General features: G+C 62.5%; 98 protein-coding genes and 3 pseudogenes (2 of these 101 running past the window's edge). 53 read left to right on the forward strand and 48 right to left on the reverse strand.

Translation table 11 applies throughout. The annotated features are described in order from the left end of the window. Both AC07OT_RS03170 and AC07OT_RS03175 read left to right on the forward strand, forming a co-directional pair. Positions 1-3,968, forward strand: partial view of an RHS repeat-associated core domain-containing protein gene (locus AC07OT_RS03170; RefSeq protein ID WP_495107443.1) — the 3' portion only. Its footprint begins 754 nt before the window's first position; 3,968 of the gene's 4,722 nt are visible here — the last part of the coding sequence; its start codon lies off the left edge, out of view; its stop codon occupies positions 3,966-3,968. Then, the gene (locus tag AC07OT_RS03175; protein WP_495107444.1) at positions 3,965-4,285 is read left to right on the forward strand and encodes a contact-dependent growth inhibition system immunity protein; all 321 of its coding nucleotides are present in this window, start codon (positions 3,965-3,967) and stop codon (positions 4,283-4,285) included. Before AC07OT_RS03170 ends, AC07OT_RS03175 begins: the two co-directional genes overlap by 4 nt. A gap of 126 nt (positions 4,286-4,411) precedes the next feature. Here the strand turns inward: AC07OT_RS03175 and AC07OT_RS03180 are convergent, their stop codons facing one another. From AC07OT_RS03180 to AC07OT_RS03190, 3 genes are all read right to left on the reverse strand, one after another. After that, positions 4,412-5,641 (reverse strand): M20/M25/M40 family metallo-hydrolase, encoded by a 1,230-nt coding sequence (locus tag AC07OT_RS03180; RefSeq protein ID WP_115489165.1) that lies wholly within the window; start codon positions 5,639-5,641, stop codon positions 4,412-4,414. Positions 5,642-5,687: 46 nt separating this feature from the next. Next, positions 5,688-6,746: a diguanylate cyclase gene (locus AC07OT_RS03185; protein ID WP_495107445.1), complete on the reverse strand. Its 1,059-nt coding sequence runs from the start codon at positions 6,744-6,746 to the stop codon at positions 5,688-5,690. A gap of 85 nt (positions 6,747-6,831) precedes the next feature. Then, entirely contained in the window at positions 6,832-7,464 is a 633-nt protein-coding gene (locus AC07OT_RS03190; RefSeq protein ID WP_495107446.1) for a LysE family translocator, read from the reverse strand. Positions 7,465-7,588: 124 nt separating this feature from the next. Here AC07OT_RS03190 and AC07OT_RS03195 point away from each other — a divergent pair, with 124 nt between their 5' ends. Beyond that, complete coding sequence (locus tag AC07OT_RS03195; protein ID WP_495107447.1) at positions 7,589-9,013, forward strand: aminotransferase-like domain-containing protein; 1,425 nt, start codon at positions 7,589-7,591, stop codon at positions 9,011-9,013. 90 nt (positions 9,014-9,103) lie between these two features. Here AC07OT_RS03195 and AC07OT_RS03200 read toward each other — a convergent pair whose 3' ends face one another. Beyond that, the gene (locus AC07OT_RS03200) at positions 9,104-9,574 is read right to left on the reverse strand and encodes a GNAT family N-acetyltransferase (protein WP_115489161.1); all 471 of its coding nucleotides are present in this window, start codon (positions 9,572-9,574) and stop codon (positions 9,104-9,106) included. A 271-nt stretch (positions 9,575-9,845) separates the two neighbouring features. Here AC07OT_RS03200 and AC07OT_RS03205 point away from each other — a divergent pair, with 271 nt between their 5' ends. Continuing rightward, entirely contained in the window at positions 9,846-11,096 is a 1,251-nt protein-coding gene (locus tag AC07OT_RS03205; protein WP_150294091.1) for a ribonucleotide-diphosphate reductase subunit beta, read from the forward strand. A 45-nt stretch (positions 11,097-11,141) separates the two neighbouring features. Here the strand turns inward: AC07OT_RS03205 and AC07OT_RS03210 are convergent, their stop codons facing one another. Then, positions 11,142-11,441 (reverse strand): putative quinol monooxygenase, encoded by a 300-nt coding sequence (locus tag AC07OT_RS03210; RefSeq protein WP_495107448.1) that lies wholly within the window; start codon positions 11,439-11,441, stop codon positions 11,142-11,144. Between the two features lie 194 nt (positions 11,442-11,635). Between AC07OT_RS03210 and AC07OT_RS03215 the strand changes: the two genes are divergently transcribed. After that, complete coding sequence (locus tag AC07OT_RS03215; RefSeq protein ID WP_115488335.1) at positions 11,636-12,124, forward strand: DUF1289 domain-containing protein; 489 nt, start codon at positions 11,636-11,638, stop codon at positions 12,122-12,124. A gap of 33 nt (positions 12,125-12,157) precedes the next feature. Here AC07OT_RS03215 and AC07OT_RS03220 read toward each other — a convergent pair whose 3' ends face one another. The 3 genes from AC07OT_RS03220 to AC07OT_RS03230 all read right to left on the reverse strand — a co-directional run bounded on the left by AC07OT_RS03220 (position 12,158) and on the right by AC07OT_RS03230 (position 15,322). Further along, the gene (locus AC07OT_RS03220; protein WP_115488336.1) at positions 12,158-12,655 is read right to left on the reverse strand and encodes a DUF2269 family protein; all 498 of its coding nucleotides are present in this window, start codon (positions 12,653-12,655) and stop codon (positions 12,158-12,160) included. 3 nt (positions 12,656-12,658) lie between these two features. Beyond that, the gene (locus tag AC07OT_RS03225; protein WP_495107449.1) at positions 12,659-13,786 is read right to left on the reverse strand and encodes a saccharopine dehydrogenase family protein; all 1,128 of its coding nucleotides are present in this window, start codon (positions 13,784-13,786) and stop codon (positions 12,659-12,661) included. 129 nt (positions 13,787-13,915) lie between these two features. After that, positions 13,916-15,322 (reverse strand): XAC2610-related protein, encoded by a 1,407-nt coding sequence (locus tag AC07OT_RS03230; RefSeq protein WP_495107450.1) that lies wholly within the window; start codon positions 15,320-15,322, stop codon positions 13,916-13,918. A 128-nt stretch (positions 15,323-15,450) separates the two neighbouring features. Here AC07OT_RS03230 and AC07OT_RS03235 point away from each other — a divergent pair, with 128 nt between their 5' ends. Then, positions 15,451-16,014 (forward strand): cysteine hydrolase family protein, encoded by a 564-nt coding sequence (locus AC07OT_RS03235; protein ID WP_495107451.1) that lies wholly within the window; start codon positions 15,451-15,453, stop codon positions 16,012-16,014. On the opposite strand, the gene AC07OT_RS03240 is transcribed toward AC07OT_RS03235, so the two are convergent. Then, a complete protein-coding gene (locus tag AC07OT_RS03240) occupies positions 16,004-16,459 on the reverse strand; it encodes an NUDIX hydrolase (RefSeq protein ID WP_065942113.1) in 456 nt (151 codons plus the stop codon). The two genes, AC07OT_RS03235 and AC07OT_RS03240, sit on opposite strands and share 11 nt — an antisense overlap. Positions 16,460-16,474: 15 nt before the next feature. Then, positions 16,475-16,906 carry an HIT family protein gene (locus AC07OT_RS03245; RefSeq protein ID WP_495107452.1) on the reverse strand — a complete coding sequence of 144 codons (432 nt, stop codon included), beginning with the start codon at positions 16,904-16,906 and terminating at the stop codon, positions 16,475-16,477. A gap of 74 nt (positions 16,907-16,980) precedes the next feature. Here AC07OT_RS03245 and AC07OT_RS03250 point away from each other — a divergent pair, with 74 nt between their 5' ends. Continuing rightward, positions 16,981-17,658 (forward strand): aspartate/glutamate racemase family protein, encoded by a 678-nt coding sequence (locus AC07OT_RS03250; RefSeq protein WP_495107453.1) that lies wholly within the window; start codon positions 16,981-16,983, stop codon positions 17,656-17,658. Here the strand turns inward: AC07OT_RS03250 and AC07OT_RS03255 are convergent. Further along, on the reverse strand, positions 17,615-18,307 hold the full coding sequence (locus AC07OT_RS03255) for a glutathione S-transferase family protein (protein WP_495107454.1): 693 nt from the start codon (positions 18,305-18,307) through the stop codon (positions 17,615-17,617). The two genes, AC07OT_RS03250 and AC07OT_RS03255, sit on opposite strands and share 44 nt — an antisense overlap. Positions 18,308-18,446: 139 nt before the next feature. Between AC07OT_RS03255 and AC07OT_RS03260 the strand changes: the two genes are divergently transcribed. The 6 genes from AC07OT_RS03260 (at position 18,447) to AC07OT_RS03285 (ending at position 24,388) form a co-directional block, all read left to right on the forward strand. Further along, a complete protein-coding gene (locus AC07OT_RS03260; RefSeq protein ID WP_253490600.1) occupies positions 18,447-19,010 on the forward strand; it encodes a TetR/AcrR family transcriptional regulator in 564 nt (187 codons plus the stop codon). A 201-nt stretch (positions 19,011-19,211) separates the two neighbouring features. Further along, a complete protein-coding gene (locus tag AC07OT_RS03265) occupies positions 19,212-20,267 on the forward strand; it encodes an AMP-binding protein (protein ID WP_495107455.1) in 1,056 nt (351 codons plus the stop codon). Between the two features lie 10 nt (positions 20,268-20,277). Next, positions 20,278-21,054, forward strand: a complete 777-nt coding sequence (locus tag AC07OT_RS03270) for an ABC transporter ATP-binding protein (RefSeq protein WP_495107456.1) — start codon at positions 20,278-20,280, stop codon at positions 21,052-21,054. Positions 21,055-21,056: 2 nt separating this feature from the next. Further along, positions 21,057-21,938 carry a branched-chain amino acid ABC transporter permease gene (locus AC07OT_RS03275; protein WP_495107457.1) on the forward strand — a complete coding sequence of 294 codons (882 nt, stop codon included), beginning with the start codon at positions 21,057-21,059 and terminating at the stop codon, positions 21,936-21,938. A gap of 22 nt (positions 21,939-21,960) precedes the next feature. Then, positions 21,961-23,028 (forward strand): branched-chain amino acid ABC transporter permease, encoded by a 1,068-nt coding sequence (locus AC07OT_RS03280; RefSeq protein WP_495107458.1) that lies wholly within the window; start codon positions 21,961-21,963, stop codon positions 23,026-23,028. Between the two features lie 28 nt (positions 23,029-23,056). Then, on the forward strand, positions 23,057-24,388 hold the full coding sequence (locus AC07OT_RS03285) for an ABC transporter substrate-binding protein (protein ID WP_092485010.1): 1,332 nt from the start codon (positions 23,057-23,059) through the stop codon (positions 24,386-24,388). Positions 24,389-24,520: 132 nt separating this feature from the next. Here AC07OT_RS03285 and nirD read toward each other — a convergent pair whose 3' ends face one another. Together nirD and nirB are read right to left on the reverse strand one after the other, a co-directional pair. Then, positions 24,521-24,883 carry a nitrite reductase small subunit NirD gene (nirD, locus tag AC07OT_RS03290; RefSeq protein WP_495107459.1) on the reverse strand — a complete coding sequence of 121 codons (363 nt, stop codon included), beginning with the start codon at positions 24,881-24,883 and terminating at the stop codon, positions 24,521-24,523. Then, positions 24,883-27,426, reverse strand: coding sequence for a nitrite reductase large subunit NirB (gene nirB, locus AC07OT_RS03295; protein WP_495107460.1), 2,544 nt, complete (start codon positions 27,424-27,426; stop codon positions 24,883-24,885). The genes nirD and nirB overlap by 1 nt, the downstream gene beginning before the upstream one ends. Before the next feature lie 705 nt (positions 27,427-28,131). Here nirB and AC07OT_RS03300 point away from each other — a divergent pair. The 3 genes and pseudogenes from AC07OT_RS03300 to AC07OT_RS03310 all read left to right on the forward strand — a co-directional run bounded on the left by AC07OT_RS03300 (position 28,132) and on the right by AC07OT_RS03310 (position 34,229). Beyond that, positions 28,132-32,139 carry a bifunctional nitrate reductase/sulfite reductase flavoprotein subunit alpha gene (locus AC07OT_RS03300; protein WP_495107461.1) on the forward strand — a complete coding sequence of 1,336 codons (4,008 nt, stop codon included), beginning with the start codon at positions 28,132-28,134 and terminating at the stop codon, positions 32,137-32,139. Between the two features lie 230 nt (positions 32,140-32,369). Then, a pseudogene (locus AC07OT_RS03305) lies at positions 32,370-33,326 on the forward strand (cache domain-containing protein); the annotation flags it as partial. 198 nt (positions 33,327-33,524) lie between these two features. After that, entirely contained in the window at positions 33,525-34,229 is a 705-nt protein-coding gene (locus tag AC07OT_RS03310) for a methyl-accepting chemotaxis protein (RefSeq protein ID WP_373682406.1), read from the forward strand. Here AC07OT_RS03310 and AC07OT_RS03315 read toward each other — a convergent pair. From AC07OT_RS03315 to AC07OT_RS03330, 4 genes are all read right to left on the reverse strand, one after another. Continuing rightward, a complete protein-coding gene (locus tag AC07OT_RS03315; protein WP_495107462.1) occupies positions 34,219-35,013 on the reverse strand; it encodes an alpha/beta fold hydrolase in 795 nt (264 codons plus the stop codon). The two genes, AC07OT_RS03310 and AC07OT_RS03315, sit on opposite strands and share 11 nt — an antisense overlap. A gap of 79 nt (positions 35,014-35,092) precedes the next feature. Beyond that, entirely contained in the window at positions 35,093-35,995 is a 903-nt protein-coding gene (locus tag AC07OT_RS03320) for a LysR family transcriptional regulator (RefSeq protein ID WP_065942089.1), read from the reverse strand. A gap of 98 nt (positions 35,996-36,093) precedes the next feature. Further along, positions 36,094-36,888: a nucleotidyltransferase domain-containing protein gene (locus AC07OT_RS03325; RefSeq protein WP_495107463.1), complete on the reverse strand. Its 795-nt coding sequence runs from the start codon at positions 36,886-36,888 to the stop codon at positions 36,094-36,096. Then, complete coding sequence (locus AC07OT_RS03330) at positions 36,885-37,364, reverse strand: P-loop nucleotide/nucleoside kinase family protein (protein ID WP_495107464.1); 480 nt, start codon at positions 37,362-37,364, stop codon at positions 36,885-36,887. The genes AC07OT_RS03325 and AC07OT_RS03330 overlap by 4 nt, the downstream gene beginning before the upstream one ends. Positions 37,365-37,521: 157 nt before the next feature. Between AC07OT_RS03330 and AC07OT_RS03335 the strand changes: the two genes are divergently transcribed. The 4 genes and pseudogenes from AC07OT_RS03335 to AC07OT_RS03350 all read left to right on the forward strand — a co-directional run bounded on the left by AC07OT_RS03335 (position 37,522) and on the right by AC07OT_RS03350 (position 40,753). Continuing rightward, positions 37,522-37,935 (forward strand): DUF2231 domain-containing protein, encoded by a 414-nt coding sequence (locus AC07OT_RS03335; RefSeq protein WP_495107465.1) that lies wholly within the window; start codon positions 37,522-37,524, stop codon positions 37,933-37,935. Then, positions 37,932-39,224: a PQQ-dependent sugar dehydrogenase gene (locus AC07OT_RS03340; RefSeq protein ID WP_495107466.1), complete on the forward strand. Its 1,293-nt coding sequence runs from the start codon at positions 37,932-37,934 to the stop codon at positions 39,222-39,224. The genes AC07OT_RS03335 and AC07OT_RS03340 overlap by 4 nt, the downstream gene beginning before the upstream one ends. A gap of 187 nt (positions 39,225-39,411) precedes the next feature. Continuing rightward, positions 39,412-39,776 (forward strand): annotated as a pseudogene (locus AC07OT_RS03345) (hypothetical protein); the annotation flags it as partial. Between the two features lie 56 nt (positions 39,777-39,832). Continuing rightward, positions 39,833-40,753 carry a bifunctional helix-turn-helix transcriptional regulator/GNAT family N-acetyltransferase gene (locus AC07OT_RS03350; RefSeq protein WP_495107467.1) on the forward strand — a complete coding sequence of 307 codons (921 nt, stop codon included), beginning with the start codon at positions 39,833-39,835 and terminating at the stop codon, positions 40,751-40,753. Positions 40,754-40,987: 234 nt separating this feature from the next. Here AC07OT_RS03350 and AC07OT_RS03355 read toward each other — a convergent pair whose 3' ends face one another. Continuing rightward, complete coding sequence (locus AC07OT_RS03355) at positions 40,988-42,391, reverse strand: MFS transporter (protein WP_495107468.1); 1,404 nt, start codon at positions 42,389-42,391, stop codon at positions 40,988-40,990. A gap of 519 nt (positions 42,392-42,910) precedes the next feature. On the opposite strand from AC07OT_RS03355, the gene proP reads away from it, so the two are divergent. The 3 genes from proP (at position 42,911) to AC07OT_RS03370 (ending at position 47,789) form a co-directional block, all read left to right on the forward strand. Beyond that, positions 42,911-44,413, forward strand: a complete 1,503-nt coding sequence (gene proP / locus AC07OT_RS03360) for a glycine betaine/L-proline transporter ProP (RefSeq protein ID WP_027608499.1) — start codon at positions 42,911-42,913, stop codon at positions 44,411-44,413. A 52-nt stretch (positions 44,414-44,465) separates the two neighbouring features. Continuing rightward, positions 44,466-44,972, forward strand: coding sequence for a GAF domain-containing protein (locus tag AC07OT_RS03365; protein ID WP_495107469.1), 507 nt, complete (start codon positions 44,466-44,468; stop codon positions 44,970-44,972). Between the two features lie 207 nt (positions 44,973-45,179). After that, positions 45,180-47,789 (forward strand): bifunctional diguanylate cyclase/phosphodiesterase, encoded by a 2,610-nt coding sequence (locus tag AC07OT_RS03370; protein ID WP_495107470.1) that lies wholly within the window; start codon positions 45,180-45,182, stop codon positions 47,787-47,789. On the opposite strand, the gene AC07OT_RS03375 is transcribed toward AC07OT_RS03370, so the two are convergent. Further along, on the reverse strand, positions 47,746-48,567 hold the full coding sequence (locus AC07OT_RS03375) for an AraC family transcriptional regulator (protein WP_495107471.1): 822 nt from the start codon (positions 48,565-48,567) through the stop codon (positions 47,746-47,748). The two genes, AC07OT_RS03370 and AC07OT_RS03375, sit on opposite strands and share 44 nt — an antisense overlap. 97 nt (positions 48,568-48,664) lie before the next feature. Here AC07OT_RS03375 and AC07OT_RS03380 point away from each other — a divergent pair, with 97 nt between their 5' ends. Both AC07OT_RS03380 and AC07OT_RS03385 read left to right on the forward strand, forming a co-directional pair. Then, positions 48,665-49,876 (forward strand): MFS transporter, encoded by a 1,212-nt coding sequence (locus tag AC07OT_RS03380; RefSeq protein WP_495107472.1) that lies wholly within the window; start codon positions 48,665-48,667, stop codon positions 49,874-49,876. 110 nt (positions 49,877-49,986) lie between these two features. Beyond that, positions 49,987-51,150 (forward strand): GGDEF domain-containing protein, encoded by a 1,164-nt coding sequence (locus tag AC07OT_RS03385; RefSeq protein WP_027608507.1) that lies wholly within the window; start codon positions 49,987-49,989, stop codon positions 51,148-51,150. Here AC07OT_RS03385 and iolG read toward each other — a convergent pair. Both iolG and AC07OT_RS03395 read right to left on the reverse strand, forming a co-directional pair. Then, complete coding sequence (iolG, locus tag AC07OT_RS03390) at positions 51,138-52,142, reverse strand: inositol 2-dehydrogenase (RefSeq protein WP_495107473.1); 1,005 nt, start codon at positions 52,140-52,142, stop codon at positions 51,138-51,140. The genes AC07OT_RS03385 and iolG overlap by 13 nt on opposite strands. A gap of 35 nt (positions 52,143-52,177) precedes the next feature. Further along, positions 52,178-53,203, reverse strand: coding sequence for a LacI family DNA-binding transcriptional regulator (locus tag AC07OT_RS03395; protein WP_027608509.1), 1,026 nt, complete (start codon positions 53,201-53,203; stop codon positions 52,178-52,180). Between the two features lie 122 nt (positions 53,204-53,325). Between AC07OT_RS03395 and AC07OT_RS03400 the strand changes: the two genes are divergently transcribed. From AC07OT_RS03400 to AC07OT_RS03410, 3 genes are read left to right on the forward strand one after another with little or no spacing between them, the layout of a single operon-like run. Beyond that, positions 53,326-54,168, forward strand: coding sequence for an SDR family oxidoreductase (locus tag AC07OT_RS03400; RefSeq protein ID WP_495107474.1), 843 nt, complete (start codon positions 53,326-53,328; stop codon positions 54,166-54,168). After that, positions 54,168-55,301: a phytanoyl-CoA dioxygenase family protein gene (locus AC07OT_RS03405; RefSeq protein WP_495107475.1), complete on the forward strand. Its 1,134-nt coding sequence runs from the start codon at positions 54,168-54,170 to the stop codon at positions 55,299-55,301. Before AC07OT_RS03400 ends, AC07OT_RS03405 begins: the two co-directional genes overlap by 1 nt. A gap of 35 nt (positions 55,302-55,336) precedes the next feature. Then, complete coding sequence (locus AC07OT_RS03410) at positions 55,337-56,260, forward strand: sugar ABC transporter substrate-binding protein (RefSeq protein ID WP_065942068.1); 924 nt, start codon at positions 55,337-55,339, stop codon at positions 56,258-56,260. 407 nt (positions 56,261-56,667) lie between these two features. Here AC07OT_RS03410 and AC07OT_RS03415 read toward each other — a convergent pair whose 3' ends face one another. Then, on the reverse strand, positions 56,668-56,988 hold the full coding sequence (locus AC07OT_RS03415; protein WP_495107476.1) for a DUF2834 domain-containing protein: 321 nt from the start codon (positions 56,986-56,988) through the stop codon (positions 56,668-56,670). 83 nt (positions 56,989-57,071) lie between these two features. Between AC07OT_RS03415 and AC07OT_RS03420 the strand changes: the two genes are divergently transcribed. Beyond that, positions 57,072-57,857 carry a helix-turn-helix domain-containing protein gene (locus AC07OT_RS03420; RefSeq protein WP_495107477.1) on the forward strand — a complete coding sequence of 262 codons (786 nt, stop codon included), beginning with the start codon at positions 57,072-57,074 and terminating at the stop codon, positions 57,855-57,857. Between the two features lie 56 nt (positions 57,858-57,913). Beyond that, a complete protein-coding gene (locus AC07OT_RS03425; RefSeq protein ID WP_495107478.1) occupies positions 57,914-59,620 on the forward strand; it encodes an amidase in 1,707 nt (568 codons plus the stop codon). A 97-nt stretch (positions 59,621-59,717) separates the two neighbouring features. On the opposite strand, the pseudogene AC07OT_RS03430 reads toward AC07OT_RS03425, so the two are convergent. The 3 genes and pseudogenes from AC07OT_RS03430 to AC07OT_RS03440 form a co-directional block, all read right to left on the reverse strand. Further along, a pseudogene (locus AC07OT_RS03430) lies at positions 59,718-59,804 on the reverse strand (CPBP family intramembrane glutamate endopeptidase); the annotation flags it as partial. 44 nt (positions 59,805-59,848) lie between these two features. Next, positions 59,849-60,319, reverse strand: coding sequence for a RidA family protein (locus AC07OT_RS03435; protein ID WP_495107479.1), 471 nt, complete (start codon positions 60,317-60,319; stop codon positions 59,849-59,851). Then, positions 60,316-60,534, reverse strand: a complete 219-nt coding sequence (locus AC07OT_RS03440) for a DUF6434 domain-containing protein (RefSeq protein WP_065942065.1) — start codon at positions 60,532-60,534, stop codon at positions 60,316-60,318. Before AC07OT_RS03440 ends, AC07OT_RS03435 begins: the two co-directional genes overlap by 4 nt. 245 nt (positions 60,535-60,779) lie before the next feature. On the opposite strand from AC07OT_RS03440, the gene AC07OT_RS03445 reads away from it, so the two are divergent. Beyond that, positions 60,780-61,208 (forward strand): nuclear transport factor 2 family protein, encoded by a 429-nt coding sequence (locus tag AC07OT_RS03445; RefSeq protein ID WP_024075865.1) that lies wholly within the window; start codon positions 60,780-60,782, stop codon positions 61,206-61,208. 23 nt (positions 61,209-61,231) lie between these two features. Here the strand turns inward: AC07OT_RS03445 and AC07OT_RS03450 are convergent, their stop codons facing one another. Continuing rightward, positions 61,232-62,557: an aminotransferase-like domain-containing protein gene (locus AC07OT_RS03450; RefSeq protein ID WP_495107480.1), complete on the reverse strand. Its 1,326-nt coding sequence runs from the start codon at positions 62,555-62,557 to the stop codon at positions 61,232-61,234. 88 nt (positions 62,558-62,645) lie between these two features. Between AC07OT_RS03450 and AC07OT_RS03455 the strand changes: the two genes are divergently transcribed. Then, on the forward strand, positions 62,646-63,536 hold the full coding sequence (locus AC07OT_RS03455) for a DMT family transporter (protein ID WP_495107481.1): 891 nt from the start codon (positions 62,646-62,648) through the stop codon (positions 63,534-63,536). Here the strand turns inward: AC07OT_RS03455 and AC07OT_RS03460 are convergent. Beyond that, entirely contained in the window at positions 63,533-64,090 is a 558-nt protein-coding gene (locus AC07OT_RS03460; RefSeq protein ID WP_495107482.1) for a YceI family protein, read from the reverse strand. The two genes, AC07OT_RS03455 and AC07OT_RS03460, sit on opposite strands and share 4 nt — an antisense overlap. Positions 64,091-64,176: 86 nt before the next feature. On the opposite strand from AC07OT_RS03460, the gene AC07OT_RS03465 reads away from it, so the two are divergent. Beyond that, the gene (locus tag AC07OT_RS03465) at positions 64,177-64,671 is read left to right on the forward strand and encodes a PaaI family thioesterase (protein WP_115488374.1); all 495 of its coding nucleotides are present in this window, start codon (positions 64,177-64,179) and stop codon (positions 64,669-64,671) included. Between the two features lie 44 nt (positions 64,672-64,715). Beyond that, positions 64,716-65,603, forward strand: coding sequence for a YghX family hydrolase (yghX, locus tag AC07OT_RS03470; protein ID WP_495107483.1), 888 nt, complete (start codon positions 64,716-64,718; stop codon positions 65,601-65,603). 123 nt (positions 65,604-65,726) lie between these two features. Here the strand turns inward: yghX and AC07OT_RS03475 are convergent, their stop codons facing one another. After that, the gene (locus AC07OT_RS03475) at positions 65,727-66,911 is read right to left on the reverse strand and encodes a DUF2252 family protein (RefSeq protein ID WP_414887144.1); all 1,185 of its coding nucleotides are present in this window, start codon (positions 66,909-66,911) and stop codon (positions 65,727-65,729) included. A 74-nt stretch (positions 66,912-66,985) separates the two neighbouring features. After that, positions 66,986-67,864, reverse strand: a complete 879-nt coding sequence (locus AC07OT_RS03480) for a LysR family transcriptional regulator (RefSeq protein ID WP_253490667.1) — start codon at positions 67,862-67,864, stop codon at positions 66,986-66,988. A gap of 127 nt (positions 67,865-67,991) precedes the next feature. On the opposite strand from AC07OT_RS03480, the gene ampC reads away from it, so the two are divergent. Continuing rightward, positions 67,992-69,146, forward strand: coding sequence for a class C beta-lactamase (gene ampC / locus AC07OT_RS03485; protein WP_495107484.1), 1,155 nt, complete (start codon positions 67,992-67,994; stop codon positions 69,144-69,146). Positions 69,147-69,202: 56 nt separating this feature from the next. Here ampC and dctM read toward each other — a convergent pair whose 3' ends face one another. The 8 genes from dctM to AC07OT_RS03525 all read right to left on the reverse strand — a co-directional run bounded on the left by dctM (position 69,203) and on the right by AC07OT_RS03525 (position 77,704). Beyond that, complete coding sequence (gene dctM / locus AC07OT_RS03490; RefSeq protein ID WP_027608528.1) at positions 69,203-70,483, reverse strand: C4-dicarboxylate TRAP transporter large permease protein DctM; 1,281 nt, start codon at positions 70,481-70,483, stop codon at positions 69,203-69,205. Next, entirely contained in the window at positions 70,483-71,115 is a 633-nt protein-coding gene (locus tag AC07OT_RS03495) for a TRAP transporter small permease (RefSeq protein ID WP_141155144.1), read from the reverse strand. The genes dctM and AC07OT_RS03495 overlap by 1 nt, the downstream gene beginning before the upstream one ends. 49 nt (positions 71,116-71,164) lie before the next feature. Then, positions 71,165-72,148 (reverse strand): TRAP transporter substrate-binding protein, encoded by a 984-nt coding sequence (locus tag AC07OT_RS03500; protein ID WP_146476092.1) that lies wholly within the window; start codon positions 72,146-72,148, stop codon positions 71,165-71,167. 154 nt (positions 72,149-72,302) lie between these two features. Further along, on the reverse strand, positions 72,303-73,115 hold the full coding sequence (locus AC07OT_RS03505) for an HpcH/HpaI aldolase/citrate lyase family protein (RefSeq protein ID WP_495107485.1): 813 nt from the start codon (positions 73,113-73,115) through the stop codon (positions 72,303-72,305). A 14-nt stretch (positions 73,116-73,129) separates the two neighbouring features. Then, the gene (locus tag AC07OT_RS03510) at positions 73,130-74,323 is read right to left on the reverse strand and encodes a CaiB/BaiF CoA transferase family protein (protein WP_495107486.1); all 1,194 of its coding nucleotides are present in this window, start codon (positions 74,321-74,323) and stop codon (positions 73,130-73,132) included. 9 nt (positions 74,324-74,332) lie between these two features. After that, positions 74,333-75,682 (reverse strand): MmgE/PrpD family protein, encoded by a 1,350-nt coding sequence (locus AC07OT_RS03515; protein WP_495107487.1) that lies wholly within the window; start codon positions 75,680-75,682, stop codon positions 74,333-74,335. Between the two features lie 10 nt (positions 75,683-75,692). After that, a complete protein-coding gene (locus AC07OT_RS03520) occupies positions 75,693-76,856 on the reverse strand; it encodes an acyl-CoA dehydrogenase family protein (RefSeq protein WP_495107488.1) in 1,164 nt (387 codons plus the stop codon). Between the two features lie 29 nt (positions 76,857-76,885). Further along, complete coding sequence (locus AC07OT_RS03525; RefSeq protein ID WP_495107489.1) at positions 76,886-77,704, reverse strand: HTD2 family dehydratase; 819 nt, start codon at positions 77,702-77,704, stop codon at positions 76,886-76,888. A gap of 248 nt (positions 77,705-77,952) precedes the next feature. Between AC07OT_RS03525 and AC07OT_RS03530 the strand changes: the two genes are divergently transcribed. The 4 genes from AC07OT_RS03530 to AC07OT_RS03545 all read left to right on the forward strand — a co-directional run bounded on the left by AC07OT_RS03530 (position 77,953) and on the right by AC07OT_RS03545 (position 82,094). Next, positions 77,953-78,843: a LysR family transcriptional regulator gene (locus AC07OT_RS03530; RefSeq protein WP_495107490.1), complete on the forward strand. Its 891-nt coding sequence runs from the start codon at positions 77,953-77,955 to the stop codon at positions 78,841-78,843. Between the two features lie 33 nt (positions 78,844-78,876). Continuing rightward, entirely contained in the window at positions 78,877-79,365 is a 489-nt protein-coding gene (locus tag AC07OT_RS03535; RefSeq protein ID WP_495107491.1) for a GFA family protein, read from the forward strand. A 94-nt stretch (positions 79,366-79,459) separates the two neighbouring features. Then, a complete protein-coding gene (locus tag AC07OT_RS03540) occupies positions 79,460-81,283 on the forward strand; it encodes a serine hydrolase domain-containing protein (RefSeq protein WP_495107492.1) in 1,824 nt (607 codons plus the stop codon). Between the two features lie 19 nt (positions 81,284-81,302). Further along, positions 81,303-82,094, forward strand: a complete 792-nt coding sequence (locus tag AC07OT_RS03545; protein ID WP_495107493.1) for a MipA/OmpV family protein — start codon at positions 81,303-81,305, stop codon at positions 82,092-82,094. Positions 82,095-82,169: 75 nt separating this feature from the next. Here the strand turns inward: AC07OT_RS03545 and AC07OT_RS03550 are convergent, their stop codons facing one another. Then, positions 82,170-83,447, reverse strand: coding sequence for an ATP-binding protein (locus tag AC07OT_RS03550; RefSeq protein ID WP_065942047.1), 1,278 nt, complete (start codon positions 83,445-83,447; stop codon positions 82,170-82,172). Further along, entirely contained in the window at positions 83,448-84,155 is a 708-nt protein-coding gene (locus AC07OT_RS03555; RefSeq protein WP_065928008.1) for a response regulator, read from the reverse strand. It lies immediately after the preceding gene. Between the two features lie 157 nt (positions 84,156-84,312). On the opposite strand from AC07OT_RS03555, the gene AC07OT_RS03560 reads away from it, so the two are divergent. Then, positions 84,313-85,512, forward strand: coding sequence for an MFS transporter (locus AC07OT_RS03560; protein ID WP_495107494.1), 1,200 nt, complete (start codon positions 84,313-84,315; stop codon positions 85,510-85,512). Here AC07OT_RS03560 and AC07OT_RS03565 read toward each other — a convergent pair. Beyond that, positions 85,468-86,070: a MiaE family protein gene (locus AC07OT_RS03565; RefSeq protein ID WP_027608547.1), complete on the reverse strand. Its 603-nt coding sequence runs from the start codon at positions 86,068-86,070 to the stop codon at positions 85,468-85,470. The two genes, AC07OT_RS03560 and AC07OT_RS03565, sit on opposite strands and share 45 nt — an antisense overlap. A 148-nt stretch (positions 86,071-86,218) precedes the next feature. On the opposite strand from AC07OT_RS03565, the gene AC07OT_RS03570 reads away from it, so the two are divergent. Next, positions 86,219-87,082: a universal stress protein gene (locus AC07OT_RS03570; protein WP_027608548.1), complete on the forward strand. Its 864-nt coding sequence runs from the start codon at positions 86,219-86,221 to the stop codon at positions 87,080-87,082. Positions 87,083-87,116: 34 nt separating this feature from the next. Here AC07OT_RS03570 and AC07OT_RS03575 read toward each other — a convergent pair whose 3' ends face one another. Beyond that, positions 87,117-87,587, reverse strand: a complete 471-nt coding sequence (locus AC07OT_RS03575) for a DUF1289 domain-containing protein (RefSeq protein ID WP_065928006.1) — start codon at positions 87,585-87,587, stop codon at positions 87,117-87,119. A gap of 396 nt (positions 87,588-87,983) precedes the next feature. Here AC07OT_RS03575 and acnB point away from each other — a divergent pair, with 396 nt between their 5' ends. Then, positions 87,984-90,593, forward strand: coding sequence for a bifunctional aconitate hydratase 2/2-methylisocitrate dehydratase (acnB, locus tag AC07OT_RS03580; protein WP_065942045.1), 2,610 nt, complete (start codon positions 87,984-87,986; stop codon positions 90,591-90,593). Between the two features lie 484 nt (positions 90,594-91,077). On the opposite strand, the gene AC07OT_RS03585 is transcribed toward acnB, so the two are convergent. Beyond that, positions 91,078-92,727: a SulP family inorganic anion transporter gene (locus AC07OT_RS03585; protein ID WP_495107495.1), complete on the reverse strand. Its 1,650-nt coding sequence runs from the start codon at positions 92,725-92,727 to the stop codon at positions 91,078-91,080. 144 nt (positions 92,728-92,871) lie between these two features. Then, the gene (locus AC07OT_RS03590; protein WP_495102709.1) at positions 92,872-94,149 is read right to left on the reverse strand and encodes a serine/threonine transporter; all 1,278 of its coding nucleotides are present in this window, start codon (positions 94,147-94,149) and stop codon (positions 92,872-92,874) included. A gap of 442 nt (positions 94,150-94,591) precedes the next feature. Here AC07OT_RS03590 and AC07OT_RS03595 point away from each other — a divergent pair, with 442 nt between their 5' ends. The 6 genes from AC07OT_RS03595 (at position 94,592) to AC07OT_RS03620 (ending at position 99,432) form a co-directional block, all read left to right on the forward strand. Beyond that, positions 94,592-95,092, forward strand: coding sequence for a DUF4822 domain-containing protein (locus AC07OT_RS03595; protein ID WP_495107496.1), 501 nt, complete (start codon positions 94,592-94,594; stop codon positions 95,090-95,092). 52 nt (positions 95,093-95,144) lie between these two features. Next, entirely contained in the window at positions 95,145-95,576 is a 432-nt protein-coding gene (locus tag AC07OT_RS03600) for a hypothetical protein (RefSeq protein ID WP_495107497.1), read from the forward strand. Positions 95,577-95,851: 275 nt separating this feature from the next. After that, on the forward strand, positions 95,852-96,376 hold the full coding sequence (locus AC07OT_RS03605) for a cysteine hydrolase family protein (RefSeq protein WP_141155156.1): 525 nt from the start codon (positions 95,852-95,854) through the stop codon (positions 96,374-96,376). A 127-nt stretch (positions 96,377-96,503) separates the two neighbouring features. Continuing rightward, positions 96,504-97,457 (forward strand): 2-hydroxyacid dehydrogenase, encoded by a 954-nt coding sequence (locus AC07OT_RS03610; RefSeq protein WP_495107498.1) that lies wholly within the window; start codon positions 96,504-96,506, stop codon positions 97,455-97,457. A 129-nt stretch (positions 97,458-97,586) separates the two neighbouring features. After that, the gene (locus AC07OT_RS03615; RefSeq protein ID WP_495107499.1) at positions 97,587-98,654 is read left to right on the forward strand and encodes a phosphotransferase family protein; all 1,068 of its coding nucleotides are present in this window, start codon (positions 97,587-97,589) and stop codon (positions 98,652-98,654) included. Between the two features lie 10 nt (positions 98,655-98,664). Next, the gene (locus AC07OT_RS03620; RefSeq protein WP_027608558.1) at positions 98,665-99,432 is read left to right on the forward strand and encodes an SDR family oxidoreductase; all 768 of its coding nucleotides are present in this window, start codon (positions 98,665-98,667) and stop codon (positions 99,430-99,432) included. Positions 99,433-99,480: 48 nt separating this feature from the next. Here AC07OT_RS03620 and AC07OT_RS03625 read toward each other — a convergent pair whose 3' ends face one another. From AC07OT_RS03625 to AC07OT_RS03635, 3 genes are all read right to left on the reverse strand, one after another. After that, the gene (locus AC07OT_RS03625) at positions 99,481-101,328 is read right to left on the reverse strand and encodes a hypothetical protein (protein ID WP_495107500.1); all 1,848 of its coding nucleotides are present in this window, start codon (positions 101,326-101,328) and stop codon (positions 99,481-99,483) included. Positions 101,329-101,389: 61 nt separating this feature from the next. Continuing rightward, entirely contained in the window at positions 101,390-104,746 is a 3,357-nt protein-coding gene (locus AC07OT_RS03630) for a hypothetical protein (protein WP_495107501.1), read from the reverse strand. Positions 104,747-104,880: 134 nt separating this feature from the next. Further along, the gene (locus tag AC07OT_RS03635; protein WP_495107502.1) at positions 104,881-105,324 is read right to left on the reverse strand and encodes a carboxymuconolactone decarboxylase family protein; all 444 of its coding nucleotides are present in this window, start codon (positions 105,322-105,324) and stop codon (positions 104,881-104,883) included. A gap of 146 nt (positions 105,325-105,470) precedes the next feature. On the opposite strand from AC07OT_RS03635, the gene pdxR reads away from it, so the two are divergent. Together pdxR and AC07OT_RS03645 are read left to right on the forward strand one after the other, a co-directional pair. Then, positions 105,471-106,904: a MocR-like pyridoxine biosynthesis transcription factor PdxR gene (gene pdxR, locus AC07OT_RS03640; RefSeq protein WP_495107503.1), complete on the forward strand. Its 1,434-nt coding sequence runs from the start codon at positions 105,471-105,473 to the stop codon at positions 106,902-106,904. 85 nt (positions 106,905-106,989) lie between these two features. Continuing rightward, positions 106,990-107,271, forward strand: a complete 282-nt coding sequence (locus AC07OT_RS03645; protein WP_495107504.1) for a putative quinol monooxygenase — start codon at positions 106,990-106,992, stop codon at positions 107,269-107,271. Between the two features lie 60 nt (positions 107,272-107,331). Here the strand turns inward: AC07OT_RS03645 and AC07OT_RS03650 are convergent, their stop codons facing one another. Further along, positions 107,332-107,961: a DNA-3-methyladenine glycosylase I gene (locus tag AC07OT_RS03650; protein ID WP_495107505.1), complete on the reverse strand. Its 630-nt coding sequence runs from the start codon at positions 107,959-107,961 to the stop codon at positions 107,332-107,334. 217 nt (positions 107,962-108,178) lie between these two features. Between AC07OT_RS03650 and AC07OT_RS03655 the strand changes: the two genes are divergently transcribed. The 3 genes from AC07OT_RS03655 to AC07OT_RS03665 all read left to right on the forward strand — a co-directional run bounded on the left by AC07OT_RS03655 (position 108,179) and on the right by AC07OT_RS03665 (position 111,055). After that, on the forward strand, positions 108,179-109,504 hold the full coding sequence (locus AC07OT_RS03655; protein ID WP_169899436.1) for a C4-dicarboxylate transporter DctA: 1,326 nt from the start codon (positions 108,179-108,181) through the stop codon (positions 109,502-109,504). 145 nt (positions 109,505-109,649) lie between these two features. Next, positions 109,650-110,351: a FadR/GntR family transcriptional regulator gene (locus tag AC07OT_RS03660; RefSeq protein ID WP_027608565.1), complete on the forward strand. Its 702-nt coding sequence runs from the start codon at positions 109,650-109,652 to the stop codon at positions 110,349-110,351. Positions 110,352-110,368: 17 nt separating this feature from the next. After that, complete coding sequence (locus tag AC07OT_RS03665; protein ID WP_495107506.1) at positions 110,369-111,055, forward strand: GntR family transcriptional regulator; 687 nt, start codon at positions 110,369-110,371, stop codon at positions 111,053-111,055. Between the two features lie 145 nt (positions 111,056-111,200). Here AC07OT_RS03665 and AC07OT_RS03670 read toward each other — a convergent pair whose 3' ends face one another. Next, positions 111,201-114,146, reverse strand: partial view of an NAD-glutamate dehydrogenase gene (locus AC07OT_RS03670; protein ID WP_065942030.1) — the 3' portion only. 1,923 nt of this gene lie beyond the right edge of the window; only the last 2,946 of its 4,869 coding nucleotides appear in the window; its start codon lies beyond the right edge, outside the window — the gene reads right to left on this strand; it ends in the stop codon at positions 111,201-111,203.

Here is a 114,146-nt window from a genome sequence, read left to right on the forward strand (position 1 = left end):
CCCTTGGCGTCGACGCCATCGCCAAAGGCTTGTTGGTGCTCAGCGATGAGCCGCTGCTGTTCATCCATCTGTCGGCAATGGTCAGCTGGATGCGCCTGTTGCCACCGCCCTATATGAACGAATTGCTCGGGGAAATCAGCGCCGACGTATTGATCAACTTGTTGCTGTGTCTCGCCACTGCCGGGATGGGGATGGCGGTTCGAATAAGTACCAACGTGCTGGGCGGCATCAAGTCTCAACGTGCGCGCCGATGGCTGGAGCGCATGGCGGGGCAGTTCGGAAAATCGCCCATGGATGAGCATGTCGAGCTCGCCAAACCGGTTCTGCTGGGTGGCCCTGAAACGTCGATCAAGACCATTCCGGTGGCGCCGTTGAAGGCTGGGGAGCATGTGGTTTCGAACCCGGTGTCGGCGGTTCGTAACAAGACACAGAAGACCGTGTTGGTCAGGCAGGAGCCTGTCGATGATGTGCCGGTTTCAGGGAAGAACCCGAACGGGGATGCGGCGGCCCCTTCGGATAAGACCGTCACCAATGGCTGCCCGGTGTCGATGGTTACCGGGGAGGAATTGCTCACCCTCACCGACGGCACGTTGGATGGGATCTTGCCATTCGAGTGGACCCGGCTGTATCGCACCAGTGCGGTGGAAGTGGATGACGGGTTGGGGTTTGGCTGGAGTCATTCGCTGGCGCATCGGCTGGTGGTGTCGGGCGATTCGGTGGTGTGGACGGACCATGAGAATCGCTCGATTGGGTTTCCACTGCCGACTGTTGTTCGACCCGCCATCACCAATAGTTTGGCCGAAGCCGCGATCTATTTAGGGTCTTCGCCGGATGAACTGGTGCTGGCCCAGGCATCACGGTTCTATCACTTTCGCGACGGTGTGCTGGTCTCGATCAGTGATGCGTACGACAACCGGCTGCGGATTTCTCGGGATTTTCTGGGGCGGATTGAGCGGCTGGATAACGGTGCGGGGTGTGCGCTGTTCCTGCGCTATGCGTCGGCACGCATCGTCGCGGTGGACTACCAGGTGCAGCGGGCCGAAGGCCGTGGCCCGTATGTCTGGATTACCGAGCAGACCGTCGTTTCCTACGCCTATGACGACGCTGGCCGACTGGTCTCGGCGACCAATGCGGTAGGTGAAAGCGAGGTTTATCGCTACGACGATCAGCACGTCATTCTTGAACGTGGACTGGCCGGTGGGGCGAGTTTCTTCTGGGCGTGGGAACGGTCCGGCAAAGCGGCGCGATGTGTCCGGCATTGGGCCAGTTTTCCGCAGATGGATACGCGGTATGCCTGGGGGGACGACGGCCGTGTCACGCTGCATAACGCCGATGGCAGCCAGGAAGTGTACGCCCATGACGACCGGGCGCGGCTGGTGCAGCGGATTGATCCGGACGGTGCCCAGCATTTCAAATCCTACGATGCCAAAGGCCGGCTGACGGTTGAGCAGGATCCGCTGGGGGCGGTGACGGCGTATCAGTACGACGAAGCCGGACGCTTGGTGGCGTTGTTTCCCGGGGATGATGAGCCGACGTCCTACGAGCATGACAACGGGTTCGTACGGGTTGTAAGGCGGGGTCTGGCGGTCTGGAAATATGAGCGCAATGACCAGGGCGATGTCATTCGTAAGATCGATCCCGATGGTCATGTCACCGACTACAGCTACGACAAATACGGGCAACTGGTTGGGGTTTGGTACCCGGATCACAGTTGCCAGCGGCTGGTGTGGAATGAGCGGGGGCAACTGGTTGAGGAGCAGTTGCCCAATGGCGGGATCAAGCGTTATCGCTATGACGATCTTGGCCGGCAGGTGGCGCGCGAGGATGAGCATGGCGCGCTGACCCAGTATCAGTGGGACAGCGTGGGTCGCTTGGTTCGCGTCGTATTACCAGGCGGTGCATGTCGGGAATACAGCTACAACCCCTACGGAAAAATCACCGCCGAACGCGACGAACTGGGCCACGTCATCCGCTACGAATACGCCGACGGGTTGCACCTGATCAGCCGCCGTATCAACGCCGACGGTAGCCAGGTCAAGTACCGCTACGACAATGCGCGATTACTGCTGACCGAGATCGAAAACGAGGTTGGCGAGACCTACCGACTTGATTACCACCCCACTGGCCTGATCCAGCAGGAAACCGGGTTTGATGGGCAGCGCACCGCCTACGTCTACGACCTCAACGGCAACCTGCAGGAAAAGACCGAACACGGTGACGATGGCAGTCAGCTCGTTACTCGTTATGAGCGCGATCACGCCGGACGCCTCGTCAGAAAAACCCTGCCTGACGGTAGCCTTGTTGAATATGCCTACGACCGCCAGGGCAACCTGCTCAGCGTCGATGACGGCCACTGGGCGCTGGCCTACGAATACGACCGCCAAAACCGCCTCACCGCCGAACATCAGGGCTGGGGCACCTTGCGCTACGGCTACGACGCCTGCGGCCAGCTTCAACACCTGCGCCTGCCCGACAACAACCGGCTGGTTTTTAATCATGCGAAAGGCGGCCACCTCGCCAGCGTCGCGTTAAATGGCACGCTGCTAACGTCTCATCTGTTCAGGACCGGCCGTGAACACCAACGCGCCCAGGGGAAACTGCTCAGCAGCTACCAACACGACGAACAAGGCCGCCTGTTCAACCACGGTATCTGTGACAGCGAAGGCGCGCTGTACCAACGCCAATACGACTACGACAAAACCGGCAACCTCACCCGCCTGCTCGACACGCGCAAAGGCGAACACCACTACCACTACGACCCACTAGGCCGTCTCACCCGCGCCGACCACTCCCAAGACCTGCAGGAACGCTTCGGCCACACCCCGGCCGGCACCCTGCTGATGCAAGACCGCCCCGGCCCCGACATCGTTGCCGGCAACCGCCTGATGATCCAGGGCGACCGCCACTACGACTATGACGCCTTCGGCAACCTCATCCGCGAGCGGCGCGGCAAAGGCCATCAACTCGTAACCGAATACCGCTACGACTGCCAGCACCGGCTGATCGGCATCACCCAACCCAGCGGCCAAACCGCCAGCTATCGCTACGACCCGTTTGGGCGGCGTATCAGCAAAACCGTGGACGGCCTAACCACGGAGTTTTTCTGGCAAGGCGACAGGCTGATTGCCGAACACCATGCGGATCGCCATCGCAGTTATCTCTATGAACCCGACAGCTTTCGCCCGCTGGTTCTGTTGGAAGGTTTTGGGCCGCAAGACACCAAAGCCTACCACTACCAACTCGACCACCTCGGCACACCGCAGGAACTCACCGACCCCGACGGCGAAATCGTCTGGTCCGCGCACTACCGCGCCTACGGCCAGATCAGCCGTCTCGACAAAGGCACAATCGACAACCCGCTGCGTTTTCAGGGTCAGTACTTCGATCAGGAAAGCGGGCTGCACTACAACCGTCATCGCTACTACAATCCGGATATTGGGTGTTACCTGACGCCTGATCCGGTGAAGTTGGCGGGTGGGATCAACGCGTACCAGTACGTGCCCAATCCGACAGGGTGGGTGGATCCGTTAGGGTTAAGCTGTAAGATTGGAAATTGCCCGGATTCAAAAAACGATTTAACAAAAAAAGCATCTCCTGGAGTATTAACTACTCACGAGAAGGCTGGAGGACACCTGATTGAAAAACATGTCGGTCGAACAGACGAACAGTTAGCGGCAAGATTTGAATCAGAACCGCACATCCCAGCCTCATCCACCTTCAAAACTCTAGAAGAGGCTGAGGCTATAGTGTCCAAAAGCTTGACTGCACACCAGCAAGAAATAACTACATTTTTAAGTGGAAATAAAGAAAAACTCTTAATTAAAGGCAGCTCAAGTCAACCCGTAGGGGTAAGCATGCTAAATGGAGCAAAAAAATCCGTACCTGTTTATAAGTTCCTATTAGTCATAAAACGAGCTCCTAAAATGCCAGATGGCTATCTATTGCTAACAGGATACCCAGAAAAATGAATGAACCATTAACAGAGCTACAACAATTTTTTGGTGCTTACTTTAATCAGGATTGGGCGGAAGATCATTCATCTGCCGATGATGTCATTGATACATTTCTAATGGACTCGCCTAGAGAAATAATCATGACAGTAAAACAGGAAATTTTAGAGCTGATAAATTCGTATACCAATGAGCCAGACCTTCAAGAAAATTTACTGCATATACAGCATTGCTATTACTACTATCCACACCAATGGACCTCAGGCCCGCTATGGCTAAATCACATAGTTCGAAAGTTTGATGAACACCTACAAAAAAACCAATATTCAACTTAAAAAACAGCCGTATAACGATCTTTGCTATTAATATTTTGGCCTGCTGCGCAGTCCACGCAGGGCAAGCCTGCTCACCACAAGGAATGAAGGCTCAGCCAAATTGAATGGGTGAGCCTCCCAGCCTGATCAGCGTTTACTCAGTTCCATAATCATCCGACTTAACAAGTAAATCCGCGGTGCCACGCTCTCCACCTCCGCATACTCCTGCGGCGTATGAATATTCCCCCCCACTATCCCAAACCCATCCAACGTCGGCGTCCCCACCCCGGCGGACAAACTGGCATCCGCCGCCCCGCCACTGCCTTCAATGGTCAACTTTTTACCCAACTCCCCATAGATCCCCTGGGCAATCGCCACCAGCTTGTCCGACTCCGGCGTCTGCGGCATGGGCGGCAGGCCGCGTTTCAGGCTGGTGGTCACTTCGGTTTCCGGGATCAGCTTGTTGGCGGAGACCCGCACCAAGTCCTTCTCGATCCGATCGAACTCTTCCGGCAATGCCGCACGCACGTCGGCCTTGGCCGTGGCTTGGTCGGGGATGACGTTGGTGCGGTCGCCCGCGTTGATCACGGTGAAGTTGATGGTGGTCTTCTTGTCTTCATCGCCGAGTTTGCCCAGTTGCAGAATCTGGTGCGCGGCTTCCATGGCGGCGTTGCGTCCCAGCTCCGGGGCGACGCCGGCGTGGGCGGCTTTGCCTTTGACTTCGACCACGGCGGTGGCACTGCCTTTGCGCCACACCACCAGGCCGTCGGCTGGGCGGCCGGGTTCCAGGTTCAGCGTGACGTCGTGGGCCTTGGCGGTGTTGCGGATCAGTTCAGAGGCGATGTCGGAACCGGTTTCTTCGCTGGCATCGAGGAGGAAGGTAATTTGTGCGTAGTCCTTGAACCCTTGGTTCTTCAGGACTTTGAGCGCGTAGATGCCGGCGACGATGCCGCCCTTGTCATCCATCACCCCGGGGCCATAGGCGCGGCCATCCTTGATGTGAAACGGCCGTTCGGCCGCCGAGCCTTCCTTGAACACGGTGTCCATGTGGGCCATCAGCAGGATTTTGGCCTTGCCGTTGCCCTTGAGGGTGGCGATCACATGGCTGCTGTTGGCGGTGGCATCCGGCACGCGCTCGATGGTGAAGCCCAGCTGTTTGAGTTCATCGACGGCGATGTCACTCACCTGGGTCAGGCCTGGCCCGTAGCCGGAACCCGAATCGATATTCACCAGGCGCTCCAGCAGTTTCAAGGCCGGGGCCTTGTACTGCTCGGCATCGGCCTGGATCTGTTTGTGGGGTTCGGCGCTGTAGGCCGGGACTGCAAAAGACAAGGCCAACGTGGCGGCCAGGAGGGTACGCGGGAAGGTGAAGGGCATGAACCGATCCTTGTTTTTTGTTGGGGTGCCGCCTCACCCTACCCCACTAGACCGACCGCAACCAAGTGCCTTGCACCGAACTGACCCGGTTGCGCCCGCTGCTCTTGGCTTCATACAGCGCCAGGTCTGCCTCATTGAGCCAACGGGTCGAGTCGGCGTGCCCCGGTTGATACGGCGCCAGGCCGATGCTCAAGCTGGCGCGCAATGAAGGGTCCTGGGCATAGGCCAACGCGTTGAAGCGATCGCGCAACGCATCCATCACTTCGGTTGCACGGTTGAGCGGCATGCCCGGCAGGATCACGCAGAATTCATCGCCGCCATAGCGCCCGGCCAGGTCAGTGGCGCGCAGGTTCTGGCGCAGCACTTTGCCGAGCTGGCGCAGCACGATGTCGCCGGTGACGTGGCCATAGGTGTCGTTGATAAGCTTGAAATGGTCGATGTCGATCAATGCAATCGCGGCCCCTTGCTGTTCGCGGCAGCAACGTTGGAACTCGATCTCCAGGTGGTCTTTCCACGCGCCATGGTTGAGCAGGCCGGTCAGGCTGTCGGTGCGACTCAGCGCCAGCAATTCGCGTTTGTGCCGGGCCAGGGTCACTGCCTGGCGGTAACAGATCCACCCCAGCGCCAGCGGGTACACCATCAGAATCGGCAGGCAGGCATAGAGCTGGACCGGGGTGGTCGTGGCGATAAAGGCCGGGGTGAATATCAACAGCGACGTGCCGATACCCAGCGCCTGCGCCGCCCAGCCCGCCAGCATGAAGCGCGGACCGCCGATGGCGACGTTGTTCATGGTCATCATCGAGAGGGTCGTCACACCGGGAAGCGGGTTGAAGTGCATGGCCGCGACCCAGAAACCGCCGCAAAACGAATCGAACAGCAAATTGCGGCGCTCACTGCGCAGCGTATGGGTAGTCCGCAACGAGCGCTGAAAGGCCACGACCGGCCAGACAAAGGCGTTGATCACCATCCAGGCCCACACCCATGGCGCCGGATCCAGCGGGAACATGCCAAACACCACGCACACAAAACCGAGCGTCAGCCCCAAGGTGCGGGATTTATACAAACGGGTAGCGAGCGGAAGTCCTTTTCCTCCGACGGCTGGCATGGAGGGCTGTAATCCTGGATGAATGCCTGGAGTCTATCAGGGCGCCAGCAATTAGCCACCACTGCTCACTCCCCCGCCAAAACGTTCAGTGGGAAAAACCGCGGGCCAGCATCAATGCCACACCCAGCAGCAGCACCGCCGTGATCCGCTGCAACACCACACGGCGCTGGGGGATTTCCAGCACATGCCTGATGCGCTGGCCGAAGTAGCAATACAGGCAACCGCTGGCAAATTGCAGCACCAGGAAGGTCGCCCCGAGGATGGCGATATCCACCGCCGCACGGTGCTCCCCTGCCCCGGCGAACTGTGGGAATACAGCGCTGAACATGATGAGGGTCTTGGGGTTGGAAAAGCCGGTCAGCAGTCCTTTGCCGAACAGGCTGCGCGAGCCCTCCACGGCAGCCGCCTTGCCGATCAACACGCCGCTGCCGGTCCACTGCTTGTAGGCCAGATAGAGAATGTAGGCCACTCCGACCAACTGAATGGCCTGGGTGATGGCGAGATTGCCCTTGATCAGTGCCGAAAAGCCCACGGCAAAGATCAGGATGGAAATCAGGTACGACACACTGGCACCGAGTTGCGCCGGGATCGAACTGCGCAAACCGCTCTTCAAGCCCAGACTCAACAGCAGCAGGGTCATGGGGCCGGGGCTGAAGGTCATGGTGGCGCAAAACAGCAGGAAGTAGAGATACGAAGAGAGCGTCAATGCGCTGGTCATGGCCTTGGACCCAGGGTGAGAAGGCCTGCAGTTTAGGCAAGCGGCGTTGCATAAGGCAGGTGAAGTCAGGCCTAATCCGGCCGAACTTCACCGGTAAAATCACCGGTAAACACAAGGAAGGTTTATGTTTATACCCGCCATCGCGTTTGTGAACGGCACACCCAAGGTGCAGCAGATCGTCGAGGCATTCAGCCAGCTCATCGAGACCGGCGAATGGGCACCCGGCAGCAAGTTGCCGTCGGTGCGTGAGTTGACCCAGGCCCTGGGCGTCAGCAAGTTCACCCTCAACGAAGCCCTGGACCGCCTGCGCGGGCGCAACCTGCTCACCTCCAGCCAGGGCCGTGGCTACTTCGTGGCCGTTGACAGGGTGCGCCCGGCCTCGGCGAGCTGGGTCGACCTGCTGCCCCAGGACCTGCTCAGCGTATTGCGCCGCCCCCTCGCCTCAGTCTACGGCGACCTGCGCCCCGGCGGCGGCCACTTGCCAGAAGCGTGGCTGGACAACGAAGCCTTCCGCCAGGCCATGCGCAGCACCGTGCGCGCGCCGTCGCTACGCATCGCCGCACTGGGCACACCCGCCGGGCTGCTGCCCTTGCGCCAGGCCCTGCAACAGAAGCTGCATGCCGATGGTTTGTCGGTGCCGGTGGAACAAATCATCACCACCCCCAACACCGTGCAGGGCCTGGACATGCTCATGCGCCTGCTCACCAGGCCCGGCGACACGGTGCTGCTGGACGCACCGTGCTATTTCAACTTCCACGCCAACCTGGCCTTGCACGGGGTCAAGATCGTGACCATCGAGCGGCGCCCCGACGGCTTCGACTTCAGCGTTCTCGAGCAGTTGCTGGCCGAACATCGCCCCAGCCTGTACCTGACCACCAGCGTCCTGCATAACCCCACTGGCCACTCCTCCAGTCCCAGCCAGGCGTTTCGCCTGTTGCAACTGACCCAGCAGTATCACTGCCACATCATCGAAGATGACCTTTACGCCGACCTGCACCCCAACCCGCCGCCGCGCCTGGCCACTGTCGCCGGCCTCGACCAGGTCACCTACCTTTCGGGCTTCTCCAAAGTCCTCAGCGCCAACGCCCGTGTCAGCTATGTGGTGGCCGCACCGCAACTGGCGGCCAACCTTACCCATATGAAGCTGATGAGTGGCGGCGTGACCTCGGAGCTGCTTGAACAGATCGTCTACCGCACGCTCAGCGAAGGCAGCTACACCAAGCATCGCAAGCGCATGGTCCAGCGCCTGATGGAGGCCGGCGGACGTGTCGAACAGTGGCTGCGGCGTTGCGGCTGCGAACTGCCGATGCCCTATGAGGGCGGGATGTTTATCTGGGCGCGTCTGCCACCTGGGGTAAGCGGCGAGCAACTGGCCCAGGATGCGTTGAAACAAGGCATGGTGCTGGCGCCGGGTGCGTTGTTCGGTAATGACCCGGCGCACCGCGACTCGATGCGCTTCAATGTGGCCCACAGTGATGAGCCACGGGTGCAGCAGGTGTTTGCGGCGCTGTTGCAGGCTGCGGCCGATGGGGTTCCCCCGCCCCCCTAACATGAGACGGGTTTACTCCCGACGGCCGTGCGCCGGTGAGCTTCTGTGTTACCGAGCCGTCAGGGTCGGCCCCGCAGCCCACGCCGGCCACTACTGGAAGGCGCGTTCCATCTTGATGATCTCGATTGAAATCGCACTGTTGCCACGGCTGAAGGTGCCTTCGCCAATCTTGCGAAAACCGAACGCGGCATAGAATTTTTCGGCGGTAAGGGTGGCTTCGAGGTAGGCGCACCTATGGCCGGCAGCCTCGATAAGCTGCAGCGCTTTGGTCAGCAGACGGGCGCCGACGCCCTGCCCGGCCGCATCCCCACGAATGAACAGCTTGCTGACCTCATGCCCGTCCACCTCGACGAAACCTTGCACAGTGTCGGTGTACGCCAGCCAAAGGTTGCCGGCAGCGATGGCTTCGCGGTACGTGTCAGGCGAGCGTCCGTCCAGCCACATGGCAATCTGTTCGGTGCCATAGTCGGCCTTGCACAGGTGTTCGACAGAGTGTTTATGCACCAGGAAGAGGCTTTCAGCGTCGTCCTGGATGGCTGGGCGGATCAGCAGTTTTTTCATTCCCTTGAGATTCCGAGCGAGGCCAATGAACCCAGGCTTTATAGCCGAATGAGCGCCGGGGAGCGACCCAGGACCGCACATCTTGTGCGTTGACCATGCCCCCCACACACCATATAGTGTGCCCACAAACAGAACAGACCACTACATAGTGTGCAGTATCGGTAATCACCGACCACACTCTGCGCAGTATTTCAATGCCTGGCAGCCTGCAAATCGTATTTTTTTGGACGGGTTCACATGCCGTCAAACCAGAACAGAAGGGAGTATTTCAATGCTGAGTTGGGATGAAGTCGACAACGAGGACACCGGTGCAGCCGTGATCAAGGGCGCCAACGCCGGCCACGCCACCGAAGCCAACATGGACCGCCTCGACGGTGCCGGCGCCGCTGCCGCCATCGAAGCCCGCGCCGTCACCGCCAGTGACTCCGCCGCCATCGTGCGCGCCAAGGCCGCCCTGGACAAACTCGACGTCGCCGAAGGCCTCGCCGAACTCGAAGGCGCCTCCGCCCGCGTCGCCGTTGACGAAAAGCGCATGATCAACTGCCGCGCCGACCTCAACCAACTCGTGCCTTTCAAGTACGACTGGGCCTGGCAGAAATACCTCGACGGCTGCGCCAACCACTGGATGCCGCAAGAGGTCAACATGACCGCCGACATCGCCCTGTGGAAAAACCCCGAAGGCCTGACCGACGACGAACGCCGCATCGTCATGCGCAACCTCGGCTTCTTCTCCACCGCCGACTCCCTGGTCGCCAACAACCTGGTCCTGGCCGTGTACCGCCTGATCACCAACCCGGAGTGCCGCCAGTACATCCTGCGCCAGGCTTTCGAAGAAGCGATCCACACCCACGCCTACCAGTACTGCATCGAATCGTTGGCCATGGATGAAGGCGAGATCTTCAACATGTACCACGAGATCCCATCGGTCGCCAAAAAGGCAGCCTGGGGCCTGAAATACACCCGCTCGATCTCCGATCCGAAGTTCGAAACCGGCACCGTCGACACCGACAAGGAACTGCTGCGCAACCTGGTCGCCTACTACTGCGTGCTGGAAGGTATCTTCTTCTATTGCGGCTTCACCCAGATTTTGTCCATGGGCCGCCGCAACAAAATGACCGGCGTGGCCGAGCAGTTCCAGTACATCCTGCGCGATGAATCGATGCACCTGAACTTCGGTATCGATGTGATCAACCAGATCAAGATCGAAAACCCGCATTTGTGGGATGCCGAGATGAAGGAAGAAGCGACCCAGATGATCCTGCAGGGGACTCAGCTGGAGATCGAATATGCGCGGGATACCATGCCGCGCGGTGTGCTGGGGATGAACGCGGCGATGATGGAGGATTACCTCAAGTTCATCGCTAACCGTCGCCTGTCGCAGATTGGCTTGAAGGAAGAGTATCCAGGCACGACCAACCCGTTCCCGTGGATGAGCGAGATCATGGACTTGAAGAAAGAGAAGAATTTCTTTGAGACTCGGGTTATTGAATATCAGACCGGCGGTGCATTGAGCTGGGATTAACCCCGCAGCCCCATGGACCGTAGTATCACGGTCCATGGGCAGGGTTCAGTCCGAGACCTGCTCCAGAAAGATCAACTGCAAAGGCTCATCGAGCCAGTCATCCGCCGCTGCGGCGAAGCGCAGGAAGTATGGCGTCGCAAAATGCGCATCGAGTGCCGCCTGGTCCTTGAACGCCTCACGCATGTAGAACGTACCGGGTTTGTCCCGCTGCTCGAACAACACATAGTCAAGGTTGCCAGGTTCGGCGCGCGTCGGCTCGATCAGGTTCAACAAGCCTGCTTTAAGGGCCTGTTGCTTACCGGGTTTGGCCTTGAGTACGGCGAGGGAAACCAGGGGTTTGTGCATGGCAGTGACTCTTTCACGGGGTGGGCTGGTACATCCGGCAAGGGCAGCAACCATCAGGGCGCTTAGCCAATAACCTGAAGCGTTGATCGGGGTTTTCATGCTGGGTGCTCTCAGTGGACTGGGGTCATCGTTGTCCACCTGGCAATAAAGAAACACCGACAAAACCCGCTTACACTTTCTTCAAAGGCTTGAAAATGCCTCACACCATCAAGACCCCCTGCGTCGGCCTGTGCTCCACCGTTTACGGCGACCTGGTCTGCCGGGGCTGCAAGCGTTATCACCATGAAGTGATCCAGTGGAATGGCTACAACGCCGAGGAAAAGCAGGCGGTATGGCTGCGCCTTGAGCAATTGCTGGTGCAGGTCATGGCCAGCAAGCTGGAGGTGTCCGACCCGCAGCGCCTGCGCCAGCAACTGGAGGACCGCAAGATTCGCTTTATGCCGCACCAGTCACCCTATTGCTGGGCGTACCAACTGATTGCCCGAGGCGCTCGGGTGATTTCCAGGCTGGACGCCTATGGGTTGGCGTTGTTGCCGGAGTTTCGCGAGCGCAGCCTGGCGGATTTGCGCGATGCTATTGACCGGGAGTTTTTCCTGCTGTCCGAGGCGCATTACGAGCGGTATATCGCCCCGGGATTTATACGCGAAGTGTTTGGCCCGCCCCTCATCGCCAGCAGTATGTGACCGTCGCAGCTGTCGAGCCTTGGCGAGGCTGCGTCAGGCCCTCACCAACAGCCCAAGCAACTGCCACGGCGTCATCTTCGTCACCATGATCATCACGATCACAAACATCCCCAGGAACCCGAAAACGCCCAGCCAGAACCATTGCCGATAAACACCACGGTATCCATCCTCCAGTGCGGTGTCGGTCTGGACCGCCCGAGAGGCCATACGATGCAAGCGCTTCTGCAGCACCAGCACCGGCAACCACAGCGAGCCCACGCAGAGGAAGATGATCAACGCGGTCAGTACCCATTCGGTGGTCACCGGCAGCCCGGCCAGCCGGATCAGCAGCAAGCCCGTGATGATCTGGATGACGCCCGCCGGCGTGGTGATCCAGGTGTCGAACCGTACGACCATGCGCGCCACATGGGCGATCACCTGCGGATTGCCGGTACGACTGGCGGCGATCAGGTAAAGGTACGAGCCCATGCCGAAACCGAACAGGAAAATCGCCGCGATGATGTGCAGATACTTCAGGCACAGGTAGAGCATCGGTCAGGCCTGCCCGTCAGAGAAGCGCACCGCCAGGCTCAGCTTCGTCGGTTCGTTGATGGCGGCCATGTATTCGTCGACGCTGATTTCGCCTACGCACGGGCGGGCGCCGGGTCCAGGCACGTAGCCGTGGGCCATTTTGATGGCGAGGGCGACGGCCGCGCAGCTGGGGATTTCCGGTCCCTTGTCGTCCAGAGCCGTGAGTTGCACCGCCAGGGACAGCGGCTGGCCTTGCCTGCCCAGGCCCTGCACGTCGATGTACATCGCGCTTTTGCCATCCCCAAATCGTTCGAACCAGGTGCCCAGGCGATGCAGCCTGGCGGCCCACACAAGGTGGTCGCGCACGATGCCCATGCGTAGCGCCTGGGCCAGCAGGTAATTGGCGACGCCGCCCAGCTTGAGCCCCGCACCGGCCTTGAAGCGCAGGGTATGGGCGCCATAACGGCCGGCGAATATATCCATGTCGGGCACGTCCACATTGGCCAGCACCCGTGTGCCGAGCTGGGGCATCCTGCGCAGGGTCAGGTCCTGCCAGCCCAGCACGTCGTGCACTTGGCCCTGCTTGAGTTGCTTGATCGGTTTGCCCGCGTAGGCAAGCACACCTTCGATGGTCGACAGCCCCGGCATCTTCGCCGACGAGGAAATGCCATGCTCGATGGTGTCGATGCGCGTAAAGCGATCGCGGTACTGATCGATGAGGGCGGACGACAACGTCGGTACAGAACTGCAACCGCTGAGGACGGCCACGCCCGCCTGCCGGGCTTTCGCATCCAGCACGCCGACGCCATTGACGAAGGTCCGGCAATCCGCCAGGTCGCAGTAGTTCACGCCCGCGTCGATGCAGTGCTGGGCGACGGCATAGGACTGCCCCTGGAACGGGCCGCCGGTGTGGATCACCAACTGGATGTCCATCGCCTGCAAGACGCCAGCGAACCCGGCTGCCATGGCGTCGCCGCACCAGCTTTCGCACACGCGGCCGGAGGATGTTTTCAACCCATCGACTTTGCCCTGCAACTTGTGTGGGTGGCGGCCCGAGACCACCAGTTCAATGCCCGGCGCGCCCGCCAGGTGCCGGCAAATGATGCTGCCGAAGTTGCCGTAGCCGCCGATCACCATCACCCTGAGTGCCATTGCATGCTTCCCTGATCAATCATGTGTGCGCCGAGCCTGAGGCAGGCCGGCGGCTGAAACAGCTAAAGATACCCGATTTGCTTAATAGCCTGAGCCGGGTCGACACTCAGGCGACGCTACCCCCCGACCTCAGGGCTGCTTACGATAAAACCCGGTCAGGTAGTCCTGGCTGTCCGGCGCCGAGTTGTGCTCGATCACGGCAAAGCCCTTCACCAGTTGGATATGATACGGCCCGGCCCGAGGGGGCGCCTGGGGTGCGCGCACGATGATCAGGTTTTCGGTTTCCATCGGCACGCGTTGGTGCGTAGTGATGATGATCTTGTCGGTGCCGGTGTCTTTGAGCGTCACGCTGAGTTCCGCCACTTCCCTGCCCTGGGCGTCGCGTTCGGGAAGGATTTTCAACTCCAGGTCACCGTCGCGGCCGAGGAAGTCATCGCGCATCTGGTAATGGCCATCGCGCTGGTCGCGGGCCACGTCGCCGAGTTTGTCGTACTCAGGCTCCCGGTCCTGCCTGTGCAGTTGAATCTGCAGTTCGGGCTGGTCGCCCTTGGCGCCACTGACCCAGGTGCCCGAATAGTCATAAGGTTCGACGGTTTCCCGCGTGATGCGCCAGATGCCGGTTTGACGGCCATCATCGGCATATTCGTGCAGGTAGATAAACGACTGGTCGCCGTATTCACCCTGGTCGCCCACCAGCTTGATCGCCTTGCCGCTGCCGCTTTTGGTGTAGCGCAACTCACCGATCAGCACCGCGCCCTGTTGCTGGTACCAGAGCTGCACCGGGATCTTGCCGTTGAGGGTGCCGGCCAGGAACTCGGGGTCTTCGTTGACCGGCCCTTCCAGCCTGGGTGTTTCCAGCCACTGGCCGTCCTTCCACTCACCGGTGGTGCGCAGCATGTAGCCGCTGGGCATGCTGTTGTTGGCGTCATCGTCCGTCGCCGGCACTTCCGCCTGGGTGTACGCGCTGAGTCGCACCAGTTTGCCGTCGCGCATCTGATAGCGGCTGGCGCGGGTCCAGCAGCAACCCCGGTCGGTCTGCGAATGGATAATGCCGTCCTTGGGATTGATCGAAAACATCCCGCCGGAGGTCTCGTTGGCCAGGTCGGTCAAGGGGCCATTCAGCACCCAGTGGGGCGTGTGCGGGTCTTGCAGATACACGTCGTAACTGGACTGGAAGTCCTTGTCCGCACCGGTGCCATTGCGGATCGCCAGGTCCTGGCGGCCGTCCTGGTTGATATCGGCGAAGTACACCACGCCGTTCTCCCCCATCAGGCGCCAGTCCACGGTTCTGCCTTGCTGGTCCAGCGGCACCTGGGCATCCGGGGTCTGCAATTGCTGAAGGATTTCGAGGGAGCGTTTGTCGCGCAGGGTGATGAGTGCAGGAGCCAGGTGCTGCAAGTCCTGCGGCACCTCCGGGAACAACACTTCGACCAGGTATTGACCGCTGGGGTCATTGACCGAGAACGAACGGGGCTCGGCCATGACGGGAGCGGACAGGGCCAGGGAGAGGAGTACACCGCTGAGTCGCGTACGCATCCAACGCATCCTTGCTGAAATTCGGGGGCGGCAGTGTAAAGGCAAATGACGAAGGCATCGAACAAATCGCTGTTTAGGCCCATTCAATGGCTGCTATGTTTTGTGCCTCACGAGCCAAAGGACGTGCCATGGAACCGTTAGCCACCAACGCTGCATTGGTGATCATCGACATGCAGCAGGGCATGAATGACCCGAAGCTGGGGTGCCGCAACAACCCGCAGGCCGAGCAACAGTTGCAGCAATTGCTCGGCGCCTGGCGGCAGTCGGGGCGGCCTGTGGTGCACGTCAGGCACATCTCCCGTACCCCCGGCTCGGTATTCTGGCCGGGCCAGCCGGGCTGCGAATTTCAGCCTGCGCTGCAACCACTGGCCCACGAACACGTGGTGGAAAAGAACGTACCCTGTGCCTTTATCGCCACCGGGCTGGAACGCTGGCTGCACGCGCGTTCGATCAAGCAACTGGTGATCGCCGGGGTGATCACCAACAACTCCGTCGAAGCAACGGCACGCACAGGCGGCAACCTCGGCTTTGACGTGCTCGTCGCCGCAGACGCCTGCTACACCTTCGATCAAACCGATGGGTCCGGGCGCCTGTGGCCAGCGGAGGACGTGCACGCACTGTCGCTGAGCAACCTGGCCATGGACTACGCCAGGGTGGTCGAGACGGCCGGGATTCTCGGCGCTATGCGCTGAACACGCCGGCTTGCACCAGCATGTCAACCAGCGCTTCAGGCCAGACCGTTTCCTCGGTGGCACGCAACGCCTGGGCCGACCACCAATGATGGTCCGCCATCACCTGGGTCTCTTCCAGCGTCCACTCAGCCCTGGACAGTTCGGTGCTGGCGGTGTGCACCACAAAGTAGTGCTCGACGGCCGACACCGTTTCACCGCTGGGCAGCATCAGCGCAAACCGGCGCTCGGCGATAGGCGCGGCAACGGCCTGCACCTGGATACCGGTTTCCTCGCGCAGCTCGCGGATGGCAGCGGCCTCGAAAGTCTCCCCCGGTTCGACACCGCCGCCAGGGGTAGCCCAGTAATTTTGACCGGCCAGTGCGCCGTCTTTATGGATAAACCTGAAGAGCAGTACTTCGTGCGCGGGGTTGATCACCAGCAGTCGTGCAGCCTTTCGTTCACGCATGGGTGTATTCCTTGCTTAATTTTCCAGTAATTGCGCGATAGCCTTACGCAGCTCCCCATGCACGTCTTCCGCGTACGGCAACGCATTTTTCCAGTCATAAAACCAAACGGGCATCTTGCGCCTGCCATCCGGTTCCGAGGCGTAGCGCGGGAAAATATGGCAATGCAACTCCGGCTCCGAATTGCCCAGGATCTCGTAGTTCATCCGCAATGCACCGCTGGCTTGCAGCACCGCGTCGCCGATGCGCGCCATGTCGAGCAGGTAGATCGCGCGGGCGTCGGCATCCAGGTCGTTCAGGCTGGCGACGACCGGGTCGGGCAATAGCAGGCAGTAGCCAGGCAGGAATTGCACATCGCCCATCACTGCCCAGCCTGAGGGCATGCGGCAGATGACTTTGTCGTTAGTGCCGTTGCGGGCCTGTTCTACGCGTTCCATGATCAGCGGCATACCCTGTCCTTGCGTTAGGTGAGTGCGGGCTGCATCTTAACCATCGTCGACATTTTCAGCACTGGAAACAGCCCATGCGCATAGCCTGCCTTCATACCGCAGCCAGCAACATCGGCGTCTTTGAAACCGCCGCGAAAGCACTGGGTATCGGCGCTGATGTGCTACGCCATGAAGTACGCGCCGACCTGTTGGCTGCTGCCGAAAACGCCGGTCATCTGAGCGCCGACATCTGCGCATCCACCGCATCAGCCCTGCTTGCGCTGGCTGAACAGGCCGACGCCGTGGTGCTCACCTGCTCGACCCTGGGTCCGGTCGTTGAAGGTATCTCCAGCAGTGTCCCGATCCTGAGGACAGACGAAGCGCTGGCCGCCTCGGCGGTGCAGGATGGCGGAAAAATTGCGGTGCTGTGCGCGGTGGAAACCACCCTCGAACCTACCGCGCGGCTGTTTCAAAAGGCCGCGCTGCAATCGAACGCGGCCGTCGAAGTGCGGCTGGTTCCGGGGGCATGGCGCTTGTTCAAGGCAGGTGACATCGACGGCTACCTGGCGACAATCGCCAGAGCTGCCGATGCCGCCTATAGGGATGGAATGACACGGGTTGCGCTGGGCCAGGCGTCGATGAGCGCGGCCGCCGTGCAGGTAACGGCCGGCCCGCTGCCCCTCACCAGCGCAGCGGCCGGGCTGGCGGCAGCTATGCGGGCCGTTGCCCTCAGTGCGGTTGTGCAACCATTGCACGCCAGGCCTGAACGCTAGGTCGCTCGTTGACCCTGGCCTGCCAGGCGCGCAGGGCTTCACACGTCTGCGGCACCGGCAATTGCACCAGGTCCGCGAAGATCATGCCGCCGAGTAACGCGATATCGGCCATCGAGAAGGCATCGCCCGCCACAAAATCGCGGGTCTTGAGCACGTTATCGAAATAGTGCATCCCCCTGACCGCTTTGTCCCGCATGCGCATGCCCCATTCGGCGTTCTGATAAAGCTCTACCTCAGGCCCAAGCCCAGGGGTGGCATGATGGAAATACACGCTGACCGCATCCATCAATTCAATCTCTGCGCGCTTGGTCATCATGTGGATCAGGCCTTGCTCGGTCGGCGTCCTGCCGGTGAGGGTCGGGTTGCCATCGAGCGTGTCCAGGTACTGGGTGATAGCCGTGCATTCAGCGATGAACGTGCCGTCGTGCAGTTGCAGCACTGGCAAGGTGCCGGAGTAGTTGAGGGCCAGGAACTCAGATTGTTTGTGCTCCCCTTTCCATAGGTTGACCGACACGAACTCAACGCGCGGCAACAGATTTTTCTCGGCCAGCGCTATACGAACGCGCGCTGGATAGGGGCCGTTGTACCAATCATAAATCTTCATCAACGGCGGTTGGGATACGCGGGGTTGTGGTTGTTGGAACGTCATGATCCGCTCGCCTACCTGTCAAATGGTAGGTAGAGACTGAAGGTATTATTCCAGGCCGTCAAGCATTACCTACCAGTTGGCAGGTAAAACCTTATCAGCGTAGAATTCGCCCCTCCCCCCACTGAAGAGCAATCCACACGTGAGTGAAAATGCCCGCGAAGCGATTCTGGAAGCCGCCAGACTCGCCGCTCAGCACTACGGCTACAGTGGCATCAACTTCCGCAGCATCGGCGAAACGGTGGGGATCAAGAACGCCAGTATCTATTACCACTTCCCGAGCAAAGCCGATCTCGGCGCGGCCGTCGCCAGGCGCTATTGGGAAGACGCCGCCAACGCCCTCGCGGCGATACGCAGTGAGAACCCGGATCCGCTGCAGTGCCTGCGTGCTTATCCGAGCATCTTTCGAAAATCACTCGAAGACGGCAACCGCTTGTGCCTCTCCAGCTTTATGGCGGCCGAATACAAGGACCTGCCCGAGCCGGTGAAGGAAGAGATACTGACGTTTGCCAATATCAACGTAGCCTGGCTGGCGGCGTTGCTTGCTGAGCTCGAACCCGCCGGTGCAGAGGCATGCGAGCGTCGCGCGCGTGCCATCTACACCGCCATTGCCGGCGCGCAGTTGATTGCCCGAACCCGGGCCGATCTCGGTTTGTACGACGAACTGGTCCAGAGTTATCGGGACGCGGGGCTTATCCCGGCGTGACAAGCTGGAGCCCTGCCGGCGACAGGTAGCGCTCCAGCAATGGCCCATCGCTGTTGGCCCAACAACACTGCTTGGACAGCTTGTGCTGAATCAACACACGCCTCTTCCCCCAAAAATCCACATATCCCCTTGAAATAAAAGCATTTAATCCTCTGGCATGGCGCGTGCAATCGCCTTCGCATACTGACGAAGGATACCCCCATGCCCCAGACACTGCCCCAGGCGCTGTTGCGTCAAGCCCACACCCGAGGGTCGGCGATTGCCTTGCGCTTCAAGCGCCTGGGTATCTGGCATGAGCGCAGCTGGAGCGCGGTGGCTGACGAGGTCAGCCAGCTCGCCGCCGCCTTGCATCAGCGCCGCTTCGGGCCTGACGATAACCTGTTGATCCTCAGCCAGGCGCGCCCCGAAGCGTTGCTGCTGGCGCTGGCCGCGCAATGGCTGGGCGCCAGCGTCACGCTGCTGGACCCGGACCGCGACAACCGGGTGCTGCTGGCCGGGCTGCGACCGCGCTTTGTGCTCGTGCAAGACCTGGAAGCGCTGCAACAACTCGGTGAACGCGGGGTGGTGGTGTTTCTTGACGGGCGCGGCCTGAGCCAACTCGCAGACGCCGATTTGATCGACTATGCCGAGCTGCGTGCCGATGCACCGCCACCCGCCCACGCCCCGCAGCCGAGCGACACCGCCTTCGTCTTTCATGCCGACACCTCCCTGCACTTGACCCATGGGCAACTGCTCGCGGGCGGCCGGACGCTGGTCGACCGCGAACACCTCGGCGCCGACGACGAAGCCCTCGCCGCACGGGTGTTTGCCGCCAGCGGGCAGGCACGCTACCTGCTCGCGCCCTGGCTGCACGCCGGCTTTCGGCTGAACTTCCCCGAGGCCCTCGCCACCCGCGACACCGACCGCCGCGAGCTGGGCCCGACCCTGGTGCTGGGCACCCGCGAATCCTATGGGCGCCTGGAGCAATGGGTGCGTGAACGCCTGCCACTGCCGGGCAGCTTCAGCCATCGTTTATACGACTGGGCCATGCAGCCGACCCCCTCCCCCGTGCGCCGCTGGCTGGGCCATTGGCTGGTGCGTCGGCCTTTGCTGGATGTATTGGGCATGAGCCGCCTGCGCGTGCCCTTGCTGGTCGGGCCGCCGCTGCATCCGGAAAGTGCCGCCTTCTTTGCGGCCCTGGGCATTCGTCCCGGCCATTGGCAAGAGCCGTCCACCCGCCACGAACCCAGCGACCACTTGCTGCCTCAATCTGCCTGACGAGCCTTCCATGCCCACACCCACTGAAGCGGTATTACTGCGGCTCGATGACATTTCCCTGTCGTTCAAAGGCATCAAGGCCATCACCTCCATCAGTTTCGAGGTCAAGGCCGGTGACATCTGTGGCCTGATCGGCCCCAACGGCGCGGGTAAAAGCTCGCTGCTCAACGTGATCAACGGGGTCTACCACCCCCAGGGCGGCAGCATCCGCTATGCCGGCCAGACCCGGCGGCGCATGCGTGCGCACCAGGCGGCCGAGGGCGGGATTGCGCGGACCTTCCAGAATATCGCGCTGTTCAAGGGCATGAGCGTGCTCGACAACGTGCTCACCGGGCGCAACCTCAAGCGCCGCAGCAGTTGGCTGGAACAGATGCTGCGCCTGGGCCGTGCGCCACGGGAGGACGACGCCCACCGCCTGCACGCAGAAAAGGTGATTGCCTTCCTGCAGATCCATCCCTGGCGCCATGTGCTGGTCGGCACCCTGCCCTATGGCCTGCAAAAACGCGTCGAACTGGCCCGCGCCCTGGCCGCCGAACCGACCCTGCTGTTGCTGGATGAACCCATGGCCGGCATGAACGCCCAGGAGAAAGCCCAGATGAGCCAGTTCATCCGCGACATCAACCGCGAGTTCGGCACCACCGTGGTGTTGATCGAGCACGACATCGGCGTGGTCATGGGCTTGTGCGACCACGTGGTGGTCCTCGACTACGGTCGCAAGATCGGCGACGGCCCCCCGCAACAGGTGCGCGCCAACCCCGATGTCATCGCCGCCTACCTGGGTACCTGAATATGGAATTTTTCTTCGAAGTGCTGATCGGCGGGCTGCTGGCCGGCGTGATGTATGCCCTGGTAGCGATTGGTTTTGTGCTGATCTACAAGGCCTCCGGCGTGTTCAACTTTGCCCAGGGCGCCATGGTGCTGTTCGCCGCCCTGACGTTTGTCAGCCTGTTGGAGCGCGGCTTCCCGTTTGCCTGGGCGTTCCTGATCACCCTGGCGAGCATGGTGGTGCTGGCGCTGCTGATCGAAAAAGTGGTGCTGCGGCCCTTGGTCAATCGTCCACCGATCATCCTCTTCATGGCCACCCTCGGGCTGGCCTACCTGATCGAAGGCTTTGCGCAGTTCCTGTGGGGCGCGCAGGTGCACGGGCTGGACCTGGGCATCGCCGACGAACCGCTGGAAATCCGCGGCATGCTGCTTTCGCAATTCGACCTGTTTGCCGCCGGCACCGCCGCCGCGCTGGTGATCGTGCTGTCGCTGCTGTTCAACAAGACCCGGGTGGGCCTGTCGTTGCGTGCGGTGGCCGATGACCCGCTGGCGTCCATGGCCATCGGTATTCGCCTGCCGCGCATCTGGGCGTTGGTGTGGGCGGTGGCCGGGTTCGTCGGGCTGGTGGCCGGGTTGCTCTGGGGCGCACGCCTGGGGGTGCAGTTCTCGCTCTCGCTGGTGGTGCTCAAGGCGCTGCCGGTGCTGATCATCGGCGGGTTCTCGTCCATCGGCGGGGCGATTGTCGGTGGCTTGATCATCGGTGCGGCGGAGAAAGTCGCCGAGATCTACCTCGGCCCGATCATCGGCAGCGGCATTGAGAATTGGGTGTCGTACGTCCTCGCGTTGCTGTTCCTGCTGGTGCGGCCTGCCGGGTTGTTCGGCGAACGCGCCATCGAACGGGTCTGATTGTCCTTGGGGAAATGCCTGCATGTTGTATCAAGAAGTCGGTCAAATCAGTACCTCCTACGCGGCCGAGCGCCGCACCTTTCGCCTGCGCCAGGACCGCGTCGCGCTGTGGCTGCTGCTGGGCGTGGCGTTTTTTGCAGTGCCTTGGCTGGGCAACGACTACTGGTTCAGCGCGATCCTGGTGCCGCTGCTGGTGCTGTCGCTGGCCGGGCTTGGGCTCAACCTGCTGACGGGCTATGCCGGGCAACTCTCTCTGGGTTCGGCGGCGTTCATGGCGGTGGGCGCGTTTGCCGCCTACAACCTGCAGTTGCGGGTGCCCGGCCTGCCGCTGCTGGTGAGCTTTGCCCTGGGCGGCGTGATCGCCGCCGCGGTGGCGGTGTTCTTCGGCTTGCCGAGCCTGCGCATCAAGGGCTTTTACCTGCTGGTGGCGACCCTGGCCGCGCAGTTCGTGGTGGAGTGGGTGCTCACCCGCTTCAGCTGGTTTACCAACGACAACGCATCGGGCGTGATCACCTCACCGCCGCTGCTGATTGCCGGGCTGGATTTCAGCTCACCGTGCGGCCGCTACGTGCTGACGCTGGCCGTGGTGGTGACGCTGTTCTGGCTGGGCAAGAACCTGGTGCGCAGCGAACTGGGCCGCAACTGGATGGCGGTGCGCGACATGGACACCGCCGCTGCCGTCATCGGCATTCGCCTGTTGAAGGCCAAGCTGCTGGCGTTTGCCATCAGCGGCTTCTACCTGGGCATCGCCGGTTCACTGTGGGCGTTCGCCTACCTGGGCACGGTCGAGCCCCACGGCTTTGACCTGAGCCGCTCGTTCCAGGTGCTGTTCATCATCATTATCGGCGGCCTGGGCAGCGTGCTCGGCAACGTCCTTGGCGCGGCGTTCATCGTGTTGTTCCCGATCCTGTTGGCCAATCTCTTCGCGCTGTTGCCCGCTGGACTGATGGATGCCGGACAGCTGGAAAACATCCAGAAGATGCTGTTTGGCGCGCTGATCATCGCGTTTTTGATCAAGGAACCGGAGGGGCTGGCCCGTCTGTGGCAGCGCTTTCGTCAACGGGCCAGGGTTTGGCCGCTGCGTTACTGAACTCAATAACCCCCCAGGAATGACCTCCATGACACACCGCTTATCGCTGCGCCGCCTGGCCTTGGGCCTGGCCCTGATCACCGCCGGGCTCACGGCCGGCGCCCAGGCTGCCAACGAACAATACTTCCCGTTGCAGAGCTACCGGGTCGGTCCGTACGCCGCCGGTGGCACCGGTTTCTTCGGCGGCTTTATCGACTACCTGCAATACATCAATGCCAAGGGCGGTGTGAACGGCGTCAAGCTGACCTGGAGCGAATGCGAGACCGAGTACGTGGTGGAAAAAGGCGTCGAATGCTATGAGCGCCTCAAGGGTGGGCTCAACGGTGCACCGGCCGCCGCCACCAACCCACTGTCAGTCGGCATCGCCTATGCCACCCTGGACCGCTCCACCGCCGACAAACTGCCGCTGATCACCATCAACCATGGCCGCACCGACTCTACCGATGGCAGCGTGTTCCCCTACGTGTTCCCGCTGCAGCTCAACCCGTATTCGGAAGTCTCGGCGATCATCAACTACATCGGCCAACGCGAAGGCGGCGCCGACAAGCTCAAGGGCAAGAAAATCGCCGTGCTCTACCACGGCTCGCCCTACGGCAAGGAAACCAATGGCGTGCTCGAAACCCTGGCGAAAAACGCCGGCTTCGAACTGACCCTGCTGGAAGTGCCGCACCCCGGCAACGAACAGCAATCGCAGTGGCTGAACATCCGACGCCTCAAGCCCGACTGGGTGATCCTGCGCGGCTGGGGCGTGATGAACCCGGTGGCGCTCAAGTCCGCGCAGAAAGTCGGCTACCCGGCCGATCACATCATCGGCAACATCTGGAGCAACTCCGAAGAAGACGTGGTACCGGCCGGTGCCGCCGCCAAGGGATTTATCTCGATCACCACCCACCCGTCGGGCACCGACTTCCCGGTGCTGCAAGGCATCCAGCAAAGCGTGGTAGACGCCGGCAAGGGCAACCTGGCCGACCCCAAGCGTTTCGGCACCGTGTATTACAACCTGGGCGTGGTCAACGGCATCCTCAACGTCGAAGCCCTGCGCCTGGCCCAGGAAAAATACGGGCAAAAACCATTGACCGGCGAGCAGGTACGCTGGGGCTTCGAACACCTGAACCTCGACGACGCACGCCTGCAGGCCCTGGGCGCCAAGGGCCTGGTGCAACCGCTGAAACTGTCCTGCGCCGACCACGAAGGCGGCGGCGCCGTGCGCTTCCAGCAATGGGATGGCCAACGCTGGAACCTGATCAGCGACTGGGTACAAGCCGACCGCGCCTTGTTGCGGCCGATCATCGAAGCCTCGGCGGCGCAGTACGCCAAGGAGAAAGGCATCACTCCACGAGATTGCAGCAAAGAGCAGTAAAACGACCCAACTGTGGGAGGGGGCTTGCTCCCGATGGCGGTGGGTCAGCTAGTGAATCTGTTAGCTGACACACTGCTATCGGGAGCAAGTCGAATCGTCGCACCGCCCCTCCCACATTCAGACCGAGGTGTGTCAGCCCATGCCTATTTCCACCACGCCATCGTTCAACCGCACCGGCCATACCCGCAAGCGCTGGTGCGGTGCCTCCAGGCATTGGCCGTCGTGCAAACGGTAATGCTGCTTATAGATCGGCGCGGCCACCACCAGGTCGCCCTTGATGCTGCCGACCAGCCCGCGTCCGATCACATTTGCGCCGGATTCCGGGTCGTGGTTGTCGATGGCGTACAGCGTCTGGTCCTGGGCGCCGGGCAGGTAGAACAGCGCGACCTGGGCGCCGTCCAGCCACACCACGACGCCGGAATTACTCACCAGGTCGGTCTCGTTGCACACGCGTTTCCAGGTGGCAAGGTTGCGCTGCGTGTTGGACTGGCTCATCAGGCAAGCTCCTCGGTGACGGCAATCAGGTTGAGTTCGGCGGCCATGATCGGCCGACGCTGGCCGCGTTCCTGGACAAAGTGGATGTCCGGGTCGGGGCGTTTGTCGTTGACGAAGGTGCGGAAGCGCTTGAGTTTTTCCGGGTCCTTGAGGGCGTTGGCCCACTCGCATTCATAGCGGTCGACCACCCGTTGCATTTGCGCTTCAAGCTCGGCGCCCAGGCCCAGGCTGTCGTGCAGGATCACGTCCTTGAGGAAATCCAGGCCGCCTTCCAGGCTTTCGCGCCAGACCGAGGTGCGTTGCAACTTGTCGGCGGTGCGGATGTAGAACATCAGGAAGCGGTCGATGTACTGGATCAGCGTGGCGTCATCCAGGTCGGTGGCGAACAGTTCGGCGTGGCGTGGGCGCATGCCGCCGTTGCCGGCGATGTACAGGTTCCAGCCCTTCTCGGTGGCAATCACGCCCACGTCCTTGCTCTGCGCCTCGGCGCATTCGCGGGTGCAGCCGGACACCGCGAACTTGAGTTTGTGCGGCGAGCGCAGGCCCTTGTAGCGATCTTCGATCAGCAGCGCCATTTTCACGCTGTCCTGCACACCGTAGCGGCACCAGGTGCTGCCGACGCAGGACTTCACCGTGCGCGTGGATTTGCCGTAGGCGTGGCCGGTTTCAAACCCGGCGGCGATCAGCTCGGCCCAGATGTCCGGCAACTCGTGCAGTTGCGCGCCAAACAGGTCGATGCGCTGGCCGCCGGTGATCTTGGTGTAGAGGTCGTATTTCTTCGCCACTTCGCCAATCACGATCAACTTGTCGGCGGTGATCTCGCCGCCCGGAATACGTGGCACTACCGAGTAGGTGCCGTTCTTCTGCATGTTGGCCATGAAGGTGTCGTTGGTGTCCTGCAACGGCACCAGGGACGCGTCCATGATCGGCTGGTTCCAGCACGAGGCCAGGATCGACCCCACCGCCGGTTTGCACACATCGCAGCCGGTGTGGCCACGGCCGTGTCTGGCCAGCAGTTCTTCGAAGGTGGTCACCCCTTCCACGCGCACCAGGGCATACAACTCCTGGCGGGTATAGGCAAAGTGTTCGCACAGGCTCTTGTCGACGCTGACGCCACGGGCAATCAGCTCGTGCTCGAACACCTGCTTGAGCAACCCGGCACACCCACCGCAACCGGTGCAGGCCTTGGTCTGCGACTTGAGCAGGCCAAGGTCGCTGCAACCGGCGTCGATGGCCGAGCAGATCGCGCCCTTGTTGACGTTGTGGCACGAGCACACCGTGGCCGAGTCCGGCAAGGCGCCTGGGCCGAGGGTCGGTGCGCCGCTGGACGATGGCAGGATCAGGCTGGCCGGTTCGGCCGGCAGCGCGATGCTGTTCTGCATGTATTGCAGCAAGGTGTCGTAGTAGCTGTTGTCGCCGACCAGCACCGCGCCGATCACGTGTTTGCCGCTCGCATCCACCACCAGGCGCCGATAGCTGGCAGTCGCCTCGTCGATGAACTGGTAGCTGCGCGCACCCGGTGTATGGGCGTGGGCGTCGCCGATGGAGCCCACGTCCACGCCCAGCAACTTGAGCTTGGTGGACATGTCGGCGCCGACAAACGGCTCGGCGCTGTGCTCGCACAACAGCGCGGCGACGCCACGGGCCATTTGGTAACCCGGCGCAACCAGGCCGAACAGGCTGCCGTTCCAGGAAGCGCATTCGCCAATCGCATAGATGTTGGGGTCGCAGCTCAAGCACTCGTCGTTGATCACCACGCCGCCGCGCGGGCCAATGTCCAGGCCGGCCTGGCGAGCCAGGGCGTCCTGGGCGCGGATCCCGGCGGAGAACACAATCAGGTCAGTCTCAAGGAACTCGTCATTGGCAAAGTTCATGCGATAGCGGTACTGCTCGCCGGCACTGATCGACTGGGTTGCGCGGGACAGATGCACACCGACGCCCAGCCGCTCGATCTGGGCCTTGAGGGCCAGGCCGCCAAAATCATCCAGCTGCACCGGCATCAAGCGCGGCGCGAACTCCACCACATGGGCTTCCAGGCCCAGGCTTTTCAGGGCGTTGGCGGCTTCCAGGCCGAGCAGGCCACCGCCCACCACCACACCACGGCGCGCATTGGCGGCTGCGGCACGGATGGCGTCGAGGTCTTCCAGGGTGCGATACACCAGCCGCGAGTCGCCTTCGGCGCCCTCGATCGGCGGCACGAACGGATAGGAACCGGTGGCCAGCACCAGCTTGTCGTAGCCCACGCAGCCCTGGGCGGTGATCACTTCACAGCGTTCGCGGTCGATCTCCAGCACCGGTACACCCAGGTGCAGGGTCACACCCGGTGTCTGGTACAACGCAGCGTCCGACAACGCCAGGGACTCGGCATCGCGGCCGGTGAAATACTCGGAAAGATGCACGCGGTCATAGGCACGCATCGGCTCTTCGCTGAACACGTGCAACCGGTAGTGATCCAGCGCGCCGCGTTCGATCAATTGCTCCACGCAATGGTGGCCGACCATGCCATTGCCGACGACGATCAGGGTTTTCATCTGTTTGTTCATAGCAAGCACCCGACAACGTTCATCACGGTTTAAAAAGCAAAAAAAAAACGCCTGAAACCTTGCGGTTCCAGGCGCCTTTGCCTGTTCTTATGCGGGATCGGATCGGCGACTGCGCCGGATCTACCGCTTTATACCCCTGTTGTCGATCGTCGTTGACCGAGGTGGGTTGAGGGGGAGCTAGCAGGGTCTGTGCCAATTGGTCGCGAGCCTTACTGCGATGCCTTCCAGCGGCACTTATCGAGTCTGAATGCACACTTCAGCGCCTCCAACTGGTGCATCCCGCGACAAAAAAGTGCATTCCCGGATACAAATCAAAGGGTCACAGAAGTCTTTGCGGCGAGCGGGCTTGTTGTGGTGAGCGGGCTTGCCCCGCGCTGGGTGGCGAAGCCGCCCCATCACTGCCGCTGCTTACTTCCTGTAAGGACTGAGGCGCCTGGGTTTAGGGCTGCTGCGCAGCCCAGCGCGGGGCAAGCCCGCTCACCACAGCAAGCCCGCTCACCACAGTAATCCCGCTCACCACAACAAGCTGGCTTGCCACAATTTGCCCGTGCTTAAGAAATTGGCGCGTGACTTGCTAGGAACACACACAGAGCAGTCAACGCTGATTGCCCATTCACGACAAAGGCGCCGTGCAATCCCCGTTTCCAACGGAGGGTTGCAGGGCGCTTTTTTGTTGGCGGGCAGAAAAAGTTTCGAGGGTGACGGATGGCAAACCAAAGCGTACGCAGTGTGTGTCCCTATTGTGGTGTGGGCTGCGGCATCATCATGCAGGTCGAGCACAATAAGGTGGTCAAGGTCATCGGTGACAAGGCCCACCCCACCAACTTCGGCCGCCTGTGCACCAAAGGCACCACCTGCGGGCAGGCCATCGCCGAGTCCGGGCGGATGGAGAACGCCTACCTGCGTGAAAAGCGTGACCACGACCCGGTGCGCATCGCCATGGACACCGCCATCAGCGAAACTGCCGGGCGCCTGCGCGGCATCCTCGACAGCCACGGGCCGGATGCCCTGTCCTTTTATGTGTCAGGGCAAATGTCCCTGGAGGCCCAGTACCTGATCAATAAACTGGCCAAGGGCTTTGTGCGCACCCACAACGTCGAGTCCAACTCGCGCCTGTGCATGGCCAGCGCTGGCAGCGGCTACAAGCTGTCCCTGGGCTCGGACGGGCCGCCGGGCTCCTATGAAGACTTCGACCGTGCCGACCTGTTCTTCGTGATCGGCGCCAATATGGCCGACTGTCACCCGATCCTGTTCCTGCGCATGATGGACCGGGTCAAGGCCGGGGCGAAGCTGATCGTGGTCGACCCACGGCGCAGTGCCACGGCGGACAAGGCAGGCCTGTACCTGCCGATCAAACCCGGCACCGACCTCGCCCTGCTCAATGGCCTGTTGCACCTGCTGGTCAAGAACGGCCACACCGACCCGGCGTTCATTGCCGCGTTCACCGAGGGCTGGGAGGCCATGCCCGGCTTTCTCGAGGACTACCCGCCGCATACGGTCGCCGAGATCACCGGCCTGGCCGAAGCGGATATCCGCCAGGCTGCCGACTGGATAGGCGCGGCCGCCGAGTGGATGAGCTGCTGGACCATGGGCCTCAACCAAAGCACCCACGGCACCTGGAACACCAACGCCCTGTGCAACCTGCACCTGGCCACCGGCGCCATCTGCCGCCCCGGCAGCGGACCGTTTTCCCTCACCGGCCAGCCCAACGCAATGGGCGGCCGTGAGATGGGCTACATGGGCCCGGGCCTGCCGGGGCAGCGCTCGGTGCTGGTGGAAGCCGACCGCGCATTTATCGAAGACCTCTGGCAGATCCCCCCAGGCAGCCTGCCGCGCCAGGTCGGCGGCGGCACCGTGGCGCTGTTCGAGCAGATGAGCGCGGGGAAGATCAAAGCCTGCTGGATCATCTGCACCAACCCGGTGGCCAGCGCGCCCAATCGCCGCAAGGTCATCGAAGGCCTGCAAGCCGCCGAACTGGTGATTACCCAGGATGCCTTCCTCGACACCGAGACCAACCGCTACGCCGACATCCTGCTGCCCGGCGCGCTGTGGGCCGAGGCCGAAGGGGTGATGATCAACTCCGAGCGCAACCTGACCCTGATGCAAAAAGCCGTCGAACCACCGGGCCAGACCTTGCCCGACTGGCAGATCATCGCCAGGGTCGCTTGCGAGATGGGCTTTGCCGAAGCCTTCACCTATGCCAGCGCCGCCGAGGTCTTCGACGAGATCAAGCGCGCCTGGAACCCCAAGACCGGCTATGACATTCGCGGCGCCAGCCATCAACGGCTGCGCGCGCAACCGCTGCAATGGCCCTGCGCTTCAGACGCCGGCGCGGACCGCAACCCGATCCGCTACCTGAATACAGGCACGCTCAGATTCGCCACCGACAACGGCAAGGGCCAGTTCCTGGCGCGCCCACATATGCCGCCGGCGGAGATGCCGGATGAGGCCTTCCCTTTCGTGCTCAACACCGGGCGTTTGCAGCACCAGTGGCACACCCTGACCAAGACCGGCAAGGTCGCCACCCTGAACAAACTCAACCCCGGCCCCTTCGTCGAACTGCACCCCGAAGACGCCGCCAGCCTGGGCATCCAGGACAAGGACCGCGTGGAGGTGCGCTCCCAGCGCGGGCGTGCCGTACTGCCTGCGGTGGTCACCGACCGCGTGCGGCCGGGCAACTGTTTTGCGCCTTTCCACTGGAACGATGTATTTGGCGAAAACCTGGCGATCAACGCGGTGACCAACGACGCGGTCGATCCGATTTCGCTGCAACCCGAGTTCAAGTTCTGTGCCGTCGCCCTGGCCCGGGTCGAGTTGATCGATCACCAGTTTCTCGATAGGCCGGTCTCGCAAGACCTGCCCGCCTTAGCAGAGGACCTCACCCTGTCGCGCCTCGACGCCTTCGCCGATATTGCCGGCCTCCGTAACGTGCCAGCGCCGCCACTGAGCGACAGCGAGCGTACTTACCTGGCAGGTTTCCTCAGCGGTCTGCGCTCCGACGCCGGGCGCCAGGCAGCCGGTGTGCCGGTGATGCCAAGCAATGCGCCGCTGACCAAGGATTCCCGACTGTGGCTGGACGGTTTGCTCGGCGGATTGTTCAGCCGCGCAGACGTCAGCGCCATCGCCGCAACGCCCTCCCCGGCCGTCACCCTGCTATGGGCCTCCCAGACCGGCAACGCCGAAGCCCTCGCCGAGCGATTCGCCAAGCGCCTGCGCGACGCCGGTATCAGCGTCGAGCTCAGCGCGATGGCGGATTTCCCGGCCAGCAAACTGGCGAGCACGCAAAACCTGGCGCTGATCAGCAGCACCTTCGGCGACGGCGACCCGCCGGACAACGGCGAAGGCTTCTGGCACAGCCTCAGCACCGCCGAGATGCGCCTGGAGTCGCTGCGTTTTGCGGTACTGGCCCTGGGCGATCCGAATTACGACCAGTTCTGCAAGCACGGCCAGCGACTCGACCAGCGCTTGCTGGAGTTGGGCGCCACCCGCCTGCTTGAACGTGTCGACTGCGACACCGAATTCGAAGAACGCGCCTATGCCTGGCTGGCACAGTTGCAACACAGCCTCAACCCGGCCAAACCCGCGACGCTCGCCCCACCCGCCACACCGGCGGGCAAAACCAAGCTGCATGGCTCACGGCTGCTGCTCAACCGGCACCTGAACCCGCAGAGCACCCACAAGGAAACCCGCCAGTTCGCCCTGGACCTGACCGACTCCGGGCTGAGCTATGAAGCCGGTGATGCCCTGGGAGTGATGCCGCGCAACTGCCCGGAACTGGTCAGTGAACTGCTCGACCTGACGCGCCTGGATGCCAGTGCCTGCGTGAACATCGACACCTTCGGCGATGTACCGCTGCACCAGGCATTGACCCAGCGTTTCGAAATCGCCCGCCCCAGCAGCGACACCCTGGCCTTTATCGCCGAGCGCAGTGCCAACCCAGGCCTTAAGCGCCTGCTGAGCCCTGAACACAAGACCGAACTGCAGGCTTGGCTGTGGGGCCGGCAATTGGTGGATGTGCTGCACGAGTACCCCATCGATTGCTCAGCGGACGAACTGCTCGGCACCCTCAAGCGCCTGCAACCACGCTTGTATTCAATCGCCTCCAGCGCCAAGGCCTACCCGCAGGAAGTGCACCTCACCGTGGCCGCCGTGCGTTATGGCAAGCGCAAGGGCGTGTCCTCGACCTTCCTCGCCGACCGCGCCGCAGACAGTGAGGTGCCGTTGTTCGTGCAGCCGTCCAAACACTTCCGCACACCGGCCGACGGCGACGTGCCGATGATCATGATCGGCCCCGGCACCGGTGTGGCGCCGTTCCGCGCGTTTTTGCAGGAACGTCGGGCCCAGGGGCACCAAGGCCGCAACTGGCTGTTCTTTGGCGAGCAGCACGCGGCCAGCGACTTCTACTACCAGGATGAACTGCAAGGCATGCAGCGCGACGGCCTGCTCACCCACCTGAGCCTGGCGTTCTCCCGCGACCAGGCGCAAAAGATCTACGTACAGGACCGCATCCACGAACAGGGGGCCGAGCTGTGGCGCTGGTTGCAGGACGGCGCCAGGCTGTATATCTGCGGGGACGCCAGCCATATGGCCAAGGATGTCGACCAGGCGCTGCGCCAGGTCGCGCAAACCCACGGCGGGCTTGGCGTTGAGGGCGCAGTGGAGTACTGGCGCCAGTTGAGCGAACAGAAGCGTTACCTGCGTGATGTCTACTGATTGGATACAGAACAATAAGCACTTTGTATTGTGTACAAAAAACCCTAAAGATTTACCGGCACCGGGCCGAAACAGCGGTGATAGCAAATCGCCGCGCAGTTTTTCCTGAGCGGACGATTTGACCACCCTCTGCGCTGATGGTCGTCTCGATGAAAATAAAAAATAAGCTGGTGCTGGCATTTGTCTCTGTGGCGTTTATTCCGGTAAGCCTGGTGGCCGTGATCTCCGTGATGAACACACGGACCCAGGCGGTGGATCAGTTCATCGATGGCAGCACCCGGGAAATCCGCCAGATCGATGGCAATATCCGCCAGTTCTTCGACGGCACACTGCAGAACGTCGATCAAATGGCCACCGATCCTGTATACACCGCCGTGGACTCTCTGAAGAATTACCAGCCTGCCGATGCAGCCAGCCAGCCGATGCCCGCGGCGGCGCAGGATGTGATCAACCGCTTTGCACGCTTCGGCGCCACGCACCCGGCCGCCGCGATCCTGTCCATCGGCCTGGAAGACGGTACCTACGCCAAATGGCCGGATGACCCGCAGCTGGCCAAGTACGACCCACGCACGCGCCCCTGGTACAAGGCCGCGATGGCCAGCCCCGGCAAGACCGTGCGCACGCCGGCTTACTACTACGACAAAGACGATGTGGCGCTGGTGGGCACTGCCCGGGCGTTGCTGGATAACGCCGGCAAGGCCAAGGGCGTGTTCGTGGTCAGCGTGTCGCTGAAGAACCTCACCGAACTGGTCAAGAGCATCAAGCTCGGCGAAAGCGGCTACGTGATGCTGATCGAAGACGGCGTGGTGCTGGTCGACCCGCGCGACGCCGCCCACAGTTTCAAGCCGCTCAAGGACCTGGGCGCCGCCTATGCGCACCTGGCCGAGACGTCCCAGGGTTCTACCGAGGTGGAAATCGACGGCGTGCGCTACATGGCCAACGTGTGGACCTCTCCCGGCCTGGGCTGGCGCTATATCGGCCTGATCGAGCACCGCGAAGTGATGGCCGAAGCCACGCGCATGACCTACCTCACAGCGGTCATCGTCGGCGTGCTGGTGCTGATCTTCGGCGTGCTCGCGGCGGCGTTTTCCAAGGTGATCGTCAAGCCCATCGGCCAGGTCAGCAGCGGCTTGCAGTCGATTGCCGAGGGCGAAGGCGACCTGCGTCACGCACTGCAGGTGCAGGGCAAGGATGAAACCGCCGAACTGGCCGGCTGGTTCAACAAGTTCCTCGCCGCGATTCGCCAATTGATCCAGCACATCGGCGCGGCGTCGGCCAATTTGCACAACGCTTCCAAGGTCAACAGCGAAGTCGCACATAACATGAACGAAGCCGCCGGGCGCCAGCGCGAGGCGGTGGAACTGGTGTCCACCGCGTTCAACGAAATGGTCGCCACCGCCAACGAAGTCGCGCGTTCATGCAGCAGTGCGGCAGAGTCGGCGGAGAACGGCCATCGCCGCGTGGCCGAGGGCAAGCAGCAGATCGAAGTCACCACCGATAACGTCAACCGCCTGGGCCGCCGCTTGACCGAGTCGTCCGACGCCATGGTCGAACTCGAAGCCGGCAGCCGCAGCATCAACCAGATCATCGGCACCATCCGTGCGATTGCCGAACAGACCAACCTGCTGGCCCTCAATGCCGCCATCGAGGCCGCCCGTGCCGGTGACCAGGGCCGTGGTTTTGCCGTGGTCGCCGACGAGGTGCGCGCGTTGGCCAAGCGCACCTCCGACTCCACCGGCGAGATCGAGCAGCTGCTCGGCACCCTGGAAAACAAGACCCAGGAAGTCACGCAAAAAATGGGCAGTTGCCTGGACCTGTCACGGGCCAGTGTGTCGTCCATCGAAAGCGCGCGGGACAGCTTTGAAGGCATCCAGCTGTCGGTCAACGAGATCCGTGACCAGAACCTGCAAATCTCCGCCGCCGCCGAGGAACAACACAGTGTGGCCGAAGAGATCAACCGACATATCCAGCAGATCTACGACGAGGCACGGCTGGTGGAAAGCCTGGCCAACTCGGCGCAGGACGACTCGGGGCGCCTGTCGAACCTGTCGGATGAGTTGAATGGCCTGGTGGGGCGCTTCAAGTCCTGATGAATGCCGCGATCTGTTGCCACATGGCCTGCGGGTTTGAATACATCGGGAAGTGCCCGCACGTGGCAATGGGTGCCAGGCGCACGCCGTTAGCCTGGATGTGCGGCAGGTAGGACAGCCCGGCGTTCTGCTCGCCGTACATGAACAGCTTCGGGCATGGCAGGCCGAGGAACTTGTCCATCAGGTCGGCGTTATCGGAAAGCGTCACCATCGACTGGAAAATCCCGCGCACCGCACCGGCGCGGACCTTGTGGCGCAGGCTCGCTGAATACAGGGCGCTGGCATACGCCGGCGCCTGGCGGGTGCGTTCGATAAAGGCACTGAAAAACGCTTCGGGATCCTGCGCCGGGTAGTCGACAATCTGGCGACTGAGAAAGCAGTCTTCCCCGGCGATATTGCCTTCGATATCGATGAAGCTCAGGACACGGCCAGGGAAACCGTGCGCCAGCAGCAAGGCCGTCAACCCGCCCATGGAGTGGCCGACCAGGTGGAAACGTTCGACCTGGAAGTGCTCCAGCACCTGCAAGGCGGTTTCGAGCAGGAACGGGATGCTGATTGCCCCCAGGTCGGCGCATTCACTTTCGCCACAGCCGGGCGCGTCATACGCAACAAAGGGATGCCCGTCGAAAGCCGGGTGCAGGACGATATCGGCGTAGTCTTCCTTGGTGGAGCCAAAGCCGTGCAGGAACAGGATCGGCGCGTGCTCGCCGGAGCGATACAGGGCGGCGATATCCAGCGATACGCCATCTACCGTCAGCGGCAGACGGGTGTGAGTGAACGACATGGCGAGGGCTCCTTGAACACAAAGGCGGCCAATTTCAAGGGTTTCCCTACGCGTGTAAATGACCGATTGCAGAACGTTTTCATACGCCAATCGTATGAGCCTGGAATTGTGCGACCAGTTCTGTGACTAGCGGGTTTGGCCTTTGCGAGTTCCAGGCGACCGCCGTCGTCACGACGTTGAGCTTCTGGGTCAAGGCCCGCAGCACCACGTTATCCGGCGCGAGTTTTTTCAACGAAGCCGGCACCAGCGCAATGCCCTGGCCGCAGCTGACAAAGGCAATCTGCGAGGCCACCGAGCGCACCTCATGCAGCACCCGCGGCGAGAACCCGCTGGCGCGGCACGTGGCGATCAGGTTGTCGAAGTACACCGGGCTGACCTTGCGCGAAAACATCACCAAAGGCTCGCTGGCCAGGCTCGCAAGGCTGATGCGTGTGCGCGACGCCAGCGGGTGATCGCTGGGCAGCGCCACCATCAGGCGGTCCTCGCGCAACGGCAGGGACTGGATCGCCGGGCCGAGGTCGCCGTCCAATCGCGCAAACGCCAGGTCGATATCCCCCGCCTCCAGCGCCGGTACCGCCTCCACGCTGTCGATCTCGCGCACCGACACGGTGAGCTGGGGGTATCGCTGCTTGAGCAGGTCAATCAAGCCGGGCAACACATCAAACATCGCCGTGGAAATCGCACCGATGGTGAGCATGCCCGACTGCCCCGCCACCGCCTCCTCCACCGCCAGCTCCAGGCGCTCCAACTGCTCGGCGAACTTGCGCACTGCCGGGAGGATCGCCGCACCCACCGGCGTCAACTTGGCGCCCCGCCGCGAACGCTCGAACAACGTGACCTTGAGCGCCTGCTCCAGCACCTGGATCTGCTCGCTCAACGGCGGCTGCGACATGCCCAGGCGCTTGGCGGCACGGCCGAAGTTCTGTTCTTCGGCCACGGCGAGGAACAGCCAGAGGTGGCGAATAAGGCGGAAGTTGATCATGGGAGTTCCATAGGCTTGACGTATGAAAGGTCAGGTTTAACGCTAATAAACCTATCATCTTTGGATAAGCCATATGGCGCAAGCACAGCCCCACATTTTTAATCCGCTACGTACGTAGGACGGACGATGGGTGAAGCCATCCAATCCAGAAAAGCCCGAAGCCGCGTGGTGAAGTTTTCCATCGTGGCGCCAGGGTTCCTGGCCTCAAAGAGAAAGAACGCAAGGTGAGTGACCCGCTGCGGATACCCCCGGACGAACATCGCCACATGCTCTTCGAGGGTGCGGGGCCATGTCGACGCATCTTCCGAAAGCAATACATGGGTGGACCTGATCAGCTTGCGTGAAGCCTCGCGCTGCAAGCGAAGTCGCTGCGTCTCGGTGTCGGCGCACGCGATGCACGTGAGGTACGTGCTCAATACGGCGTGAAAATCACCATTTACCGCTAGCGCGATGTCACGGGATGGCCGAAACCGTTCGAAATGCACTGACAGATCATTGCCCCACAGGCAGCGGCACTGGTGTTTGAGCCAGAAGCCCCACCTGTTGCGGTTTTCCGCCGCCAGTACTTGCGCGCGGTGGCCGATATCGAAATCCACCTTGGTGACAAGGGGGTGCCGCTGCTCCAGCGCACGCCGGACTGCCTCCAGCCGGGCCAATAGCTCCGCGGTTGCCGGCTCGCGCAGCACCAAGGTGAGGTCGAGGTCGGAAACGCCGGGAGTGGCATCGCCCCTTGCGACACTGCCGTAGAGATAGAGGCCGTCCAGGCCCAGGTCGTCCCTCGAGAGCGACGCGCAGACGTCCGCCAGCAACGGCTGGTATTCAAGCTGCACGGCGGTGTCGGGGACGGTGAGGATAAAACCGTCCGCGTCGATGCCCGCAGAAGGCGTACTCATGGGTGATGCACCTCGATCACCAGCCCTTCCGCCTCGCTCGGCACGCAGAAATGCCGGGTGATCAGGTCGAACTCGGCATCCGTCGCCGCGAAATCATGATCGCCCCGGGCATTGCGCGCATGCAGCCTTGCGCGGCAGGTGGCGTCATCCAGCTCGAGGTAATGCAGGCGGTGCGGCACCTTAGCGGCCTGCGCCAACCCCAGCAGCCATTCGCGATTGGCCAGGGTATTGGCGGGAAAATCCAGCACCACGTTGACGCCGGATTCAAGCAGGTTGATCACCAGCGGGCCCAACACCCCGCGAATACGCTGGGCACAGCGCAGGTAGTCGGCGATCGAGAGGATTTCACCGGGGTACAACTGGGCGAGCCAGGTGTCTTCGCTGAGCAGGATGGCGGCGTGTTCGGCCACCAGGGTCTTGGCCAGTGTTGATTTGCCCGAGGCGATCTTGCCGCACAGCAGGTGCAGGGTTGGCATGGGGACGGCTCCTTATGTGAAGCCTTGAGCATGCCAGCTTTCCGGCTGGTTCTTAATATTTCGACACGAATTATGCTGAACTATCTGACAGGTAAGGCGTTCATTTCCTATGCGCAGCCCCGACCAGGGGCGTTGTACAACAAGGAGCCGCCTTACCATGACAACCCTTCCCGCCTACCGATACACGCCGGGGCCGCTGCATGCGACCTTGCTGGCCGGCACCGTGCCTCTGTTTCTTGGTGCCTTGCTCAGCGACATTGCCTACACCCAGACCTACCAGATTCAATGGGCCAACTTTGCGTCCTGGTTGATTGCCGGTGCTCTGGTGTTCTGTGGGCTCGCGTTCCTGTTTGCGCTGGTCAACCTGCTTCGCGCCGAGCGCAAGGCGGGGCAACCCACGCGGTATGTCCTGCTGCTGTTAGCCACCTGGGTATTAGGGCTGGTCAATGCCTTTCAACATGCCAAGGATGCCTACGCCTCAATGCCTGCCGGGCTGATCATGTCCGCCGTCGTCTTGCTGCTGGCACTGGCGGCCACCTGGACCGGCCTGCGCTCGGGAGGTGCCAAATGAAAACGTCCCACACACTGAGCGTATTGAGCGCCGCGCTGTTGCTGAGCGCCTGCGGCGGCGAAGGCGACAAGACCCAGGCCCGTGGCCCCGACCCCACGTTGCCGGAGCAACAAAGCAGCCTGTTGCCGAGCATGAAGATCGCCGAGCCTACCCCCTGGGGCGATCAAAAACCCAAGGTCCCCGACGGCTACAGCATCACGGCCATCGCCACCGACCTGGCCATCCCGCGCCAGACCCTGGTGCTGCCCAACGGCGACATCCTCATCGCCGAAGGCCGAGGCGGCAGTGCAGCCAAGCTCAAGCCCAAGGATGTGATCGCCAGCGTGATCAAGGCCCAGGGCAATACCAAGGTCAAGGGCGGCAACCGCCTGACGCTGCTGCGCGATGCCGACGGTGACGGCACCTATGAGTTGAAGACGGTGTTCGCCGACAACCTCAACGCGCCCTACGGCCTGGCGTTTGCCGATGGCAAGCTCTACGTGGCCAACCAGGATGCGCTGGTGCGCTTCGATTACACCGATGGCCAGACCAAGGCCAGCGGCGCACCGGTGAAAGTCACCGACCTGCCGGCGCAGATCAACCATCACTGGACCAAGTCCCTGGCGGTGAGTACCGATGGACGCCAGTTGTATGTGGGGATCGGCTCCAACAGCAACGTGACCGAACGTGGCATGGAAGTGGAAATCGACCGCGCCATGGTCTGGCAGATCGACGCCGCCACCGGCGCGCACAAGCCCTATGCCACCGGCCTGCGCAACCCGACGGCGCTGACCATCCAACCCGACTCCGGGCAACTGTGGACGGTGGTCAACGAGCGCGACGAACTCGGCCCCGACCTGGTGCCCGACTACCTGACCTCGGTGAAAGAAGGCGCGTTCTACGGCTGGCCCTACAGCTATTGGGGCCAGAACGTCGACCCGCGCGCGCAACCGCAGAACCCGGCCAAAGTCGCCGCCGCGATCAAGCCCGACTACAGCCTGGGCTCCCACGTGGCCGCACTCGGCGTGGACTTTTCCATCCCGGCCATGGGCGAGCAATTTGCCGACGGCGTATTCGTCGGCGAGCACGGCAGCTGGAACCGCGACAACCCGGTGGGCTACAAGGTGATCTTCGTGCCGTTCAGTAATGGCAAGCCATCGGGTGAGCCGATTGATTTCGCCACCGGCTTTCGCGGTGACGACGGCAAGACCCGTGGGCGCCCGGTGGGGGTGACGGTGGACCCGAAAGGCGCGCTGATCATCGCCGACGACCTGGCCAATACCGTGTGGCGGGTGACGCGCAAGCCATAGCGGCATATGACAGGGGCGGCGGCGCCCCTGTCAGACTTCATCCTGCAATTGCACCTCCAGCCAGTCGAGCAACGCCATGACTTCAGCGCGGATCTCCTCTCCCTGCTGCCGATAAATCGATAGCGCCTGGGGCAAATGCACACTCTCGACACAGGGCCTTACCAGCGCCCCGCTGTCAATCAACCCGCTCCCATGGCGCCGACTGGCAGCCCCCTGGCAGGCCTCACGACGAGCCTCGTGCTGTCGAACATCAGCAGTTTTCATCAACCTGCATTGGATGCAAGCGCCTGGTTCGCGGGGCTGGTTTTTTCGCCTGCTGCCGTTCATCCAGGCACTTGGCTTGTTCACGCTGCCGACGCTCGGCTTCGGCCTTTCCCAAGCGGGCCCGCTCTATGCCTGGGCCCTGATCATTGCGGTAATGTCGACCCTCGTCGGCGCCTGGGCCTGGGCGCGGTGCTGATCGGCGTGGTCATGGCGATTCGAATCATATTGACGAGCCCCCAGGCGACGGCCAGTGCAGGGATGAGGGTGACCGTCGAGCAAAGCCATTGACATGCTTGCCTAAGGCAACAATATAATTGCCTCAGGCAACCATTCGAGCATCCGCCATGTCCACTCCCCTGCTTGTGGAACGCGCCGGCATCGTGCGCGGCTTCAATCGCTTCTACACCCACCAGATCGGCGTGCTGCAGGAACACCTGCTGCACAGCGACTATTCCCTGACTGAAATTCGGGTGATGTACGAGCTGTCCTCCCGTGGCGACCTCACCAGCGCCGACCTGTGCCAGATGCTCAGCCTCGACGCGGGTTACCTGAGCCGCCTGACCAGTGGCTTCGAGAAAAACGGGCTGATCCAGAAGGTCCGCTGCGCCACCGATGCGCGCGCGGTGCAATTGCACCTCACCGATCTCGGTCGCGCGGTCCTGGCACCCCTGGAACAGCAGACCCAGGATGAAGTCATCGCCCTGCTCGAGAGCCTGCCCGAACCCCAGCAGCAGCAATTGACCGACGCCATGCAACGCGTCCAGGCCCTGTTGCAAGGCCGCCCGTCGAGCTACCTGCTGCGCGATCCACGCCCCGGGGATATGGGCCTGGTGGTGCAGCAGCAAGCCGCGCTGTATGCCCGCGAATACCATTGGAACTGGGAGTTTGAAGCGCTGGTGGCGGAGATCGTCGCCAAGTACCTGCGCGAGTTCGACCCGGCGCGGGAGCGCTGCTGGATCGCGGAGAAGGATGGCGAGGTGGTGGGTTCGGTGTTCGTCGTGCGCCATGACGATACAACCGCCAAGCTGCGCATGCTCTACGTGGATGCGAGTGCGCGGGGCCTGGGCATCGGCCGGCGCCTGGTGGACGAATGCCTGCGCTTTGCCCGCGATGCCGGCTACACCCGCATGATGCTGTGGACCATGAGCGCCCTGACCGATGCGCGCAAGCTCTACCAGAAAGCCGGTTTCGAGTTGGTGGAAGAAGAGCCCACCTCGAGTTTCGGCAAACAGCTGGTCAGCCAGACCTGGGCGCGCGCGCTGTAGAAAAGGCGCTTGAAGGAATGGGTTTCGACAAAACGTTATGGGTGATTCGACGGACCTGTGGCGAGCGGGCTTGTCCCGCGTTGGGCTGCGCAGCAGCCCCAATCAGGATCACTGTGTTCTGTCAGGTAAACCGCAGCGCCTGGTTTTGGGGCTGCTGCGCAGCCCAACGCGGGGCAAGCCCGCTCGCCACAGAGGCACCAGTTTGCTGCGCGACAGCGCGGCGGCCACGAGGTATTACAGGTCAGTGATTTCCTTGTGGCGCGGCACCAGGGTCTTCATCACGCTCCACGCCACCAGGTACGCCAGCGCACAGATCGCGAACATGATCATGTAGCCGGTATGGATGTCATTGATGGACTTGTAGTAGTCGAACACCCAGCCGCCGATCTTGGTCATCACCACACCGCCGATGCCGCCGGCCATGCCGCCGATGCCGACCACCGAGGCCACGGTTTTCTGCGGAAACATGTCGGACACGGTGGTGAAGATGTTGCACGACCACGCCTGGTGCGCCGAGGCGCCGACGCCGATCAGCAATACCGGGACCCAGAAGCTGATGTAGCCCAACGGTTGCGCCAGCAACACCACCAACGGGAACAGCGCGATTACCAGCATGGCTTTCATGCGGCCGTCGTAGGGGGCATCGCCACGGGCCATGAAGTAGCTCGGGAACCAGCCGCCGCCGATGCTGCCGACCATGGTCATGCTGTACAGCACGGCCAGCGGCATGACGATATCGGCACCTTTCATGCCGTATTGCGCCGACAGGTAGGTGGGCAGCCAGAACAGGAAGAACCACCACACGCCATCGGTCATGAACTTGCCGAAGGCAAACGCCCAGGTCTGGCGGTAGGTGAGCAACTTGAACCACGAGACTTTTTTCTGTACCGCGCCTGCAACCGGCGGGATAGAGGGCTGCTGCACCTGGTCGCTGCGGATATAGGCCAGCTCTTCGGCCGACAGGCGTTTTTGCTGCTCCGGCTTCTCATACACCGCCGCCCATACCGCCACCCACACAAAGCCCAACATGCCGATGACCATAAAGGCCGCTTCCCAGCCCCACATCCCGGCGATCAGCGGCACGCAGATCGGCGCCAGGATCGCGCCGACGTTGGCGCCGGAGTTGAAGATCCCGGTGGCCAGCGAGCGTTCTTTCTTGGGGAAATATTCGGCGGTGGCCTTGATCGCAATCGGGAAGTTACCCGCCTCGCCGATCGCCAGCACCGCCCGGGACAGCATGAAACCGGCGATGGACACCGGGATCACCGCCAGGCCGAGCGCGCCGCTGACCGCGGCGATGCCCTCGCCCATCGGCACCGAAAACGCATGCATGATGGCGCCGGTGGACCAGACCGCAATCGCGATCACATAGGCGGCCTTGGTGCCGATCTTGTCGACAAACCGCCCGGCAAACAGCATGGAAATCGCATACACAAACTGGAACACCGCCGCGATATTGGCGTAATCGGTGTTGCTCCAGCCAAATTGCGTCGACAACTGCGGCGCGAGCAGGCTGAGCACCTGGCGGTCGAGGTAGTTGACGGTGGTCGCGAAAAACAACATCGCGCAGATGGTCCAGCGATAGTTGCCTACAGCTTGGCCAACGCGCTGGGCGTTGATGGGCTCGATCAAGTTCATGGCATCACTTTTTATTTTTGTTAGGTAGGACATATGTAACGTCATATGTCGTCGTACAACTGTGGCTTTTATATCGGGCTACCTACCCGCTGTCAATCTGAAAGATTATGGCTTTTGCGGGCTATCTCACGGGTGTGAAAAGTGTCAGGCGCGGCTAGGTTGTAGGACGACAAGCGCGCATGACCGTGGCGAACAGGCTTTTTGTGGTGAGCGGGCTTGCCCCGCGCTGGGCTGCGAAGTGGCCCCAAAACCAGGCACTGCGGTTTGTCTGATGGAACACAGTGATCTTGATTGGGGCCGCTTCGCAGCCCAACCCGAGGCAAGCCCGCTCACCACAGAATGCCGGATCGCCACAGGGTAGATGCTCACCCCGAAACCCAGGCCATTGCACCCAAATTGCGCCCCAGGCAAAAAAACGCAAATAGCGGTGAATTATTTCATGTCCGCTTGTATCTGAACTGACAGAGCGGTGCCATCGCAACGATGGCACCTCCCCTGTTCTGTTTTAGAGTGGTCCGCATGAAATTACGTAAGAAAAGCGTCAAGCCCATCGGTTTGAAAGACATCACCATTGTTGACGACGCCAAGATGCGCAAGGCGATCACCGCCGCCGCACTGGGTAACGCCATGGAGTGGTTCGACTTTGGTGTCTACGGGTTTGTCGCCTATGTATTGGGCAAGGTGTTTTTCCCCGACGCCTCCCCCAGCGTACAAATGATCGCGGCACTGGCGACGTTCTCCGTGCCGTTCCTGATTCGTCCCCTGGGCGGCCTGTTCTTCGGCGCGCTGGGCGATAAATACGGACGCCAGAAAGTCCTCGCCGCGACCATTGTGATCATGTCGCTGAGCACCTTCGCCATCGGCCTGATTCCCGGGTACGCCTCCATCGGCATCTGGGCGCCGATCCTGCTGCTGCTGTGCAAAATGGCCCAGGGCTTCTCGGTGGGCGGTGAATACACCGGCGCCTCGATCTTCGTCGCCGAATATGCGCCGGACCGCAAGCGCGGTTTCCTCGGCAGCTGGCTGGACTTCGGCTCCATCGCCGGTTTCGTCCTCGGTGCCGGCGTCGTGGTGCTGATCTCCAGCGTGCTGGGCGAAGCCGACTTCGAGGCCTGGGGCTGGCGCCTGCCGTTCTTCCTGGCCCTGCCCCTGGGCATGATCGGCCTTTACCTGCGCCATGCGCTGGAAGAAACCCCGGCGTTCCAACAGCATGTCGACAAGCTCGAACAGGGTGACCGCGAAGGCCTGACCCATGGCCCGAAAGTGTCGTTCAAGGAGATCGCCACCAAGCACTGGCGCAGCCTGCTGACTTGCATCGGCATCGTCGCGGCCACCAACGTGACGTACTACATGCTGCTCACGTACATGCCGAGCTACCTGTCCCATAACCTGCACTACTCCGAAAACAGCGGCGTGCTGATCATCATCGCGATCATGGTCGGCATGCTGTTCGTGCAGCCGTTCATCGGTTTTGTCAGCGACAAGATCGGCCGCAAGCCCTTCATCATCGCCGGCAGCATCGGCCTGCTGTTCCTCGCCATCCCGGCCTTCATGCTGATCACCAGCGGCAAGACCGGCCTGATCTTCGCCGGTTTGCTGATCCTGGCGGTCGTGCTTAACTTCTTCATCGGCGTCATGGCGTCCACGCTGCCGGCGATGTTCCCCACGCACCTGCGCTACAGTGCCTTGGCCAGTGCGTTCAACGTCTCCGTATTGATCGCCGGCGTCACCCCTACCGCGGTGGCCTGGCTGGTGGAAAGCACCAACGACCTGTACATGCCCGCCTACTACCTGATGGTGTTTGCGGTGGTCGGCCTGATCACCGGCCTGACCATGAAGGAAACCGCCAACAAACCCCTGCGCGGCGCCGCACCGGCTGCGTCGGACATGGAAGAAGCCAAGGAGTTGCTGCAGGAGCATCACGACAATATCGAGCAGAAAATCGAAGACATCGACGCCGAGATTGCCGAACTGGAAGCCAAGCGCCAGAACCTGGTGCAGCAGCATCCGCGTATCAATTAAGACCTGACCAAGCGTGGTGGCAAGGGCCGCCACGCCAGTGGAGTGTTCAACCATGCTTCCAAGCTTCACCGCCGCACACGCGTTACTCAGCGCCGACGAACGCGCTGCCATCGCCGAAATCGAAGCCACCACCAGTATCCTGCAATTGGTCACCCGCCTGACGGGCATGCGCTTTGCCGGCATCGCCAAGTTCACTGACCTGGAATGGATTGTCTGTTCAGCACACGACCCTCTCGACATGGGCATTCATGCCGATGACGTGCTCGACCTGGAAACCACCCTGTGCAGCGAGTTCTGCATCAACCCGCAGACCCTGTTCATCCCGCAGGTCAGCGCCAATGGCCGCTTTGCCACGCGCCCGGTGGTCAAGCAATACGCCATCGAGAGCTACGCCGGGGCGCCGATCTTCCTGCCGGATGGCCGCCTGTTCGGCGCACTGTGTGCGCTGGATTCCCGGGCGATGCTGTTTGACGACCCCAACCTGCCGGAAACCCTCAGCCTGTTTGCGCGGCTGATCGGCTGCATCTTCTACGCTAACTTGACGCCAGCGGATCGCTGACCGGCGCTTTGCCGCGCAGCATGGCCATATCGCCATGCTGGACACGCGGCACTCGCTCGACATCAAGCGCCGCGCCTCGTTGAGGCGCAGCCATTCCTGATACTGCAGCGGCCTCGGTTGACGCCAACACCGAAGCACTAAGCTTTTTACCCGCACCGCCGATAACCCGTCATACCAATGACTTGCAGCGACGTCCTGCGGGAAACCATGCCGAACTCTCTCGCCCCTATCGTCCGCACCTTGTCCGACCGCAGCAGCCTGTCGCTGGCGCGCACGTCGCTGTTCAATTTCGTGGCGTTGCTGGCCCTGGTCTTTGTCGCCGCCGCCTATTCCCTGGTTTACCTCGCGCACGAACTGGATCACTCCGAACAGCAGGAAAGCGCGTTTTATACGCGTAAAGCCGTGCAATCCCTGGAGAAGTCCCTGCGGGTGACCGTCAAGGACTACGCCTTCTGGAGCGATGCCTACAAGCACCTGCACATGACCGTGGACAGCGACTGGGCCTACGCGCGCGGCAACGTCGGCGCCACGCTGTATCAGGACTTCGGTTTCCAAGGCCTGTTTGTGGTCGATAACGACAATCGCACGGTCTACTCGGTGATCAAGGGCGAGCTGCAAAGCATCGAGCTCTCGCAGTGGCTCGACCAGCCCTTGACCGAAATTATCGAGCAGGCGCGTGCCGGGGCTGAAAACGAAACACCGGTCACGGCGTTCATCAATGTACGCGGCAGCCCGGCACTGGTGGCCGCCGCCGCGATCACACCCGGCACCGACCCCACGGTAGTGCCCGATGGCCGGCCGGCCTCGGTGTTGATCTTCGTCGATGTCCTCAACAGCGCCAAGTTGCACGCAATCGGCGATGAATTCGGCGTGGGCAAGCTGCATGTGGCCACGCCCGATGACATCGGCCAGACCCTGGTTTTCCCCCTGGGCGACAACGGCGCCGCCGGCAGCCTGCACTGGGAACCGGCCCGGCCCGGCCTGCGCTTGATGGGCGTAGGCCTGCCGCTGCTGGGCCTGGCCGCGTTGCTGGTGTGCCTGATGACCTGGGTGATACTGCGCCGCACCACCGCCGCCGCCCTCGCCCTGGATGCCAGCCACACCTCGCTGCAAGACAGCCAGGCCGCCCTGGCCACCAGCGAAGCGCGCTTTCGTGACGTGGTGGAGGCCAGCTCGGACTGGGTCTGGGAAATCGATGTCGGCTGGCGTTTTACCTACCTGTCGGAGCGTTTCGAAAGCGTCACCGGCCTGACCCGGCAAGCCTGGCTCGGGGCGGCCATGAGCGACCTGCTGGACACCGAGGCCGACCTGCTGTCGCAGTGGCTGAGCACCCCGGGCCGGCGCGTGGACATCAGTGTGCAATGCCGCTATATCGATGCCCAGGGACAGGAGCGCACAACCCGGCTGTCGGCCCGGGAAATGCCCTGTGGCGGGTTTCGCGGGACGGCCACCGACGTCACCGAAGAAGTCGAAGCACGTCGGCGCATCGAGTACCTGTCTCAACACGACGCCCTGACCGGGCTGCCCAACCGCACGCGCCTGCAGGCATTCCTGGACGGCAAACTCAAGGCCCTGCCCAGCGTCGAGCAGCCGCTGGTGATGCTCAGCCTCGACCTGGACCGCTTCAAGCCGGTCAATGACCTGCTCGGCCACGCCGCCGGTGACCGGGTGCTCAATCAAGTGTCCGCCCGCCTGGCCGCCTGCGTGCGCCACGGCGACCTGGTGGCCCGCGTCGGCGGCGATGAGTTTGTGCTGATCCTCAGCGACGCCGGCAGCCAGGATGAAGTCGAAAGCCTGTGCCTGCGCTTGATCGAGTCCATCGAGCAGGCGATCAAAATCGACGAACAAGAGGTGTTTATCAGTGCCAGTATCGGCATTGCCCTGGCGCCCACCGATGCCCGCGATGCCACCGAACTGCTGCGCTACGCCGATATCGCGCTGTATGAGGCCAAGGCGGCCGGGCGCAATACCTGGCGCTTTTACTCCGGGGACATGAATACGCGGATCATCGAGCGGCGGCGCCTGGAGAGCGATCTGCGCTTTGCGATCAAGCACGCCGAACTGCGCCTGCACTTCCAGCCGCGCTATCGCATCGCCGATGGGCAGATGGTCGGGGCCGAAGCCCTGGTGCGCTGGCAGCATCCGGTACGCGGGCTGATCGCCCCGGACACCTTTATTCCGATTGCCGAAGAGTCGGGGCTGATCCTGGCGCTGAGTGACTGGGTACTGGCAACTGCCTGTGCGTGCGCGGCGCAGTGGCCCGACACGCTGTTCGTCTCGGTGAACCTGTCACCCACCGAGTTCAAGCGCGGCAACCTGGTGGAGCGCGTGCGCCACGCCCTGGGCGCCTCAGGTATCGAACCTGCGCGCCTTGAGGTGGAAATGACCGAAAGCGTCATGCTCGAGGACGCCGTCGGCGCACTTGAAGTGATGCGCACACTCAAGCAACTGGGCATCCGCATTGCCATGGATGACTTCGGCACCGGCTATTCGTCCCTCAGCTACTTGCGGGCGTTCCCGTTCGATGGCCTGAAAATCGACCGCAGCTTCCTCACCCGGCTGGAGGAAAGCGAGGATGACAAGGCGATTATCCAAGCCATTGTCGGCTTGGGCCGTGCCCTTGCCCTGACGGTCACGGCCGAAGGCATCGAAACCGCTGAGCACCTGGCCATGCTCAAAAGCGTGGCGTGTGAAGAAGGCCAAGGCTACTTCCTCAGCCGACCGCTGGATATCGACGCATTCAACGGCTTGCTGGACGACTACTGCGCCGACGTCAGCGGAAAAAATGACTCGGGGTCTTGCCAAACTGTTTCTTGAACATGCTGGTAAATGCGCTGGGGCTTTCGTAGCCCAGCTCCAGGGCCACGTCGATAATCTTCTGCCCCACCGCGATACGCTCCAGTGCCAGCAGCAGCCGCGCCTGCTGGCGCCATTGGCCGAAGGTCATGCCGGTGTCCTTGCGGAACAGGCGCTGGATGGTTTTCTGGTCGAGGGCCAGGCGCTCGCTCCAATCCGCCACGGTGGAGGCATCGCCCGGGTCCTCCTGCCACGCCAGGCAGATCTGCTGGATCCGCAGATCGGCGGGCTGCGGCAGCGACAGCGGCAAGGCCGGCAACAGCGCCAGCTCGTCGAGGATCAGGTGCATGATCCGCGCATCGCGGGAGTCTTCAGCATAGGGCGGTTTCAAGCTAACGGAGGCCTTGATCAGCTCGCTGAGCAGCGGCGAAATACTCACCGCCTTGGTCTCGGTCGGCAGGTTGGGGAAACTGTCGGGGCGCACGAACACGCTGCGCATTTTCAGGGCGCCCACGCAACGCAGGGAGTGCACGTGCCCGCAGGGCATCCAGAAGCCGCGATTGGCCGGAACCGTCCATTGGTTGTGCGCCGAATGCACCACCATCACGCCTTCGGTGGCGTAGAGTAATTGATGCTTTTCGTGACTGTGGTCGGGGATCACCCAGTTTTCCGGATAATCGGTGGCCGAACTGATGACGGCCCAGTCGCCCTCATCGATTTCCTGCAAAAATTTATCCAGTGATTTGATCATTTCGCCCTTTTTACGATGGTTGCCTCCCGAATTACGCGAGACAGGCATTCCTGGCGAATCTAGCATAAGCTCTGAAACAAATTGAAATGGGCAGCCTGCTCAAGTACTCGCTGCCCCTGTTCGCTGCCTTGTATGGAATGCCTGCATGTCGACCCTGACCGCATCACCTGCCGCCACCTCGAGTCCGCCCCACGTAAGCCCGTTAGTCCTGCGTATCCTCGGCGCCTGTGCCCTGGCGCACCTGATCAATGACCTGATCCAGGCCGTATTGCCGTCGATCTACCCGATGCTCAAGGCCAACTATGGCCTGACGTTTACCCAGGTCGGCCTGATCACCCTGACGTTCCAGCTGACCGCCTCGCTGCTGCAACCCTGGATCGGCTACCATACCGACCGGCATCCCAAGCCGTGGCTGCTGCCGGCGGGCATGGTCTGTACCCTGGTCGGTATCCTGATGCTGGCGTTTGTCGGCAGTTTCCCGGCGATCCTGCTGGCGGCAGGCCTGGTGGGCGTCGGCTCGTCGACCTTCCACCCGGAAACCTCACGCGTCGCGCGCCTGGCCTCCGGCGGGCGCTATGGCCTGGCGCAATCGACCTTCCAGGTCGGCGGCAACACCGGCAGCGCGTTGGGGCCGTTGCTCGCGGCGGCGATCATCATTCCCTACGGCCAGGGCAACATCGCCTGGTTCGGGCTGTTTGCCGTGTTCGCGATCCTGGTGCTGTATGGCTTGAGCCGCTGGTACCGCAACCACCTCAACCTGTTCAAGCTCAAGCAAGGCGGCAAGGCCACCCACGGCTTGTCCAAGGGCCGCGTGACGTTTGCCCTGGTGGTGCTGGCGGTGCTGGTGTTCTCCAAATACTTCTACATGACCAGCCTGACCAGCTACTTCACGTTCTACCTGATTGAAAAATTCCACCTGTCGGTATCGAGTTCCCAGATGTACCTGTTTCTGTTTCTCGGGGCGGTGGCCGTGGGCACCTTCGCGGGCGGGCCGATCGGCGACCGGATCGGGCGTAAGAAAGTCATCTGGTTCTCGATCCTCGGTGCCGCGCCGTTCACCCTGGCCCTGCCCTACGTCGACCTGTTCTGGACCGCCGTGCTCAGCGTGGTGATCGGCTTTATCCTCGCCTCGGCGTTCTCGGCCATCGTGGTGTTTGCCCAGGAACTGGTGCCGGGCAATGTCGGCATGATCGCCGGGATCTTTTTCGGCCTGATGTTCGGCTTCAGCGGGATCGGCGCGGCCTTGCTCGGACTGCTCGCCGACAGCCACGGCATCGAGTACGTCTACATACTGTGCTCGTTCCTGCCACTGGTGGGCATCCTGACGATACTGCTGCCGTCGACCAAAGGCGTCTAGACCGCCGATCATCGGATGGCTGTATGCCATTATCCTTTGGGCTCTGAAAAACCTGCGTGTGCGCTTACAATCCCCGGCTTCAACGCACACCCAGGCAGACCCGGCACGAAATGACGCTCGACCCTCCTACGATTTTGGCACTCACCGTTGCCCTGGCCGCTGCTGCTGCCCTGTACCTGGCCATAGAATGGCGCAGCGTACGCGAACCTTCGCTGCTGTTCTGGAGCGCCGGTTTCGCCACCATCACCGTCGGCTCCACCCTGGCCCTGCTGCGCATCAATGGCTACCTGCTCATCGGCATCTGGTTTGCCAACGGCTTGCTGGTGGCCGCGCACTGCCTGTTCTTGCTCGGGGTCGCGCGCTTTACTCAGGTACGCCTGTCGCCGCGATGGTGGCTGCTGCTGGCCGTGTGGCTGGGCATGCTGATGCTCCCGACCGACCTGCCGTGGTCCAAAGCCATGTTGGGCGTGCAGTCGCTGCTGGTCGCACTGCCGACCCTGCGCGCCAGTTTCCTGCTGCGGCCCCACGGCCGATCATTGAGCATCGGCGCGGTGCAACTGCGTTATGTGCTGCTGGTCCACGGCATGTTCTACGTGGCCAAGGCGCTGTCGGTGGTGATCCCCGGCACCTTGATCGACCTTGCGGCGTTCAAGGGCGAGATCATCCAGGTGTCCCTGGTGGAAGGTGCCATGGCGATCATGCTGATTGCGCTGTCGATGACCGGCTCGGAACGCTACCGCCGCGAACAGCAGATCGCCCGCCTCGCCGCCCGCGACCCACTCACCGCCCTCTATAACCGCCGCGCCCTCGACCTGCGCGCGCCGCGCCTGCTGGCCCAGGTGTCGGCGCAACAACCGGGCGCCCTGCTGCTGATCGATATCGACAACTTCAAGTCGGTCAACGACCTCCACGGCCATACCGCCGGCGACCGTGTGCTGATCGCCTTGAGCGAGATGATTCGCGCCGTCGTGCCCCGAGGCGCGCTGGCCGCACGTTTGGGCGGTGATGAGTTTGTGATCCTGCTCAACCCGGCCTCGACCGAGCAGATCGTCGAACTGGGCAGCAGCCTGCGCGAGCAGTTCCAGCAACTGGCCGCACAAACCTTCGCCACGCCCGCGCCGGTGACCCTGAGCATCGGCGCCACCCTGTTCGACCAGCCGCCGGCCAGCCTGGCGGCGCTGATCGAACAGGGCGATACCACGCTGTATGAATCCAAGCGTGGCGGGCGGGACAGCATTCGGCTGGTGGATCGGACCGGGGCCTACAGGTCGTAACTGACCGCTACACACCTCCCCGTCCTCACCGACTCCAACGCACAATCGGCCAGATACAGCGCATACAACCCGTCGCGCACACTGGTGGGCAGTGCCTGGCCGCTGTTCAGCGCATCGATAAACCGGGTCAGCTCATTGCGATAGGCATCGGCGTAACGCTCCAGGAAGAAATGCTGCAACGGTTCCAGCGCTTCGGTGTGGTCGGCGCTCCAGTGGCGCAGGGTGCTGGGGCGATGGTTGTCGGTGAGCAGCACGCCAAGGGCGCCGGAGACTTCCACTCGCTGGTCGTAGCCGTACACCGCCTGGCGGCAGCAGTTGATATGGCATTGCTTGCCGGAGGCGGTACGCAGCAGGACCATCACGCTGTCGTAGTCGTCGATCTGTTCCAGGCTCGGGTCCACCAGGCGGCTGGCAATGGCGCTGACTTCCACCGGTTCCTCGCCGAGCAGGTGGCGGGCGGTGTCGAAGTCGTGGATGGTCATGTCGCGCAGGATGCCGCCGGAGTGTTCCAGGTAATCCCGCGGCGCCAGGCCTGGGTCGCGGCTGGTGATGATCACCTGGCGCACCGCGCCGATCTGGCCGGCATCCAGGGCCTGGCGCAGGCGCAGCATGTCGGGGTCGAAGCGGCGATTGAAGCCAAGCATCACCTTGCCGCCCTGGCGTTCCACGGCCTGGGCGGCGCTGCGGGCCTTGGCGATGTCGAGGTCGATGGGCTTCTCGCAGAGTACCGCCTTGCCCTCGGCGACGGCGGCCAACAGCAGGTCGATATGGGTGTCGGTGGGGGTGCCGATGACCACGGCGTCGATGTCTTTGCGCGTGAGGGCGGCGGCACAATCGTAGGCCGCCTCGCAGCCCAGTTGGCGGCTGAGGGCATCGACGCCTTCGCGCCAAGGGTCGGCCACCAGCACCAGCGTGGCATTCGGGTGGGCGGCGACGTTGGCGGCGTGGATCCTGGCGATGCGCCCGGCACCTAGAACAGCAATACGTAGCATGGTTGAACTCCTGATGTTGTTGTTGGAGGGAGTACTCAGTCCGGCAGGTTGAACGGGGTGACGATCTGCACCTGTGACGGCGCAATCGGCCCGGCCTTCCACAACCGGTGGTAATGCAGGATGTGCAGGAACACGTGGCGGGCATCGATCTGCAGGTTGTGGTCGATGATCGCGGCGATTTTTTCGTCCAGCAGCAGTTGGCGGTTTTCTTCGTCGAGGTCGTGGCCGATAAACACCTCCAGCGGGCGACCCAGGGCGGCGAAGGCGTCGACAATCGCACGGTTGCCGCCGCCGACGCTGTACACCGCCTTGAGGCCGGGATGCTGTTGCAGCGCCTGGGTGACCCGCTCGAAGGTGCGCGGGTACACGCCATAGCCGCCGCTGACGTCCAGCACCCGCAGGTGCGGGGCACGCCCGCGCAGCCAGGCGCGAAAGCCCATCTCGCGCTCCTCCTCGCCCCGGAACAACTCGCTGCCGATCACCACCGCCACGTCCTGGGGCAACGCCGGCAGCCAGCGCGACATCAGGTAGGCGGCGGTCTGGCCGGCGGTGCGGTTGTCCATGCCGACGTAGCCGATGCGTTCGCTTTGCGGCAGGTCCGTCACCAGGGTCACCACCGGGATGCCCGCTGCGATCAGGTGCTTGACGGCCTGGTTCACCGCTGGTTCGTCGGCGGCCTTGAGCACCACGCCCTGGCTGCCGGTGTCGAGGCAGCGCAGCAACTGATCGTGCATGGCCTGGGGTTCGATTTCTTCGAACAGGTGAAAACGCGGGGCGATGCGAAACGGCGCCAGGCTGGCCAGTTGCGCGGTGATCGCCGCCTGCACCGCGGCGCTGAAACGCTGAGGGGTGTGCATGATCACGTCGACATGGAAGGTGCGCCCTACCGCCAGGCCGTTTTTCTCCTGGGACTCCAGTTCATCCAGCGCCTGCTCGATACGTCGGCGAGTCTGGGCGTGCACGCTGCCGCGCTGGTGCAGCACGCGGTCGACCGTGGCCTTGCTTACGCCCGCCTGGGTCGCGAGCTGCTTGATGGAGAAGTGTTTGGCGCGTTCGAGCATGGGTTTCGCCTGAGGTGTTTATGAGGTCTTTTTTAGGTATTACTGAGGTTTTGCAATGCTAGTCTCAGTTTTGTCCGGCGTCGAGCCGGGCAATCAAAACAACAACAATCCAGGAGAACCCCATGCCTCAAGCCGACCTCGCCAGTACCTTCAACGGCCAATATTTTGTCGTCACCGGCAGCACCCAGGGCCTGGGCGCCGCCGTGGCCCACACCCTGGCGCGACGCGGCGCCGCCGGGCTGATCATTTGCGGGCGCCGCCGCGCCCAGGGCGAAGAACAGGTGCGGCAGCTGGCGCAGCTGGATTGCCAGGCGTTTTTTGTCGAGGCCGACCTTGAACAGGTCGAGGATTGCCGCGCGATCATCGAGGCCGCGCGCACCCACTTCGGCACCTTGCATGGCCTGGTGAACTGCGCCGGGATGTCGGACCGCGGCACCATTGTCGACACCTCGCCGGAGCTGTTCGATCGGCTGATGGCTGTGAATGTGCGGGCGCCGTTTTTCCTGATGCAGGACGCGTTGAAATTGATGATCAGCCAGGGCGTGGAAGGCGCCGTGGTGAATATCCAGAGCATCACCGGGCATGGCGGGCAATCGTTCCTCAGTGCCTATGCGGCGTCCAAGGGGGCGCTGGCGATCCTGACCAGGAACGTGGCGTTCAGTGCGCTGCGCAACCGGATCCGCGTCAACGGCCTGAACATCGGCTGGATGGACACGCCCCATGAGGATCAGATCCAGCGCCAGTACCACGGCGCCCAGGACGGTTGGCTGGCTGAGGCGGAACGCGCGCAGCCGTTCGGTCGTCTGCTCAAGCCCGAAGAGGTGGCGCAAAGCGTGGCGTTCCTGCTGTCGCGCGAGTCGGGGATGATGACCGGCGCGGTGATCGACCTGGAACAAGGCGTGGTCGGCTGCACTGACAGCGGCAGCCCGCAGCCCTTCAAGGCCCTGAGCCTGGGAGGTGAGTAATGTCGGCATTTGCGACAGCGCAGGATGTACGCATTGAGGATTTCAAGCGGATTTGCGCGCAACAGGCGCGTGCCGAGGACTATCCCCTGGCTGCGGAAGTGCTCGGCAACGTGCCGGTCTATCAGGCCCGCACCTTGCGCAACAGCGACCGCCACACGGTGATGAATGAACTGCACCGCTTGTTTCGCGATGGACCGGGCGTGATGGTGGTGCGCCGCGCCTATGAGGACCTGGAAGTGGTGGATCGCCACAGCCAGGTGTTCGAGGCGATCTTCGCCCAGGAGGCCGCCCAAGGCGTGGCCGCCGACCATTTTGCCAAGGCCGGCAGTAACGGGCGTATCTGGAATTCATTGCAGAAGGCGGCGCTGCAGTCGCCGCAATCCTTTGTGGAGTATTACGCCAACCCGCTGCTGGGGCTGATCGCCGAGGCGTGGCTGGGCCCGAGCTATCAGGTGACGGCGCAAGTGAACGTGGTGCACCCCGGCGGCCAGGCGCAACAGCCACACCGCGACTATCACCTGGGCTTCCAGACCACCGAGGTGGTGGAACGCTTTCCCCTGCCCTTGCATGTGCTGTCCCAGTACCTGACGTTGCAGGGCGCCGTGGCCCACTCGGCGATGCCGCTGGAAAGCGGCCCCACCCAGCTGCTGCCGTTTTCCCAGCAATACGCCCTGGGTTACCTGGCCTGGAGGCGCCCCGAATTTATCGAGCACTTCCAGCAGCACGCCGTGCAACTGCCACTGGACAAGGGCGACCTGCTGTTCTTCAACCCGGCGTTGTTCCACGCCGCCGGCACCAACCGGACGGCCGGCCACCAGCGCATGGCCAACCTGCTGCAAATCTCCTCGGCCTTCGGCAAGCCCATGGAAGCCCTCGACCGCGACCGCATGATGCTGGCGGTGTACCCGGCCCTGCTGGCCAACACGGCCCTGGATGCCCAGGCAATTGCAGCGGTGGTGGCCTGCACCGCCGACGGCTATGCCTTCCCCACCAACCTCGACACCGACCCACCCTTGCAGGGCCTGGCCCCGCAAACCGGGCAACAACTCATGCTGCAAGCCCTCGACGAACGCTGGGCGTATGAGGACTTCGCCGCGGCCGTGGCGCAACTGCGGGCCAAGCGCCAGGCGTGATGCTTTAACAACAACAAAAACAACGGAGCACAACCATGAAGAAGCAATTCCTTGCGGCACTCTTGACCCTCGCCATCACCCCCTGGGCGCTGGCCGATATACGGATCGGCGTGAGCATCGCCCAGGTCGACGACGTGTTTCTCGCGCAAATGCGTGACTACATGGCCGCCCACGCCAAGGAACTGCCCGGCGTGACCCTGCAATTCGAAGACGCCCAGGGCGACGTGGTGCGCCAGCTTAACCAGGTGCAGAACTTCACCGCCCAGGGCATGGACGCGATCATCGTCAACGCCGTAGACACCGCCGCCACCCAGAAAATGACGGTCAATGCCCAACAGGCCAGGATCCCGCTGGTGTACGTCAACCGCCGCCCCGAGTTCAAGGAAGTACCGCCGGGGGTTGGCTATGTCGGCTCGGATGAGATCAAGGCCGGTGAAATCCAGATGCGCTACCTGGCCGAGAAAATGGGTGGCAAGGGCAACCTGGCGATCATGCTCGGGCTGCTCTCCAACAACGCCACCCACAACCGCACGCAGGGGGTCAAGAACGTGCTCAAGGACTATCCGGGTATCAAGATCGTCGAGGAGCAGAGTGCCGAATGGCAGCGCAGCAAGGCGATTGACCTGATGAACAACTGGATCGTGTCCGGGCGCAAAATCGACGCCGTGGCGGCGAATGCCGACGAAATGGCGATTGGCGCGGCCATGGCGATCAGCCAGGCCGGCATGCAACCGGGCAAGGATATTCTGGTGGCCGGCAGCGATGGCGGCGCGGCCGGGCTGGATGCGGTGAAGAAAGGCCAGTTGCTGGTGACGGCGTATCAGGACAACAAAGGGCAGGCCGTGGGCTCCATTGACCTGGCGGTGAAGATGGTCAAGAAACAGCCGTATGACGCCGAGCTGACCATTCCTTACCAGCAGATCACCAAGGACAACTACCAGGCATTCCTCAACCCATAAACTTCATCGTGGCGAGGGAGCTTGCTCCCGTCGGGCCGCGAAGCGGCCCCAGCTCTTTGTTTGAAAAAAACGGGACTGCTGCGCAGTCCAACGGGAGCAAGCTCTTATCAAGCTTAAAATAACTCACTGATTTTAAAGGGTTAAAGTTTCACGCTGAAGTCTTGAGTCCTGCACAAATAATTTCAGGCGAGCGCATTCTTGTGGTGAGCGGGCTTGTCCCGCGTTGGGCTGCGCAGCAGCCCCAAAACCAGGTGCAGAGGAGTGTCTGATACACCACATTTGTCTTCATCAGGGGCGCTTCGCACCCCAACGCGGGACAAGCCCGCTCACCACAGAGGTCCCAGTTTGCTGCGCGACAGCGCGGCGTCGAAGACGGGATGGGGCCTCCCTCGCCACAAGTAGACCCGTCAGCCCTGACGTTCCGCCCGTCGCACAACCCCATTTACGACGATATAAAGCAACGGCCCCACCGACACGAACACCGCCGTCAGCAAGAAATACGGCAGCACCGACGCCAGCGACCGCCCCCGCGCCCGTGCATCCTGGTACATCCACACACAGGCCAGCACGGCCATCAGGTAGAGGTCGATGACGACCTGCGCGGTGTCCGGGCGCGATATCAACTCCCACCCGAAGGCCAGCAGCGATTGCTCGGCCGTGAGCAGCGTGAACAGGGTGTACAGCGAAAAGCCCAGCAGAGCGGCGAGGGCCAGATAAGGTTTGTGCATGGTCGGCTCCTTGACGTGATCGAGGCTCACCCTAGTGATAAGGTTGCCCTCCTCGCAATGACCTCGGAGGTCATAGTCACGCCATGGATAACCCCGCTACTGCCGGCGAACACTTGCGCCAGCTACGCCGACAGGCTGGTCTGAGCCAACTTGACCTGGCCCTGATGACCGGCGTTTCCCAGCGCCACCTCAGTTGCCTCGAAACCGGACGCGCCAAGCCGAGCCCAGGTACGTTGCATCACCTGCTCAGCGCGCTGGAAACACCGCTGGAGCAATGCAACCGCGTGTTCCTCGCCGCCGGCTTCGCGCCCCGCTATACCGCTACCCCGCTCGCCTCCCCGGCCATGGCCGCAATTCGCGAGGCGGTCAACCATGTCCTGCACGCCAACAACCCGGCCCCGGCGATCCTGCTGGGCAGCCACTGGGAAGTGCTGGCCGCGAATGCGAGTACCGGCGTGCTGTTGGCACTGGCGGGGGTCACGCCGCCGATGGAAGGCCTGAACCTGCTGACCACCCTGCTGCAACCCGGCGGCCTGGGCGACCGCCTGGTCAACGCCGAAGAAATCCGCACCCTGGCCTGGCAACGGGCAAGCCGCGAGGCGCTGGGCAACCCTGTGCTGGCCGCTCTACTGGCGAGCCTGCCCGCCCCCGCCCATACCACGCCGCCGCCTGAAATGCCGCCGCTGGTGTTGACCCGCGTGCATACCAGCCAGGGCGAACTGAGCTTTCTGTCCACCTTCACCACCTTCGGCATGCCCCAGGACATCACCCTCGCCTCCCTGCGTATCGAGCATCTGATTCCCGCAGACGACGCCACTTGGCAGGTGATGCGTGCCGCCCATGGGGAAAATGCCGCACTGGTTTTGTGAAATATCTGTACGTAGACTGCCGCCATACCTCAACTTAAGGCGGCGAAGAAAACGTCATGCAAGTTACCGAAGTCTCCATTGCCCAATTGCGCGCGGCGCTCGAATCCGGCCAGACCACGGCCGTTGAACTGGTGCAGGCTTACCTGGCGCGGATCGATGCCTACGACGGTCCGCAGACCGCTACCGCACTCAACGCCGTCGTCGTGCGCAACCCCGACGCCCTGAAGGAAGCCGAGGCCTCCGATGCCCGCCGGGCCAAGGGCGAAACCCTGGGGCCACTGGAGGGTATTCCCTACACCGCCAAGGACAGCTACCTGGTCAAGGGGCTGACCGCCGCCTCCGGCAGCCCGGCGTTCGCCAAGCTGGTCGCCCAGCGCGATGCCTTCACCATCGAGCGCCTGCGCGCCGGTGGCGCCATCTGCCTGGGCAAGACCAACATGCCGCCGATGGCCAATGGCGGCATGCAGCGCGGCGTGTATGGCCGTGCGGAAAGCCCGTATAACGCCGACTACCTCACCGCGCCGTTCGCCTCCGGTTCATCCAACGGTGCCGGCACCGCCACCGCCGCCAGCTTTGCCGCCTTCGGCCTGGCGGAGGAAACCTGGTCCAGCGGCCGTGGCCCGGCGTCCAACAATGGCCTGTGCGCCTACACCCCGTCCCGTGGGGTGATTTCGGTGCGCGGCAACTGGCCGTTGACCCCGACCATGGACGTGGTGGTGCCCTACGCCCGCACCATGGCCGACCTGCTGGAAGTGCTCGACGTGGTAGTGGCTGAAGACCCGCACACCCGTGGCGACCTGTGGCGCCTGCAGCCGTGGGTGCCGATCCCCAGCGTCGCTTCGGTACGCCCGGCGTCTTACCCTGAATTGGCGGCGACGGCCGAATCCCTGGCCGGCAAACGCTTCGGCGTGCCGCGCATGTACATCAACGCCGACCCCGAGGCCGGCACCAGCGAAAAACCCGGCATCGGCGGCCCCACCGGGCAGAAGATCAACACCCGCGCCAGCGTGATCGACTTATGGAAGGACGCACGCCAGGCCCTTGAAGCCGCTGGTGCCGAAGTCATCGAGGTGGACTTCCCACTGGTGTCCAACTGCGAAGGCGACCGCCCCGGCGCGCCGACCGTGTTTACCCGTGGCCTGGTGTCCAGGGAATTCCTGCACGATGAACTGTGGGAGCTGTCGGCCTGGGCCTTCGATGATTTCCTGCGCGCCAACAACGACCCGGCCCTGAACCGCCTGGCCGATGTGGACGGGCCGAAAATCTTCCCCCACGACCCTGGCACCTTGCCCAACCGTGAAGACGACCTGGCCGCCGGCATGGACGAGTACGTGCGCATGGCCGAGCGCGGCATCACCCCGTGGAACGAGATCAGCACCGTGCCCGATGGCCTGCGCGGCCTGGAGAAAACCCGGCGGATCGACCTGGAAGACTGGATGGATAAGCTCGGCCTCGACGCTGTGCTGTTCCCGACCGTGGCCGATGTAGGCCCTGCGGATGCCGATGTGAACGAAGCCAGTGCGGACATTGCCTGGAGCAACGGCGTGTGGGTGGCCAACGGCAACCTCGCCATCCGTCACCTGGGCGTGCCCACCGTTACCGTGCCCATGGGCGTGATGGCGGACATCGGCATGCCGGTCGGGCTGACCTTTGCCGGGCGCGCCTACGATGATTCGGCATTGCTGCGCTTTGCGGCGGCGTATGAAGCCACCGGCAGCAAACGCCTGATCCCGCCGCGCACGCCGCCACTGGCCACAAACTAACTGATTCACTGTGGGAGGAGTGTCAGTTGATGCATCGGTGGCTGACCCACTGCAATCGGGAGCAAGCCCCCTCCCACAGCTCTAACCGCATTTCAAGTCAGGCCATATAGGGCATGGCAATCAGCAGGATTGCCGTGCCATGGCAGGCCGTCGCCGCCAACACGCCATGACGCATGCGCACCAGGTGCAGGCCGTAGTTGAGCAGGACGACCAGCCCTTGGCTGACCATCAGTCGTGCGCGACCGCGATCATGTCGATCTCCACCGCCGCCGACTTCGGCAGTTGCATCACCCCCACCGACGTGCGCGAATGCACCCCGGCACCGCCGAGGATCTCGTGCAACAGGTCTGACGCGCCGTTGGCCACTTCACTCTGCTGATCGAAGTCCTCGGCGCTGCGTACATACACGGTGATACGCGGGATGGCCTTGACCCGGTCCAGCGAACCGAGCGCTTGCTTGAGCAGGCCCAGGCAGCGCAATGCACTGATGCCGGCGGCGATTTGTGCCTGGCCCAGGGTCAAGGTGTCACCGACTCTGCCCGGCAGCATGATCGTGTCGCCGACGCGAGGGATCTGCCCGCTGATGTACAGGTGGTTGCCGTCGCGCACCAGCGGCGTGTAGTTGCCGCCGACTTTGAATTCATCCAATTGATAGCCGAGGCGTTGTTGCACGGCTTGGTATTTTTCATCGGGCGTCATGGGCGTGCTTCCTCGTTGTGTCGTTGCCATTCATCCACCACGTCGCCCATGGTCTTGGGCGTTGCGTTGCGAATCCAGGCCATGAAAGGCCGGTCGAACTTGAACCCCGGCCCACAGTGTTCAAGCATGAAGCGTCGCACGTTCTTGGTGTTTTTATAGTGTGGGGTCACGGGAGTGGCGCGGGTGATGGGGTCGCTGTGCCAGTCAACATCCATTTTGTCTCTCCGGGATCTGGGGGGCGGGCAGTAGCATAGCGATGTGCTACTTGCACCGGAAGCGGGGTTTAAGCCAAACGAGGTGTTGAGACATCGTATAAGAAACTCAGATGTCCACCCCCCCTTAAACGCCAATCCTTTCGAGATATTTCAAATTTTTCTTTCCTTCCCAGGGGAAAATATTGCATGGTTGTACGATGACTTAACGAGTCATATCCGCCCCCAACAACAATAAGGAAACACCCATGCAAAACGTCAAAGTGCTGATCGGATTTCTGTGCCTGTTCAGCGGCTATGTGGCCGCCGCCCCTGCCGCCGACAAAGACGTCGCCCAAGCAGTCGACCACCTCACCCAGGCCATGCTGCATAAAGACCTCAAGCAGCTCCAGAGCCTGACCGCCGAGAACCTCACCTACGGCCACTCCAGCGGCAAGATCCAGAACAAGCAGGAATTCATCGCCGACATCGAGACCGGACGCAGCGGCTTCAAGACCCTGGAAATGCAGAAACAGACCATTACCCTGAGTGGCGATACCGCCCTGGTACGCAACCACTTCTCCGCCCTGGCGGTGAACAGCGGCAAGGAAGTGCCCACCGAAATCGAGAACTTCCAGATCTGGCAAAAACAGAAAGGCCACTGGCTGCTGATCGGGCGCCAGGCGTTCAAATTCTGATGGCTAGCGGTGGGCCATCGGGCTCACCACTGCACCACCTTGCGCACCTTCAGCAACGCCTCGCGCAGCGCCGGCATGTCCACCGAGCCCAAGGCCAGGCGCAACGCATGGGGCACGTGGGCCGAGACGGCGAAGGGCTCGGCGGTGGAGACGGAAATGCCGTCGCGCTGCAAGGTCATGGCGACTTGATCGGCGCGAGCCTCTTCCGCCAGGGGCAGCCACAAGAAATACGATGATGGGTGGCTGGTGTAGGCCAGCCCCTTGAGCACCTGCGCCGCCAAGGCTTGCCGCGTCCGCGCATCCTGGCGCTTTTGTGCTTCAAGTTGCGCCACCGTGCCATCCTCGAGCCAGGCCACCGCAATCGCACTCATCACCCCCGGCACGTTCCAGGTGGTGGCCATGATGGTGCGTTCCAGTGCTTTGACCCAACCCGAAGGGGCAGCGATAAACCCCACGCGCAGGCCGGTCGCGACACTTTTCGACAGCCCGCCCACGTAGACCGTGCGCTCCGGCGCCAATCTGGCCACGGGCAGCGGCACGTCCTCGGCCAGGAACGCGTAGGCCGCGTCCTCAATAATCATCAGGTTGTGCTCACGGGCAATCGCCACCAACTGCTCGCGCTGCGCCAGGCTCAGCACCCACCCCAACGGGTTATGCAAGGTTGGCATGCTGTACACGGCACGCACCGGGCGCTTGCGACACAGGCTGTGCAGGTAGTCCAGGTCCGGGCCGTCGGCGGTGACCGGGATGGCGACGATCTCCAGGTGCAGTGTTTCGGCCAGCACCTTGAACCCCGAATACGTCAAGGCGTCGACGGCAATCACATCACCGGGCTTGAGCATGGCCATCATGGTCACGGCCAACCCGTGCTGGGCGCCGCTGACCACCAGCACCTGTTCGGCCTTGACCGTCAGCCCTCGACTCAACAGGTGCCGCGCGACAGCGGCGCGCTCATGCAGGCGACCGGCGTGGGGCTGGTAACGCAGCAGCGCGTCGAGGTCGCCGGACAGCGCCAACTGGCGCAATGCGGTGCGCAGCAAGTCGGCCTGGCCCGGCAAGGACGGGTAGTTGAAATTCAGATCGAGCATGCCCGCCGCCACACTCATCTGCCCGCTGCCCTGCCCCGGCGGCAGCGAGATTTCGCGCACGAAGGTGCCTCGGCCCGTTTCGCCACTGACCAGGCCCATGGCCTCCAGCTCGGCGTACACCCGGCTCGCGGTGACCAACGCCAGGCCATGCTCGGCGGCCAGTTGGCGGTGGGTCGGCAGTCGCGTGCCGGGGGGCATGCTGCCTGAGCGAATGGCCTCGGCGAAGCTGTCGACCAACGACTTGTAGCGGGCACGGGGCATAAGCGATGTATCCATGACAATTTTTTGATTGTCTTTATCTTCAACCCTAGGATGCCTGCCACGCAACTCCTCCTTTCGGACGCCCCTTATGGAACGTACAGCTCCCCTCAGCAACCTCGACACCCGCACCCAAGGCTGGATCAACGGTTTTATCGGCGTGGTGATCTTCAGCGGCTCGTTGCCGGCCACGCGCCTGGCGGTGATGGAATTCGACCCGGTGTTCCTGACCATGATCCGCGCCGCCATTGCCGCGCTGCTGGGGCTGGCCTTGCTGGGGCTGTTCAAGGAGCAACGTCCCGCACGCCAGCAATGGATGCCCCTGGCCATCGTCGCCCTCGGCGTGGTGATCGGCTTTCCGTTACTCACCGCGCTGGCGCTGCAATACGTGACCTCCGCCCACTCCATCGTCTTCATCGGCCTGCTGCCGCTGGCGACCGCCGTGTTTGCTGTACTGCGTGGCGGCGAGCGTCCACGCCCGGTGTTCTGGCTGTTTTCGATCCTCGGCAGTGCGTTGGTGATGGGGTACGCCTTCGCCCAGGGCTTGAGCGCCGCACCGGCGGGTGACGTGCTGATGCTGCTGGCAGTGCTGGTGTGTGGCCTGGGGTACGCCGAAGGCGCCACACTGTCGCGCAGCCTGGGCGGCTGGCAGGTGATCTGCTGGGCGCTGGTGGCGTCGTTGCCGGTGGTGGTGCCGTTGAGCCTGGTGCTGGCGCCGTCGAGCATCAGCGGCATCAGCCTGCCGGCCTGGCTGAGCCTGGGCTATGTGTCGCTGTTCAGCATGCTGATCGGCTTTGTGTTCTGGTATCGCGGCCTGGCCCAGGGCGGCATCGCCGCCGTCGGCCAATTGCAACTGCTGCAACCGTTCTTCGGCCTGGCGCTGGCAGCGGGCTTGCTGCATGAACAGGTCAGCCTGGGCATGCTGCTGGTGACGGTCGCGGTGATCGGCTGCGTGGCCGGGGCCAAGCGGTTCGCGCGCTAACGCTGGGGCGCGACCATCTTGAACTTGATGTTGATGTCGTCGGACACCACGCTGTTGCCGGCCCATTCGCCTTCGCCGATCCTGAAGTCGCCGCGCCTGAGGATCAACTCACCGTCGAACACGCCAATGCCATCCAGCTCCTTGAGCACCACGTTGACCGCCACCGGGCGCGTGGTGCCCTTGATCGTCAGGTTGCCGCTGATGTTGAAGCGGTTATCCCCCAAGGCCTTTACAGCGGTGGACTCATACACGCCCACCGGATAAGTCGCGGTATCGAACCACGAGGCCCGTTGCAACTCGTCGTTGGCATCGGGGCTGCCGGCATCGATACTCACCAGCTGGATCTTGAGCAAGGCATGTCCGCTTTCGGGCTTCTGCGTGTCAAAGCTCAGCGTGCCTTCGAAGTCGCCGAAGGTGCCATACACCCGCTGCCCCAACTGCTTATAGGTAAAACTGATCTGGCTGGCGGTGCGATTGACGTCGGTGTACTCCGCCGCCTGGGCACAGCCGATAGCACCCAGGACCAGGACCAACGGGAGAATTCGACGCTTCATGCCACGCTCCGCAAAAAAAGGATGTATTCCCATCAGGTGCCTGTGCTGCTAAACAGATTAGCCGCTCACAACAATAAGGACGCTGCATGCCCACCCCTTCTCTACAGGACATCACCGCGCCGGAAGGCATCTGCTACGGCTGCGGCGGCAGTAACCCCCATGGCTTGCATATCAAGAGCCGCTGGGATGCCGATGGTGTCCATCTCATCGCCGAACATCACCCCGAGGCAAAATACAGCGGCTGGCCCGACCTGGTCTACGGCGGCCTGATCGCCATGCTGGTGGACTGCCATTCCAACTGGACCGCCATGGCCTACCACTACCGTGCCGAACAACGCGAACCCGGCAGCCTGCCGCGCATCGACTGCGTTACCGGCAACCTGGGGATCAAATTCATCAAGCCGACCCCCATGGGCGTGCCGCTCACCTTACGTGCGCGGGTCGAGGGCGACGTGGGTCGCAAAAGCCGCGTGGTCTGCGAGGTGTACGCCGGCGAGGTGCTCACGGCCATCGGCGATTCGCTGTTCGTGCGCGTCGACACCCGCGAACTGGCTGCGGCCGCCCATGGCCGTGACGGCTGATCCTGGTCTACATTGACTGGCACCGCTAATCGAGGACCGAACCGATGACTCGTCTCACCGCGAAAGACTTTGCCCCCGAACTGCTGGAACTCTACGACGGCTACGCCCACGGCACGCTCAACCGCCGCGAATTTCTCGACCGCGCGGCGCTGTTCACCTTTGGCGGCCTGACCGCCTCGGCCCTGCTGGCGGCCCTGAGCCCCAACTATGCCCTGGCCGAGCAGGTGAAATTCACCGACCCGGACATCGTTGCCGACTACATCACCTACCCCTCGCCCAAGGGCAACGGCACCGTGCGTGGCTACCTGGTGCGCCCGGCCAAGGCCACCGGCAAGCTGCCGGCCGTGGTGGTGGTCCACGAAAACCGTGGCCTCAACCCCTACATCGAAGACGTCGCCCGGCGCCTGGCCAAAGCCGGGTTTATCGCCCTCGCGCCGGACGGCCTGACCTCGGTGGGCGGCTATCCCGGCAACGATGAAAAAGGCGTGGCGCTGCAACAGACAGTCGACCCGACCAAGCTGATGAACGACTTCTTCGCCGCCATCGAATGGCTGATGCACCACGACAGCAGCACCGGCAAGGTCGGCATCACCGGCTTCTGTTATGGCGGCGGCGTGACCAATGCGGCGGCGGTGGCTTACCCGGAACTAGGCGCGGCGGTGTCGTTCTATGGGCGCCAGCCGGAAGCCAAGGACGTGCCGCGCATCAAGGCACCGATCATGCTGCATTACGGCGAGCTGGATACGCGGATCAACGAGGGGTGGCCGGCGTATGAAAAGGCCCTGAAGGCCGCCGGCACGACTTATGAAGCGTATATCTACAAGGGCGCCAACCATGGCTTCCATAACGATTCGACACCGCGTTATGACGAGGCCGCGGCGAATCTGGCGTGGGAAAGGACGCTGGGCTGTTTCCGCAAATACCTGGCCTAAGTGCAGTCCAAATGTGGGAGGGGGCTTGCCCCCGATTGCGGTGTATCAGCAACCATTGAGGTGACTGACCCGCCGCTATCGGGGGCAAGCCCCCTCCCACATTGATCGTCACCTCATTCCAGCTCAGTGTTCCAGCGCATACCGGCGGCAATGGTTGAGGTAGCCCTGCTCATGGCTGCCCACCAACTGCACCACGCTGGTCCATAACCACGACGGCGCATCCAATTGCCTGGAGCGGTTTTCCTGCAGCACCGCCATCCAGCCCTTGCGCGTCGCCCGGTCCATCTGCCGGGCATGGGCGATACCGACCACGCGCGCCAGGTAACCGGCGGCGTGCATGGCATCGAGTTCACTCAGTTCGTCCAGTTCCAGCTTCATGTCCTGGGGCAACAGTTCGCGGATGAAAAAGCCATGGTCCAGAAACCGTGTCGCCACCATGCGTTCACCCAGGCCCGGCGACAGCTGGCGGGCGCCCTCCACCACTCGGCGGCCGTTGTCCCTGGGCATCTTCGCCCGTGCCGCGCGCGGTGCGGCGGCGCCGACGGCTTCCTTGATATCGATCAGGCAGTATTCCTCATCGTCCTTGTCGCCCACCCCCAGCAAGACGGCGTAGCGCAACAGGCCGAGGGAGCTGCAGCCCTTGACCCAGTAAGCCGAATCCAGCAGTTGGACCTTGGCGTCCTTGGGACGGCCCTTGAGCGAGGTGACCAACTGATGGATGTCATCCGACGCGCAGACGCTTTCCAGCGCACTTTTTTCTGCCCGCGACAGCGACCAGAAATGCTTGCCCAGCGGGATCGTCGGCCGCACGTTGTCGATGCGTTCACGGGCCAGGCTTTTCCAGGTGCGCTCGACGGCGCTGCGCATCCCCGCCTTGACCTGGGACGGACGCGGCGGTACCTCGTCGGGCTTGTCCTTGAACGCCTGTTCATAGCCCACCATCATTTCTTCAAGCATGCGCGCGGTGGTCACGCCCGGCAGGTCCGAACCGCGCGCGGCGGTGGCCAGGGACAGCGCCAGGCGCACCAGGTCGTGGGCCGGGTTGCCGATCACGGCCTGGTCAAGGTCGCGGATATGCATATCGATGCGACCCTTGTTGTCGCCGGTAGGCCCCAGGTTGCCCGCGTGGCAGTCGCCGCAGATCCAGATCGCCGGGCCTTGAGGCAGACGCCTGCCCATCTGGCTGTGCAGCCACTCGTAGAATTGCACGGTGCTGCCGCGCACATACGCGTGGGCGGAGCGTGCCATCTTCAAATTGCGCAGTTGGGTGAGGTGTGGCATGCGAGCGGAGGGGCGCGGTGTTTTCATGGAATAACTCAGTGCAGGTGTAGCGGTAGAACGCCGGCCCTAAGCAAATGTTTCATTATGTTTCAAAAATAAACTCAGACCCGCCCACTCTCCTCCAGCAACCATGCCTTGAAGGCCTGCATGGCCGAGGTTTCGGCCCGCGACTGCAGGCGCGTCAGCCAGTAGCTGCCGGTGCTGATGCCGACGTCGAAGGGCTGGCGAATCACATCACTTTCCAGTTGCCGCGAGAACATCATCGCCGGCGCCAGCGCCACGCCGCTGCCTTGCAGTGCCGCCTCCATCATCGCCAGCGACGAGTCGAACACGATGCTGCGCGGTACCAGGGTATCGGCGGGCAGCCCGGCGGCCTGAAGCCACAGGCTCCACTCATCCGCGCGGTAGGAGCGCAATAGCGTGTGTTTCAACAGGTCGGCCGGCGTGTGCAACTGCGCGGCGAGTGACGGCACACACAGTACCGTCAGCGGCGCTTCCAGCAACTCCAGCGCATCCGTGCCGTGCCAGGCACCGGCACCGAAACGAATCGCGTAATCCAGGCCTTCGGCAGCCACGTCGACACGGTTGTTATGGGTGGACAGGCGCAGGTCGATGAACGGGTAGCGGCTCTGGAAGTCCGCCAGACGTGGCAGCAGCCAGCCGACGGCAAAGGTGCCGACCGCGCCCACGGTGAGTACCTCGCGGTAATGCCCGCCCTCGAACTGGCCCAAGGTGTGGGCAATGCGGTCGAACGACTCGCGCACCACCGGCAGCAGGGTTTCGCCCTCGCGGGTGAGCATCAACCCGCGGGGCAGGCGCTTGAACAAGGTGACAGTGAGCTGCGCCTCCAGGCTCTTGACCTGATGGCTGACCGCCGCCTGGGTCACGCATAACTCGATGGCAGCGCGGGTAAAGCTCAGATGCCGGGCGGCCGCCTCGAAGGCGCGCAAGGCGTTCAACGGCAAGTGGGAGCGGAGCATATTGACCCCAATATTTCTAATGGCTACTGCGAGATATCATCGTTTGCCCAGGACCGGCGAACGGCCTACATTTGCCTCGCCCGCGCAGGCTCTTCATTCAATCGATCATTCTCATGGAAGCGTTATCATGCCCCAACATTTACTGTCTGGCGTGCGTAATTTCACCGCCCTCGCGGTGTTTATCGCCGCCGGCAACTGCCTGGCGGCCACCGACCTGCAGGCGGTGGTGGATGCCAATGTAAAACCGCTGATGCAGCAGCAGTCGATTAACGGCCTGGTGGTCGGCGTGGTGCGGGACGGCAAGGCGCAATACTTTAACTACGGCATCGCCGCCACCGATACCCGCCAGCCGGTCAGCGAAAACACCCTGTTCGAAGTGGGCTCAGTGAGCAAAACCTTCACCGCGACCCTGGCCGGTTACGCGGTAGCCAGCGGCAAACTCACGCTTTCCGACCCGGCCAACCATTACCTGCCGGCACTGGGCGGCGGCAAGTTCGACCACATCAGCGTGCTCAACCTCGGCACCTACACCGCCGGGGGCTTGCCCCTGCAATTCCCCGCCAACGCGGATAACAGCCAGCGCATGATCAGCTACTTCCAGCAGTGGCAACCCGACTTCGCCCCTGGCACCCAGCGCCTGTATTCCAACCCAAGCCTGGGGTTGTTCGGCTACCTGGCGGCGCAGAGCCTCAAGCAGCCGTTCGATCAGGCGATGGAAAAGACCCTGTTGCCCGCACTCGGGCTCAAGCACACCTTCATCAAGGTGCCGCAGAGCCAGATGAGCTTGTACGCCCAGGGCTATGGCAAAGATGGCAAACCGGTACGCGTCGGCCCCGGCGCCCTGGACAGCGAGGCCTACGGCATCAAGACCAGTGCTGCGGACTTGCTGAAGTACGTTGACGCGAACATGCACCCGGCGACGCTGGATAAAACCCTGCAGCAGGCGATCAGCGTGACTCACACGGGTTACTACAACGTGGACGGCATGACCCAGGGACTGGGTTGGGAAATGTACCCCTACCCCATCCCGCTCGATAGGTTGATGGCCGGCAACTCCACACCCATGGCAATGGAACCGCATGCGGTCAACTGGCTGACCCCGCCCCAGGCGCCCCACGCCGACACCCTGGTGAACAAGACCGGCTCCACCAATGGGTTTGGCGCCTACGTGGCGTACGTGCCGAGCAAGGGAGTGGGCGTGGTGATATTGGCGAACAAGAACTACCCGAATGCCGAACGGGTAAAGGTCGCCCATGCGATCTTGAGTGCGCTGGACCACTAACGGTGGAAGGGCTGGTGCGACGATTCGACTGGCCCCCTCCCACCTATTGACCCGCGCTACATCCCCAGCCAATGCGGCAAGGCCAGCGAGATAAACGGCAAGTACGTGACCATGATCAGGAACACCAACAGGATCATCAGCCACGGCAACGCCGCACGAATGGTCTGCCCCAGCGTCAACCCGGTCACCGCCGAGGTCACGAACAGGTTCAGCCCCACCGGTGGGTGCACCAGGCCGATTTCCATATTGACCACCATCACGATGCCCAGGTGAATCGGGTCGATGCCCAGCTTCATGGCGATCGGGAAGAAGATCGGCGCCAGGATCAGCACGATGGCCGAAGGCTCCATGAAACTGCCGGCGATCAGCAGTACCACGTTGACCATGATCAAAAAGCCAATCGGCGTCAGGCCCTCGGACAGCACCCAGGCGGTGATTTCCTGAGGGATCTGCTCGGTGGTCAGCACATGGGCGAAGAGCATGGCATTGGCGATGATAAACATCAGCATGATCGCCAGGCGCCCGGACTCCAGCAGCACCTTGGGGCAGTCGCGCAGCTTCATGTCCTTGTAGACGAACAACGCCACGAACGCCGAGTACACCGCCGCCACCGCCGCCGCTTCGGTGGGGGTGAACATGCCGCTGTAGATGCCGCCGAGGATGATCACCAGCAACAACAGGCCCCAGAACGCGCGGCGCGCACAGCTCAGCCACTCACGAAACGTCGCCCGTGGCTGGGCCGGCAGCTTCTTAATGCGCGCGACAATGTAGATCGCCACCATCAGCATCAGGCCCAACAGCAAGCCCGGGATCACCCCGGCCATGAACAGCTTGCCCACCGAGGTTTCCGTCGCCGCCGAGTACACCACCATCACGATCGACGGCGGAATCAGGATGCCCAGGGTGCCGGCGTTGCAGATGATCCCCGCGCCGAATTCCTTCGGGTAACCGGAACGCACCATGCCCGCCACCGCTATCGAACCCACCGCCGCCACCGTCGCCGGGGATGAGCCGGACAGCGCCGCAAACAGCATGCACGCCAGTACCGCCGCAATCGCCAGGCCGCCACGGATATGCCCGACACAGGCGTTGGCAAAGTCGATCAGCCGCTGCGCCACGCCGCCGGTGGTCATGAACGCACCGGAGAGCAGGAAGAACGGGATCGCCAGGAAGGTATAGGCGTCGGAGGTTTCGAACAGCTTGATCGCCAGGGAACTGACCGAGTCCGGGCTGAACATCAGGATCGACACCGCGCCCGACAAACCCAGTGCAATGGCAATCGGCACGCCGAGGAACATGAACACGAACAACAGCAGGAACAGACAGAGCACGGCCATCAGTGACGCTCCCCATGGCTGCCGGCCAACTTGCTGGCCTCACCGGCCTCGTCGGCCAGCCCCAACCCGACCTGACGGCGGGTAAAGATGCGGTAGAAAATTTCCAGGTAGCGGATAAACACCAGGGCAAAACCGATGGGCACGATGATCACGATGTCACCCACGTCGATGCCGAACTGGTCAAGGTCTTCGGCGCCGATATGGGCGGTCATCACCGCGCTGACCCACTTGTAGCTGGCGACCATGAACAGCCCGGCATAGGCCAGGCAGCACAGGCAGGCGAGCATGCCCAGCACGCGCTGCACCGGACGCCGGGTCAGCTTGACCAGCGCGTCCACCCCCAGGTGGCCGGCGGTGCGCACCCCATAGGAAATGCCGAAGAAAATCAGCCAGCCGAACATGGCCTTGGTCAGCGCCACGCTCCAGGTCATGTCCTGGGCCCAGGTCATGGTGCCGTCGCCCAGGGCGCTGAAGAAGTTGCTGCTGAAGGCCCACTTGTCGGCCAGGGCAAAGAACAGCGTGTAGATGTTGTTGAGCATGACGTAGACGAATGTCACCAGGGTCATGGCCGCCAGCAGGAAGGCAATAAAGCCTTCCTCCAGGTGCTCCCAGACGCGCCTTAGCGTTTGCATGGCAAAACCTCGCGAAAGCAAAATGAGATGTCAGGGCGGAAACCGGCCTTTACTGGTTGGCGGAATCCGCCGCCTTGATCAGATCAGCCCCGATCTCGCCTTCGAACTTCTGCCATACCGGGCGCATCGCGTCGCGCCACAGCTGGCGTTGCTCGGGGGTCAGCTCGATGATTTCGCTGGTCCTGGCGTCGATGATCTTCTGCCTGGCCGACTGGTTCAGGGCTTCGGCCTGTTTGTTCACCTCGACGGTGACCTCGACCATGACCTGCTCCAGGGTGCTGCGGATGTCGGGCGGCAGGCCGTTCCAGAAGGTGGCATTGGTGATGACCATGTAGTCGATCAGGCCATGGTTGGATTCGGTGAAGTACTTCTGCACTTCGTTGACCTTCTGGCTTTCATAGTTCGACCAGGTGTTCTCGGTGCCATTCACGGTGCCGGTCTGCAAGCCCTGGTAAACCTCGGCAAAGCTCATCTTGCGTGGGTTGGCGCGGATCGCCTTGAACTGCTCCTCCAGCACGCTGGAGGCCTGCACGCGGAATTTCAGGCCACGGGCGTCCTTGGGTTCATGCAGCGCCTTGTTGGCGGAGAGTTGCTTGAGGCCGTTGTGCCAATAAGCCAGGCCGAGGATGTTCTTGTTCTGCATCGAGGTCAGCAGTTGCTTGCCCTCGGCGGCCTGGAAGCGGTCGACGGCGGCCAGGTCGTTGAACAGGAACGGCAGGTCATAGATCTGCACTTGCCGGGTGTATTGCTCGAACTTGGCCAGGGACGGCGCCAGCATCTGCACGTCGCCCAGCAGCAGCGCTTCCATTTCCTTGCCGTCACCGAACAGTGACGAGTTGGGGTACACCTCGACCTTGACCTTGCCCGGCAAGCGTTCTTCGGCGAGCTTCTTGAACAGCAACGCGCCCTGGCCCTTGGGGGTGTTTTCAGCGACCACGTGGGCGAACTTGATCACGATCGGGTCCGCCGCCTGGGCCAGGCCTGCGGCAAACAAGGTGGCGGCGCAGAACAGCGCCCGAGAAAGCTTGAGCATGGAAATCACCTTCTTATTGTTGTGGTTAGGGCAAGGTGCCTGATATGACGCGTGTAGTGAATTTCGAATTTTTGATACCTGCGTTCGGCCACGCCGAACACCAACCTCAAGAAAAATGCAGTTCCCCCTCCCACATTTGATTCGGTTCCGTCAGCTATGACTGTGCGAGCAACCGCTGCGCCCGCAACAACACCGGCGCATCCACCATCTGCCCATCAATCTGGTAAGCCCCCGCCCCATGCGCCCCGGCGTCCACCACCCGCCGCGCCCAGGCCAGGTCTGCGGCGCTGGGCGCCAACGCGTCATGGATCACCGCCACCTGCCTGGGATGGATACACAACGCGCCGGCAAAGCCCATTTCATAGGCATGCCGGATCGAACGGCGCAGGCCGTCGGGGTCGTCGATGGCCGGGTGCACGCCATCCAGTGGCGCCACCAGGCCAGCCGCGCGGGAGTGCACGATCAGCGCCAGGCGTGCCTGGTCGAGGGCGAACTGCGCGGCCGGGGAGTTGCTGCTCAGGTTGAGGTCCAGCGCCAGGTCCAGGCCGCCGAATGACAGACGTTCGACCTGCGGCGCCTGGGCGATGTCGGCCAGCGCCAGCAAGCCGCGGGCGCTTTCGATAATCGGCCAGATCAGCTTGCCAGCCGTGGCGACCACCACCACCTGGGCCGCACTTTCCACTTTCGGCAGGAGTACACCCGCCACGTTGGCGTAGGCTTTGCAAAACGCCACATCGTCGAAATGCCCGGCATGTTCCGGCGCATTGATGCGCACCCACACCCGGGCCTGCGGGTGACTTTGCAGGAACGCCCCGAGGTTATCCCGCGCCTGGCGCTTGAGCGGCTCTTCCACCGCGTCTTCGAAATCCACGATCACGGCATCGGCGCCACTGGCCAGCGCCTTGGCAAAGCGTTCCGGTCGGCTGCCGGGAACAAACAGCGCAGAGCGCACAAGAGGGTTAGGCATAACGGACTTCCTTATTAGATAACGCCGCGCGCACGCAGGCTGTCGATGGCATCGCCGGAGTAACCGAGCTGCTCGAGGATGCCCTGGCTGTGCTGCCCCAGCGCCGGTACGGCGTCCATGCGCGGGGTAAACGCCCCATTGCGCGCCGGCGGCAGCAGCGACGGCAGCGGCCCGGCAGGGCTTGCGACTTCACGCCAACTGTCGCGGGCCTTGAGCTGCGGGTGGTCCCACACGCCTTGCATATCGTTGACGCGGGCGCTGGCGATCTGCGCGTCCTCCAGGCGCTGGATCACGGCCTCGGCATCCAGTTGGGCAAAGCTGTCGACGATGATTTGGCGCAGCACCTCGCGGTTGGCCGAGCGCTTGAAGTTGGCGCTGAAGCGCTCATCCGTCGCCAGCCCAGGCGTGAGCAGGACCTTGTCGCAGAACGCCGCCCATTCGCGCTCATTCTGCAAACCGAGCATCACCGTGCTGCCGTCGCCGGTGGGAAACGGCCCGTAGGGGTAGATGGTCGAATGCGCCGCGCCGGCACGCGGCGGCGGCGGCGCACCGTCGAAGGCGTAGTACATCGGGTAGCCCATCCATTCCACCAGGCTTTCGAGCATGCTCACGTCGATGCGGCTGCCCTGCCCCGTCTTGCCGCGCAACAGCAGCGCGGAAAGGATGCCGCTGTAGGCGTACATGCCGGCGGAGATGTCGGCGATGGAGCAACCGGCCTTGGCCATCTGCTCGTCACCCGGGCCACCGGTCACCGACAGAAAGCCGCCCTCGCTCTGGATCAGCAGGTCATAGGCTTTCTTTTTCTCGTAGGGCCCGCCTTCGCCATAGCCGGAAATGTCGCAGACGATCAGCCGTGGAAAGCGTGCATGCAGCGCCTCGAACGACAGGCCCATGCGCGCCGCCGCGCCCGGTGCAAGGTTCTGCACCAGCACATCGGCATCGGCCAGCAGGCTGTCGAGGATGGCGCCGGCGGCGTCCTGCTTGAGGTCCAGGGTGAGGCTTTCCTTGGAGCGGTTGGTCCACACGAAATGCGAGGCCAGGCCACGCACGCGCTCGTCGTAGCCACGGGCGAAGTCACCGGCACCGGGGCGTTCAATCTTGATCACGCGGGCGCCGAGGTCGGCCAGTTGACGGGTGCAAAAGGGCGCGGCGATCGCGTGTTCCAGGCTGACAACGGTGATGCCGTCCAGCGGTCGTGGGTCAGTCATAACAGTTCCTCAGAGCCAATGGGCCATGGACGCGGCGTTGCGCACATCCCAGACCTTGGCGATCAATGTGTCGGCCTGGGCCGGTGTGCAGGCGTGACTGAACCGGGCGAGGCGCTGGAATTTATCCGCCAGCTCTGCACGGCTCAGGGTGTTGCCCGGGTCGCCCTTGGGCTCGTCGATGGCGCCGTGCAGGGTGCGGCCGTCAACCGTGGTGACGGTGACGCGGCCGAGCCAGCGCTGCGGGTAGGCGCCATCGACCTCGGGGTCGAGGGTCATGCTGACCCTGTCGCGAAAGGCGGCGACGGCAGGATCGGTCAACGCGTACTCATGGAACTCGGTGAGCCCGGCCTTGCCATGCACGGCGATCAACCCCAGCACGGTGCCCATGGAGAACTTGGCCTGATGCACGCTGGTCGGCACGCTTACCCGTCCCAGCACATCGATGGCGCCTTGGTGCACACGGGTTTCCACACCGGCGATATCGACGGCCTCCAGGCCTTCGCGTTGCATCAACGCCAGCAACGCATCGGCGGCCGGATGGGTATGGCGGCACGACGCATGGAACTTGAACGAGGTCTCCAGCAGCGCCCAACGGCTGCCAAGGCCAGCCGACAATTTGCTCGGTTCGGCATCCGTGGACATGCCCGCCGCCAGGCCCTGGTCGCCTTCGAGGATATTGCGCGCACCGGTCAGGCCATCCGCCGTCAGGTACGCGGCGAGCAAACCGTCCGCGGCCGCCTTTGCCGTGTGCAGTTGCTTGGAGTCGGCGGCATCGCGCAGGAATTCCCACAGCCCGGCGGCCTGGGTGCCGGCGCTGCCAAGCAGATGGGTGAACTGGTCCTGATTGAAACCCAGCAACTTGCCCACCGCCACGGCCGCCGCCAGGGTGCCCACCGTGGCCGTGGTGTGGAAGATGCGGTAGTGGGAGCGCCCCATGAATTCGCCGATGCGGATCCCCGCCTCATAGCCGGCCACCGAGGCCAGCAACACGTCACGGCCGGATTTACCGAGGTCCTGGGCGGCGGCCAAGGCAGCGGGAAACACCACGGTGGCCGGGTGCAGCACCGAGCTGTTGTGCAGGTCATCCTGCTCCACCAGGTGGGACGAGGCGCCGTTGACCAGCGCGGCGAAATACGCGCTGCTGCCGGTGCCATTGACGATCACCTGGGCCGGGCCGCTGCTCGGGCCCATCTTCTGGGCATAGCGCTCGAACAATGGGATCGGGTGCGCGCCCTGGCTGGCCAACGCGGACGCCAGCCAATCCAGGAACAGGTCTTCGGTGCGCGCCAGCACGGGTTCGGGCAACTGCTCGTAGGCCAGGTCGGCCAGGAACCGACACAGGGTTTGGGTATGGCTCATGGGCAGGCCCTCAGAAGCTGCGTGGCAGCTCGAGCAGGTGCTCGGCCACGTAGGACAGGATCAGGTTGGTGGAGATCGGCGCCACCTGGTACAGGCGCGTCTCGCGGAATTTGCGCTCGACGTCGTACTCGCAGGCAAAGCCAAAGCCGCCGTGGGTCTGCAGGCAGGCATTGGCCGCTTCCCAGGACGCCTTGGCCGCCAGGTACTTGGCCATATTCGCGCTGGCGCCGGCATTCGCGCCGCTGTCGTATTCCGCACAGGCGCGCCAGCGCATCAGGTCGGCCGCTTCGACTTCGATATGGGCTTCGGCAATCGGAAACTGCACGCCCTGGTTCTGCCCGATGGGCCGGCCGAACACCACGCGGTCGCGGGCGTAGGCGCTGGCCTTGTCGATAAACCAGCGGCCGTCGCCGATGCATTCGGCGGCGATCAGGGTGCGTTCGGCATTGAGGCCGTCGAGGATGTATTTGAAGCCCTTGCCCTCCTCGCCGATCAAGCTATCGAGGGGCAGTTCAAGGTTGTCGAAGAACAATTCATTGGTCTCGTGGTTGACCATGTTCGCGATAGGCTGCACGGTCAAACCGTTGCCGATGGCCTCACGCAGATCGACCAGGAAGATCGACATGCCTTCGGACTTTTTCTTCACCTCGGTCAACGGCGTGGTGCGCGCCAGCAGGATCATCAGGTCGGAATGCTGCACCCGCGAGATCCAGACTTTCTGGCCGTTGATCAGGTATTTGTCGCCACGCTTGATCGCGGTGGTCTTGATCTTGGTGGTGTCGGTGCCGGTGGTGGGCTCGGTGACGGCCATGGATTGCAGGCGCAATTCGCCACTGGCGAGCTTGGGCAGGTAGAAGCGTTTTTGCGTTTCGCTGCCGTGACGCAACAGGGTGAACATGTTGTACATCTGCCCATGCACGGTGCCGGAGTTACCGCCGCAGCGGTTCACCTCCTCGAGGATCACCGAGGCTTCGGCCAGGCCCAGGCCGGAGCCGCCGTATTCCTCGGGAATCATCGCCGACAGCCAGCCGGCGTCGGTCAGCGCCTTGACGAAGGCTTCGGGGAAGCCCTTTTCTTCGTCGATCCGGCGCCAGTAGGCCGCGTCGAATGCGGCGCACAAGGCGCGCACGCCGTCGCGGATGGCATTGAGTGCTTCGTTGTCATTCGGGTTCATCTCACGGCTCTCCGCCTGTTGTTCTTGGCTTATTCGAAATGCACTTCAGCGGTTTGCGCCAGGCCATCGGTATTCCCGGCCCACAACGCCGCCACCCCGGTGTCACTGATGCGACCGCCCACTGCAAACGGCTGCGGCGCAATCAACGGGCGCACGCCGCGATAGGCAAAGCGCCGCACGCTGGCTTCGGGATGGGCGCGGCAAAACGCGCGCAGGCTCAAGGTCGCGATCAGCGGGCCATGCACCACCAGCCCGGCGTAGCCTTCGGTGCCGGTGACATAGGGGTAGTCGTAGTGAATGCGGTGACCGTTGAAGGTCACGGCGCTGTAGCGAAACAGCAGGGTCGGCGTGGGGTCGATGGTTTCCTGCCAATCGCCCTGGGCCTGGGCCTCGCCGCTGCCCGGCTTGGGCGGCGTCGGCTCGCGGTAGACGATGTCCTGTTCTTCGCGGATCGCCAGGCGACCGTCCTGGGCATAGTCATGACGCACGGTGACAAACAACAGCGAGCCGCTGCGGCCGGTCTTTTCTTCGACCTGGGTGATGGTCGACACGCGGGTTGCCGCCTCGCCGGCCCGCAGCGGGTGCAGGAACTCGATACGCCCGCCCGCCCACATGCGATTGCGGTTATCCGCCGGCGGCAGGAAGCCGCCACGGGCCGGGTGGCCGTCGCCGCCAAGGGCGCTTTCCGGCAGCGGGTCCTGGAAGAAGCACCACTGCCACAGCGGCGGCAGGTCCGCGCCCAGCTCGGGGACGGCTTCGCCAAAGGTGGCGGCAATGCGTTTGAGCAGGTTATGGCTCAGGTGGTCGTGGGCGGTTTCGCTTCGGCCGATCCAGTCAGTGGCGCTCATCGGGTACAGGTCCTCGGGCAGTGAGTGTCTGCCCCGGATCATGCAAGCGCCGGCCCGTTCTGAGAATTTGCATTTCAATAAACCAGCGTTCGGTTATGCTGAACGCCGCAATCCAAACCGTACCATTTGTGGCGAGGGCGCTTGCTCCCGCTGGGCTGCGCAGCAGGCCTGGTTTTTTGCGGCCGCTTCGCGCCCCAACGGGAGCAAGCTCTCCCTCGCCACAGGTCTTCGCAAGCCTGGAGTTTTGCATGCACTTCGACCTGGCCGACCTGCGCCTGTTTATCCATATCGCCGAATCCCCCAGCCTCACCCAGGGCGCCAGGCGCGCGTTCCTCTCGCCGGCCGCCGCGAGTGCGCGGATCAAGGCGCTGGAAGGCCAGCTCGACACACGCCTGCTGTACCGTGACAGCCGTGGCGTAGAGATCACCCCGGCGGGCGAACGGCTGCTGCACCATGCGCGGTTGATCATGCGCCAGGTGGATTACCTCAAGAGTGAGTTCACCCAATACGGCGTGGACTCCGCCGGGCATATCCGCATCTTCGCCAACACCACGGCGGTCACCGAGTTCCTCCCGGAGGTGCTGGCCGGCTTCCTCTCCCAGCGCCCTGGCGTGACCGTCGACCTGCAGGAGCGTTTGTCCCGCGATATCGTGCGCGGCGTGCTGGATGGCACCAGTGACATGGGCATCATCGCCGGTCCCGTGGAGGCGGCGGGATTGCAGGTGCTGCACTTCAGCACCGACAAACTGGTGCTGATGGTGCCCGTCGGCCACGCCCTGGCCGATCAAGCCTCGGTCACCCTGGAGCAGACCCTGGCCTATCAGCATATCGGCCTGCATGAGGGCAGCACCTTGCTCAGTTTCCTGCGTGAACACGTTGAGCGGCTGGGCAAACAGTTGTCCCTGCGTATCCAGGTGTCGAGCTTCGAGGCGATTTGCCGGATGGTCGAAGCGGGCGTGGGCATCGGCATCATCCCCGAGTCCGCCGCCGTACGGCACAGCCGCACCATGCAACTGGTGGCGGTGACGCTGGATGAGCCGTGGGCGATTCGCGAGCGCAGTATTCTGGTCAGGGAGCTTGAGGCACTGCCCGGCACCATACGGGCATTGATTGCCACGTTGATGCCGGAAAGCACCTAAGCTCAGAAGTCACCTTGCCAGAGGAAACCTCCCATGCAGCTTGAAGGATCCTGCCACTGCGGCGCCGTGACGTTCAGCCTCACCAGCGCCCACCCGTACCCTTACCAGCGTTGCTATTGCTCGATCTGCCGCAAGACCCAAGGCGGCGGCGGTTATGCGATCAACCTGGCCGGGGATGCCAACAGCTTGCAAGTGCGCGGGCGCAAACAGATTTCGATCTACCACGCCCGGCTCAAACCCGAGGGCGCCAGCCGCGCCCATTCGAGTAGCGCCGAGCGGCATTTCTGTTCGCAGTGCGGCAGTGCGCTATGGCTGTTCAGCCCGGAGTGGCCGGAGCTGATCCACCCGTTTGCCTCGGCCATCGACACGCCGTTGCCGGTGCCGCCGGCGCATACGCACCTGATGCTGGGCTCGAAGGCACCGTGGGTCGAGGTCAGCGTGCGCAAGGGCGACCTGCAGTTTGATGAATACCCCGAAGAATCCATCGCGCAGTGGCATGAACGCCATGGGCTAAGCCGTTAACAGTCTTTGACAGTTTCCCGACAAAGCTCGCAAAGATTGTTGGACGGCCCTTCCCTAGCATTCGAGCATCCAAACAGCCATTCGGGTGCTCCTCATGTTTCGCAGATTGCGCGGTATTCCGCTGCTGGGTTGCCTGCTGGGCAGCCTCGGTTGCCATGGGCAGCCGCCGGCACCGCCGCCCATTCAGAAGGGTGACTACGGCGCGATCATCCGCTACCTGCAAGCGCGCATTCCCCGGGCGATTGCCCAAGAGCATATCGCCGGCCTGTCGATTGCCCTGGTCAATGGCCAGGAGCTGATCTGGGCCCAGGGCTTCGGCCTGGCCGACAAGGCCCGGGGCGTGCCGGTCACGCCCAACACCGCGTTCCGTGCCGGTGGCATTTCCAAGCTGCTCACCGCCACGGCCGCGCTGCAATTGGTGGAACAACAACGGCTGGCGCTGGATGCGCCGATCCAGCAGACCCTGCGCGAGTTTTACGTGCGCTCGCGCTTTCATGACGACCAGGCCGCTGCCGACCGCGCTGTCACCCTGCGGCGTTTACTCAGCCACCAGTCCGGCCTGCCCAGTGAACACCTGCGTGACCTGCGCAGCACCTACGCCATGGGGCAGATGCCGATGCGCGTGTCGGGGGTTTGGCTGAGCAGCCCGCCAGGCTCGCAGGTGGCGTATTCCAACCTCGGTTATGCCCTGGTGGGCGCGGCCATCGAGCGCAGCAGCGGCAAAAGCTTTGAAGCCCAGTTGCAAAACAGCCTGCTCAAGCCGCTGGAAATGAACCAGTCGAGTTTTGTCGGCACCGCCAGCCAGCAGGCGTTCCGCGCCCTGGGCTATACGGACGGCGTTGCCAGTACCGATGCCCCGGTGCGCGACCTCGCCGCCAGCGGCCTGTGGGCCAGCCCGAAAGACCTCGCGCATTACGTGCATATGCTGTTCGCCCAAGGCGTCTACAAAGGCAACCGCGTGCTGGGCAGCGCTTCGATTGACGCGATGTTCACCCAGCAGAACACCGGCAATGCGCTGGACTTCGATTGCCAGATGGGCCTGGGCTGGTTCCTCGCCCCCTGCGGTGACGAACCCGTCGGCCCCGGTATACGCACCTACCAGCACAGCGGTGGCGGCGACGATTTTGCCGCGCAGTTGAGCCTGCTGCCTGACCAGCAACTGGCCGTGATCATCATGGCCAATGACAGCAACGCCGAAGACCTGGTGGCCGGCCTGGCCACCGACACCCTGCGCCTGCTGCTCCAGGCGCAAACCGGCCACGCGGTCTGCGCCGACGATTGCCAGGCGCCGAGCCACGGCCTGAAATTGCGCCACGTGCCGGCCGCCATCGACCGCAAGCGCCTGGCCGGCTTCTACGCCACCGCCTGGGGCGTGTTCCGGATCAAGGATGACGATCAGCGGCTGTCGGGCGAGTTGGCCGGCTACACCTTCGAATTATTGCGCGACGACGACGGCTGGTTGCGCGCGCAGAAGAAAGTGCTCGGCTTCTGGTTCAAGGACCTCGGCGAACTGGGCCGCGTGCAACTGGACGTGATCAGCGTGCAAGGCCGCCAGATGCTCACCGCCCGCAGCCACGGCCAGCGCGTGGCTATCGGTGAGCGCGTCGAGCCGCCGCCCTTGCCCTCGGCCTGGGCCGACACCATCGGCACCTATCAAGTTCTCAACACCCATGAGCCGGACGCCCCCCTGAGCGGCATCAGCGTGCGCCTGGAAGACGGCTTCCTGGTGATCCGCGGCCAACTGCACGACGAACCGCTGACCGACTACATCCTGCTGCCGATCGACAACGCCCATGCCGTCCTCGCCGGTAACGGCTACGGCCTGGGCGATACGGTGAGCCGCCAGATCAACGGTCTCAGCGCTTCGGGCTACGCCTTCAAACGCACCCGCTCCCCTCATAACCCCTTGGTCTTCTAACCCCCATATGGAACCCTTTATGCGCTCAACCCCCCTGTACCTGTCGCTCTCCTCACTGTGCCTGCTGGCCGCTGCCGACCGCGCCATTGCCGAAGACTGGCAATACAGCCTCAAGGCCGGCATGGCCAACGTGCCCCGCTACAGCGGCAGCGATGAACGCATGACCGCGCCGGTGCTGGGCGGCAAAGTCGTCAGCCCCTGGGGGATATTCCTCGACACCGACAAAGGCCTGGGCTGGGGCTATGAAGGCAACGCCTTGAGCTTCAGCACCTACATCGGTGCCAGCCATTCACGCAAGGACAAGAATCAAAGCCTGCACGCCGGCTCGAAGCGGCTCAAGGGCATGGGCGAGATCAAGGCCCGCCCGCAAGTGGGGTTGAGTGCCAGCTATAACCTGGGTGGCGTGATTGCCGGCGCGACCCTGGAACACGCGCTCAAGGAAGATGACCACAAAGACAGCGGCAAGGCGTTCACCCACCTGGAGCTGAGCCTGGGCACCACGCTCTACGACGGCCGCTACGGATCGGTCGATGCCAGCCTCAACAGTCACTTTGGTGACCGCAATTACCTGCAGACCTGGTACGGCGTGACCACCGACCAGGCCGCGCAAAGTCGCTTCAAGGCCTACAAGGCCGGTGCGGGCAACATCAGCAATGGCATGAATCTGGTGTGGAGCCTGCCGATCAGCGAGCACACCCAGTTCTCGACCCTGCTGGATGTGCAATACCTGGCGGATGACGCGGGCAAGAGCCCGATTGTGGAGCGGCGCTTGCAGACCTCGGTGATGGGGGTGTTGGAATACACCTTTTGACCGGGTAAGCCTGTCAGAAAATGTGGGAGAGGGCTTGCCCCCTCCCACATTTGCCTCCCATTATTCTCCGGATACCTATTCGGCATACGCCCACGTCATGCGAAACGACGCCCCGCCCCACTCCGAATCCATCACGTGCACGTGCCCGCCATGCCACTGCGACACCCGCTGCACCAGCGCCAGGCCGAGGCCGAAGCCGCCGGTGCGGCGGTCGCGGCTGGCATCCAGGCGCATGAAGGGCTGGAAGATCCTGGCCCGGCCTTCCTCGGGCACGCCGGGGCCGTCGTCACACACACGCACTTCGTAGCCCTCGCCGAACTTCACCAGCGACACCTCGACCCGGCGCTCGGCATAACGGATGGCATTGCGCAGCAGGTTGATCACGGCGCGGGCCATGAAGCGCGGTTCGATCTGGATAACGTCGACCTCGCAGGTGCGCAGCGACAACTGGATGCCGGCCGCCTCCGCCTCCAGCGCGACGCTGCCGATCACGCTGTCGAGCCAGCTGTGGGCCTCGATGCGCTCGCGGGTGACCTGGGTGGCGCCGCGCTCCAGGCTGGCGTAGGTGAGCAGCTCGGACACCATCTCCTCCAGCTCGCCGAGGTCGGCGTACATATCGGCGATCAATTCGCCCCGCTGGTGCGGGTCGGCCTGTTGCTTGAGTTGGTCGAGTTCGAACGATAACCGTGCAATCGGCGTACGCAGCTCGTGGGACACCGCATTGGTGAGTTCGCGCTGGTTGGCGATCAGGCTTTCGATGCGCTCGGCCATCTGGTTGAAGTGCCCGGCCAGCGCACGCACGGTGGAGCTGCGCGGCAGCAGGATGCGTGAGCCGAGGTCGTTGTCGCCGAAGCGCTGCGCGGCCAGGCGGATATGTTCCAGGTCGCGCCAGTGCGGGCGCACCCAGAAATACAGGACGATGGCCAGGCACAGCCCGAGAAAACCGTAGGCCCACAGGTATAACCATTTGGGCTCTTCCGGCAGCTTGATTTCCAGCAGTTGCGCGCCACCGTCGATGCCCGTGAGAAACTCCATGAAGTCGCCGCGCACCACCAGCAAGCCCTGCTCCAGAAGCTTTTGTTCGCGCTCGGTGAGGGCCTGGGCATCCTTTTGCACCAGCTTCAGGCGCAGGCCGTAGTGGGACTGCAACTCGGCCAGCCGGGCAGCGCGCTGCTCCACGGGCAATGGCCGCAGTTGCTCCACCAAACCGTATGCCGGGCCACGCATGGCTTCGCGGTTGTAGGTCTCGTTGGCTTCGGGGAGCAGTTCGTCGAAGGTGTAGTTGACCAGCCAGATCGCCCCCGCCAGGCCGATCGCCAGAATCACATACAGGCGCAGAAACAGGCGCAGCATCTAGACCTCCCACGCAAACGGATTGAACAGATAACCCTTGCCCCAGATGGTCTTGATGCACACCGGCTCACGGGGGTTGTCGTTGAGCTTGCCGCGCAGCTTGCTGATGTACACGTCGACGCTGCGGTTGAGGCCGTCGAAGGCGATGCCGCGCATGCGGTTGAGAATGTCGTCGCGGGAAAGAATCTTGCCTGCGCTGCTGGCCAGCAACCACAGCAGTTCGAACTCCATGGTGGTGAGGTCGATCTGCTCGTCCCCCAGGCTGACCACCCGGCAACTGCGGTCAATCGCCAAGCGGCCGAACGCGAGGGCGCCGCGCACCGTCGGCTCGGGCGCCTGGCGACGTTGCAGGGCGCGCAGGCGTGCGAGCAGTACCGGCGGCTTGATCGGCTTGATCACATAGTCGTCGGCACCCGACTCCAGGCCGAGAATGTGGTCCAGGTCGTCTTCCTTGGCAGTGAGGATCACAATGGGGGTATCGGACACCGTGCGGATTTCGCGGCACACATGCAGGCCACTCTGGCCCGGCAGCATCAGGTCGAGCACGACGATCTTGGGTTTGAAGTCGAGGAACGCCGCCAGGGCTTCATCGCCACGGTGCACCACGCGGACCTCAAAGCCATGCTGTGACAGAAAATGCGCGATCAGCCCTGCCAGCTTCTCGTCGTCCTCAACGAGCAGGACCTTGCCCAGACCCAGGTTTTCCATAAGTTCTCAGTGTGCAAAGGCGGATTGAAGAGCGGGCATTATAGGTGGCAAGCTGGGCAACTAAAGCAACTGGCCAGTGGGTGCCGACGAAGCTTCATGCTTTTAAGAGTTTTTAACAAATAGCCCGCACTTTTTAACGCCATCCACAGGGAGTTGTATGCGCAAGGATTACCTGGCGTTCTTCGTTTCGCTGTTCCTGTCGCGGCTGGCGGACCAGATCCTGTTGTTTATCGTACCGCTGATCGTGTTCCAGACCACCCACAGCGTGTCCTGGGCCGGACTGGCCTTCTTTGTCGAGTCACTGCCGCGCTATCTCGCGTTTCCGGTGTGCGGGGCGTTGTGCGACAAGTATTCGCCGGTGCGCATCCTGCATATCAGCCAGGTTTACCGGGCACTGTCCTGTGTGGTGGCGGTGGCGTTGTATGGGATGTTCGACGGTATCTACTGGCTGGTGCTGCTGTCGGCGTTGTGCGGCGTGCTGACGACCCAGGGCATCATGGCCCGCGAAGTGCTGATGCCCCATGTCTTCCAGCAGTACAGCTATGCCAAGACCCTCTCCTACTCGCAGATCGCCGACCAGAGCGGCCTGGTGCTGGGGCCGCTGGTGGCTGCGCTGATGCTGGAGGTGTGGGCCTGGCATTGGGTGGTGCTGGGGATTGCCGGGCTATTTGTGCTGGCAGACCTGGCGATGCTGGCCTGGCAGCGTAAAACCACGGCAAGCCTGGACACCCATCGGCAGCACCGGGACATCTGGCTGCAACCGCTGCGCATCGCCTTCGGGCATATCCGTAACCTGGCGGACCTGAAGCGGATCATTACCCTGGCGGTCGGTGTGAACCTGATCATCGGGGTGACGCTGGCCACCTCCGCCGCCATGGTCACCGGGCTGTACGCCGCCGACAAGGACACCTATGCCCTGCTGCAGGCGGCCGGCGCGGGGGTGACCATTGCGATTCTGTTTTACCTGGCGCGCGCCGCCCTGCCCTTGAAAGTGCTGGGCGGGCTGTCTTACTCGATGATCGGCGCCGGCGCGTTGATCATGGCGGTCAGTCCCAACCTGTGGGCATACACCCTGGGCTTCCTGCTGGTCACCGGCTTCGACAAGATGTTCAACGTGTACCTGCGCAGCACCCGCCAGCGGGTCATTCCGGTGCAGGACTTCGGCAAGACCGTGGGCGTGATCACCTTGCTCAACAACCTGCCGCAGCCGCTGGCCGGCCTGGCGATTGCACTGCTGGCGGCGCCGTTGGGCACGCAAACGGTGATCCTGCTGCTGACCGGGATCACCGCCTTGATCGGCGTGGCCGTGGCCTCAGGCTGGCACGCCACTGTGAAAGCGGAACTCGATATCGGGTGATTCGATCAGTTCCTGCTCGGCCGCCCTCACCCGCTCGATCACCTGGGCGATGTCCTTGGCGTCGCCGTACTGGTAGGCCAGCTTCAGGTAACCCTGGAAGTGCCGCGCCTCGCTTTTCAGCAGGCCGAAGTAGAACTTGCCGAGTTCTTCGTCCAAATGCGGCACCAGGGCTTCGAAACGCTCGCAACTGCGGGCTTCGATAAAGGCGCCGACCACCAGGGTATCCACCAGTTTGACCGGTTCGTGGCTGCGCACCACCTTGCGCAAACCGGAGGCATAGCGCCCGGCGTGCAGTTGGCGCAATTCGACCTTGCGCTTCTTGATCAGGCGCATGACCTGCTCATGGTGCACCAGTTCTTCCCGGGCCAGCCGCGACATCATATTGATCAGGTCAACATGGGCGTGGTACTTGGCGATCAGGCTCAGGGCGGTGCTGGCCGCTTTGAATTCGCAGTTCTTGTGGTCGATCAACAGGGTGTCCTGATCGGCCAATGCGGCCTGCACCCAGGCGTCGGGGGTTCGGCAACCGAGGAATTCGTGGATTTCGGGCAGGTTCATCGGGCTCACGGGCAAAGGATCACAAAAGGCCGCCGATTATACCCACCGCACCGCAGACCACCAGCCACCGGCCTTGATGTGCATCAACATGACGTCTGGCGGGCAGCAACTATAGTTGTTCCACGCCCACCCTTTTGGAGATCCGATCATGCAAGCCATTCGCAGCATCCTGGTGGTCATCGAGCCCGCGCACTCGGAAAGCCTGGCCCTCAAGCGCGCCAAGCTGATCGCCGGGGTTACCGGCGCGCACCTGCACTTGCTGGTCTGCGACAAGAAACACGAGCATTCGGCGCTGTTGAGCCTGCTCAAGGCCGGCTTGCAGGAGGACGGTTACAGCGTGACCACCGAGCAGGCGTGGAATGAAAGCCTGCATGACACCATTATCGACGTGCAGCAGGCCGAAGGCTGTGGGCTGGTGATCAAGCAGCACTTTCCCGACAGCCCGCTCAAAAAGGCCCTGCTGACGCCGGCGGACTGGAAGCTGTTGCGCTTGTGCCCGACGCCGGTGTTGCTGGTCAAGACGTCCACGCCTTGGGCGGGCGGGGTGATTCTGGCGGCGATCGATGTGGGCAACAACGACGGGGAACACCGCGAGCTGCATCACGCGATCATCGACCACGGCTTCGACATCGCCAGCCTGGCCAAGGCGCAGTTGCATGTGATCAGCGCCCATCCGTCGCCGATGTTGTCGGCGGCGGACCCGACGTTCCAGCTCAAGGAAACCATCGAGGCGCGTTATCGCGAGCAGTGCAAGGCGTTCCAGGCGGAATTCGATGTGGATGACGCGCACCTGCATGTCGAGGAGGGCCCGGCGGATGTATTGATCCCCCACCTGGCCCACACATTGAAAGCGGCCGTGACCATCATCGGCACCGTGGGGCGCACCGGCATTTCCGGAGCGTTGATCGGTAATACGGCGGAGGTGATCCTGGACGCGGTGGACAGTGATGTACTGGTGCTCAAGCCGCAGACATTGATGGATCACCTGGAGGAACTGGCGACCAAGGCCTGACGCCGATCCCCCTCCCACAGTTGGATGTGTGTTGTCAGTCAGCCAGCGCGTCTCTCAGGAACCCCGGGGCGATATAGCGCTGGTAATGCGCCTCGGAGAGGATAAAGAACTCACGGTCGATGGCATCGCGCAGTTCCGGCAAGGCCCAGTCGCGAAACTCCGGCAACAGCACCATGCCGTACGCTTCCAGGTTATTGATCACCCGCGCGCCGCGGGCAATCAGCTGGTACGCCCAGCAGTACTCGGACTGGTGCGGCACGAAACGGATCTTGCGTTGCTCCAGTTGGCCGCGCAGGGTCTTGGGGTCGAAAATTTCGAGCTTGCCGGCCATCACCTGCACCAACAGTTGCTCCAGCCGCAGCCAGACCGCGCGTTTTTCTTCTTCGTTATAGCCATTCCACTGGATCACTTCGTGGTGGAAACGCTTGCAGCCACGGCACACGAGATCGCCGTAGACCGTGGAGCACAGGCCGACGCAGGGGGTCTTGATGGTTTGGTTGGACATGGGCAACGACACGCAAATCAGCGAAACAGTGCGCCATGTTAGCCCTTTGTCTAAGGTTGATCACCCAGCAAACTTGGTGATGCAACTTACCTTTAGAAATTTTTTGCCGTAGAATCATCCGGCCTTGTAAGGCGCCAATAATCCGCTGGAAGCTGTTTTCAAAGCGTCACGAGCACAGTCGTTCCTTCAGAACGGTGTTGGCGATGGTTATTACCCGGTAGGTAATGATCAGCGCCAACCCTCATCAGCTCCGTTCTGCAGGCGTAAAACTTTGAAAGCAGCTTCTGTAAGGAATGCCGGCAGCGCTGGCTTTGCGGCCCAAAAAGCCCCCGAGCGCATGCGTGCCGTTCATTTCTGGATGAGCGTCCCGTGGGACCACTGATGAGGGTAATAACTGTGCTTGAAGCCTACCGCAAACATATCGAAGAGCGTGCAGCACTGGGTATCGTTCCCCAGCCGCTTAATGCCGAACAAACCGCAGGCCTGGTTGAGCTGCTGAAGAATCCTCCGGCTGGCGAAGAAGAATTCCTCGTTGACCTGATCACCAACCGCATTCCACCGGGCGTTGACGAAGCTGCCTACGTCAAGGCCGGTTTCCTATCTGCCCTGGCCAAGGGCGAAGCCACTTCCCCCCTGATCGACAAGAAACGCGCGGTTGAACTGCTCGGCACCATGCAGGGCGGCTACAACATCGTGACGTTGGTCGAGCTGCTGGACGACGCCGAGCTGGCGCCTGTCGCGGCTGCCCAACTCAAGCACACCCTGCTGATGTTCGATGCGTTCCACGACGTTGCCGAAAAAGCCCGCAACGGCAACGCGCACGCCAAAGCCGTGATCCAGTCCTGGGCTGACGGCGAGTGGTTCCGCAACCGTCCGACCCTGGCCGACAAGATCAGCCTGCGCGTGTTCAAGGTCACCGGCGAAACCAACACCGACGACCTGTCCCCTGCCCCGGACGCCTGGTCCCGCCCTGACATCCCGCTGCACGCCCTGGCCATGCTGAAAATGGCACGTGAAGGCATCGTGCCGGACGAGCAAGGCAAGACCGGCCCGATGAAGCAGATCGAAGAAATGCGCGGCCAAGGCTTCCCGATCGCCTACGTCGGTGACGTGGTCGGTACCGGTTCTTCGCGTAAATCCGCGACCAACTCGGTACTGTGGTTCTTCGGCGACGACGTTCCCTACGTGCCGAACAAGCGCGCCGGCGGCTTCTGCTTCGGCAGCAAGATCGCTCCCATCTTCTACAACACCATGGAAGATGCCGGCGCACTGCCGATCGAATTCGACGTGACCAACATGAACATGGGCGACGTGATCGACCTGTACCCTCATGCTGGCAAAGTCTGCAAACACGGCACCGACGAAGTCCTGACCACCTTCGAAATGAAGACCCCGGTCCTGCTCGACGAAGTTCGCGCCGGCGGCCGTATCCCGCTGATCATCGGCCGTGGCCTGACCGACAAGGCGCGCGCCGAGCTGGGCCTGGGCCCTACCGACCTGTTCAAGCTGCCTGAAGCACCGGTCGACACGGGCAAGGGTTTCACCCTGGCCCAGAAGATGGTCGGCAAGGCGTGTGGCCTGCCGGAAGGCAAAGGCGTTCGTCCAGGTACCTACTGCGAACCGAAGATGACCACCGTGGGTTCCCAGGACACCACCGGTCCGATGACCCGTGACGAACTGAAAGACCTGGCGTGCCTGGGCTTCTCGACCGACCTGGTGATGCAGTCCTTCTGCCACACCGCGGCGTATCCAAAGCCGATCGACGTGACCACCCACCACACCCTGCCTGACTTCATCATGACCCGTGGCGGTGTATCGCTGCGTCCAGGCGACGGCATCATCCACAGCTGGCTGAACCGCATGCTGCTGCCGGATACCGTCGGTACCGGTGGTGACTCCCACACCCGTTTCCCGATGGGCATCTCGTTCCCGGCCGGTTCCGGTCTGGTCGCGTTCGCCGCAGCCACCGGCGTCATGCCGCTGGACATGCCGGAATCGATCCTGGTGCGCTTCAAAGGCAAGATGAAACCTGGCATCACCCTGCGTGACCTGGTTCATGCCATTCCTTACTACGCGATCCAGGCTGGCCTGCTGACCGTAGAGAAGAAAGGCAAGAAAAACGCCTTCTCCGGCCGCATCCTGGAAATCGAAGGCCTGAACGACCTGACGCTGGAGCAGGCTTTCGAGCTCTCCGACGCCTCGGCCGAACGTTCGGCTGCCGGTTGCACCATCAAGCTGTCGAAAGAATCCGTCACCGAGTACCTGAACTCCAACATCACCCTGCTGCGCTGGATGATCGGCGAAGGCTACGGCGATGCCCGTACCCTGGAACGTCGTGCTCAAGCGATGGAAGCCTGGGTCGCCAACCCGGAACTGATGGAAGCCGATGCCGACGCGGAATACGCCGAAATCATCGAGATCGACCTGGCCGAAATCAACGAGCCGATCCTCTGCGCACCGAACGACCCGGACGATGCCCGTCTGCTGTCCAGCGTTGCCGGCGAGAAGATCGACGAAGTGTTTATCGGTTCGTGCATGACCAACATCGGTCACTTCCGTGCTGCCGGTAAGTTGCTGGAGCAGGTCAAGGGTCAGTTGCCAACTCGTCTGTGGCTGTCGCCGCCGACCAAGATGGACGCTCACCAGTTGACCGAAGAAGGCTACTACGGCATCTACGGCAAGGCTGGCGCGCGCATGGAAATGCCGGGCTGCTCGCTGTGCATGGGTAACCAGGCACGTGTAGAGCCGAACTCGACCGTGGTATCGACGTCGACCCGTAACTTCCCGAACCGCCTGGGTGACGGCGCGAACGTCTACCTGGCTTCGGCTGAGCTGGCGGCAGTCGCCTCCACCCTGGGTCGCCTGCCGACCGTCGAAGAGTACATGGGCTACGCAGCGAAACTGGACACCATGGCCAGTGACGTCTACCGCTACCTGAACTTCGACCAGATCGCCGAGTTCCGCAAAATCGCAGCAAGCGCCAACATCCCGGTGATTCAAGCTTAACGGTGTGTTGATGTGAAGGACGCCGCGTATCGCAAGGTACGCGGCGTTTTTTATGCCTGGAATACCAACACATTCAGTTGATCCCTTTGCTACTGACCCACCGCTATCGGGGGCAAGCCCCCTCCCACAGTTTTGACCGCGCCAAGCGACCTTATACCTTCAACCACACCACCGTCTGATCCTGAGAATAAGCTGACTGATGTACACCGATCCAAATGTGGGAGGGGGCTTGCCCCCGATGAGGGAGTGTCAGTTGATGCATCTGCCACTGACCCACCGCCATCGGGAGCAAGCCCCCTCCCACAGTTTCGACCGCGCCAGGCGACCTTATACCTTCAGCTGCGCCACCGTCTGATCCTGGGCCTGAGAATGAGCCGACTGATGTACATCGCTCCAAATGTGGGAGGGGGCTTGCCCCCGATGAGGGAGTGTCCGTTGATGCATCTGCCACTGACCCACTGCTATCTGGAGCAAGCCCCACGCGTCACGCTTTACCCACCTCAAGCGCCAGCTGCACCGCACCATCAACGCTCAAGCCACTAAGCAGCACATGGGGCGCGAGCGCTTCGGGCAACCGCTGCAACACCTCGCGGGCCTCATGCCGCACACGGGCCAACACCAGGCGCTTGCCCTCCCCGCGCACCTGGGCAAAAAACGCCGCCAGGGCTTCGATGCTGGTGCCGTCCAGGTCCGGGGATTCTTCCAGGCTCAACACCACCGCCTCGACCGGCGACTGGCGCATCAGGCGCAAGGCCGCGCCCAGGATGCGTTCGGCATTGGCAAAAAACAGCGCCTCGCTGGGCCGGACGATCAAGACCCCCGGCACGGCCAGGGCATCGGCATGGTGCTGGCGGTCGACAAAGTCATGGCTGTCACCCAGGCGTCCCAGTACCTGGATGTCGGCTGACGACATCTGGCGCAGCATCAACATCACGCTGATCGCGACCGCCACCAGCAAACCATCCAGCACGCCCAGCACCAGCACCGCCGCCACCGCACAGATCACCAGCACGCGATCGCGCCGCCACAGGAAATAACGCCCCAGCGGCTGCACGCTCAAGCCTCGCCCCAGGGCATAGATGACGACGGCCGCCAGCACCGGCTCCGGCGTGAGCGCGACATAGGGCAGCACCGTCAGCACAATCAGCAGGATCACCAGCGCCGCGACAATCCCCGCCAGGCGCGAATAGGCGCCGGCCGCCTCGTTGGCCGACGTCGCCGAATACCCGGCACCGGCCGGCATGCCGTGGAACAACCCGGAAACCAGGTTGGCCGCGCCCAGTGCAAGCAGATCCCGGTTGGATGACACGCGGTCGCCATGCTTGAGCGCGAACGAACTGATAGAGCCGTAAGACTCCGCGTACAGGATCATCACCAGCGCAAACGCCAATTCCCCCAGGCGCAGCCAGTCGGCAAACGGCAGCACCGGCAAATGCCCCAGCTCCAGGCGCAGGTCGATCATGCCGATCTGCGCCACCCCATAGGCCTGCAGGTCCAGGTACTGCCCGGCAACGATGCCGAGCACCACGACCACCAGGCCACCGGGCAGGCGCGGGAGGCGTGCGCACAGCCACAGCACCAGCAACGCCAGCGCCGCTACCAGTGCCGCAGGCCAGTTCCAGCGCGGCAGCTGCTCCAGCAACTGCGGCAGAAAACGGATCAGGTTGTTATCGGTCAGGTGCACACCCACCACACCGGCCAATTGCTTGAGGATGATGGTCAGCGCCAGGCCGAAGGCGAAGCCACGCAATACCGGTTTGGCGATAAACGAGGTGACGCCGCCGAGCTTGAACAGTCCGGCCAACAGGAAAAACACCCCGGTGAGCAACACCAGCCCGAAGGCCAGGGACAGCCTCAATGCCGGGTCGTCACCCGCCAGGCTCGCCGTGGCCGCCGCCAGCACGGCCGCCGACGACGAGGTGGCCGAGACAATCGCAAAACGGCTGCTGCCGAACAGGCCATAGCACACCAGCCCGGCAAACAAGGCGATTACCCCGGCCTGGGGCGGCAGCGCGGCAATACTGGAATAGGCCACGGCCTCCGGCAGCAGCAAACCGGCAATGGATAAGCCGGCCAGCAGGTCTTGGATGCGGTTCGAGGGTACGGCAACGGGTGCATCGGTTTCAGTCTTCAAGCGGCCCAACCCATCCTGGCAAAAAGCGTGGGTAAGCTTAGCCCTCATTGCCCGGCGGCGGTTGCGCCGCGTCAGCTTTTGCGCAGGCAAAAAAAAGCCGATTCGCGGTGTGCGCGAATCGGCTTGCGGGCGTGAGCCCCGGGGTCAGGACAGCAGCGAGTAAATCAATGCGGTAATCGCCACCAGGCCCACCGCCGTGACAAACACGTTGGACGCCTGCCCACGGTACTTGGCCATGGCCGGCACCTTGCGGATCGCGTACATCGGCATCAGGAACAGGATCGACGCAATGATCGGCCCGCCCAGGGTCTCGATCATGCCGAGGATGCTCGGGTTCAGCGTGGCAACGATCCAGCACACCACCAGCATGAAGGCGGCGGTCATGCGGTCCAGAGTCTTGGCGGCCGGGCGGCGACCGCTTTTGAGCACCAGGCCCTTGAGGCCTTCGCTGGCGCCGATGTAGTGGCCCAGGAACGACTTGGCAATCGCCACGAACGCGATCAACGGCGCGGCAAACGCGATGGTCGGGTTGTTGAAATGGTTGGCCAGGTACGACAGGATCGACAGGTTCTGCGCTTTCGCTTCACCCAATTGCGCCGGCGACAGGGTCAACACGCAACTGAACACGAAGAACAGCACCATCACCACCATCAACAGGTGCGCGCGGGACAGGATCTGCGAACTGCGCTCATCGGCGTGTTCGCCGTACTGGCGCTTCTGGTCGACCGCAAACGCCGAGATGATCGGCGAGTGGTTGAACGAAAACACCATCACCGGAATTGCCAGCCACAAGGTGTTGAGCAACGCCGACGGCGCCGGCACCACACTGGCGGTGCTGAGGATGCCGCCGTTCCAATGGGGGATCAGGTACACCGCGAGGAACAGCAAGGCGACGATAAACGGGTACACCATCAGGCTCATGGCCTTGACGATCACCTGCTCACCGCAACGCACCACCGCCAGCAGGCCGAGGATCAGCACAAACGCCAGCAACGCCCGTGGCGGCGGCATGATGTGCAACTGGTGCTCCATGAAGCTGCTGACCGTGTTAGTCAGGGCCACGCTGTAGATCAGCAGGATCGGGAAGATCGCGAAGAAGTACAGCAGCGTGATCAACGCACCGGCCTTGACGCCGAAATGCTCTTCGACCACATCAGTGATGTCGGAACCCGCACGACCGGAGAGTACGAAACGGGTCAGGCCACGGTGGGCAAAAAACGTCATCGGGAACGCCAGCACCGCCAGGATCACCAAGGGCCAGAAGCCGCCCAGGCCGGCGTTGATCGGCAGGAACAAGGTGCCGGCGCCAATGGCAGTGCCGAACAGGCCAAGCATCCAGGTGGTGTCCTGGCGGCTCCAGCTTGAGAGGGTTGCAGGTGTCGTTGCATAGCGTTCGTCGACGCTATTGGCCTGATCATTCATCCGGTCGGATCTCCGCATTTACACGGCCGGGACGAGTCAGAAAAACCTGACAGGCAGCGCCCCGACCATAGAAGGGGCCGGATTGTCCGGGATTCTCGTGAATAAGCAAAGACTTAGCTGAGGAACGGTTATGCGGTGCAGAGGCTCAAGCGCGGCCCTGGGCAGTGGTTTCGGGGGGCTGCCGCGGGTTTCTCGAGTGGCTGCCAGGCGCCATTGACGAGGGCGATCCAGGACTCTAGCCAATAGACTCCCCATACTTTTAGAGAAGTCGCCTACAGCAAAACCAGAACCCCCTCATATCTAAATAAAAGTTTAACCACAACGCCTTTGCAATTGTTACATAACCCTACATAGCCATTGAGCAATCGCCAAAAACCCAACTAACATCGCCCCGCTCCACTCGAAGAACAACATGCTTATTTAAAATAACAAGGATTCCAATATGCGAAGACTCACTGTTGTTTTTGCTGGTTTGTTGATCACGGGCCTACTCTGCTCGTCTGAAAGTTACGCCAGTCAAACCGCGTCTGAACCTGACGCTCAAGCACTGGCTTCCTCGCCTCAATGGCTGACCACCAAGGTTTATATCGAAGGCGAGCCGGACACCGACGTCAAGGCCAGCTACCCCGGCGTGGTCGGCATATCGATGTGGGACCCGCAGCGCAATCGCTATGAGTTCTTCTACACCGATACCGGCCGCTCGAAACACGCCGATGGCGGCGGCGGTTACTTCCTGGTCACCGGCGATAAAAAGACCCATATCCTGGTCCCTGACGTTGGCCCGACCAGAACCATTGTCAGAAGGCTCGAAAAACTCGACAGCAGCGAATTCACTTATTCCCGCGAAGTGCCGCGCGATATGGTCAGCACCAACCCGCCCGTTCGAATTTATGTGGTACACGCCCCCTACACCGGCCCCATAAATACAGTCATGTCGAACTGATTAAACATTCATGTTTAGTGATAAAACCGAATAACAAACAAGGCACCTGACAATGAATATGCGCAAACTGTTAATACCCGCACTGCTGGCCGCGACACTGTTACCCGGTGTAGCGACTGCGCAAACTTCAACAACCTTTCCTGCAAAAAACGCTGCTGCCACAGCGGACAACGCCGTCATGTTGACCGTATTTCTTAAACACGATCAATCACGCCCGTTGAGCGAACTGAAACAACAACTGGCCAAGCAGGAGTTTCACAAGGTGTTCCCGCCTGCCGGGGTGGAAGTGCTGAGCTGGAACATCACCATGGGCATCGGGCAGGTCGTTGTGCTACGCCTGCCGGCGTCGCGCCTGGCGGAAGTCAACCTGGCGATTGAAAACACCGCATGGGGGGTCTACACCACGGAATTCTTCCCGACCTACAATTTCATGCCCATCGCTCAGGCCGAGCAGGAAAAGGCACGACGTAGCCCCCCGCAGTGATCTTCTGCTGGCAGCAGCGCCCCTGTTCCGGCTGGGGCGCAACTTTTTCGGCACCTGATGCATTTGACAGCCTCGCCCCTGTCCCAGCATGATCGAGGCATGACCTTTTTCCAGCAGCTCCTCACCCGCACCACCACCACGACCGCTCCAGGCGGGTCGTGCGGTTGCCGTGGGTGCTTGAGCTAGACACTTCACGAATTCAACCCAAGGCCCCGCCAGCAATGGACGGGGCCTTTTTATTGCTCCGTCGACTGGCACTCACAAGGAGCAATACCATGGCTGATGCCCTGTTGATCATCGATATGCAAACCGGCTTGTACGATGGCCCCGACAAACCCTTTGAACGGGAGCGCGTGCTTGGCACCATCAACTCGTTGATCGGCCGCGCCCGTGAAGCCGGCGCGCCGATCCTGGTCGCCCGCCATACCGGCCCGACGGGCTCGCCGATAGCTGCGGGCAGTCCGAATTGGCAACTGTGGCGAGGGCTGCACGTAGACGAGACTCACGACCATCTGTTCGACAAAACCCGCCCCAGTTGCTTCCTGGGTACCGACCTGGCCCGACGACTGCGCGCCCTGGGGGTTAATCAACTGGTGATCGTCGGGATGAAAACCCAGTACTGCATCGACACCACCTGCCGCGTGGCGGTAGAGCTGGGCTTCTCGGTGATCGTGCCTGAAGACGCCCATACCTGCATGGACACCCCGGCGCTGAAGGCCGAGGCGATCATCGCGCATCACAATGCCACGCTGGCGGGGGCGTTTGGGCTGAGTGGGAAAGCGGCTGACGTCCGGTTCTGACCGGTACAGACTGTAGGAGCAAGCATGCTTGCGCCTGCAGTCGTAGATTTTTTCTACCCGGGCAAAACGCGCCCTCCTGCAAATCCCGCATACTGATGCCCTCAAACCCTTCAGGAAGAGCCTTCCGATGACCACCACTGTTCTGGTTCTGGTTGAAACCATCAATGAATACTTGCAAATCATCGAGAGCAACGACTTTCATGTGATCCTGGCGCCCACACCCAGCGAGCGCGCCCAGGCGATCAAAACCCACGGCGGCCAGATCAAGGCCGTACTGACCCGTGGCCCGTTGGGCCTGTATGCCGAGGAAATCGCCGCCCTGCCACTGCTGGAGATCATCTGCGTGATCGGCGCCGGTTATGAGCATGTCGACCTGCAGGCGGCGAGCAATCGCGGCATCGTGGTCACCAATGGCGCCGGGGTGAATGCGCCGTCGGTGGCCGACCACGCCATGGCGCTGCTGTTGTCGCTGGTGCGCGGCATTCCCCAGACGGACGCAGCGGTACGCCGCAGCGAATGGCCCAAGGTCATGCGCCCGTCCCTGGGCGGCAAGCAATTGGGCATCCTCGGGCTCGGCGCGGTGGGCCTGGAGATCGCCCGGCGCGCGGCCCTCGGCTTTGGCATGGAAGTGAGCTATCACAACCGCCAGCCGCGCGATGATGTGGACTACACCTACTGCGCCACGGCCGTGGAGCTGGCGCGCAGCTCGGATTTCCTGATCCTGGCCACGCCCGGTGGCGTCGGCACGCGCCACTTGATCGACCGCCACGCCCTGGACGCCCTCGGCCCGAACGGTTACCTGGTGAATATCGGCCGTGGCAGCGTGGTGGTCACCGACGACCTGGTTGCCGCCCTTGAGCAACGCCGTATCGGTGGCGCCGCACTGGACGTGTTCGACGATGAACCCAAGGTACCGGATGCCCTCAAGCGCTTGAGCAATACCGTGCTGACGTCCCATGTGGCCGGCCTCTCGCCGGAAGCGGCCCACGATACCGTGCAACGGGTGGCCGACAACCTGGTGGAGTACTTCGCCGGCCGACCGGTACTCACTCCGATCGCCTTGCCCGCGCCCGTAAAATGACCGATCAGGCACGCTGATCATCGTCCAACACGCTAACCTATTAAGCCGCCCCGACCTTGTCGCTGGGCGGTGGTGCGCATTAGATTAGGAAATAGTCCGACGCCTTTAGAATAAGCAGAAGGGATAAGCATGGCGCTTAACGACCAATCAACCCAGATTCGCCCAGGCGAAGAACTTGAAGCCAATCTGATCGATCCCTACCTCAAGGCCCATATCCCGGGCCTGAGCGGCACGCCCACGATCAGCCAGTTCCCCGGTGGTGCGTCCAACCTCACCTACCTGCTGGAATACCCCGGCCAGGAATTCGTGCTGCGCCGCCCGCCCTTTGGCCACAAGGCCAAGTCCGCCCACGACATGGGCCGCGAATACCGCATTCTCAACCAGCTCAAGGATGGCTTCCCGTATTGCCCCAAGGCCTATGTGCACTGCACCGATGAGTCGGTGATTGGCGCCGAGTTCTATGTGATGGAACGGGTCAACGGCATCATCCTGCGCTCCGACCTGCCCGCCGAACTGGGCCTGGATGCCACCCGGACCGAGGCGTTGTGCAAAAGCTTTATCGACAAGTTCGTCGAACTGCACCAGGTCGACTACCGCGCCTGCGGCCTGGCCGACCTGGGCAAACCTGAAGGTTATGTGGCACGCCAGATTGGTGGCTGGAGCGACCGCTACGAAAAAGCCCTGACCCCCGACGCCCCCAACTGGGAAAAGGTACGTGCCTGGCTCAACGACAAGATGCCCGCCGACCATCCCACCTCGAGCATCGTGCATAACGACTACCGCTTCGATAACGTGATCCTCGACCCGCATAACCCGATGCAGATCATCGGCGTGCTGGATTGGGAACTGACCACCCTCGGCGACCCGCTGATGGACCTGGGCAACACCCTCGCCTACTGGATCGAAGCCGACGACCCGGCGCCGGTGCAACTGATGCGCCGCCAGCCGAGCAATGCCCCCGGCATGCTCACCCGCCGCCAGTTCGTGGATTACTACGCTGAGCGCGCCGGGATCCAGATCGACAATTTCGACTTCTACTACACCTACGGCCTGTTCCGCCTGGCCGGCATCGTGCAGCAGATCTACTACCGTTTCTTCCACGGCCAGACCCAGGACAAACGCTTTGCGCAGTTCATCCACATGAACAAGCTGCTGGAGCAGATGAGCCTGAATGTCATCGGTAAATCAGCCCTCTAAGGAATCGCTAATGTCCAAGACCCACCTGTTCGACCTCGACGGCAAGATTGCCTTTGTGTCCGGCGCCAGCCGTGGCATCGGTGAAGCCATCGCCAAGCTGCTGGCCCAGCAAGGCGCCCACGTGATCGTCTCGAGCCGCAAGCTCGAAGGCTGCCAGCATGTGGCGGACGCGATCATCGCCGACGGCGGCAAAGCCACGGCGATTGCCTGCCATATCGGTGAAATGGAGCAGATTACCCAGGTGTTTGCCGGCATCCGCGAGCAGTTCGGCCGCCTGGACATCCTGGTCAACAATGCCGCGACCAACCCGCAGTTCTGCAACGTGTTGGACACCGACCTCGGCGCCTTCCAGAAGACCGTTGACGTGAACATTCGCGGTTACTTCTTCATGTCGGTGGAAGCCGGCAAGCTGATGCGCGAGAACGGCGGCGGCAGCATCATCAACGTCGCTTCGATCAACGGCATTTCGCCGGGCGTGTTCCAGGGCATCTACTCGGTGACCAAGGCCGCCGTGATCAACATGACCAAGGTGTTCGCCAAGGAATGCGCCGAATTCGGCATTCGTTGCAACGCCCTGCTGCCGGGCCTGACCGACACCAAGTTCGCCTCGGCGCTGGTGAAGAACGACGCGATCCTGAAAATGGCCCTGGCGCAGATCCCGCTCAAGCGCGTGGCCGACCCGAGCGAGATGGCCGGTGCGGTGCTGTACCTGGCCAGCGATGCGTCGAGCTACACCACCGGTGTGTCGCTGAATGTGGATGGCGGCTTCCTGTCCTGAACACGTGCCTGGGAGCAAGGGCGCTTGCTCCCAGGCATACCGGCACGGCTAGAAGTCCACGGGGCTCATGTCAATCTTGAACATGACAAGTTTGCCCTCCTTGGACGTCGCGCCTAATAACTTGAATAACTGGCCACGCCACAACGCGTCGGAAACGCGCCTGGCCGCCGGCGTATCGGGCTGGGATAACGCCAGCACTTGCCGCACCCAACTGTCGGTCATTTGACGTGAGCTTGTCGTCCCTCCCAGGCTGACGTTGGCAAGCTCGCCGGCGGAGGTATGACTGACATGCTTGGCTTCCAGAATGTAGATATCGCCTGCCGGGCCTTCAAACACCCGATCAAAGCCATTCTGTCCGCCTCCGTAGGTTCCGCCGGGAAGTACCGTATAGCCATCTTCCGTCAACCGGGCCTCATACATCGCTTCATTCACTTCGCCCTTGCGCTTGTTGTCCCGGGCAGCGTCTTTTTCCCGCCACGTCTCAAGTAATTTCTCTTCGGCCAACGACCGTCTTCTGTCGGGATAGTGCAGTTGCATCGTTCGGCTGATACGCGCCACATTGAAGTTTCCGTCTTTTGAGCAACTGACCGTGCCCAAACCTTGAAACCCATCGAATACCGGCATCCCCGGCGGCAATGGACGTCGGCTTTCCAAGGCACTGCAGATGGAAGCCAGACAGTCATACGGGTAACCATTGCGCCAGATATAGGCATCGATCAGTCGACCTTTTTGCGCGGTTGGCGCACTGCGGACAGTCGGCTCGCAAAACCCGACTATTTGCCGCAAGTAGCCCTGCATGTAGTGATAAACCCGCTGGTCGATACTGCTGTTGCGCAGATCGACCGCCCCCACACGCCCGGCATAACCTTTGATATTCCGGGCCGCTTGAAAAAGATTCGAGAGTTGATCCACAGCCAGCATCGGCACCCAGCTATCGGGCGCGCCACCCATTTCAATAAAAATCCCTGCCCCGCCATGCCCGCCTGCGTCCATCACCTTCCAACGCAGCCTTGCACTATCGAAGCTCACGGGGCAAAAACCTGTGTCCACCGGCAAATAATGTCGGTTGTCGTTTAACCTGAACAGGCCTTCCGGTTCGATACGCCCGGCGTTTACCAGATTGCCTCCCGCCCCCACAGCAAACAGATGGGGTAGAGCATTCGGCACGGCACCTGATGGGTTGCCATAATTGGCATCCATAAAATACTGCTCAGCCCCGATCATGAAGGCTTTCTTGCCCGGGAACGCCAGGGTGTTGGCGGGGGCCGGACTCACCGGCAACGTGTAAAGCCCCAGGTCCCATACCGGATCAATACGCTGGGTCGCCGACAAGCTCACACTGCTCAGTGGGGCGGTCAGCGAGGAAGACGAAGCACTGTGGCTCAGTGACGACGCCGATGAGCTATGACTCAGGCTCGGGGAAGACGAGGACGAACTGGCCGCAGAGTGACTGCGCCAGGTGTTCGTCTGCGGCACCCGGTGCAGTGCCGGGCCTTGTGGCAAGCGCGAATCCGGCGGTCTTTCACGCCATTCCCCGGTCTGCGGATCGCGCACCGCCAGAACGGTGGTGCCGTCGTCCAGGTTCAAGTAAGTGCGCAAATCATATTCACGCAAACCCGTAGCGGGATCAGGAGCCGGTATGGGGTCACCCAGGGCGGCGAAAATGGCCTCTCGGGTGACGGCGGGGGGCGTGGGCAGATCAGTCATGCGCTGATAAGTCGCGCTCGGAACCACTGCGGATGGCGTGTTGCGCACGGGTATCGCTTCAGGCGGCAGGGGCCCGCCGGCAAAATCAACCACAGGAAACGCGGTACGCGCGCTGGGTGCCGCGCCGCTGGGACGATCGACCGGACGCCCTGTAACCGGTGGCACGGAAGGGGAAGTAAATTGCTTCATAGAATGTCCTTGGACTATGTTGTTCAGCCACCCGTAAGAACCACCTCGGCTGCTGATGGGTTCAGGTTGAAACAGCCAGCTCCTCACTGGATAGCCGCCGATGCCTGTCAGCGTCCAGCCTCCAGCAATCCGCCATGACGTCGTAGTAAACGGTGCCCGTTGTCCCATCGGCCATGCCGATGCCGGTCACGTTGATGGTTGGCGTAAACACCGAGGCTCTTTGCCGGTGGTGACGCAAGGACTTCAACAGTTGCGCAATCGAACTATTGCCCGAGGCAGCGACGCTGGCCAGGTACACCTTGCCAAGGTCCAGCCTGACGTCGAAACGCCCGCCGTCCTTTGAATGAATCCGGATGTTTTCCAAGGGAACGTCGGGGTCGTCATACCGGGGGACCCGAATCGACACACTGCCCACCTTGATGTGACCGGGGCTGACAACAATGCTGTCGAGCCGGATATCTTCCGCCAGCGCTGTACAAAAGAAGTCCCAGGTCGATGCATCGGACTCTTTACTCAGCGCCTGCGGTGTTGACAGCTCAACGATCGCCCAGGACGTCAGATAGATTTCGTACACCCCGCCCCGTCCGCATAACACACAGGTTGCCAGGTGAGGGGCCGCGCCCAGGTGCACCCGTTGTGAGTGAGCGGTCAGATTCAGGCTTTTAGGCCTGCGCGGCCTCAAGAACGGGTAATGCCCGTACCTCAGGTTCAGCGAAGCCATTGCGTCCTTGATTTTGTAACCCGGGCTGGCGAAATCACTGACGTAAGACTGCACCGGCGGTAATAGCCGGTACGAAACACCGTCGCGCATCACCACGACAAATTCAGCCTTCAACTTCAAGGCTGACGCCTGTAATGAACCGCCCACGCTCGTCCACGTCGCTGAGGGTTGCGCTGCGTATTCGTCCAGATACAGCGTGCGGCCATCAGCCCACTCAAACTTTATCTTCGCGCCCGTGTAATCCAGGTAGTCGAAGTGGCTCTGGCGTCGCGTGGCCACATGATAGGTCGTATACACCCCTGCCAATTCCTGACTGTCATAGTCCACATACACACAGCATCGGCCCTGCTCCTGGCTTGCATGCGCATCAATGGCCGTCATCCCGTGGCCGCGGCTGACAAAGTAGCTGGACGTGCCTGCCGCCAAGGCAACCGACTGACCGGGTCCCAGAATAATCGGGGAGATCCTGGGGCCGGGAGGCGCCAGCACTTCCATGCTCACCTGCGGCTCCCCGGTCGGGTCCAACGTTTCAGGCAACAAGGGCGCTATTCGATAGCCGTCCTGGGTGAGAAAGCTGAAAAGCGCGTTGGCCAGGTGGCGTTTACCCTCGCGTAGCGTGTAGACATTTTCGATCCCGACACAAGGGCCCGGCAGTTCACCGTCCAGCCCCAGGGTAGACGCCACCTTCAGAGCGTTGCCCGAGATCCACCAGCGTTGAATCCGGCTGAAGGGCCAGTTGAGCATGATGAGGCTGCGCTGCTGGCCGTCCTCCTCGATAACCACGTCCTTGGCGCTCTCAAGAATCTCGAAGTAATCGGCACCTGGCCCGCCATTCACCCTGGCGCTGCCCCGCTGTATCAACAACTGGTCGTCTCCGGCCATTGCGTGGGCCTGGTCGTACTCCCCCTTCAGGACAATACGGTTGGCCTCGTTACTGCCGGTAATCACGCTGGAAGCGCCGGCAAGGGACGCAACATTTTCAATACTCCACAACCCCATGCACTTGAGACCGTCGCGGCCATTGTCGGTCATCAACGTTACGCTGCCCGCCCCCAGGTTGACGTTGAAGCCTGCTGCACGCGGCCCCGGCGTCTCGCCGAGAAAGCTCAGAGTGTCAGCCCCGGTACCGCCCACCAACACCGAGATCGGCACCCGCCCTTCTGCGCCAGAAAAAGTATCCGGCGGTACCTCGAACATGAATTCGTCGTCCTGACTGCCGCCCACCAGGTGCTTGCGACCACCGCCATAGCGAAAGTGGTTCGGGCGATTCGGCACGCCCAACACCGAGTCATCCCCGCCACCCAGCAGCCAGAGCACACCTTTTTCGGGGCCCTTCGCCCCCCAGGTGGCCTCGGGCAATAGATCGACGGCCCCCTCCTTGCTCGCGTCGAAGTAGTCATCCACCTCATGGATGACCGGTTCACGCACCAGCGTGTGAGGGGACTCACCCGCCTGCTCATCCCATTGATGTTTCCAGTGCCGTATCGTCTGCAGGCGGACCTCGAACCTGCCATTGACGATGGCCTGCACACTGTTCTTCATCTCTGCGCCAAGCAATGCCCGGGCTTGGGCCTTGAGGCTTTCTGCGTAGGCACTGCGCGCGCGGCTGGTCTTGTAGCGCTCGAGTACGCTGTCATCCAACTCCACACCGGCAAACGCGAACCAGCCAGTGCGCAGGCGCTCGAGGGTGCTCAGCTCGATGTAATCATCGATCTCATCCACCACTCGACACGCGGCATAAATCCGCGCGCCGACAATCAGCACCGCTGCGGCGATAAGGCCCACGGGCCCGGCCGCGCCGAAGCCCGCCAACGCCGAGACGCCCAGTGCAAGACTGAGGGTTGCGCTGACGAGACTGAAACCGGCCTCGACGTAGAGATCCTGCGCCTGTTTGCCTTCTGCTTTCAGCGCGTTCGAAAGCGCGATGACCGCCTGGGCAATGTCAAAAGGCACGGTCAATACCGAGGCGATCAATCCGGCACCACGGCGCAACAGCAACCCCGCGCGTGATGCGCAGAACCCGCGATAAACCGTATGGCCGGCGCTCATCATTTTCTGGCCGATACGCTCCAACGCCAACTCCAGGCCTAGGGACGCCACTTCTGCGGAAAAGGCGCCGCCCTCGAACAACAGCTCGCCCGTATCCCCCGTTCTGAGCGCTTCGCCTATGCCTCGAATGGCACTGTAAAAACCGTAGAGCTGCAGCCCGGCACCCAAGGTTTGCGCACTCCCGCTCCTGAGCGTATCGGCCCAGCCGGGCAGGCTTTCCGTGGCACTCACGTCGTTGAGGTTGACGCTCTGTACCCGCTGCAGCAGTCGATCGAGTTTGACAATCGCCCCGTCCGAAGCATCAGGCGGGCTCAACATGCCGGGCGCCCACTCCGAACGCAATGACGCCAGTTCAAACAGTGCGGTGGTGGCCTGGTCACAGCTTTCACCGCTGGCGGACGTCAGATACGCCTTAAGGTGCACGGCAGAAAACGTGATCTGATCGATCAATGCCTGATCAGCTTCCTTGACGCGATACCGCTCCACATCAAGTTCCCCGCCCTCCAGGCGCGCGCCCATGTTATCCAGGGCCATGCGGCCAACCGAGATTTCACCGATACCCATCGGCCCCCATGCTGCGTCCAGATCCATCAAGGTCTGTTGACGCAGCGGTAAGACCGACGCGCCGTCGTCCTGCAACTCTTCCATTACGGCACTCCAGTCACTGACGAAGCACGCTTCGTCGTTATCAACGCGAACACCCTGTGCGCGCACTGCGTCGATACTGAAGTGTTGAGGCATGAACCTGGGGTGCATAGGTAGAGCGCGGGTGAATATCCCGCTCAAGCATTCGGCGGTTGCTGGCGAAAACTCACCGCCAGGCGGTTCCAGCCACTGATGCTGGAGACCGCCATGGTCAGGTCCACCAGTTCCTGTTCGCTGAATTCCTCGCGCACGGCGCTGAAGAGTTCGTCCGAAACACTGGAAGTCGGCAGCATCGCCACCGATTCGCACCAGGCCAGTGCCGCCTTCTCCCGCGGCGTAAAGAACGGCGAGTCACGCCATACGCACAGCGCGAACAAGCGTCGCTCCGTTTCGCCGCGCTGGCGCGCCGCCATCGAATGCATATCGGTGCAAAAGCCGCAGTGGTTGAGCTGCGAAACGCGGATCTTGATGAGTTCCAGCAGCGCCCGCTCGATGGACAGGCCAAAGGTGTTCGCCTCCAGCAGCAACATGCCCTTGAGCGCTTGCGGTGACGCGGTGTAGTAGTCCAGACGGGATTCCATGGGCAGCTCTCGGGGCAATGACCGTTCAGCCTAGAACTCTCACGGTGTAAGCCCTATAGCCAATCCGACGGTTTACCCAGGGACCATTTTGAGCGCACCTCGCGAGCGAGTAACCTTGGCGCAGAGCGAAGACCCCGGGATAAAACATGGAACTGCACGTCGTCATCAATGGCCGCAAGGATCTGGCCGAACAGCTGTACCAGCAGTTGCGCGAGGCCATTGGCTCCGGGCGCCTGGCCGCCGGTGCGCAACTGCCGCCCAGCCGCTTGCTGGCCGAACAACTGGGGGTATCCCGCAAGACCGTATCCGACACCTACGCGACCCTGACCTACGAAGGCCTGCTGGTCGGCAAGACCGGCCGCGGCACCTTCGTCAACGCCCGTACGCCGCAGACCGAGCGCCTGCAAACCGCTACCGACCTGGCCTGCGCCGCCAACCTGGCGAAGTGGCAGTCACTGCCTTCGCCCATGCGCCACCCCACTCGCGACAGCACGTTGCGCTACGAATTTATCGGCGGCGCCACCAGCCGCAACCAGTTCCCCCAGGATGAATGGCGGCGCTGCACCCAGGACGCGTTGCGGCGCATCGCCCGGGACAGCGGGTTCTACAGCCAGCCGGAAGGGTTGCCGGCCCTGCGCAGCGCCATCGCCGGGCATATCGCGTTTTCCCGTGGGGTCCAATGCCGCGACAGCGACATCGTGGTCACCAACGGCGCGCAGCAGGCCCTGGACCTCATCGCCCGCGTGGTGCTGGAACCGGGCAGCATCGTCGCCATGGAAGACCCCGGCTACAGCCCTGCACGCCAGTTATTCATGGCGATGGGCGCGCGGGTCATCGGTGTTCCCGTCGATGAGCAAGGCATCCAGGTCGACCGGATCCCCGATGGCGCACGGCTGATCTACGTCACGCCCTCCCACCAGTTCCCCCTTGGCATGCCCATGAGCCTGCCACGTCGGGAAGCGCTGCTGGCGCGGGCCTTCGAGCTGGGTGCGATCATCATCGAGGACGACTACGACAGCGAGTTCCGCTACGAAGGCCGGCCCACGGATTCCCTACAAAGCATGGACAGCCGTGGCGTGGTCACCTACGTCGGGACGTTCTCCAAGACCCTGTTGCCCGAACTTCGCCTGGGCTATGCGGTGCTGCCGCCGGCGATCTACGGCGCGGTGCTCAAGGCCAAGCAATTGACCGACCAGCACAGCTCCACGTTGCCGCAATGGGCGCTGGCCAAGTTCATCAGCGAAGGTTATTTGCTCAAGCATATTCGCCGCTGCCACACCGTGTACGCCGGGCGCCGCGAGCGCATTTTGCAGCGCCTGGCGGGCGACCTGTCGCCGTGGTTCGAAGCGGTGCCCACCGTCGCCGGGTTCCATATGGCGGCGTTGTGCAAAGTACCGGTGAATATCCCGTTGCTGATGGAATTGGCACGCCAGGTGGAAGTCGGCCTGTACCCGCTGGATGTGTTCTTCCACGACACGCCGGTGCGCCCAGGCCTGATCATCGGGTTTGGGGCCATCGAGACCCTCGACATCGACCCGGCGCTGGACAAGGTGCGCGATATTCTCCAGCAGATTGGCTAGGGGGTTTTCCGAAGGATTGGTCATTGGTCCTGGCGCGTCGAGGCTCTAGCCTGTGCGCTGACACCTGACCTAGGAGACCATCGCCATGCCCGACCGTGCCTTCAACACTGTTCACGTCCGCGCGGCTGCCGGGCGCTCCAGGGAATTGGGCGAGCGCCTGCGACAGATCGCCGAGCTCGTGCGCACCACCCCAGGCTGCCTCGAATACGCCGTACAGCGCAGCCCGGTGGACCCCGACCTCTGGACCGTCAATGGCTGCTGGGCCGGTGCCGAACCGCTCAACGCACACTTCGGGCTGCCGGTCCTGCAAGGCTTTATCGAGCTGGCCTCGGCAAACCTGGCGAGCCGGCTTGCGTTCGACCATTGATGGGATTGGCCTCATCACCAATCAGCAGCATGGGTGAAGCCCCCTCCCACCGTCAGCGGCTCACGGGCGCTTGAACTGGCGGCGCAGTTCTTCGATCTTCGGGCGGCACACGCACCCATCAAGGTGATCATTGACCATCCCCATCGCCTGCATCAGCGCATACATCGTGGTCGGCCCCACGAACGTCCAGCCGCGTTTCTTCAAGGCCTTGGACAGGCGCACCGAGGCCGGCGAGGTGGGATTGCCCGTCCAGTAAGCCAGGTCCACCACTGCCGGGCGCTCTTCAGGGCCGGGTTCGAACGCCCACAACCACTGCGCCAGCGAGCCGGTTTCAGCCACCAGCTCACACGCCCGGCGGGCGTTGTTGATGGTGGAAACGATCTTCGCCCGATTACGCACGATGCCCGGGTCCTGCATCAACCGCGCGATATCCGCCTCGCCGTACTGCGCCACCCGGCGAAAATCAAAACCGTCGAATGCCGCCCTGAACGGCTCGCGCTTGCGCAGGATGGTGATCCAGGCCATGCCGGCCTGGAAGCCTTCCAGGCAGATCTTCTCGTACAGCTGAACATCATCCGCCACCGGTACCCCCCATTCGTGGTCGTGATAACGGGGGTATTCCGGCGCGGTCGAACGCCAGGCGCAGTGGGTCAGCCCGGTGTCGTCAGTGGTCAGTCCTGGTTTGTCCATCCATCACCTCATGTGCCAGGCGGCGGATGATAAGCGAAAAAATTTGCGCCCCGCCAACCGCTCAAGCATCAACCTTCGCGACCAACTGGTCAGACCGGGACCTGCCAACCGCCGATTTTTTACTTGTGATTTCAAAAATACCTGGCCTAGACTGGCGACGCACTGGACTTACCGGTATGACCACAACAATTAAGCCCTGGAACCACCAGGGCACCGAATAGAGATCCCTCCCATGCTCAGATGGTGCTCGCGTTCGATTTTCCTGCAAGTCGTGATTGGCCTGATGCTCGGCATTGTGTGCGGCCTGGCCCTTCCCGAATTCTCCTCGCAACTCAAACCCCTGGGTGACGGCTTTATCAAGCTGATCAAGATGCTGATCGGCCTGATCGTGTTCTGCGTGGTGGTCAGTGGTATTTCCGGGGCCGGCGATTTGAAGAAGGTCGGGCGCATCGGCCTCAAGTCGGTGATCTACTTTGAAGTGCTCACCACCATCGCCCTGGTGATCGGCCTGGTCATGGCCTTCAGCACCGGGATCGGCACCGGCGCCAATATCCATCTGGAACAGCTCTCCTCCGCCGGTCTCAATGAACTGGCCGACAAGGGCCAGCACATCAAGGGCACCAGCCAGTTCCTGATGGACCTGATCCCCAACTCGGTGATCGGCGCCTTTGCCGACAACAATGTCCTGCAAGTACTGCTGTTTTCGGTGCTGTTCGGCAGCGCCTTGAACCTGGTGGGCGAAGCGGCCTCCGGTATCACTCGGCTGATCAATGAGCTGAGCCATGTGATTTTCCGCATCATGGGCATGATCGTGCGCCTGGCGCCCATCGGCGTGTTTGGTGCGATCGCCTTCACCACCAGCACCTACGGGCTGGACTCCCTGCAACACCTGGGCAGCCTGGTAGGCCTGTTCTACCTGACCTGCCTTGCCTTCGTCGCGCTGATCCTCGGCGTGGTAATGCGCCTGTCGGGCCTGCGCATGCTGCCGCTGCTCAAGTACCTGCGTGAAGAACTGCTGATCGTGATGGGCACCGCCTCCTCCGACGCGGTGCTGCCGCAGGTCATGCGCAAACTCGAACACCTGGGCATCGGCAGCTCCACCGTCGGCCTGGTGATTCCCACCGGGTACTCGTTCAACCTCGACGGTTTCTCGATCTACCTGACCCTGGCCATCGTGTTTATCGCCAATGCCACCGGCACGCCACTGTCGATGACCGATCTGCTGACCATCCTGCTGGTGTCGCTGATCACCTCCAAGGGCGCCCACGGGATTCCCGGCTCGGCCCTGGTGATCCTGGCGGCAACGCTCACGGCAATCCCGGCGATTCCAGTGGTTGGCCTGGTGCTGGTGTTAGCGGTGGACTGGTTCATGGGCATCGGTCGCGCCTTGACCAACCTGATCGGCAACTGCGTCGCCACCGTGGCCATCGCCCGCTGGGAAAAAGACATCGATATCCAACGCGCCAACAAGGTGCTCGACGGCCAGCAAGGCTATGCCTTCCAGGCCAGGAAGCCGGTAGTGCCGGTCCACCAGGAATTCTAACGCTGTCTCATGGGCAACACTGGCTAATGTGGGAGGGGGCTTGCCCTCGATGAGGACGGTCAGTTGATCTATCTGTAACTGATCCACCGCTATCGGGGGCAATCCCCCTCCCACACTGGATTCGCCCCATCAAGGAACCATCGACGTGATCAGCACCTCAACCGTCGTCAATTCAGTCGTAGAAAAACTCCGCGCCGCACTCAAGCAAGGTCAGTGGCGCCGGGGCGAAATGCTCCCGGGCCAGCGCGAACTGGCCGAACAGCTGGGCATCAGCCGCCCCAGCCTGCGCGAAGCGGTGATCGTGCTCGAAACCCTCGGCCTGGTGCGCTCCATGCCCGGTAAAGGTGTGGTCGTGCTGGAAACCAGCGTCAGCGAACCACAATCGAGCGACGCCGTGGCCGATGCCAGCCTCGAAGACATCCTGCAACTGCGCTACACCCTCGAACCCTTTATCGTCGGCCTGGTAGCCCAGTCCATCAGCAGCAAGGAAGTCGGCCAATTGCGCCTGACCCTGATGGACATGCGCGAAGCCCTGGATGCCGGTGACGCCGAAGCCGGCATGAACGCCTACCTCGATTTTCACGAAGAACTGTTCGCGCTCACCGCCAACCCGATCTTCCAGAACGTGGTGCAGCAAACCAGCACCGCCCTCAAGCAAAGCGCCCAGGTACTGCGCAATTCCCCCGAGCACCTGGCGGAACGCCTGCAGGAAAATGAAGCGGTGGTACGCGCCATCCGCAACAAGAACAGCGCCCTGGCCAGTGCCGAGATGCGTCGGCACATCCTCCAGGAAGGCCTGCGCATGGGCATTCACTTGAACATTCCGGACGACCATCTCGGCAACTGATTTTTTGGAGACAGGCCATGACCGCCCACGCCCTGCAACGCGATCCGATCATTCCTGCCCTGCGCCTGGTGGCCGGTAAAAAGCCTTCGGTGGACGACATCTACCCACGGTTGTTCGACGCCATCCTCGAACAGCGCATCGCCCCGTCCAGCCGCTTTACCGAAGAAGGCCTGGGCGAAACCTTTGGCGTCAGCCGCAGCGTGATTCGTCGGGTGCTGGCCAAGCTGTCCCACCAGCAAGTGGTCATCCTGCGCCCCAACCAGCGTGCCCAGGTCGCGGCGCCGGATGCCCAGCAGACGCGGCAGATTCTCGAAGCGCGGCGCATGACCGAAATCACAGTGGTGCAATTGGCCTGCGCCCAGGCCACGCCCACGCAGATACGCCAGCTGCGCGAGCTGATAGCACGGGAACGCGACGGTAGGGAACGCAACCAGCGTGGGCCGGCGATTCGGTTGTCCGGGGAGTTTCACCTGCAATTGGCGCAGATGGCGGGCAACGCGCCATTGGCGCAGTTTCTCAACAGCCTGGTGCCGTTGACGTCGCTGATCATTGCCCAATACGAAGCGAAAGCCTGCACGTATTGCGCGTGGCAGGAGCATGTGGCGATTGTGGATGCGATTGAGCAACGCGACTCAAGCACCGCAGTGACCCTGATGACCCAACACCTGGATCACCTGGAAAGCAAATTACTCAAACACCACTGACCACCAGATAAATAAAGATCCAAATGTGGGAGGGGCGGTGCGACGATTCGACTTGCCCCCGATAGCAGAGTGTCAGTCAACACATACATGACTGACCCACCGCTATCGGGGGCAAGCCCCCTCCCACATTGGTTTCACCCAGGCATCAAGCCGGTTGCAGCACCGACTGACCACTCAACGCCAGGTCCAGCAGTTCACGGTTTGCCACCGCGTACATGGCGTAGTCCGTGCCGACCGCAGCACGGATTTCCACCATCATTGCGACCCAACGATCAGCCATGTCCTTGTGCTGCTCAAGCCACAGGGCCACGCGGGCTTCCATGTCCTGTGGCGCGTCGGCCATTTGCAGGACGGAAATGGTGATCGCCCGCTGCTGCCAGTCCACATCGTCGCGGAACGCTTCGCGGGCCTGGGCCTGCCAGTTGTTGGCCACGGGCAGATCGCTGATCTGCTGCAGGTACCACGGCAGGTCCAGGGCGCTGCCGACGGCGAAGTAGGCCTTGGCCACTTCGGCGGCGTCATGCCCGGTCACATCAGCGGCTTCGATGATCGGCAGCAAGGTGTACAGGTGGGTCGTGCCTGCAACCATGCGCGCCAGCAACTCCGGCACGCCGGCTTCGGTGTAGGCCTGGTAGCGGGTCTGCCAGCCTTCGCGGGTCGGACCTTCCAGCAGTTCGTCGAGCTTGAGGCCCAGCGCGGCCAGGTGCGGACCGAAGTGCGCGGTGTCACGGCCGGCGTCCTGCTCGTTGCGACGGCTGCGCAGGAACCAGCGCGTGGCACGACGGCCCAGGCGCATCAGCTCATCCATCAACTGCAATTGCACGTCAGCGGAGACCTGGTGGTCCAGGGCTTCGATCTGGCGGAACCAGTGCGGGAGGTGGAAGATGTCGCGCACGATCACATAGGCGCCGGCCACGTTCGCCGGGCTCATGCCGGTCGACTCCTTGAGTCGCTGCACAAAGGTGATGCCCATGTGGTTGACCAGGTCGTTGGCGATCTGGGTGCTGACGATCTCGCGCTTCAGACGGTGGCGACGCATGGCTTCGCCGAACTTGGCCACCAGGCTCGGTGGGAACGCGGTCTCCATGTCGCGGGTCAGGTAGTCGTCATCCGGTACCAGCGACTTGAGCAGCGCTTCCTTGAGGTCGATCTTGCTGTAGGAGATCAGCACCGACAGCTCCGGACGGGTCAGGCCCTTACCGGTGGAAGCGCGCTCGGTGAGCTGCTCTTCGGTCGGCAGGTACTCGATGGCGCGGTCCAGCTTGCCACGGCCTTCCAGGTCGCTCATCAGGCGCTTGTACTCGGCGGCACGCTCGTAGGCACGGCGCGCAGCCAGGGACAGGGCCTGGGTCTGCTTGTAGTTGTTGCCCAACACCAGGCTGCCGACTTCGTCGGTCATGCTCGCCAGCAACTGGTTGCGTTGCTTGTCGGTCATATCGCCGGCCTGCACCACTTCGTTGAGCAGGATCTTGATGTTCACTTCGTGGTCGGAGCAGTCCACACCACCGGCGTTGTCGATGAAGTCGGTGTTGGAGCCGCCGCCATTGAGGCCGAACTCCACACGGCCCAGCTGGGTCATGCCGAGGTTACCGCCCTCGCCCACCACCTTGCAGCGCAGCTCGTTGCCGTTGACGCGCAGCGCGTCGTTGGCCTTGTCGCCTACATCGGCGTGGCTTTCGGTGCTGGCCTTGACGTAGGTGCCGATACCGCCGTTCCACAACAGGTCCACCGGTGCCTTGAGCAAGGCGTTCAGCAGTTCGGTCGGAGTCAGCTTGTCGGCCGAAATGTCGAAGCGTTCCTTCATCTGTGGCGAGATAGCAATGCTCTTCGCGCTGCGCGAGAAGATACCGCCGCCTTCGGACATGATGCTGGTGTCGTAGTCGGTCCAAGCCGAACGCGGCAGCTCGAACATGCGCTGGCGCTCGACGAAGCTGGTGGCCGGGTTCGGGTTCGGGTCGATGAAGATATGCAGGTGGTTGAAGGCCGCGACCAGTTGCAGCTTGTCGGACATCAACAGGCCGTTACCGAACACGTCACCGGCCATATCACCGACGCCCACCACGGTGATGCTGTCTTCCTGCACATTGATGCCGCGCTCACGGAAGTGACGCTGCACACCGACCCAAGCGCCCTTGGCGGTGATGCCCATTTTCTTGTGGTCGTAACCGGCGGAACCACCGGAGGCGAACGCGTCGCCCAGCCAGAAGCCGTAGTCGATGGCGATGCCGTTGGCGATGTCGGAGAAGGTCGCGGTGCCCTTGTCCGCGGCTACCACCAGGTACGGGTCATCGTCGTCATGACGCACGACGTTGGCCGGCGGCACCAGGGCGCCGTCCTTGAGGTTGTCGGTGATGTCCAACAGGCCGGAGATGAAGATGCGGTAGCAGGCGATGCCCTCGGCCGCGATCTCGTCGCGGCTGCCGCCCAGTGGCAGGCGACGCGGCAGGAAGCCGCCCTTCGCACCCACCGGCACGATCACCGAGTTCTTCACTTGCTGGGCTTTTACCAGGCCGAGCACTTCGGTACGGAAGTCTTCTTCACGGTCGGACCAGCGCAGGCCGCCACGGGCCACGTTGCCAAAGCGCAGGTGCACGCCTTCGACGCGGGGCGAGTAGACGAAGATTTCAAACTTCGGCACCGGCTTGGGCAGCTCGGGGATCGCGCGCGGGTCGAACTTGAAGCTGAAGTACGACTTGTTCTGGCCGTTTGCGTCGGTCTGGTAGAAGTTGGTGCGCAGGGTGGCCTTGATCAGGTCCAGGTAGCGCCGCAGGATGCGGTCTTCGTTGAGCACCTGGACGTCGTCCAGGGCCGTGAGGATCGCTTGTTCCAGGCGTTGCTGCTTGTCTTCCAGGTCATCGGCAGTGAGCTTGCGCGCCAGGTAGAAGCGGGTCTTGAACAACCGGGTCAACTCGCGGGCGATGTCGGTGTGGTTGTTCAGGGTGCTGGCGATGTAGCCGAGGTCGAAGCCCAGGCGGATCTGCTTCAGGTAACGGGCGTAGGCACGCAGCAGCGCGACGTCGCGCCATGGCAGGCCGGCGGTAAGTACCAGGCGGTTGAACGCATCGTTCTCGGCGTCGCCATGCACGATATG

The sequence above is a fragment of the Pseudomonas sp. GW821-FHT09C10 genome (genome assembly GCF_059418085.1).

What these genes read in the sequence shown, in the direction of transcription:
- AC07OT_RS03175 (WP_495107444.1), top strand. Translation starts at nt 3,965, where the DNA reads ATGAATGAACCATTAACAGAGCTACAACAATTTTTTGGTGCTTACTTT.
- AC07OT_RS03180 (WP_115489165.1), bottom strand. Translation starts at nt 5,641, where the DNA reads ATGCCCTTCACCTTCCCGCGTACCCTCCTGGCCGCCACGTTGGCCTTG.
- AC07OT_RS03185 (WP_495107445.1), bottom strand. Translation starts at nt 6,746, where the DNA reads ATGCCAGCCGTCGGAGGAAAAGGACTTCCGCTCGCTACCCGTTTGTAT.
- AC07OT_RS03190 (WP_495107446.1), bottom strand. Translation starts at nt 7,464, where the DNA reads ATGACCAGCGCATTGACGCTCTCTTCGTATCTCTACTTCCTGCTGTTT.
- AC07OT_RS03195 (WP_495107447.1), top strand. Translation starts at nt 7,589, where the DNA reads ATGTTTATACCCGCCATCGCGTTTGTGAACGGCACACCCAAGGTGCAG.
- AC07OT_RS03200 (WP_115489161.1), bottom strand. Translation starts at nt 9,574, where the DNA reads ATGAAAAAACTGCTGATCCGCCCAGCCATCCAGGACGACGCTGAAAGC.
- AC07OT_RS03205 (WP_150294091.1), top strand. Translation starts at nt 9,846, where the DNA reads ATGCTGAGTTGGGATGAAGTCGACAACGAGGACACCGGTGCAGCCGTG.
- AC07OT_RS03210 (WP_495107448.1), bottom strand. Translation starts at nt 11,441, where the DNA reads ATGCACAAACCCCTGGTTTCCCTCGCCGTACTCAAGGCCAAACCCGGT.
- AC07OT_RS03215 (WP_115488335.1), top strand. Translation starts at nt 11,636, where the DNA reads ATGCCTCACACCATCAAGACCCCCTGCGTCGGCCTGTGCTCCACCGTT.
- AC07OT_RS03220 (WP_115488336.1), bottom strand. Translation starts at nt 12,655, where the DNA reads ATGCTCTACCTGTGCCTGAAGTATCTGCACATCATCGCGGCGATTTTC.
- AC07OT_RS03225 (WP_495107449.1), bottom strand. Translation starts at nt 13,786, where the DNA reads ATGGCACTCAGGGTGATGGTGATCGGCGGCTACGGCAACTTCGGCAGC.
- AC07OT_RS03230 (WP_495107450.1), bottom strand. Translation starts at nt 15,322, where the DNA reads ATGCGTACGCGACTCAGCGGTGTACTCCTCTCCCTGGCCCTGTCCGCT.
- AC07OT_RS03235 (WP_495107451.1), top strand. Translation starts at nt 15,451, where the DNA reads ATGGAACCGTTAGCCACCAACGCTGCATTGGTGATCATCGACATGCAG.
- AC07OT_RS03240 (WP_065942113.1), bottom strand. Translation starts at nt 16,459, where the DNA reads ATGCGTGAACGAAAGGCTGCACGACTGCTGGTGATCAACCCCGCGCAC.
- AC07OT_RS03245 (WP_495107452.1), bottom strand. Translation starts at nt 16,906, where the DNA reads ATGCCGCTGATCATGGAACGCGTAGAACAGGCCCGCAACGGCACTAAC.
- AC07OT_RS03250 (WP_495107453.1), top strand. Translation starts at nt 16,981, where the DNA reads ATGCGCATAGCCTGCCTTCATACCGCAGCCAGCAACATCGGCGTCTTT.
- AC07OT_RS03255 (WP_495107454.1), bottom strand. Translation starts at nt 18,307, where the DNA reads ATGACGTTCCAACAACCACAACCCCGCGTATCCCAACCGCCGTTGATG.
- AC07OT_RS03265 (WP_495107455.1), top strand. Translation starts at nt 19,212, where the DNA reads ATGCCCCAGACACTGCCCCAGGCGCTGTTGCGTCAAGCCCACACCCGA.
- AC07OT_RS03270 (WP_495107456.1), top strand. Translation starts at nt 20,278, where the DNA reads ATGCCCACACCCACTGAAGCGGTATTACTGCGGCTCGATGACATTTCC.
- AC07OT_RS03275 (WP_495107457.1), top strand. Translation starts at nt 21,057, where the DNA reads ATGGAATTTTTCTTCGAAGTGCTGATCGGCGGGCTGCTGGCCGGCGTG.
- AC07OT_RS03280 (WP_495107458.1), top strand. Translation starts at nt 21,961, where the DNA reads ATGTTGTATCAAGAAGTCGGTCAAATCAGTACCTCCTACGCGGCCGAG.
- AC07OT_RS03285 (WP_092485010.1), top strand. Translation starts at nt 23,057, where the DNA reads ATGACACACCGCTTATCGCTGCGCCGCCTGGCCTTGGGCCTGGCCCTG.
- nirD (WP_495107459.1), bottom strand. Translation starts at nt 24,883, where the DNA reads ATGAGCCAGTCCAACACGCAGCGCAACCTTGCCACCTGGAAACGCGTG.
- nirB (WP_495107460.1), bottom strand. Translation starts at nt 27,426, where the DNA reads ATGAACAAACAGATGAAAACCCTGATCGTCGTCGGCAATGGCATGGTC.
- AC07OT_RS03300 (WP_495107461.1), top strand. Translation starts at nt 28,132, where the DNA reads ATGGCAAACCAAAGCGTACGCAGTGTGTGTCCCTATTGTGGTGTGGGC.
- AC07OT_RS03310 (WP_373682406.1), top strand. Translation starts at nt 33,525, where the DNA reads ATGGTCGCCACCGCCAACGAAGTCGCGCGTTCATGCAGCAGTGCGGCA.
- AC07OT_RS03315 (WP_495107462.1), bottom strand. Translation starts at nt 35,013, where the DNA reads ATGTCGTTCACTCACACCCGTCTGCCGCTGACGGTAGATGGCGTATCG.
- AC07OT_RS03320 (WP_065942089.1), bottom strand. Translation starts at nt 35,995, where the DNA reads ATGATCAACTTCCGCCTTATTCGCCACCTCTGGCTGTTCCTCGCCGTG.
- AC07OT_RS03325 (WP_495107463.1), bottom strand. Translation starts at nt 36,888, where the DNA reads ATGAGTACGCCTTCTGCGGGCATCGACGCGGACGGTTTTATCCTCACC.
- AC07OT_RS03330 (WP_495107464.1), bottom strand. Translation starts at nt 37,364, where the DNA reads ATGCCAACCCTGCACCTGCTGTGCGGCAAGATCGCCTCGGGCAAATCA.
- AC07OT_RS03335 (WP_495107465.1), top strand. Translation starts at nt 37,522, where the DNA reads ATGACAACCCTTCCCGCCTACCGATACACGCCGGGGCCGCTGCATGCG.
- AC07OT_RS03340 (WP_495107466.1), top strand. Translation starts at nt 37,932, where the DNA reads ATGAAAACGTCCCACACACTGAGCGTATTGAGCGCCGCGCTGTTGCTG.
- AC07OT_RS03350 (WP_495107467.1), top strand. Translation starts at nt 39,833, where the DNA reads ATGTCCACTCCCCTGCTTGTGGAACGCGCCGGCATCGTGCGCGGCTTC.
- AC07OT_RS03355 (WP_495107468.1), bottom strand. Translation starts at nt 42,391, where the DNA reads ATGAACTTGATCGAGCCCATCAACGCCCAGCGCGTTGGCCAAGCTGTA.
- proP (WP_027608499.1), top strand. Translation starts at nt 42,911, where the DNA reads ATGAAATTACGTAAGAAAAGCGTCAAGCCCATCGGTTTGAAAGACATC.
- AC07OT_RS03365 (WP_495107469.1), top strand. Translation starts at nt 44,466, where the DNA reads ATGCTTCCAAGCTTCACCGCCGCACACGCGTTACTCAGCGCCGACGAA.
- AC07OT_RS03370 (WP_495107470.1), top strand. Translation starts at nt 45,180, where the DNA reads ATGCCGAACTCTCTCGCCCCTATCGTCCGCACCTTGTCCGACCGCAGC.
- AC07OT_RS03375 (WP_495107471.1), bottom strand. Translation starts at nt 48,567, where the DNA reads ATGCCTGTCTCGCGTAATTCGGGAGGCAACCATCGTAAAAAGGGCGAA.
- AC07OT_RS03380 (WP_495107472.1), top strand. Translation starts at nt 48,665, where the DNA reads ATGTCGACCCTGACCGCATCACCTGCCGCCACCTCGAGTCCGCCCCAC.
- AC07OT_RS03385 (WP_027608507.1), top strand. Translation starts at nt 49,987, where the DNA reads ATGACGCTCGACCCTCCTACGATTTTGGCACTCACCGTTGCCCTGGCC.
- iolG (WP_495107473.1), bottom strand. Translation starts at nt 52,142, where the DNA reads ATGCTACGTATTGCTGTTCTAGGTGCCGGGCGCATCGCCAGGATCCAC.
- AC07OT_RS03395 (WP_027608509.1), bottom strand. Translation starts at nt 53,203, where the DNA reads ATGCTCGAACGCGCCAAACACTTCTCCATCAAGCAGCTCGCGACCCAG.
- AC07OT_RS03400 (WP_495107474.1), top strand. Translation starts at nt 53,326, where the DNA reads ATGCCTCAAGCCGACCTCGCCAGTACCTTCAACGGCCAATATTTTGTC.
- AC07OT_RS03405 (WP_495107475.1), top strand. Translation starts at nt 54,168, where the DNA reads ATGTCGGCATTTGCGACAGCGCAGGATGTACGCATTGAGGATTTCAAG.
- AC07OT_RS03410 (WP_065942068.1), top strand. Translation starts at nt 55,337, where the DNA reads ATGAAGAAGCAATTCCTTGCGGCACTCTTGACCCTCGCCATCACCCCC.
- AC07OT_RS03415 (WP_495107476.1), bottom strand. Translation starts at nt 56,988, where the DNA reads ATGCACAAACCTTATCTGGCCCTCGCCGCTCTGCTGGGCTTTTCGCTG.
- AC07OT_RS03420 (WP_495107477.1), top strand. Translation starts at nt 57,072, where the DNA reads ATGGATAACCCCGCTACTGCCGGCGAACACTTGCGCCAGCTACGCCGA.
- AC07OT_RS03425 (WP_495107478.1), top strand. Translation starts at nt 57,914, where the DNA reads ATGCAAGTTACCGAAGTCTCCATTGCCCAATTGCGCGCGGCGCTCGAA.
- AC07OT_RS03435 (WP_495107479.1), bottom strand. Translation starts at nt 60,319, where the DNA reads ATGACGCCCGATGAAAAATACCAAGCCGTGCAACAACGCCTCGGCTAT.
- AC07OT_RS03440 (WP_065942065.1), bottom strand. Translation starts at nt 60,534, where the DNA reads ATGGATGTTGACTGGCACAGCGACCCCATCACCCGCGCCACTCCCGTG.
- AC07OT_RS03445 (WP_024075865.1), top strand. Translation starts at nt 60,780, where the DNA reads ATGCAAAACGTCAAAGTGCTGATCGGATTTCTGTGCCTGTTCAGCGGC.
- AC07OT_RS03450 (WP_495107480.1), bottom strand. Translation starts at nt 62,557, where the DNA reads ATGCCCCGTGCCCGCTACAAGTCGTTGGTCGACAGCTTCGCCGAGGCC.
- AC07OT_RS03455 (WP_495107481.1), top strand. Translation starts at nt 62,646, where the DNA reads ATGGAACGTACAGCTCCCCTCAGCAACCTCGACACCCGCACCCAAGGC.
- AC07OT_RS03460 (WP_495107482.1), bottom strand. Translation starts at nt 64,090, where the DNA reads ATGAAGCGTCGAATTCTCCCGTTGGTCCTGGTCCTGGGTGCTATCGGC.
- AC07OT_RS03465 (WP_115488374.1), top strand. Translation starts at nt 64,177, where the DNA reads ATGCCCACCCCTTCTCTACAGGACATCACCGCGCCGGAAGGCATCTGC.
- yghX (WP_495107483.1), top strand. Translation starts at nt 64,716, where the DNA reads ATGACTCGTCTCACCGCGAAAGACTTTGCCCCCGAACTGCTGGAACTC.
- AC07OT_RS03475 (WP_414887144.1), bottom strand. Translation starts at nt 66,911, where the DNA reads ATGAAAACACCGCGCCCCTCCGCTCGCATGCCACACCTCACCCAACTG.
- AC07OT_RS03480 (WP_253490667.1), bottom strand. Translation starts at nt 67,864, where the DNA reads ATGCTCCGCTCCCACTTGCCGTTGAACGCCTTGCGCGCCTTCGAGGCG.
- ampC (WP_495107484.1), top strand. Translation starts at nt 67,992, where the DNA reads ATGCCCCAACATTTACTGTCTGGCGTGCGTAATTTCACCGCCCTCGCG.
- dctM (WP_027608528.1), bottom strand. Translation starts at nt 70,483, where the DNA reads ATGGCCGTGCTCTGTCTGTTCCTGCTGTTGTTCGTGTTCATGTTCCTC.
- AC07OT_RS03495 (WP_141155144.1), bottom strand. Translation starts at nt 71,115, where the DNA reads ATGCAAACGCTAAGGCGCGTCTGGGAGCACCTGGAGGAAGGCTTTATT.
- AC07OT_RS03500 (WP_146476092.1), bottom strand. Translation starts at nt 72,148, where the DNA reads ATGCTCAAGCTTTCTCGGGCGCTGTTCTGCGCCGCCACCTTGTTTGCC.
- AC07OT_RS03505 (WP_495107485.1), bottom strand. Translation starts at nt 73,115, where the DNA reads ATGCCTAACCCTCTTGTGCGCTCTGCGCTGTTTGTTCCCGGCAGCCGA.
- AC07OT_RS03510 (WP_495107486.1), bottom strand. Translation starts at nt 74,323, where the DNA reads ATGACTGACCCACGACCGCTGGACGGCATCACCGTTGTCAGCCTGGAA.
- AC07OT_RS03515 (WP_495107487.1), bottom strand. Translation starts at nt 75,682, where the DNA reads ATGAGCCATACCCAAACCCTGTGTCGGTTCCTGGCCGACCTGGCCTAC.
- AC07OT_RS03520 (WP_495107488.1), bottom strand. Translation starts at nt 76,856, where the DNA reads ATGAACCCGAATGACAACGAAGCACTCAATGCCATCCGCGACGGCGTG.
- AC07OT_RS03525 (WP_495107489.1), bottom strand. Translation starts at nt 77,704, where the DNA reads ATGAGCGCCACTGACTGGATCGGCCGAAGCGAAACCGCCCACGACCAC.
- AC07OT_RS03530 (WP_495107490.1), top strand. Translation starts at nt 77,953, where the DNA reads ATGCACTTCGACCTGGCCGACCTGCGCCTGTTTATCCATATCGCCGAA.
- AC07OT_RS03535 (WP_495107491.1), top strand. Translation starts at nt 78,877, where the DNA reads ATGCAGCTTGAAGGATCCTGCCACTGCGGCGCCGTGACGTTCAGCCTC.
- AC07OT_RS03540 (WP_495107492.1), top strand. Translation starts at nt 79,460, where the DNA reads ATGTTTCGCAGATTGCGCGGTATTCCGCTGCTGGGTTGCCTGCTGGGC.
- AC07OT_RS03545 (WP_495107493.1), top strand. Translation starts at nt 81,303, where the DNA reads ATGCGCTCAACCCCCCTGTACCTGTCGCTCTCCTCACTGTGCCTGCTG.
- AC07OT_RS03550 (WP_065942047.1), bottom strand. Translation starts at nt 83,447, where the DNA reads ATGCTGCGCCTGTTTCTGCGCCTGTATGTGATTCTGGCGATCGGCCTG.
- AC07OT_RS03555 (WP_065928008.1), bottom strand. Translation starts at nt 84,155, where the DNA reads ATGGAAAACCTGGGTCTGGGCAAGGTCCTGCTCGTTGAGGACGACGAG.
- AC07OT_RS03560 (WP_495107494.1), top strand. Translation starts at nt 84,313, where the DNA reads ATGCGCAAGGATTACCTGGCGTTCTTCGTTTCGCTGTTCCTGTCGCGG.
- AC07OT_RS03565 (WP_027608547.1), bottom strand. Translation starts at nt 86,070, where the DNA reads ATGAACCTGCCCGAAATCCACGAATTCCTCGGTTGCCGAACCCCCGAC.
- AC07OT_RS03570 (WP_027608548.1), top strand. Translation starts at nt 86,219, where the DNA reads ATGCAAGCCATTCGCAGCATCCTGGTGGTCATCGAGCCCGCGCACTCG.
- AC07OT_RS03575 (WP_065928006.1), bottom strand. Translation starts at nt 87,587, where the DNA reads ATGTCCAACCAAACCATCAAGACCCCCTGCGTCGGCCTGTGCTCCACG.
- AC07OT_RS03590 (WP_495102709.1), bottom strand. Translation starts at nt 94,149, where the DNA reads ATGAATGATCAGGCCAATAGCGTCGACGAACGCTATGCAACGACACCT.
- AC07OT_RS03595 (WP_495107496.1), top strand. Translation starts at nt 94,592, where the DNA reads ATGCGAAGACTCACTGTTGTTTTTGCTGGTTTGTTGATCACGGGCCTA.
- AC07OT_RS03600 (WP_495107497.1), top strand. Translation starts at nt 95,145, where the DNA reads ATGAATATGCGCAAACTGTTAATACCCGCACTGCTGGCCGCGACACTG.
- AC07OT_RS03605 (WP_141155156.1), top strand. Translation starts at nt 95,852, where the DNA reads ATGGCTGATGCCCTGTTGATCATCGATATGCAAACCGGCTTGTACGAT.
- AC07OT_RS03610 (WP_495107498.1), top strand. Translation starts at nt 96,504, where the DNA reads ATGACCACCACTGTTCTGGTTCTGGTTGAAACCATCAATGAATACTTG.
- AC07OT_RS03615 (WP_495107499.1), top strand. Translation starts at nt 97,587, where the DNA reads ATGGCGCTTAACGACCAATCAACCCAGATTCGCCCAGGCGAAGAACTT.
- AC07OT_RS03620 (WP_027608558.1), top strand. Translation starts at nt 98,665, where the DNA reads ATGTCCAAGACCCACCTGTTCGACCTCGACGGCAAGATTGCCTTTGTG.
- AC07OT_RS03625 (WP_495107500.1), bottom strand. Translation starts at nt 101,328, where the DNA reads ATGAAGCAATTTACTTCCCCTTCCGTGCCACCGGTTACAGGGCGTCCG.
- AC07OT_RS03630 (WP_495107501.1), bottom strand. Translation starts at nt 104,746, where the DNA reads ATGGAAGAGTTGCAGGACGACGGCGCGTCGGTCTTACCGCTGCGTCAA.
- AC07OT_RS03635 (WP_495107502.1), bottom strand. Translation starts at nt 105,324, where the DNA reads ATGGAATCCCGTCTGGACTACTACACCGCGTCACCGCAAGCGCTCAAG.
- pdxR (WP_495107503.1), top strand. Translation starts at nt 105,471, where the DNA reads ATGGAACTGCACGTCGTCATCAATGGCCGCAAGGATCTGGCCGAACAG.
- AC07OT_RS03645 (WP_495107504.1), top strand. Translation starts at nt 106,990, where the DNA reads ATGCCCGACCGTGCCTTCAACACTGTTCACGTCCGCGCGGCTGCCGGG.
- AC07OT_RS03650 (WP_495107505.1), bottom strand. Translation starts at nt 107,961, where the DNA reads ATGGACAAACCAGGACTGACCACTGACGACACCGGGCTGACCCACTGC.
- AC07OT_RS03665 (WP_495107506.1), top strand. Translation starts at nt 110,369, where the DNA reads ATGACCGCCCACGCCCTGCAACGCGATCCGATCATTCCTGCCCTGCGC.